A 112,874-nucleotide genomic window follows, 5' to 3' on the forward strand; every position below is an offset into this window, starting at 1 on the left:
TAGCGAGGTGGCGGCGTACCTTTTTTGTCCTTTTGCTGTTCCATTTTTTTCGCCCCTTTCTATTCCAGTTTACGACTGATTTTTCTGTCCGTCAATTCGGGTATGGGGGCACGGGTATTCGCACTGTCTGCTTTATTGCCCCTGTCTTTCCGGGTATCACAGATTTTGAGGCTATCTTCCATCAGGTCAGAAACCAATGTGACCTGATATGGCTAGAAAATCTAAATCTGCGAGGCGGATTCAAAAAAGACATCCTGGACTATATTCGTAAAAAATATTCTGACTTGGTTCCGCTGTACGACGCGATCTACAACAAGGGAGACAGAAGCTATTTCCATGGTTTGGAGGATCAAGCGGAGCGGCTGGCAAAAGAATACAGCTGTCCCTTCGTGGACAACGAGCTGCCCTACGGACGAGCAGAGCCTGGGCACCCCATAATCGTGGATTACTTTTACCATGAGGAAGTGCGTGGCTCAGAAAACACCGGGCGACGCAACCCCCAAAAATAATTTGTGAAGCAGAACAAGGTTCTGACATGGAGCTATGCTTCCGTGTCAGAACCTTTTTTGCATGGCGATGTTGTTATATCTCGCCCCTTTGTCAATGCATTGAAATGTGTCCATAAAAGCTGCATTTTCCCAAGTAGCAGAACCTTTTACCCAAACGGCAGGATGTGCGTCCAAAGCATTGACGAAGCCAGTTTATCCAAGTATGATAAAGACACAATTAAACAACGATTTAATTGTTCTGGTAACAGGAACAAATTAAGAGAGGAGTTTTCCAAAATGAAAAAAACTTATAAGATCGAAGTAGACTGCGCTAACTGCGCCAACCTGATGGAAGACGCAGCTCGCAAGACCAGCGGCGTGCAGAACGCTACTGTGAACTTCATGACCCAGAAGATGATCGTGGAATTTGCTGAAGGTCAGGAGCCGGCCAGTGTGATGGCTGCTGTGCAGAAGGCTTGCAAGAAGGTGGAGCCTGACTGCGAGATCTTCCTATAAGACCCATTCCACACAGGTGCCCCAGACGCTACGGGCGGAAGGGGCACTTTTTTTAACAAACAAATAAGCAATTATAGAAGGGAAAGAATGATATGCAAGAAATGATTGAAAGCGGCTTGCTGATCGTAGTAGCCGTATTATCAGTTATCCTTCTCTTGATTGGTCAGCGGCCCAGCAGCGGCATGACAAAGAAACAGAAAATTATGTTGGGAAGAATCCTGACCGCCACGGTATTGCTGCTGGCGTTGCAAACTTTGGGTTCCAGCGTTTTTGACCAGTTGGGCGCTGCTGGGCGCTGGGTACGATTGGCGCTTTATTTGGTAGACTATCTCATTATTGGCTATGATATCTGGCCATGATGGACATTACAAAAAAGTGGACTGGGCGGCGGCAGGACTGGAGCCTGATCCACGCTCAGATGGCCATCTATTTTGCCGAGCGTATGCCCGAGTAACACCGCCGGGGCCGGATGTCAGTGACAAGCTGAACGGCTCCGCCACCCTTGACATCCGCCACCACCGGCGTTATGTTGTTGAAAAGGCGAAACGGCGGCAGCCGGATTTCCCCGGCTACCGCCCTGAATAAATTTTGCTCTATTCGCACCTTAAATGGTGTTTACACGGAATTTGGGATTGACCCCAATACGGGATGCACCATCTGACTCGGTGGCAATACCGTACTCTGCTATATCATAGGTAAAGAGGCAGTTTTTGATGGTACCGCCCGTCATGGTTCCAGCAAACCCCGCCGAGACATTATAAGAAAATGTCTCAACACCAGACCAACAGTTATTCACCACACCGCCATCTATGGCAAAAGCCAACGCTCCGGCTGCATTCTCTACCTCCACTGCGCCGTCCAACAGCAGGTTCTGCACATTACCGCTCAGCTCATTGAACAGCGGCTGACCGGCCAACGTGATGGTGTGGCCATCACCGTCCAACGTGCCGGAAAAGTCGATGGCAGTCCATTCGTGCAGTTCGATATCTGCACCGAGTTTATACGCGCCGTGCCCCATGTTTTGCAGCGCATTCTGGTCATCAATGACCCACTCTGCTTCTCTCTCCGCACCGGCTGTATGCAGGAGGTACTCTGTCTCTACAGCGGCGGTGCCATTCTCCGACGCGGCCTCCGCATGCACCGGAGCCATGCCGAGCAGCAGAGACAGCGCCAGCAGTATGCTTAACATACGTTTTTTCATAGGTTCCCAATTCTCCTTTGACTGTCGCTCTGTCAGGGCATAAAAAATGCCGTGACAGATCCCAATGATCGCCACAGCCGTTTTCCCATGGTTGGCCGCGTTGCGGCCGCTTCGCATTCCTTGTAGGTCTTCTGACTCACGCCTGCAGGGTCTTCCCCACGACGCCGGATCTGCCTTCCCAGTTTCCCAGTGACCGACTTTCGTCAACGATCCGGTATCTCAGCGCATACAGCGGCGGTTACCGTTCAGGATTCTCACCCGATTCCCTTGTTCATCCCTCCCTCTGCTACTGCCGAGACAGGGCCACAACAAATGCTCCCCTATTTACTTTTAAACAGAGTTCCCCCTTTCCATCTGCCACGTTTGAAATGCTTCTGCGGCAGCAATTACATTTTCCCAAGAGCGGAATCGCTCACAAAGGACTTTGGCTTGCGGTACATCCCGCTTGCGCGGCGGATACCCGAGGCGGCATCTGCGTTGCGTAACATCCTCCAATGCATTACAAATATCCGGCCGTTCCAGCAGCATTTGCTCCCAATCTGGGATCGTTAGATCCGGTACTGGTAATCGCCGCATTCCAGCTGCCCGCAGCGCTGCCGGCCAAGTGCCAAACCGGGCTTTCAGATAGATCCGATACAGAAAAAAAATCTCTCCCTGCGTTGGTGCACGCCCAATACGAATGGCCGCTTCTCGCAGAACATCCAACAGCTCTTGATCAGAATAGCTGGCATAGATGGCTTTACCAATGCCGCTGGACAAGGTAAAGGATTGATAAAGCATGCGCAATTCCTTTTCCTGGTTCTCCCCATCTGTTCGTTTTGTTTGGGCTTGCTGTGCTAAATTTTGTATGGTATCTCGATATCGCTCCAGCTCTTGCGGTGTCAATTTTGCTGGACGAGCCTGCCTTCGCTTGCTAACGGTCTACACCCCCTTTCGACTTTGGGACCTGCTGCCAATCCGAAAAATAAAAAATCCGGCAGACAATGGCGTCTGCCGGAAAAGCAGATATCCATTGCCGATCCCTGCAAATAGAAGCTTTGAACACATGAAATGCACAAAACCTCCAGCCATCCCCAAACATGGGCATGGCTGCAAAAATCGGCAATGGATACCACCTTGATCAATTACCATGGAGCAGGCTGACAATCCTGGCTTATGGCCGGAGCCAAATACAGTAGAGGTAAGACTGCGCCGGATTCACACCGGCTTGTCAGTTGGCATATGTCAAGCATATGACCTGCTCACAGCCCGTATTGTAACCGATTTTTGCAGACGTGTCAAGAACATATCCAGGCACTTTCATACGCTATGGCTGTTCTGATTCTTTCATCATTTTTTCCAGCTCAGGATACTTGCCTATGATGTCGTCATATCGGTCTTTTTGATGGGGGATCGTACATGCGCTGCAGTCCTTACGGCCATTATATAAATACTGATAATTTCCTCCGCAGGCCTTGCCCAAAGCATACAGTGGACAAAAGCAAAACAGACAATTAAACGATTCAGGGTCCTGTGTTGGGTGGCATGGAAAATATTCACATTGCTTGTGTGAAAAAAATTTGTATTGGTTTCCTTCCATGAGCATTCATCTCCTATCCAATCAGTTCAAAAAACGGCTGCGGCAATCCATGGGATCGCCGCAGCCGTTTTTCTGCGTACCAAAAGGAATCCACTGCCCCTGCGGACAACAGATCCTGTCTCTTTGTAGGTCTTCTGACTTACGCTTATGGAGGTGTCCTCCTGCGTCCATATCCTGCCTTCTCAGGTTGCCCCAATGACTGGCTTTCACCAACGGATAGGACCTCAGCGCTTACAGCGGCGGTTACCGTCCGGGATTCACACCCGGTTCCCTTGTCCAGTTTCCGCGCCGCGCATCTTGATCGATAGGCCACGAAAACCACAAAGCTCTCTATATTAAATTCTATGCGTATCGTAGCACCGGGAAAGGCAAACGTCAAGAGACTTGTTCCCAACGCCGGAGAGAGTCCATCATATAGGAGGCTACGTCCATATCATAGACCCCACGGAGAAAGTCTCTCGTTAATACCTCGTTGGCCGATCCCATCCCGGCCACAGCGCCGTTTTTCAGAAACAGCAGCTGATCGGCTAGCATCAGAGAGAGGTTGATATCGTGGAGCACGCCGATGACGGTCCTCCCCTTCTCCTGGGACCAGTTTTTCAGATAGGCCACCAGCTCTGTCTGGTGCTTCAGATCCAGGTGGTTCGTCGGCTCGTCCAGCAGGATGATCTCCGGCTCCTGGGCCAATGTCCGGGCCAGAAACACCCGCTGAAGCTGGCCGCCCGACAGCTCAGAAATCTGCCGCTCCCGCAGGGGCTCCAAGCCGGTAGCACAAAGGTACTGCTCTACACACCGCTTGTCCTCCCTAGAGGGCGACGCAAAGAACCCGCGGCGTAGCTTCTGATACCGGCCCATCATCACCGTTTCATACACGGTAAAGGAAAAATAAACGGTGCTCATCTGGCTCATCATGGCCATATGGGAGGCGATCTCCGGCCGGCGCATGGCGGCAATGGACTTGCCATCCAGCGTCAGCTCGCCCCGGCTGTCCAGGAGACCGGCAACGGTGCGCAGCAATGTGCTTTTGCCGCAGCCGTTGGGCCCCAGAATGCACAGATTCTGCCCCAACGGGAGGTCAAAGGTAATATCGTGCAGGACGTCTCCAGTTCCATATCCCGCACAAACATTTTTCAGATGCAGCATGGATCAATCACCTCATTTCAGCTTTCTGCCGCGGAAGAACACCAGGGCAAAGAACGGCGCGCCCACCAGTGCCGTCACGGCTCCCACGGGAATGATGGTTGGAGCCAGCACCGTGCGGGAGACCAGCTCTGCCAACATGAGAAATGCACCACCAAACAGTGCCGACAAGGGCAGCACCAGCCGGTGGGCCGATCCAAATATCCGGCGCACCATATGGGGCGCAATCAGATCCACAAAGCCGATGACGCCCACCAGGGAAACGGCTGTACCGGTCAGCAGTGCGGCAACTCCGATCAGGATCAATTTCACCCGCTTGAGGTCCACACCAATGGACATGGCTTGTTCCTCACCAAAGCTCATGATGTCCATTTCCGGGGTAAACCGCTGCAGTACCAGCATGGAGATTACAAGAATCGGGAACATCACCGCCACATGGGACCAGTCCCGGCCGGAAAAGCCGCCCATCTGCCAGAAGACCATCTGCTGCAGGTGCTCCCGGGACAAGGCGGTGAGCAGCGTCAAAATGGCGTTGACGAACAACGAGAACACCATACCCACCAGTATGACCGTCTGGTTCTCCATCTTGCCATCCAGCCGGGATGCAAAGGCCAGGGCCAGAAACACCGTGGCCAGGCCGCCGATAAATCCGGCTGCCGGCAGCGTAAAGAGTCCCAGAAGCGGGATCGTAAATCCTGTGACCATGACCAGCGCCGCGCAGAGACTGGCGCCGGAGGAAACACCCAGCGTATAGGAGGAGGCCAGAGGATTCTTCAGGATGGACTGCATGACCGTGCCGCTGGCAGACAGGGTCGCGCCGGTCAGGAAAGCCAGCACCGCTCGGGGAAATCGCATTCCCCAGACGATGGAGCTCAGGTTGGGATCGATGGTTCCGGGTTCTCCAGACAGCTTGGCGATCAAAATGGCCACCACCTGTCCAGGCGTCAGGTTCACAGAGCCTATGGCGATGCTGCCGATGAGAATGAGCAGGGCCGCGGCGACCGCAAGGAGGATCTTACCTGTCCGCTTCATGCAGCGTCACCCGCGGCAAAGGGATCTTCGATGGCTGCGTAGGCGTCGGGATAGATCATCTTGGCCATCTGCTTCATGCCGTCGATCACATGGAGGTTGGGCAAGGACACCGCATTGGTGTTGACCAGATACACATCCTCATTGGCCACGGCGGTGACATTCTCCCAACCAGTCCGACCCAGGATCTCCCCTACCGGGTCCTCCACATAGTCCACCATGGTCAGGATCACATCAGGATTCAGCGCAATTACCGATTCCTCCGTTACGGAGACAAAGCCCTCCTGGTCAGCAAAGATGTTCTCCGCCCCGATAACTGTGAGCATCTCCTGCATAAAGGTACCACTACCGGCAGTATAGATATCAGGAGCACAGGCGATCTCCACTACTACACGCTTTTTGTTCCGAATACCTGCGCCAATCTCAGACAGCTGGTCCAGTTCCTTCTGGAACTGCGCGATTAGAGCCTCGCAGATTTCCTCAGCATCCACACAGTCCGCAATAAACCGGGTATCCTCCAGCATGGTATCGATACCGGAAGCAGACGGAATATCCGCCACGCAGACACCCACGTCCCGCAGGGGCTTGAAGGGGTCTGTGCCGGTGGAGGCGCTCATACCGGTGGTAAAGATCAGATCTGCATTCAAAACGGCCATCTGCTCCGTGTCTGGCTCCATCATATCGAAGGTCGGCAGATTCTCCAGGCCGAAATACATGGCAGAATAGGTGTCTACGGCAACGAGCTTGTCCTTCATCCCCAGGTCCAGCAGAGTCTGGGTGGCAGAGGGCGCCATGGAGATGATGCTGTCCACCTGATCCGGCAGCGTGATGGGATTGCCGCTGCGGTCGGTGTCTGGGCGGTCATTCGCAGTTTCCTGCGTCTGTTGGGACTGCGCATCCAGCTCCGTAGTTTCCGCGGGAGCGCATGCAGTCAGGGCGGTCAAAAGCAGCAGGATCATCACAAGGGCGAGTGCGGTTCGAAGTTTCATTGAAAACAATTCCTTTCTTCTTTTCCTGTGTGCAGTTATTTGGTATAATCCATACAGAACATCTCAGAGAATCCCGGAGGATAAAGATGTATGGAACGCAACTTTAAACTGTGCAACGGCGATCGCCTTACCTGTACGGAACAGGCCGCTGTTTTTCGCTTTTCCGGCCCCCGTATGGTGTTGTCCACTGGGGCCAACGGCGGCGGAATGCGAAGCGATCTGATCGCTGCATTCAATTACTGCGACTGCGGCACCGCGGGTGTATGCCAGCCCATGGAAGGCCATACACTGCGGGAGCACCAGCGTGCGGTGGCTCGACGGCTGGGGTTGGACCCGGACCATTCCACCGGTCTGGACACAGCGGCAAATCTTGACAACATGGTCGTCATCACCAAGCGGTGGGAGGATCTGCAAATCACCGCCGCAGTCTCCGGCGGCGCCGACGTCAACGCCCTCTGTGCGGGTGATCCTACATTTCTGACCGAGACTGACGGTGCGCCGTGTCCTGTGCCGCCCGGGACCATCAACATATTCCTGGTCACAGACCGTCCCCTCTCTCCCGGCGCCATGGCTGAACTGATCATGACTGCCACCGAAGCCAAGACCGCCGTGCTCCGGGACTTGATGCAGGGCAGCAGCGTTTCGCAGGAGCTTGCCACGGGGACCGGTACCGACGGCATGGTCATCATCTGCGGCATCGGAGAAGACGGTATGCTGCTGAACGCCGGAAAGCACTTCAAATTTGGAGAGCTGGCGGCATTGGCCGTCCGGGAAGCCGTCACGGAAGCACTGTTCCGACAAACGGGTTTCTGTGCCCGAGAGCAGCATTCCGTCCTCCGTCGACTGCATCGCTTCGGTATCACCGCAGAAGCGTTGTCAGCCAAATGTCTGGCACAGCTGCCGGGACAGCGCGCTGCATTGGACAGGGCTTTGGAAAAGCTTGACCAAGATTCTTTCTTAGTGAGTGCCACGGCGCTCTATATCCATCTGGAGGATCAGCGCCGCGCAGGTATGCTGACAGAACTGGAGGCTGGGGACTGGGTCGACCATCTTCTGCGTCAGATCCAGCAGCACTATCACTGCGATTTTCCCATACTCCCGGAAGCGGATCTTCCGGAAAAGCTGGCACAGTTTCTCTGCGCGCTGCTCCTGGCCAACCTGCGGGAGCGGGAACGTCTCTACCCCGATCTGCCCCCCATCTGAATCCATAAAAAAAGCGGCAGCAGATGCTGCCGCTTTTCCAGACAAAACGGGTGTTATTTCCAGTAGAAATGACATCCGTCATTTTGTAGGTCTTCTGACTTGCATATCCCGATGCAGACCAGTGCATCCGCGCCTCTGTTTCGCCTTCCCAGCCAAGCCATTACAGCCCGCCAGTGACCTGCTTTCGCAGAAAAAACAGACACTCTATGCTCACAGCTACAGAGTCCGGGACCGATTTGGTCGTCGGAAACGTGTTTGGGAGTTTCACCCAATTCCCTTGTTCAGCAGAACGGTTCGGCGTGTTTCGTCGGAAAACGCGCCGTTGCCACAAAAGTCGGAGCAAACTATGAATTTACTCATCATTATATAATAGTTTTCCAAGAAGTCAAGAAACATCATTCTTCTCAACCGTGTTCTTTGCAGGCGGATAAAACCATTGATCAAGTGGTGGTTTTACCCACCTGTTATGCGTTTGTGGCCGGTGTTACACAACCTGTTGGTCCTCAAACCTCAAACCTCAAACCGATTATAATTCGGATAGCAGTCGAGGCACAGTTTTTTGTCTCCGGCCAAGCGAATCCAGTTCGCTCCTGTGGTTTCTCCACAACAATCACATACATAAGAATCGAACAGCCGAGCCGGTTCCGGCAGTGTAATCACAGCCGGCTTCACCTCAAACAGTTCCTTTGGCTCCTTGCCCTGTAAATAGGCAAAGGACTCTTCTCGGCTCATGCCCTCCGGCCGGGGTTTCAACACCAGCCGAACCGAATTCCCCGTCCTACGGTTGTAGAAAGAGAATGCCTGCTTGCCCCGTAAGTGAAACAACAGATTACCCTTACCAATGCTGCACCCCAGTAGAGCCTGGATAGCATCCACGCCACAGGCATCGTTTTCGCTGATGCACACCACCTGCTCATCGTCGGAAAATTCCAGTTTCAGCAGTTCCATGGCGTACAGTGCCGCCTTGTAGCTAAGGTTGTAGAAACGCTGCACAAAGCTGACAGCATGACCGCCCCGGCCCTCGGCGTGGTCATACCATTCGTTGCCGCGGACGGTGACACTGTGGTCGCTGGCCAGACGCTTTTCTCTGCCGGAAGCCAGGAGTTTTTCGCCATGGCATCGGAGAAACACCTCCAGATCCACCGATGCAGCCTGTTGTTTCTGTTCCTCTGTAAAGTGAATATACGTTGACATCTGATTCACTCCTCACCTTTTTGTTCTGTACTGCATAATCTGGGCTTGATATAAGTTTATACTTTGTATATACTATAGTTGTAAAGGAGGTGCGCACCATGTACGCAACCATTCAGAAATGGGGCAACAGTCAGGGGCTGCGGATTCCCAAGGCGCTTCTGGATGCCATCGGCCTGCGGGAAAACGACCGGGTAGAGCTGGTACAGCTGGAGAATGGGATTCGCATTCAAAAAGCTGCGCAGCCGCAGCACCGCTCACTGGAAGAACGACTGACCGCGTTTTACGGCAAACCCATAGAAGAAATTGAAACCATTGACTCTGAAGAAGTAGACTGGGGTAAGCCGGAGGGGCAGGAACTATGGTGATGGTATTTGAGCAAGGCGATATCGTTTATCTGGATTTTGATCCCCAGGCAGGACATGAACAGCGGGGCCGTCGGCCAGCGCTGGTGGTCAGCAACAACCTCTTTAACCGTGTCAGCAGTCTGACCATGGTCTGTCCCATTACCCACACAGATCGCGGCCATCCATTTCACCTTCGGCTGGATGGACGCACCAAAACAGATGGCGTGATTCTCTGCGACCAAGCTCGGATGCTGGATCTGCGGAGCCGTCGTGCCGCCTTTGAGGAAAAAGCACCAGAGGATATTACCGCCGAAGCTGTGGACATGATTACCAGTTTTATTGAACTCAAATGAGCAATCGAAGCGCTCCGAACCGGACACATATGTGTCCGGTTTTTTACATACCCAATCTGTCAGTTCTGCATGGTTGGAGAGATTTCCTGCTCCTCGTGGTCATCGGCTTTGTGACCCAGGGCCAACCGTTTTTCCATCAGATATCTACGCCGTTTGGAGTCAATGCGGATTCCGGCTGGGTTATGGGGCGGCGCAGAATTGTCCCGGAAGATTCTACCCATATGGTGGAGCAGTTTGGTTGCCACCAGCATCACGGACGGATCACGGAACTGGTCGAAGCGGTCGAGGAAGAATTGCGCGTACTGGTTGCCCTGATCAGCCGAGCGGGTGAACCACTCTCTGGCCTGCTCCCGATCCTGTTCCACATCCCGGCCCAGAAGATACAGCTTTCCTAAGGTGTATTGTGCAAATGGATTTCCTTGTCCGGCAGCAGCGGTCAGGTACGCCAGAGCCTTTGCTACATCCTTTGTCACAGACTCACCCGTGAGGTAGAGCTTCCCCAAGCGGTATTGGGCAAACTGATTCCCATGTTCGGCAGCTTTATCCAGCCATCGCATTGCCTCCGCTGTGCGCTTCCGGGAAAGGAGCAGTTTTCCGAGGGCATATTCCGAGAAGTCGTTTCCGGCTTCTGCGGACAATCGAAACCACCGCTCGGCTTTTTCATGGTCCCGCATGGTGGAGAGGTCATCCCGGTAGAACTTACCCAGCTGGTGGGCTGCCATCGTATATCCCTCTGCCCAGAGCTGCTCCAACTCCCGAACCGCTTCTGCGTGTTCCTCATCCAGCGCATAGACATCCTGCAGAACGGATTTAGCAGCACGGTAGCGCTGTGCCTGTTCCCATGTACCGTATGTTGGCTGCTCCGCCTCCCCCACCGGTTCGTCACACATATCCTTGTCCTCAAACGTCGGGAGGCCGAGACGGATGTTCTCGGCCTCCCGGATGATATCGTTCTTGATTCTGCGAAACTCTTTCTGCTGAGAGAGCGGGAGATGCTCCCGTAGTGTGCGGCTGCCGTAGCACTCGCTCAGCTCGTCCAGGATCTGATTCCAGATTTCATAACACTGCGCCACTTCCGGCTGTCGGGACAGCTCGTCCACGATACCATCCACCAGAGCTTTCAGCGGTTTCTTCAGATAACCGTATTGCTTCTTTCCGGTGGTGTTTTCCAGCGCCTGCACCAGCTGGCGCATCGTATCCTCGATGACCGGATTGTCGCAGAGCTGGTGATTCATCCTGCGGATCAGCTCCCGCATGGTGTCCTGGGCTGTTTCGACCAGCTCTTTGTAGGCCACATCTTTCCGCTCGTAAATCTGATTCATCTCATCCCGGAAGATGGTGTTGGTCAGCTTGGGGCGCATAGCCGCAATGCCATCCCTGGTCAGGAAGCCCTCCTTGGGATTGTCTGACCAGACCATCATATGGATGTGTGGGTGATGGCCCTCATCGTGGAAGGCAGCATACCAGCGGAAGTGATCCGGCGAGATCTTCATGGCCCTGGCCAGATCCGGCGCATGCATCATGAGGAGCGCACGCCACGCCTCCGCACTGTCGTATCCCAGACGAGCGGCATCCGCACGGCGCAGGGAATAGATAAGCGTCCATACATTTCCAATATGGGCCTCCAGTTCCGCACGCGCCGCGTCAAGATTCACCGCGGCGGCGGCACTGAACAGGCCGTGGGCGCCGCGCAGCTCCACCCGAGGTCGGGTGGCGATGTAGGACAGATACCCGCTCTCTGAATTCATCTCATGAAGGTTTGCATCCAGCGCCATGGTGATGAATGCGGAGGCAGTTCCAAGTGTTGGGGTCTTGCAGTAGTCCTCGTACTCGAACAGCTCCGCAGCATCGGGGAAGTCATGGAGCAGTTTTTGAATCAGTTCCCGCTGTCCCTTGGTAACCGGACCGTTGCCGGACAGCTTCTCCACGCCTTCCCGGGTGGCAATGTACGCCATATATCCGCCGGCCTTTCCCGCCCGGATGTAACCGCTTTTTTGTACGAGCTTCACCATAGGTTACACCGACTTCTGAAAATCCAGCGCGTCCTGGAACGAGATGCGTCCATTGGTACGCTTCATATCCCGGATGGCCTTGCCACGCAGACGCTGGTACTCACCTTCGTCGATGTCGGTGTCGTAGGCAATGATCTGCGACAGCACATGGAGATCCACGCCCTGCCGGAACAGCAGCGTACCCATGCGCCCGGCGAAGTGATCCAGCGTGCCAGTCAGTACGGCAGCGAGTACCCCGGGCAGGAACGCAGCGGCGTTCTTCGTACTCAGATAGCCGAGATAAAACACCACCGCTTTTTCAATGAATTCACTTTGACTCCTGCAATTGTCCGTCCGAAATGTGACCTCAATCTGCTCCTTTACGGAAGGAGTCAGCCAGATTGTCGCTTTCTGTTTTCCCTTGACCATACTACCTCCTCTCGATGGTAGAACCGCTGTAAAACCCCTGCAACAGCGGCATTTTTTCAAAAGAGAGCGTTCCTCCGCCGTTTTTCCCGCCAAAGGAACGGCCTGTCCAAAGGCCGGAAACTGCCCGCACTGCGGGCAGTTGTGGATGGCCCGGCGCACAAGGAGCGTCGGGGCTTTCTCCCGCTTCGTTTCCGTCCTCCCGTACCGCTCCAGAAATCGGGCCATTGCGGGCGTTTTTGTGCTAGGATGGGCATGGAGCCCTCCGCCGCCGGAAAGCCGCACACAGCGGCCCACCGGGCGCAGCACGGCGCTACATCTGCATCTCTGTATCTGCCTGAGTCTGCTCGGCCAGATGGCCCCAATTATGCACCACCACAGTTCGATTTCACTGTTCCCGATCAGCACATTATCCCCATTTTCAATCCGCCATGTTCCATTGCGGGACTGTGCGTCATGAGATACCGAGGGAATTGCCGAGGTAAAGCACAGCGGCGGTGAGCGTTTCACAGTCAAGCAGCTGGAACGCACCAAGAAATCTCTTGAGGCCAGACTGGAAAAGCTCCAGGCCGAGGGCCGTAAGGACGATGTGGTGACTTTCGAGCAACTAGGCGTGGATCGGCTGTTTGTGGATGAGGCACACAATTATGATAAGACCTCCGGCGAAGCTCGTCGGAGGTCTTATGGTTCCAGATTATCTTCCTTGAAAAGTGGCGAAGCAAAAAAGGTGTCTATTCCAATTCCCAGCCCCTGGCACATCTCATGGATGATTCGCAGCTTTACAGAATCGTAAGAACAGTTGATGATATTGCCAATGGTGGACTTGGGAACGCCGCTTTTCATATACAGCTGATACTGCGTCATCTTCCGCTCCTCCAGCAATTCTGAAAGGCGTCTGCTGACCGCCTGATTTAGCTTCAATCGCACTCACCGTCCCTGTCCCTGTACTAAAGTTATTATATGGGCAGGCGTGTGAAAATTAGTCCCTGTACCTGTACCAATGGCGTTATTTGCGCTATGATGGAATCAGGGGTGTTTTTATGACAGTGACCTTTTGCGGTCATGCACAGATTTCGCAGAGCGAGAAAATTGAGAACTGGTTATGTGATGTTACGCAGAAACTGATTGAGCAAGGCGCGACTACCTTTTACCTGGGTGGCTATGGAGCTTTTGACAATTTGGCAGCGTCTGTTCTGAGATCACAGAAAAAGCGGTATCCACAGATTGAGCTGATTCTTGTCTTGGCCTATCTTAACACCGGGAGAGACACTTCCGGTTACGATAGCACGGTGTACCCACCGCTGGAGACTGTACCGCGCCGTTTTGCAATTTCGCATAGGAACCGCTGGATGGTAGAGTCCGCCGATGTGGTGGTGGCCTATGTTCTCCATGATTGGGGTGGAGCTGCCACTACGCTGCGGTGCGCCAAACAGAAAAAGAAACAGATTATTTCATACCGTGACGAGATGGGCAGCTGAGGCTGCCCATTTTTTGAAGGGAGGGAAACTTCATGGCAACCACACGCATCATGCCGCTGCATATCGGCAAGGGCCGGACCGAGAGCCGTGCCATCAGCGCGATTATTGACTATGTGGCAAATCCGCAAAAGACAGACCACGGCAGGCTCATCACCGGCTACGAGTGCGACAGCCGTGTAGCCGACGCCGAGTTCATGCTGGCCAAGCGCCAGCATATCGCCGCCACCGGACGGGTCCGTGGAGCGGACGATGTGATCGCCTACCATGTCCGCCAGTCCTTCTGCCCTGGGGAAATCACCCCGGAGGAAGCCAACCGGCTGGGCGTGGAATTTGCCAAGCGGTTCACCAAGGGAAAACACGCCTTTATCGTCTGTACCCACATTGACAAGGCCCATGTCCATAATCATATCATTTGGAGTTCGGTCGACCTGGACTGTGACCGGAAGTTTCGCAACTTTTGGGGCAGCACAAAAGCCGTCCGTCGATTGAGCGACACCATCTGCATTGAGAACGGACTGTCCATTGTCGAGAACCCAAAGCCCCACGGCAAAAGTTACGACCAATGGCTGGGCGATCAGGCGAAGCCCTCCCATCGGGAATTGCTTCGTGCTGCCATAGATAACGCCCTGGCACAAAAGCCTGATGACCTGGACGAGCTGCTGAAGCTGCTCCGGGAATCCGGCTGCGAAGTATCCAAGCGCGGCAAATCCTACCGTTTGAAGCTCCCCGGCTGGGGCAAAGTGTCCCGCCTGGACAGTTTGGGCGACGGCTACACCCTGGAGGACCTGCTGGCTGTCCTCGCCGGACAAAAGAAGCATACGCCCCGTCGGAAGACGGTCAAGCAAGCAGATCCGCCGAAGGTCAATCTGCTGGTTGACATCCAGGCAAAGCTCCAGGCCGGAAAAGGTGCCGGATATGCGAGATGGGCCAAGGTCTTTAATCTGAAACAGATGGCACAGACCGTAAACTATCTCACGGAGCATAACCTGTTGGAGTATGCGGTTCTGGAGGAAAAGGCTGCGGCAGCTACGGCCCACCACAATGAGCTATCTGCCAAAATTAAAGTAGCGGAAAATCGTATGGCAGAGATCGCCGTGCTGCGGACCCATATCATCAACTATGCCAAAACTCGTGACACCTATGTGGCCTACCGGAAGGCCGGTTACTCCAAGAAATTTCGCCAAGAACACGAGGAAGAAATCCTGCTCCATCAGGCGGCAAAAAATGCCTTTGATGATATGGGGGTCAAGAAGCCGCCCAAAGTTAAGGAACTGCAAACCGAGTATGCCCAGCTCCTGGAGGAAAAGAAAAAGACCTATGCCGAGTACCGGCGCTCCCGTGAGGAAATGCGGGAGTTGCTGGCAGCAAAGGCCAATGTAGATCGGCTCTTAAACATGGAGGCAGAACACGATACCGAAAGAGAAAAAGGCCACGAGCAGCGGTGAGCTGATCGTGGCCTAAAGCGTTCGCAGAACGCGCAGCCGCAGAATGAAATTCTGCGTTCATGGGGGCTTGGGGGATACCCTCAACAAGCAGCGCCGGGAGCCGAATGGCTATCCAGGGGCATTGCTTGCCTCTTTCCCGTAGGAATAAAATAAGCCAGTGACGAAACCTTCAAATTTCGCTCACTGGCCTACTTTGTTTCAAGTTTCTTGGAAAGTTCCTTTAGTTCCTCTGCAAATCCACGAGTGTGGTGCAACAAGGTTTCCCGCATCTCCGGCGGACAGTTCATATACAGCAGCTTCATCTCATTCTGCCCTGCTTCGTCCGGCGTGAGGTCCGGGTACATAAGCGAGTCCAGTGAAAGATGAACCGCTTTTGCCAATGCTTTCAAAATCAGATAGGAAGGATTTCTCCTGGCTTTCTCAATATCGGCAATCTGTTTGGTAGAAACATGGGATTTATCAGCCAGCTGTTCCTGCGTCAGATTTTTCTCTTTTCTTGCTGCTCGGAGTGCGTCTCCCAAGGCTGTCAAATCGTCAATCGGCATTATCGTTCACCTCAATAATATTGTATCGTTCCGGTTTGATTTGAGGAATAACCTTATCATTCCGGTTTTCCGGTATGATTATACCGATTTTCTTTTCGATAGCATGGTTGTAGGCTTGTATTATTCGAGTAACGGAAATATAATGGAATGAATTGCAGGAGGTGCCAAAATGGACTACATGACATTGAAAGAGGCAAGTGAAAAATGGGGAGTTTCTGCCCGTCAGATAAATTATTATTGTTCAGCTAATCGGATTGAGGGTGCAATAAAAGTGGCCACAATCTGGTTAATACCTAAAAGTGCCAATAAGCCAATAGATAAGCGCAAAAAGAATGCTTCTTTGTGAGATTTCTGCGATATTTCTTTTTTATCATAATCAGAGAAAGGATGTGAGCGCATGAGAATTTTAGTGGTCGAAGATGACCGTCTTTTGAATACAACTCTTTGCTATAATCTTTCTGCCGCTGGCTATGAGGTGGAGGCCGCTTTAAGTAAAAGTGTTGCAGAACGGCTTTGTGAAAAACAGGACTATGATTTAATCGTTCTTGATGTTAACCTGCCGGATGGAAACGGCTTTGATTTTTGCCGTGACATGAAAGAACGATCCCCGGACACGGCAGTGATTTTCCTTATGAAGCCAGCAAAAATAGCTGCAAGCATTTCGCCCATTGCGGCTTCACGCTACCGTCAACAGCGGGTGAATATAGCTGCTGCAAAAAGGAGGAATGATGATGGTAGCAGGCCACCTGAGAGAACAAAATGGATATTTCCAGATGATATTAAGCTGGAAAGGTGCTGACGGTAAACGGAAAAGCAAATCCATCAGCACCGGACTTGCCGTAAAGGGCAATAAAAAACGGGCTGAAGCAATGCTGCTCAAGACCCGAAAAGAATTTAACCCCGAAAATCTGCTGGAAAACGCAGATATGCCGTTTCATGTTTTTTTGAATAAGTGGCTGAAAGAAAACGCTTTTTCCTTTAGCCCAAGTACATACGCGGAATATGCCTACGATGTTAGAAGTCAGATTGAGCCATTCTTTGAGAAACATCCTATTGGTTTGCTCAAAATGTCTGGACGCGATCTGGAGGCATTTTATCGCTATGAAAGACAGGAACACGAGGCTTCTTCGCAGGAATTGCTGCAATACCACGAGATAATCGTGGCAGCATTTCAATACGCCGTTGAGTTGACATGGCTGAAGGAAAACCCTGTGGCTCATATCAACCCGTGTGCAGATGAAGCTCCCATACTCTTTACCGATTTTATTCTGGAATGGCTGGAAATGATGAAAAGCAGCGTCGAGCTGACCACATATTCATCCTACGCCAATTCCATCAAGGGAAGCATTGTCCCGTACTTCAAAGACAAAATGCTCACCTTGCAGGACCTGGAGAAGCACCCCAAGCACATCCAGGACTACTATCAATTTGAGCTTGGTAAAGGGCTTACGGCTAATACCGTAATCCATCGCCATGCCAACATCCGTAAATGCTTGCAGTATGCGTTCCAGATCGGACTAATTAAGTCAAACCCCGCTGACCGTGTGGAGCGGCCCCGGAAAGACAAATATCTTGCGACGATTTACAACCAACAAGAGCTGGAAATCCTTTTCAAGACTGTGAAGGGCGACCCCATTGAGCTGGGTGTTATTCTTGCCGCATTTTACGGACTGCGGCGGAGCGAGGTAGTCGGACTGAAATGGGATGCGATTGACTTTGAAAAAAAGACAATCAGCATAAAGCACACCGTTACGCAAGTCAATGTGGATGGCAAGAACATCACCGTACAGAAGGACCGAACGAAAACGAAGTCCAGTTACCGGACCCTGCCTTTGGTCCCACCCTTTGAAGAACTGCTGCGACGCTTGAAACAAGAGCAGCTTGTCAATCAAAAGGTATGCGGTGCAGCCTATTGCAAAAAATATCTGGATTATATCTATGTAAATGCAATGGGCGAACTTGTCAAACCAAACTTCATCACACAGCATTTTGAGATTGTATTGAAAAACCACGGATTGAAAAAAATCCGTTTCCACGATCTCCGCCACCCGTATGTCAAGCACACGACAAAAAATATAATTCTGAAAAGCAGAAAACCCAAGCTACCAAGATGGATTTAATAGCTTGAGTTCTCTGCTTTTTACTGCTTATCTATAACAAGTAGCACATAATAAGTAGAAACCATATTCTCTAAATATTGGGTATGTATCTTAATGCGAAAAATCAAAAAACAAGTGATGTATGGTTATTTCCTGATTATCAAGATCCCGCGTATGCTGTGAAGAGTACTGCGGTTCCACATAGCGTAACTCTCGGGACAAATTGCTTACTGGCGTAACTTTCGCAATTTCAGAAACAAGTTCGGCTACAATTTCAGGAATCTTACCACTTAACACATACCCAATAATCGAAGATTCTGATGACTGTGAACCATACCGTCCTGAGGTATAATTTTTAACTCCTGTTTCGACATATCTTTTGATTTTATCTTTCTTGTGATTATATAGATTCTTGCATTCTGCGCCAAAATAACTGTTTGAAGTATCCCAATCACGAAAACAAAAATCAATCGTGGGCTTGTATCCACGCCCCTTCTTTAATGTGGGATCTTGGTATTGATGTACTGGGCCAATGCTGTTTATTCGTAGGATAGTAGCTCTATTTTCACTGGTCCATCGAAGCGAAATTTTACCATACCATTCTTGCGTAATATCATCTTCTTCAGTATTTTCAGTGATAGTGATGCTTGTATCCGCAATTATGTCATGATAACCCTGCCATAAAGTCAATAATATTTCGTTGACTCCAGAAGGGCCAAGCCGCTTTGCCAAATCGTCCGGCACAGCTGAGGATGCCGTTATATTTCTTATACTGCTCATTACATCACCTCCATGCCTTGGAAATATCTTCGAATATTTCATCTGCATCTCTGCAGGCGGCAGAATATGTCCAATATTTGCGTTGTGCTGGTTTAACAATAAAAATCTTTTCTCGTTGATAAATGCGGAGGTTTCTTCTCACGAAAACCATTTGTTGATTATCTACCAATGAACGGTCCAAGTTTAGGAGTATTTCATTAAGCTGATCATTGTTAGTTATAACATTTAGATCCTTTGTAGTGGGATGCTCAACATTCAACACAAGCACAGATAGTGGGGCATCGCCAATATATAGGTCTCCAGAAAAACCCACGTCAGTTCCAAATGTCCTAGTCAGCACTCCTTTTACAGAAGCGTAATATAGTTTGTAGCTATCAATGCTCGGTCTGGAAAAAGATACTGAACGCCTTTTATTCTTGAAATAGTCATAAACATAGTCAATAACATCATCTATTTGATAGCACTCATATTCCTTTAACCGATACATATTTCGCGCAAACTGTTCCAACAGGTAATTTTCTTTTGGGGACTTCACTAATTTATCGAAGATGTTGCAAGCTTCTGTAAGCTCGGCATTGTTAGGTTTTGGGATTGGTGTCTGCCAGATGTCCCCGGCCTCTAACTCGTCCCGTTCTACTAGCCACTTCCTATTTGTAAGGATATGATAGTACGAAAATATTCTTGAGCCAATTATCACGCTCAAGTACTTAAGCTGTTCAATTTCACCGTGAATCCCCAAAAGGCTATGATTAAATACAGCATCGTAATCTAGTACCTCAGAAAGGAATTGCCCATTTTTGTGGCTCTGTTTTATTATTAGGTGTGGAGCTTTGAAAATTTCTCTAGCATTCTTAACTATGCACTCAAAATCATCAAAATCAACCGTTGGGAGTTTGTCGGATGAAATATAATATGGTTTAAAGGATTTGGCTTCAACCAATGGAAGACCTTCGAAGTCACAACATTGGTGCTTTCTATTTCCTCTCTTGAATCCCTCGGCAGTTATCATGTGATTTTCTTCAATGAATGATGCCATAGGTGCAAAAGTACTTTGCAGTTTTCCTATTAATTCAAGATCTCTAGGTGCTCCCCACATTGCAATTTTCCAGATCCTATCGTCATCAATAATGTCACGGGGTATTCTACATATATCGGTAGGATCAATAGAAAACCTCCTAATATCTTCAATCGTGTAAATTGGCTTTGGCGTGCAATAAACTATTGGTTGAATGACCTCCTCCTTTTTAGGAGTATAGATAATGGCAGCAGCAGGTCCACTAGCGTGATCAAACAAGAATTTTCTATACACTGATAGATTAATAATCGCTAGGACGTTGTTATCGGAAAACAGATTTGCCCTATACGTCCTGCTTTTATCTGACCTATTAAAAAGCAATCCTTTGCTCGGCATAAGGAGGCAAATGATTCCGTTTTGCTTGCACAACTCTGAGCACTTGATAGAAAATGCCTGCGCAATTTGCTTGTCACCTATTACGCGATTTGTTTTTTCCAAGTATTCTTTTGTTTTTCCAGTAATGTTACTCTGCCAAGGCGGATTGCCGACAATGACATCATATTTTCTGTTATTAAAGGATTTATCCTTATCGAAAAAATCACTTGAAATCAAGTTGTTATCTAATAGACGCGGAAATGAAAGCTTATCCCAGATGCTTCGTGGATCAAGAAAATCACACATGGCTAAGCTAAGACTAAACGAGGCAACTCGAATAGCTTCCTCATTAATATCTACACCAAAGATACTGCTTTTCAAGAGAAGATTCAATTGATCACAGTTGATCGTATGAACATCATTTTGGGACATCCATCTACAAACAAGTCTTCTGTATGCCTCAACTAAGAAAATGCCCGAACCGCATGATGGATCAAAAAAGGATGTATCTTTATACTCGCCTTCCCACGGATATACTTCATCCATGACCAAGTTGACAAGGTGGAGAGGTGTATAATACGTGCCCTTCTCATCATCTTCGTCTGACAGGTGAAAAAACAGCTCATAGATACTGCTGATCAATTGAATGGGGATAATGTCAAAACTATAAAATGGCCATAACGCGAGTTGTTTGCTCTCTAATTCGCTATCGCCTAGAATAAATGTGCGAAGCTCATCCAAGTCATTTTGAGTAATAATCTCTATTTCAATTTCTGAGACTTGCAGTGTATCACCATTAAACTTCTCTTTAAGTGTTCTAAACAAGCTATAAGTTGCATCTTTACTGTTTAGCACATCGGTATACTGTTTTGCTGACTCCAAAAAATTGGAATAAAAGCCTTGCGGAAATACTGTTTCTCCGTTTGAATCTTTTCGTTCTTCCAGGTACTTAATAAAAATCGACCGACTGAGCAAAGAGTGAACTATGCTCGTGATCGTTTCCTTACTCTTATCACATCTTTTGCTGATTTGATTAATCAGCGTTCTTCGCATTGTCCTCAAATTTGACATTAATGTGGCATCCACCCGGCTTTGGATGTCAAATCTAATCGTACTTTGCCGCCAATATTCGCCGCTTTCAAGCAATGAGCGATGATATTTTTGTAGTGCAAGCCGTTGTGAAGCCAATCCATTGGTCAAGCTTAATGTTTCAATTATTCCTGCGGTGGGGCTAAGGTTTCCGTTCTCAGTGGCTTGAGGGGTCGCGTAGTTATTATAAATTAAAATCTCATCCGGAGTTACTACAAATAGCAGCGGAGCCTCTCCGAGATTCCACGAAAGGCGATGCAACTCTGCAACTTGTTTTGCATCATATTTCTGGATAACGGAAAAATAGATAAGCGGAATTTTGGCAATCCCATTTGTATCACGAAGAAAATATACGGCGTCAATCCCTATCTTTTCATGAACTTGTGTATAGAATAGTCTTTGAAAGGGGCTCATGCTCTGCAAACTGTCTTCTGTAGCCAAACCGGTACTGCTATTTATATCAAGGCATTCAAATATGCCATTTAGCAACTCACTCATTTTTCTGCCCCCACATGTATTATTTTTCAAAACTAGTCACATATTGTTTGATTGATGCTTGGGAATGTATATATAAAATCAAGACAGGCGTACTTCCATACCCGATTTCTTGTGGCATCGCTTTCTTGCATAATTAGATTGTACTTTTGCAATGTAGCAAATGCTTTAGAAATAGAATTGTATGATAAGTTTAGATGCTTTGCCGCAATAGGAATACTTGTAACAGGGAAAGCCTTAAGGTACTCATACACGTTCCAAAAACTTCTTGTTTGTGGTACTTCAGCCCTTAACCTTTCCTCGTCCAGCTTAATTGTTTCTTCATATTTCTTGAGCAGTGCCACACTGGTTTGAGCAGCTTCATTGATAATCCGTATGAAATACTTAATGCAACGTATATAACCACCACTGTATTGTGTTGTGCTGAGTATATCAAAATACTCGTTTTTATTGAAGAACAGGTGTTCAGATAGACACAGTCCAGGCAACGCTTTGCTTGCGATTTTTTGCAGAACCATGAATATTAGGATACGTCCAACAACCCCATTATACTTCTCGAATGGGTGTATCATTTCAAACTGATAGTGTACCAACGCAGCTTGAATCAGGGGATCATCTTCACTGTCATAGAGATAAGCAGAAATGTCGGCCAATGACGGTAAAACAGCCTCTGGAGCCGTTGGGTTATAGATTTTTAAGTTTGATACTGCACGTTGCAAAAATGTTTGGGTGTCACGGATACCTATTTGTTGCTCTGGTTTATCACCATATAACGTGATGCCACATATTTTGCTGTAATCTTGAGCTACAAACTGCATACCAGCTGCTACTTTATAAGCTGACATCAAATTGTTTATAGGTTCTATATCACCCTTACCGGTGCCTCTTCTAACTAATATATCACTAAAATCTGGTGCATCATAATCTATCATTCTGGAATAGGTGCATTCCTTTAAGCGCATTAATTCACAAAACGAGTTTTTATTTGGCGCATACTGAAGCAAACCTTCTAATCGCCCAAGGTTGTGATGTGCCTCGACCAAAAGCGCGGCAAGTTCATCATCCAATTTAAAAAGTGTAGCACCTTTCAATGGACGAGGTGTGAAGGTATAGTATGTAAAATTAAATTCTTCATTTTTACGCTGTTCGGTGTAATCTCCTGTATATGGATGCATCTCTATTCCTCGGTGGCTATTTTGTTAATTTTAATTATAGCAGGCAATCATAAATAAAGGAAGCACTATTCCGCAATTAATTTCAATAAATTACGAAATAGTGCAACATAATAGCTGATTAAGCTTCCATGACTTAGGCACCCGTATGTCAAGCACACGACAAAAAAATATAATTCTGAAAAGCAGAAAACCCAAACTACCAATCTTAGTGCTGATAGTCTGGGTTTTCTGTTTTTGCTTTTTATTCTACGACTTTGCCCGTAGTATAGGTGGGATTAGCGATCCAAGTTTTTCTGTTTGTAGTCAATATCGGTACATCGCTTCGGGCAGATGAAATGGCTAAATGGAGCAAGTATGAAATCACACTGCCCGTCAGCCGAGGCAATCTTGTTTTGGCAAAGTATATTTCCGTTGTGATTTTGCTTGTGTTAGGTATGTTCATGGGAAGTGTAACTGTCGCACTCTTGCACATCAGCGGGTATACGATGACACTGCCAATTATGCTCCGTGGCTTTGAAGTTGGACTTACATTATCTTTCTTCTCGATTGCAGTGATGTACCCGCTCGTTCTGAAATTTGGGACAGAAAAGAATGAACTGATTCTGATCTTATCAACTTTCGGTGCAATCGGAATGCAGCTGCTGACCGCCGCGTGCTTAGCCAAATGGACAGACGGTATGAATATGCGGCATCCTCTTGTTGAAGCCGTTTCAACCGTTATTGCAATTATAATCTTCTTTGCATCCTATTTTGTTTCCGTAAAAATCCATAAGGCCAAAGAATTTTGAGTGTTCAGAAAACAATGATTATGGAAGAATGGATTTTGTGTCCCTTTTGCAGCTGTAAGCCAAGAGCAAAATCAGAGAAGATTTCGAACTTCTGAATTTTCTATTATTTTGGCCTGAGCGCAAGCACGAGTCACTAATCAATGTAAAATATACAGTGATCAAAGAGCCAGACGCACAGACGCAGAGCCGATAGCGCACAAGGTTTTCCTTGAAGCTATCGGTTCCTTTTTATCTAATACGCAATAATAGCGCCCCGCCCGACGGGGGAAAGAAAAAACCGTTGCCGAGCAGGTTGGTTTCGTGCGCTTACTCTACATATCCAGCGGCGGTTTTGAGAAAACGAGGCCACCGTCTTTCTTTGCCAGCATAGACTCGCACCACAGACAGGGAGCCGCCCTTGCCGGACAGCTCCTTTCGCATATAAAAACCGTGAGCATATTCCCAAATAGCGAAAAGTGAAGCTTACTTCACTAAACACTTGACAAATATAACGCATTGTAGTAACATGAAGTTAGCTTCACCGGAAGTTAACTTCATGTCAGGGATGGTACAATGAAAACTAAAGTTAAGGAATTGCGGACAGCAACCAAAATGACTCAGCAGCAGCTGGCTGACCTCGTCCATGTTTCTTCCCGTACCATTATTTCTATTGAGAAAGAACAGTACAGTCCGTCACTCATGCTGGCATATAGAATAGCGCAGGTGTTTGGTGTAACAGTGGAAGAATTATGTTGCCTGAAAGAGAACAAAGAATTGGAGGATAAGCAATATGGAGATTTATAGCAAGGAGGCATCAGTATGAAACACATAAAAAATAAACGAGCCTTTGCGACAGGTGTAATCACTGCTATTGCTGCACTCATCTGTGTTGGAATTATTATGACACAGGGCGCTCAGCCACGCTTTGTAATCTCACTTATTATCTTGATAGCATGGAGCATGGTAAGCTACTTCACAGCTTTTACGAAGAAAGGTGTAGCCGAGCAAGCATCTGAATATGCTGATGAGCGTGACCGTTATATCGCTCAGCACAGCAGTCACACGACATTGTTGATAAGCAACTATCTACTGTTTGGGGGATGCTTTTTAGGGCTCTTTCTTTACGGCGTATTCAAAAACACTGTGTTTCTCACGGTAGCGGTAACGCTCTGCAGTGTACTCATCGTGATGCTTATCGTTCTAATTTGTGCAAACATTTGGTTTGAAAAGCGTAGCTAAAGGAGAAAAATAATGAAAAAGTCGCAAAGGAAAGCACCAATTAAGGACGAACGAGACAAACAAATAGATCTACAAGCTAAGAACTCCGCACTGGAATATATGATTGGTGCTACGCAAGTACTAACGGTGATATGTTTAATTAAAGGTAATCCAGCGTGGAAGGGAAGCTTATCGTTACTGTTTTTTGGTGCAGCTTTTACATTGTTCTATAAATATCAGCAATACATAGAAAAGCCTTATCGTTTAGTTGGGATCATTTTTCTGGTTATAGGGATTGCGTTGCTAATTTGGTTTGGAATTACTGGTTAAATTATTAGCACATCGGTGGAGCAACTGAGCAGGGACCTGGAAGGGTCACCTGCTCTTTACTTTTTGCCGAAATCTCCCCTATCAATCCTAAGAGTCTAATTCAACCAACAATAGAGAAGAAAATTTATTTTATACAGAACAGGTCCCACAAACGGAACCTGTTCTGTACTTGGAATCCTTATGTCCGAAGCCGGAAAGTCTGAGGAGCGTATTTGTAGACCAAAATACTGGCAACTACGGAGTACAACACACAAAAGGCAATACACGCTACGCCGAACACCAAAATTGGAAAACGCAGGTTCATCATGGCGTAACACACCACATAAGTCAAGATCATGACGATGCGATAGGTGCCGCTTTTCATCTCTGTGCCCGCCGTGTAGGGCTGGAGCAGATAGTAGGCGGTCAGATAGTGGATGGAGAAAAACATGCTCATGAATAAAACAGAAACCACCAAAACCACATAGTTCAGAGGATTTTCCGTGCCGCCGGACACAAACAGAATCACTGATAGCCCGATGCCGATGACCAGAGCCGGTACGGCGTTGATTTTGATGATTTCCCGCAGTCGGATCTGAAACAGCTTCAGCACAAATTTAGGCTGTTTGTAGAAAGAGTAGGTCAGCAGACTGTGGTCGCAGTTCATGAACAGCGCGCTGGTAAAGCCGGTTCCGCGATTGATCAAATATAGAATGAAAGCAAAGTAAGGAAGCCAGGTCATAACCATCTCATTGATGTCTGTCTTCACCCCTGGCTCAAGGGCCATCAGAAGCAGAACGCCGCAGCAGAGGATGGCACAGATTACAGCGATTCGGAGTGTTGATCGCCATAGGATCTTGCGGTGGCGCTTGATAAACAGCTCATTGAGAAATTCAAATCCGTTTTTTTGGCTGGTGATGGTGAGATCAGCGGAGATGACCTTTTCATTGGCTGTCTTGACTGCCTTTTTCGCTGTATCAATTTGGGTAAACAGACCAGCCAGCAGTTCCTGATTGATTTCCCGGTAATAACGGAAAGTCACCACGCGCCGCAGCCCCAGCAATCCCGCCGGGATACAGAGGACCCACAAGACAGCGGATACCTTGAGCGGCAGAACGGCCCCCGCCAGCAAGGGGAGATAGGCCAGAGCCAGCAGGACGGCGGTCAGCAGCCAGGGCCATTTTTTTAATTTGCTGTCGTTGCGTACATGGCCGGTTTGCTCATAGTCCCACAGAGAATAGGAATCCACCGCCAGCTTGCTCCCCGCCACAGCAAACGGGATCAACAGGCACAGCCACAGGGGAACCCCCCGGCCAAGGCCAAACAGAAGCACCCAGGGCAGGAAACCAACAACTACCTTCAATAGGTAATAGCCGTAATTGACCAGCGTGTAGGAGCGGGCATTCATTCGAAGCAGGATCATGGCATAGTATTTGTCCCGTTTTGCATCGAACAAATTGGTGTTCATAAAGGAGCCTATCAGCGTCAGAAGCAATAGGATGTGCAGGAATGTCTCTTTGGACTGAAGATCTGGACGGATCAGCTCCAGGCCGCAGACCATAACAAAGAAGTAGAGAAACTTGAAAAGGAAAATCGTAATCAGTTCCCAGATCACTGTCAGAACATTGGCAAAAATCTTCAATCCCCGCACCTGATACAGTGTATTCGATAAAAGATGTTTCAGCAACGGAATCTGCTTTAGGGAATGCAGGATGGCATTCACCCGATAGGTATTCTTCAAAGAAAAGGACAGCCGTAATGTATTAAGCATAGGATTCCTCTTTCAGTGCCGCAATAATTTTTTCCTTGAATTCCTGATTGTCCAGATTGGACTTCTCTACAACCTCCAGAACCCCGTGACTAAGCAGCACAATCTCATCGCAGAGGTCCAAGGCCAGGTCCATGATGTGGGTAGAAAAAATGGTGATCTTGCCTTCTTTTTGGGAACGGAGCAGTTGCTTCATCTCCTCTGCCACCACCACATCCAGTGATGTGAGCGGCTCATCCAGCAGCAACACCCTGGGCTGGGCAATGATGTTGATGAGCATCTGCATTTTGTTTTTCATGCCGTGGGAGTAGTCCTTCAGCAGCTTGTCCCGATCCTCTGGGGCAATACTCATCATATCAAAGTAGTCGTCCATAGGCCGGATGTCCTGAATGGAAGATTTGTTGATGTCCAGAAAGAACTTCAAAAACTCCCGCCCAGTGAGAAATTCCGGTACTGTGGGGGTAGAAAGCACATAGCCGATGTCTTCGGCGGAAATCTCTCTGGGCGTACCGTTTTCTTCCAGGAAAAAGGTGCCGCTGTCGGCCCGGATATCTCGATTCAGACAGTTGAAGAGGGTGGTCTTGCCAGCACCGTTGCGGCCCAGCAGGCCGTAGATTTTACCCTCCTCGAAGATAAATGTAATTTCTCTCAAAACCTCTTTTTTCTCAAAATGTTTCGAAAGATGGTCAATGACAAATCTCATACAGATCTCCTTATGATTTTATGGAATGACTCTTATTGGATACGAAAGCCGCTGGAACATTTCTGGAACACAAATTCCATTTTCTCGTTCTGATTTGTAAATACCAATTGCTCGTAGTCAGCGTTTTCTACTTCATGGAATGAAACGATATGTTCATTTTGGCTGATCCAGAGTGTATGTACTTCCTGTGCTCTGGTTTTTGATTTCTCCATATACTGCTCCTTTTGGAATCCGCTATGCTTTACATGGATACGCTTGCGACCAACTGCTCCACTTCCAGAGAAATGCTGGTAGTGTCCGCTTCTGTCTGCTCCATTAAGGCCTGCAGATGATCCAATACACCGCAGATCTGACTTCTGGTCTGATGCACCTGTTCCTGGGACTGATGGATTTGATCCAGCACAGCCCAGTCGGCAAAAATTCCGTCGAAGAAGTAATCGGCCACCCGCAGAAAGCCATCAATGCTGACCTGAATATCTGCATCGATTGTCACATCGGCCAGCTCCGTTTTGAAGCGGCGCAGTTGAGTCTGCAAGGTCTCCACCGATGCCTGGGCCTCGTCCAGATGGCTGTGTTTCACCAGATCCGTGATGAGACCGCCGCCAACGAGATCCCAGGTTCCCCAGCCTTCCGCACTGTCCAGTTCCGATAGGATCTGATCCGCACAAGACAGCGCAGCGCTGCCGGCATCCAACGCCTCCTGCAATTCCTGTTTCTGGCTCATCAAGTAGCCTTCCCGCTCCTCCAACTGGAGGATCTTTTCGGCAGTGCTTCCACCGGCCACTTTCACTGCCGCAGTCTTTTCCCGAAGGATAGAGGCATAGGCGTATCCGTTCTGGTCGGTGGTGAACTGATCCACGGGATTCATATTGCCGTCGTAAAGGAGGAAGGTCACACCATAGATTCCCTTTCGGGTGGCGGCGTCGATTTTGTGTAACAGAATACCCGAAAACGCCTTGTTGGTTACGGTCTTGCGGGTGGTCTCCCCATCCTTTACGGTGAAGTAGATGGGTGTGGGGTCCAATTTGAAGGTATCCGGGCAATCGGTTTCCACTGCATAGTAGTTGTCAGCCTCCAGGGGCAGAAACACTTTTCCATCCTTCCCGGTGGTCACGGTATCCACCAGAGCGTCATCGCTGACGCGGCGGATTTCAAAGGTGACGCCGGAGATGGTTTCTGTTTTATCTGCCTCATTGACTTTGGTAAACTCCACACCGCCCACCGGCGCATTGTAGAAATAGAGCTGCTGGGTATCGTCCGGGTTTACCACCAGCGTCTGGCTCTGGGTGTTGGGGTCAATGGTGTATCCAGGGATGCTTTCCACTTCAGTTACTACCACTGTACCGGTGATGCCGGAGAGGATGATCTGCCCCTCCGCATTGGTCCAGTACAGCCCGTTGGAGGACAGCTTGCCGCCCTCGTCCGGCAGATAGGTGCCGTCCGCGTAGGTGATCTTGAACTGCACCCCCTTCAGCGGGGTCTTGTCCTTGCTGGACAGCTTGTGGATGATGAGGTTTCCCATAGGCTGGTTGCGGAACTCCACTGTGACGGTCTGGCCCTCCTTGACCTGGACGGTCTGGGGGGTGTCGTCCAGCAGGAAGCCGTCCTTAAAGGGGACCTTTTCCTCCTTTTCCTTGGTCTGCCGCGGAGTGCTCACCGGGGGAGAGTCACGGGCGCGGCCATGCCAGGTCAGCAGGTACTCCACGGCCTCCGGGAAACTTTTGTTATAGAACCGCTGGAGGAATGTGATGGCATCTCCGCCGATGCCCTCTGAGTAGCGGAACCAGGTACGTCTGTCCTTGATCCGGATGCTGTCCATCTCCTGCGTGGTGTAGTACCTGCCGATCCGCTTCACCTGGTAGCCCAGGGAGATCAGCAGATCTGGAAGGTCCGTGTCTCGGACAGTGGCCATTTCAGCCTCTGTAAAACGAGTTTTTTCTGACGTTTGTATCATGTTCACCCCCCTTCTAGGAAAAACAAAAAAGGGGCCGGAGGACGCATCTGTTTGAGATGTGTCCTCCGGCCCCTTGCTTTGACTCCTTGTGTTATTGTTCGATGTCCGCTGTGCCTCTCTCCGCCTCCGTGCTGGCCTCGCTGGCGTCTGGGGTGGTACCGGCGGCTCCGTTGTCCTCCGGGGCTTCCTCGGTGCTCTCAGGGCCCTCCTGTGGGGCCAGGCTGGCTTCGGCTTCCGCCAGCGCCTGCTCGATCAGGCCCAGGACGAAGTCCCGCTGGGTGAGCTTTACGCCGGTCCGAGCCGTTTCTCTGGCCAGGTGGGTCTTGATGCGCTGGAAGAGTTCCTCGGGAATCTGGAATGCCATCGTTCTGCTGCCTGTCATGTTGATTCCTCCATTCTCATCTTTCATCTTGTAGTATTCAGTGAGCAGTGCTGCGATGTACTGGCTGGTGGTCATCTCCAGGCGGTCTTTTTCTTCTGTTACCCGGTTGTGCAGGGCGATGTCGATTTGAGCGCATAGGTTTTTCTTGTCTGCCATGGTCTGCTCTCCTTTCCTCGTTTTGCAACGCAAGTATATCCAAAACCATGTCAGAAAGCTATTACCAAGACCACCAAGGAACTAAGGACAAAGCAAGCAATACCACCAACTGAAACAGCTATGTAATAAAAAGAGAGAAGCCCCCGTTGGCAGTTCGATTTGAACTACCAGCGGGGGCTTCTCTCGCTGTTTTCTCTTTGCTCAGAGGTTCGGATCACCCCACATCACGAAAATGGCCTTTTGCATCTCCATCTCGTCTGGTGCTCGATTTTGTCCTCTGAAACGGCTGAAACCCTTGCCGCAGCAAGGGTTTCAGGGGTTGCATCTTTTTCAGCAACCTTAGTTGGTGCCGGTGGCCGGACTCGAACCGGCACGGATTGCTCCGCCGCATTTTGAGTGCGGTGCGTCTGCCAATTCCGCCACACCGGCATTTATATTTTAATTCCCTGTGTCCCGCATATCTCTGATTTTGGAGGGATATGCGGGAGGGATATTAAAACCAAATGCTGTTATTCAGTTGAAAATATGCTGTAATACCAAGGGTCCTACAAAAACGCCTGTGAATGGACGAACAAGATTTTGAGTCCGCTACGTCTACCAATTCCATCACACCGGCATGTGCTATGGATTATACACGATCTTCGCGAAAAAATCAAGCACTTTTTATTTGCCTTGTTTGCCCATGTGTTCCTTCAGGTGTTTTGACAGCAGCGCCAGCGACGCCGCCATATTCTCATTCTGCACCAGAATGTCCGCCGGAACATCCAAATGGGTCGGGGCAAAATTCCAGATGGCCGCGATGCCCGCTTCAATGAGCCGGTCACAGACCTCCTGAGCCCGCTCCGCCGGTACCGTGATGACGCCGATCTTGATGTTCTGCTCCTGGCAGAACTGAGATAGCTGCTCCAACGACAGAATGGCCTTGCCGCTGCTCTCCTGCCCCACCAGAGCCGGATTCGTATCAAACGCCGCCACAATATTCAGACCGTATTCCGCAAACCCGCTGTAGCCCATCAGCGCCATACCCAGTTTGCCCGCGCCGATGATGACGGCATTATTGCTGTTGCCGTACCCCAGAAATTCCTCCAGATCCGCCATCAGGGACTCCCGCAGATATCCCACCTTGGGACGGCCGCCGCTGGATACCGTGGCCAGGTCCTTGCGCACCTGGACCTCTCCCATACTCAGCGCCGACGCCAGCGCTGTGGCCGAAATGTGGGTATGCCCACTGTCCGGCAGGGATTTCAGATAGGATAGATACACCGGCAGACGCTTCAGCATCGCCTTGGAAATCTCTTTGCGCGCCATGACAGACACACCCCTTGCACAAAACATAGTGGCGGTTTTCCCTTCCGCCACTTGTTTGTTATTATAACATCGACGCGCCTCTTTGGCAATCCCTATTTCCATCTTTCTTTATCGATACGTCCTTTTTCGATATCATACAGTGGTTTGCCGCAGAATGTCCCGCCTCAGCCGCACCATAATGCGCTTCTCCAGGCGGGAGATATAGGATTGGGAAATGCCCATGGAATCGGCCACCTCCTTTTGGGTCTGTTCCCGGCGGCCCCCCAGTCCAAACCGCATGGTGACAATGCGCTGGTCCCGCTCCGACAGCCGCTCCAACGCCTGGTGGAGCAGCTGCAAATCCACCCGCTCCTCCATGGGCCGCACCACCGTATCCCCGTCGGTTCCCAGCACGTCCGACAGAAGCAGCTCGTTGCCGTCCCAATCGGTATTGATGGGTTCATCCAGGGAGACCTCGGCTTTTTGGCCGGAGATTTTCCGAATGTGCATGAGAATTTCATTTTCGATGCACCGGGACGAATAGGTGGCCAGCTTGATATTCCGGTCCGGCCGGAACGTCCCCACAGCTTTGATCAAACCGATGGTGCCGATGGAGATCAAATCCTCGATGTTGACGCCGGTATTCTCAAACCGCCGGGCGATATACACCACCAGCCGCAGATTCCGCTCAATCAACGTGGATTTGGCCCCCTCGTCCCCTGCCGCCAGACGGCGCAGCAGCTCTTGCTCCTCCTCCCCCTTGGGCGGCGTGGGCAGGACGTCGCTGCCGCCGATGTACATGATCTTCCCCGGCTGGACTACCCCCAGCCGTACCAGCCAATTCCATACCATTGCTTTCATATGCTGCCTCCTATCAACGCTGTATATCCGCCGCCGTCGGAAACCGGCGTGGGAGAAAAGGCCACCACGCCGCCTCGGACGGTCCGTTTGCCTATGCGCAACGCGTCGCACCGCATGGCCAGCAGCATACCGCCGCTGACGCCTACGGCCCGAAAGGGAATCAATCGCCATTTCCCCGACGGCATGGCCGCCAGGAGCCGGGGCAGCAGCTCCGCCGGATTCCGCAGCGCCGCCGCGTCCACCAGCGCCGCCGCCTCCGGCGGCAGCAGGCCCCGGGCCGTCTGCCACTCGGCCACCACCACTTCCTCGTTGCTCACCGGGTCTCGCAGGGTGTTGCCCGTGTCCCGCAGGGCCGTCAGCTTGACCGCCTTGGAGCCGGCGCGCAATTCCAGTGGAAAGACCTCCCCGCCGGTATGGCGCACCAGTTGGGCGAAGACGGTCCGGCTGAGCACGTACACCGCCGCCGCCGTCAGCAGCAGCGCCTTCCCGCTGACGGGATAGTACGCCCCGCCGTCCACCAGCATCAGCCCCGTACCCATGATCTCCACCACCGCCAGGACCACCCCGGCCAACGCGGCGCTGAGGGCCAGAAAAACGCCGCCCAGCTTCACCGTCTGCCGCCGGAATCCAAAGGCACATACGGTCATGGCCGCCGCCGACAGAAGTTTTCCCGCCAGACCGGACACCGCCGGCCAGGGCAGCACCAGAGCCGCCACGGCGTATCCGCCGCCCAGCACGGCTCCCAGGACGATTCGCCACCAGACCACCGCCGCGCCCCCCAACCGGGCCGTTCCCAGCAGCAGCAGGCCGTTGAGCGCCGTATTGAGCAAAAACAACCCGTCCACATAGATGGTCACCGCCGCACCCCCTGCCTTCCTGGTGAAAGTATAGCCCCGGAGGGCAAAAAAACCGGTCGCATTTCCCATAGGAAGTGCGACCGTTCGCTCGTCATCTTTTATCAAATTGTCACGCCGCCGCGCCGTTCCCGCCACGACCACACAGCATCCGTCAGGCTTTTCCGTCGCTGTCGCGCAGAACTTCCCGGATATTTTTTTCCGCTTTGCTGCGGGGCAGCATCACCTCATGGCCGCAGCCGGTACAGCGGAGCCGGAAGTCCATGCCGGTACGCAGCACCAGCCACTTCTTTTCCCCGCAGGGGTGGGGCTTCTTCATGACGAGGATATCTCCCAGTCGAATGTCCATGTTTCTTCCTCCTGTCTCTTGTCAAAAACCCTTTCCTCTTCCCCTGCATAGTATGGGAAAAACAAAGGGAGGAATCCTATGCAACCGTATTTGCCGGAGTCCATGCAGGCCCCAACGCCGCTGGACGCCGTGACCATGGATCAGCTGCGCCGCTGGATGGAGCAGGGCGCTGTGCTGACGGTCCCCGCCCTCTGGTGCGACGCGGACCACAATCTCCATCTGTCTCTGGGCGGGCTCCCCGCTGTAATCCCCCGGGAACAGGCGGCCCTGGGCATTGCCGAGGGTACCGTCCGGGAAATCGCCATCCTGAGCCGGGTGGGCAAGGTGGTCTGCTGCCGGATTACGGCCATTCCCGACCACGGTCCCATTGTCCTGTCCCGGACCGCCGTCCAGCGGGACGCCCTGCACCATCTGTTGTATGAACGAAAGCCCGGCGACATTCTGCCCGCCGTGGTGACCAACACCACCGCCTTCGGCGCGTTCTGCGACGTAGGCTGCGGCGTTCCGGCGCTGCTGCCGCTGGAAAATATCTCCGTGTCCCGCATCAGCCATGGCGGCGACCGGTTTGACGTGGGACAGGAATTGTTCGTGGTGCTCCAGCGTCAGGACCCGGAAGCGGGCCGCGTCACCGTGACCCTCAAGGAGCTGCTGGGCACCTGGGAGGAAAACGCCGCCCGGTTCCAGACTGGCCAGACGGTCCCCGCCATTGTCCGCAGCGTCCAGCCCTACGGCGTCTTTCTGGAGCTGACGCCCAATCTCTCCGGTCTGGCCGAAGCAGATGACACACTGCATCCCGGTCAGGTGGTATCGGCCTACATCAAGGCCATTCTGCCGGACCGGCAAAAAATCAAGCTCAGTGTCCTCGACACCCTGGACCCGGCGCTGCTGCCGCCGCCGGTTCTCCGTTACACCCAGACCGAGGGCCATCTCGAGTACTGGGAATACAGCCCGTCCAATGCCCGACTACGGACCGTCTTCCCCCGCTGAACCCTTGATGGTGTCCCAATACCGTTTGGCGGCCTGTTCCGTCTTGTTGGGGCCGTAGTCGTAATAGACCACATCCCGCAACGCGTCGGGCAGATACTGCTGGGCCACATAGTGGTTGGGGAAATCGTGGGCATACTGGTACGTCAGGCCCCGGCCCAGCTTGGCCGCGCCGCCGTAGTGGCAATCCTTCAAATGGGCGGGAATCTCGCCGGATTTGCCGTGCTTCAAATCCTGAATGGCCGCGTCAATGGCGCAGATGGCCGAATTGGATTTGGGGCAGGTGGCCAGAAACACCGCCGCCTCGGCCAGGGGAATCCGGGCCTCGGGCAGTCCCAGCTGGAACGCCGCGTCCACACAGGCTTTCACCACGGCAATGGCCTGGGGGTAGGCCAGACCCACATCCTCGGCGGCAATGACCAGCAGGCGCCGGGTGGGAGACGCCAGATCGCCGCCCTCCAACAGCCGGGCCAGATAGTGGACGGCGGCGTTGGGGTCGGACCCCCGGATGGATTTCTGAAAGGCCGAGAGAATGTCGTAATGGCTGTCGCCGTCCCGGTCGTAGCGCATGGCCGACTTCTGGGTGATGGCCTTGGCGTCGGCCAGGGTGATGTGGACATGGCCGCTGCCGTCGTTGCCGGTGGAGAAAAGCACCTCCACGGCGTTCATAGCCTTGCGGAGATCGCCGCCGCAGGCCGTGGCCACATGCTCCCAGGCGCCCTCCTCGGCGGTACAGGTGACGCCGTCCCGCTGTTCCAGATACGTCTTGGCCCGCTGGACCGCCTGCAAGGCCCCCTCGGGGGTGATGGGCTTGAACTCAAAGACCGTGGACCGGCTCAAAATGGCGTTATAGATGTAGAAGTAGGGGTTTTCCGTGGTGGAGGCAATCAGCGTAATATTGCCGTTTTCGATGTGCTCCAACAGGGATTGCTGCTGCTTTTTATTGAAATACTGAATCTCATCCAGATAGAGCAGGATGCCGTTGGGGGCCATCATGGTACCCAGCTGGGCCACAATGTCCCGGATATCCTGGGAGGATGCCGTGGTGGCGTTGAGTTTGCACAGTTTTCGTTTGGTGCGATTGGCGATGATATTGGCCACGGTGGTTTTGCCCACGCCGGAGGGACCGTAGAAGATCAGATTGGGAATGCTGCCTGATTCAATGATCCGGCGCAGCATGGCCCCGGGGGCCAGAATATGGTCTTGACCGAAGACGTCCTCCAGCGTTTGGGGCCGGATGGCGTCGGCCAGGGGTCGATACACAAAAACCACCTCCTGTAGCAATTCTATATTCTATATATTATATCCTTGTCTTCCAAAAAACGCAATCTTTCCACCGGTCGAAACTTGTGGTATGATGGTAAAAAACCATTTGTAGAAAATGAGGAATTTACCATGAGAATGAATGAACGGGTGGCGGGCATCATCGAAGCGCTGAAAGTTGCCTATCCCGACGCCCTGTGCGCATTGCACTATCAGAAGGACTACGAATTGATGATCGCCGTGCGGCTGTCGGCCCAGTGTACCGACGCGAGGGTGAACCTGGTGACTCCGGCGCTGTTTGAACGGTTCCCCACCCTGGACGATTTTGCCGACGCCGACATTGCCGAGGTGGAGGAATACGTCCGTACCTGCGGCTTCTACCGCCACAAGGCACGGGACATTGTGCTGGCCTGTCAGATGCTCCGCAGCGATTTCGACCGGAAAGTGCCGGACAATATGGATGATCTGTTGAAGCTGCCCGGCGTGGGCCGGAAAACGGCCAATCTGCTGCTGGGAGACATCTATCATCAGCCCGCCGTGGTCTGCGACACCCACTGCATCCGTATTACCAACAAATTGGGTCTTGCCAAGGGCAAGGACCCGGTGAAGGTGGAACAGCAGCTGTGGAAGGTACTGCCCAAGGAGGAGACCTCCGATTTCTGCCATCGGATTGTGCTCCATGGCCGCGCCGTCTGTACCGCCCGGTCACCCAAGTGCGACCAGTGTACGCTGGCTCCCTATTGTAAGTCCTGCGGCCAATAACCACCGCACCCAAAATAAAAAGTTGTACTCGATTTTAAAAAAATCGAGTACAACTTTTTATTTTGCGGCTGCCTCAAACCACATGCCGTGACCGGGGCAGACCACCATGCCTTTCGCCCATTTTTGCAGCTGCTTCCGGCAGGCGGTGGCCTCCTTGGAATCCATATTGACGCTGGTCATCAAATACGGGGCCAACTTATTAAATGCCATCTGGTCATCGGAAAACCCCTTGATATTCACCCAATTATCCCCGCTGAACATCAATCGGTTTTCCGTGTCCACATACACCGTCTCTCCCCGGACGTGGCCGCCGTTGCCCTCATAGACCTCAAAATGCAGGTCGGCAAAGTCCAGCGTGCCGATATGGGACAGGGTTTTCTCGTCCAGCTTTCGCCCAATGATCTCCATACGGTCCAGCTCCGGCGGCGTATAGCCTGTGATGATCTTGCTGAGACAGCAATACGGCGCATGGAGGGGGTTCTGCTCCCGATAGTCGGCTTTCCCCTCCCGTTCCAAAACGAAATTCTGATAGCAGTTCTCACTGAGCAGCACCCGGTCGGCAATGGACAGCAGGCCCGTATGGTCGATATCGCCATGGGTCAGCGCCACCGTCTTTTTCCGGGTGGAAAAACCGGGAATCATGCTCTCCAGAATGGGCTGCAACTCCGGCAAAAAGCACCGGAACCCGCCGTCGATACACAGCAGTTCCTTTCCATCGTCCAACAGATAGGTATTGCTGCCGCAGGGCGGCTCCACAATATACCCCATGACCTGGGGACTCATGCGCCGTTGGCTGATGATGGGTTGGTAATTACCGCCGCGATGGCCGGCGATAAACCGGGCAAACCGGCGGATATAGTCAAAGGATTTAAACGGCGCCTGGTCCTTCCCGTCCAGCATCTGCATAATCCGGTTGGATTCAATGATAAACTGGTTGGTCTGCCGCCGGTCCAGTCCCAAAAGGTCCCGCATTTCGTTGGCAAACTCAATATAAAACACCGTGCTGTCCAGAATCTTCTCGGTGACGCTGTATTCCAGAATCTTCACATCACAGATGGCTGACATGTCATCCAGCAGCTGCTTCATGACGGCAGGCTCTTCGATATACAGGCCCATGCGGATTTTCTGGTACGGCGTGCCGCTCTGCTGGGCGTTGAGATAGGAGATATTGATATGGTGGCGCTGCAGCAGCTCCAGCACCGGCGTCAGGGCGCCGGGTACGTCCAGCAGCCGCACCTCCACCAGCATGACCCGCTGGGAGAGCTTGTTCTCATTGGCCAGATAGCCGATGGCTCCCAGGTCCTGGGTGATCTTCTGCAACTGCTTTTTATCGGCTTCCACGTCCAGAAACAGCGTGTGCAGGTCCACGGCCTTGTTGTAGCTGACCCGGACGATATTGCCCCCGTGACCGGCAATGATCTGATTGGCCTTGAGAAACGCGCCCGCCTTGTCGGGTATGGTGGTGATATACGTTTTCTGCATAGATTCCTCATTTCTGTGGGGCTGCGGCGGCGAACTCCTCCCCCCGCAGCACATGGTTCCGAATATAGCGAAAAGTCTCGTCCTCTCCCCGCTCGGCCAGCATGCTCAATAGAAAATGCGTTTTCCGCATGGTGTCCGGGTGCATCAGGGAGGACTCCATGGCCCGTTCCAGATAGTGCAGCGGGTCGGCACAGGTATAGGCCGCGCCGTTGTACGTCTTGCAGGCGGCAATCCGGTCCATGCACATCTCCACCAAATACTCCGTGGGCATGGGCACCGGCACATATTGACGGGTTCCGATCTGTAAATCGGTCCAGTATTCAAAATGGTGCTTGTTGCGGCCTTTGTGGTGCATCCACGCTGTGGACACGCCCTTGTCCTCCCGCTCCGCCGTATTGGGGCTGCGGTTGCCCTGGTAGTAGCGGACGCCCACCAGAAACTCCGTGGGAGAATATTTGGACAGATCGTGGGTCAGACCACGCCAATAAAGCCCCACTTTGAAGCAGTGAATCATCACCAGTGTTCGGTGCTTGGTGATGGTGGATAGGTGTCCCCAGAACTTTCCCATGATAGCCTCCTGCACATCAGATACTATTTTATATTATACTCCACCGGCACCGGCGGCGCAATACCTTGACTCTTCCACCGGGCGGCGGTATACTCTGTTGCAGCATAAAGAGAACGTAAAGAGGCATCTGATACATAAGGAGATGCGCAATATGTCATACGCCATTGTTTACAGCAGCCGCACCGGCAACACCCGGGCCCTGGCCGACGCCATTCGGGAGGTGCTTCCACCGGCGGACTGCCGCTATTTCGGACCGCCGGACGCGGCGGCTTTGGCCGCACAGCGGCTGTACATCGGCTTCTGGACCGACAAAGGCACCTGTGACGGCGATACAGCCGCCTTTCTGGCCCAACTGACCAATCAGGAGGTATTCCTCTTCGGCACCGCCGGGTTTGGCGGCAGCGTCGCTTACTTTGACCAGATCGCCCAGCGGGTGACTGCCCTGCTGCCCGACGGTGTGACGCTGCTGGGTCATCGTCTGTGCCAGGGCCGTATGCCCATGACCGTGCGGCAGCGGTATGAAGCCATGGAAGACAGCCCCCGCCGGACCCAGATGCTGGAGAACTTCGACGCGGCCTTGTCCCATCCCGACACGGAGGACTTGCGCCAGTTGCAGAACGCGGTCCACTAACTTCCAAAAATGAAAAGTTTTACGCGATTTTTTTAAAAATCGCGGAGTGCAGAGGCAGCGCTTCTGGTCGCCTGTCGCAACGGGCGAAACTCCCCTATCGTTCTAAAGCGCCATCCGCAGATGGCGCAATTCCCCACGGCTGCCATGCAGCCGCAATGGCCCCGGCTCCGCCCCTGCGGGGCGGCTGCCGGGGCCATTGCCACACACCCACACTCCCATAGAAAGAAGGACCACTCCTTGGAACAGACTCTTCCACCGGCTCCGGCAAAAACCGACCGGTATTACCTCATGTGTGAACGCAACTGGATTTACTTCCTGCTCATCGGTGTGGCAGGGTTTCTTGGGGCATTCACCTACGTTTTGCGGGGGCATGTATTCTGCAATGCCCAGAGCAGCAACATTGTCCTGATGGGCCTTGCCTTCGGCCAGGGCAACTGGCGTCATGGCTTTTACTATCTGATTCCCATTACCGCGTATGTCCTGGGCGCGTTTTTCTCGGAGCTGCTGCCCAACCCCGTCAAGCACCATCTGCCCATGCGGTGGGATACGCTGCTCATTGCCATTGAAATGGTGGTGGTGCTGGTGCTGGGATTTCTGCCGGAGACAGCCCCGGTGCAGATTTCCCAAGTGGCCATCAATTTTATTGCTTCCATGCAGTATAATACCTTCCGTCAGGCCCAGGGTACTCCCGTAGCCACCACCTTCGCCACCAACCATGTCCGCCAGATCGGCATTGGTCTGGCTATGGAGCTGCGCCACTTCCGGAGCACCAACAAGGCCCACCGGCAGAAGCTGTACAAGCACTTTATGATGCTGGTGTACTTTGTGGGCGGCGCGGTCATTGGCACCATCTGCTGCCGCCTGTTCCTGGGAAAAGCCCTGTGGGTAACGTTGATTCCGCTGGGTATCCTGTTCGGCGTCCTGCTCCATGCGGACCTGACCACGGAAAAAGAACTGGTGGACACCAAGCCGTCGGGACATTAACCTTTATTTTCTCTGCCGCCGGAGCAACCCTCCGGCGGTTTTTTCTTCTCCCCAACCGGCCAAATTGTATACGATTTTTCCTCTCTTGCGGGCCTCTGCGGCAAAGTGCGCCGCTCCACCCCAGTTATGCGTTACATACGTTACCACATACTGTGCTCGTTCCAGCATCCAGCGATTGCGCCAGACGATGGCAAACCGGTGCGGAACGGTCTCTATGCCCTCCGGCAGCAGCGTTCTTTGGCTGCTGCCGATGTTTTTTCCCGGAAATCCGCTCAATACAATCGCATAAGAGATATGGTCATACTGCATGACCAACTCCCCCAGCACAGACCGCACCATGGAATCAAAGTTCCCTTGATGTCCCACATAAAAATCCGTCACGCCCTCCCGCTCTATGAGCCGCACCAGTGTTTCCCGCAATTGGGAACGAATGGAAACCGGACAGTCACGGTGTCCAAAAAATGTACATACTATCATTTTGATACCGCCTTTTGACCAGTATAGCGGTCAATATTTTCTCTCAGTATAGCATACCATAGTTGGAGTTGCAACCAATATTGGTCAATGTTATATGAGGTGATTGCATGGAACAGAAATTGCGTCGGGACCGCTGCATGGGTGACAATCTGCGTCGGCTGCGGTTGGAACGGGAGCTATCTCAGGAGAAGCTCTGTGCCGAACTGCAACGGCGGGGCTGCGATATCGGTCGAACCACCTATGCAAAATACGAATCCGGTGAGCTGAATATTCGGGTCAGTGTACTTCTGGAACTGCGTAAATTGTATGACTGTTCCTATGATGAGTTTTTCGCCGGATTGAGCTGAATCAATATCGCTGCAAATGGCAAAGGCATGGCCAAAATTCAGGCCATGCCGTTTTGTCTGTCCCTCCGTCCCTACCAGGCGTAGGTTGTACGGGGCCGGACGGTCTGCTATCATAGGGGCAAATCACATCACAGTATGGAGGGAATTGTATGAATGCCTATGTAACCGGCAGCACCATCCGGCGACTGCGCGAAGCAAGAGGATTGACCCAGGCCGGTCTGGCCAAACGGTTGGACGTCAGCGACAAGGCCGTTTCCAAGTGGGAAACGGCCAGGGGATTTCCCGATCTCACCCTGTTGGAACCCCTGTCCGCCGCTCTGGGCGTCTCGGTGATGGAACTGCTGTCCGGTGATCCGGTGGTCAATCGGAATCGCTCCGCCAATCTGCTGCGTTCCCGATTTTACGTCTGTCCCATCTGCGGCAACGTAATCCACACCACCGGCGAAGCCGTGGTCAGCTGCTGCGGCGTCACCCTGCCTCCGCTGGAAGCGGAAGAACCGGACGACACCCACGCCATCACCATAGAACCGGTGGAGGATGAACACTATGTGACCGTTGACCATCCCATGACCAAGACCCATCACCTCTCCTTTCTGGCCTATGTGACGCCGGACCGGTTCCAGCTGGTCAAGCTGTACCCGGAGGGCGCCGCCGCCTGCCGGTTCCGGTTCCAGCGGGGCGGGTATCTGTATCTTTATTGTAATCACCACGGCCTCATGCGCCGCAAACTCTGACAAATCGCCGGACGGTTTCCTTTGGTCAAGCACACAGTCCGCACCTCTGGAATAGGATACCGTATGCGGCAGCACAGCCTCCATACATGGGGACGAGCGGTTGCCGAATAGGATGCTATCATGGAGGTGAGGCATATGCTGTCAGCCGCCGCATGGCTGATACTCAGCGGTATGCTGCAAACCCTGCGCCTCTCCGGGTCCGGCGGCTCCTTCCCCAAGCCGCTGAGTGCGCAGGAGGAACGTCACTATCTGGAGCTGGCCGCCCAGGGCGATCTGGCGGCCCGTAACATACTCATCGAACGGAATCTGCGTCTGGTGACGCATATCATGAAAAAATACTATACATCCTCTGCCGATCAGGAGGATTTGATCTCCATCGGCACCATCGGACTGATTAAGGGCATTTCCACCTTTGACGGCTCCAAAGGGGCAAGACTTGCCACCTATGCCGCCCGGTGTGTGGAAAATGCTATCCTATCGCCGATGGGTTTTATGTCCCTCATCGGCCCCCCCTGGGCTCCAAAAGCCCAAAATGGCGGATTTGGGCGCAGGTTTCCGAGGCTGTTTATATCCTTTGTGCCACTTTGGATGCCCATGTGCGGTATGCCCCCCTCTATGTACACAGGTTCCGTCTGATTACCCCCCGCAGGCTGCGAGACGCCCAACAGTTCCAACTGCAATACCACAGCTATGGGGAACTCTCAACTGTACCGGACCGGCTCCGCTGGTGCCGTCACCATATGGGCTTGATGCAAAGGGAGGTTGCAGCCCGTATTGGGATCAGCCGCGGTCAATACATGGATTTAGAAACCGGAGCCGTAGACTATTACCCAAAAGAAGTTGTGGACAAGCTGGCTGCGCTGTTCGGCATCCCGGCGGCAGATCTCCTGGATGACTTCAGTCGCTTTCTTTACTACGGACAGGGCAAGGCCATCCGGGAGCATCGGGAGTGTCTCGGCCTCCAGAAGAAACCCTATGCCCGGTTGCTTCATATGACACCGCAGAGCCTTCGGGCGTGGGAGTCGGAGAAGAAGCAGATTTCCAAAGCTTCCTGGGAGAAATATTTCAAAGGGATGATTGCAGTATAATAAAAAAGAAAATCACCGAAAATCTCCAAGCAGAATTTTCGGTGATTTTTCTTGTTATAATCTTTCTTTCATCTGCAAAATTATATTCTACAACAGATTTGGTTGATTATTGATTAAATCGGTATTTAGGGATTAAACCACTTTAATTTCAGGAGTATCAGCTAATTCCACTTTATTTTTCTTTAAGAAATTACAGACAGCATCATAATGGCCCTCAATAATTTCCGTTTCTGAAAATCTTGCAATAGCTTTTCCTGCTCGAGTTAACATAACTGCTCCACTTGGGAAATGCCTATCTTTATATTGCAATACGGTTGCTGTTTTCTCTCCATATATAAGGTGTAATTTGGGATTTAATTCAGAATTGTATTGAATGACGTAACCGATAGAGGGGTCAAACTGTATCAGTCCCAGCATTTGAAGTTCATTCAATTCTGAAAAATTAATACCATATTGTGCGAGATAGCTATAATCAACTGGCAGAATAATGTGTCTCTGTGCTGGCATAATTTTTCCTGTTGTATCAACAGGTACTATATAAACTGCAAGATTACATATAACTTGAAAAACTCTTGCATAGCGTGGTGTTATTTCCGACAGAATTCGGATTACACTTGGTGGCGTACTGCTCGGCTGTTCAAATTCTTTTGCCAAAATATTTCCCCATAAAAGCTGTACCTGTTCGTCAGAAACAAACTTTGCAGAATCTATAAATCGTTCAAGCCATTCATCATCTACTTTAGATGTAGCAGTAAAGTTTGTCCCCTCTAAAGCTACATCCTGTGCAATTTGTGCAATTGTTACCTGATTCTTCATATATTGATACGTTTTTTTGGCATTGGCAATAGCCATCATTTTTACTTCTGGCGATAGGTTACTATTCTCAATCTCAGAAATGTATGTAGAAACAGCTTTTTTCTTTAATCCCCAAAACGGAAATATCCCACCAATTATTTCAAATAGTTTATTTGCGCTCTCTTTTCCAACACTTTCAGCAGTAGCCTTTGCTATTTCTAATCCGTATTCTTCTATAGTAGTCATATTTCCTCTCCTTCTTGTTTAAGGAATACCCGGCCCAGACACTATCTGGTGCCGGGTGTTATTCTTATACCTTAGGATATTAGGTATCGCCATCTCCGTCCGCTTAAAGCATGATTACCTGTGCTTCAGAAACGGTGTTGTTCTCCGTTATTTCCTCCGGTATCTCCGCAACTACACAATCTCCTAACCACCTAGACAGAAACTCTTTTGCCTTATCCCGATCCAGCAGATCATGGATGCGTTGATTATAGTAGTTTCGCAGACAATGGTAGCAGGAGGGCTGACAATCACAGTTGGCAACCACACGGTAGGCAGATTGGAGTACCTGCGAGAAGACCTTTCCATCCTCTGTTACCAAACGGCGAACATGGCCTGCTCCACCAGCCACAGCATCATAGAGGATCACAGAATAGAGGAGCTGGCCGCTACAATTTTTCAGATGCAAGCATCCCTTTAAATCTGTTCGCTCGATATCAAGCTCTCTGGAGAGACCTTCCAGCAGTGCATACATGACAGAAAGCATTTTTTCATATTCCAAGGATTCTGCTGTAAAAAATGTAATCTGAACAACATCTGTTTTGAATATGTGGGACAAATAAGATTCTGTCCCTTGGCCTTCATAGATGCATTTTGTACCCCATGATGTGTAGTGCTCCGCTTTTAACGGTGCTTTGGCATCGCTTGTCCAACCGCAGAGGGGACAAATGGTATGCTTTTCAGAGCCTATGACTACAAGTGAATCGTTTGCTGTGGACTGCAATTCCACTTCTGCGCCCGCAAAGGAAAACCTGATCTTCTTGATGATATCATGCTGATCTCCTACATAATAATCATCCGTTCTGTAATCCCGTTCCGGACGCCGGAGTGGTGCATCCGGAGCATCCGCTTTATCGGTTATAAATCCGAGGCGGGGTTCCAATGCTGCATTCCATCGCTTTCTGGGAATTTTTTCACCGCAGGAAACACATTCCTTTTCCCTGTTTCGAGCCAGCAAATCATCTGTATAGTTCACCTGACTACAATGCGGACAGCTTGCAAAAAATCCGCGGGAAGCAGCCTTTCTTGTTTTGGATTCCATCCGGATATAGCGGCTCGTATACAATTTCCCGTCTGCAATCACGCCGGAACCGGGGGCATATTCTGCAATTGCCATCTGGAGATCTCTGGCTAGACTCAAATCTTCATTGCTGGTTCCTGTTTTTTTACCTGCAATCTGCAATTCGACTGTATCCACCGGAAAACCGTATTTGGGCAGAACATTATTTCTGGTCCAGAAATCAATCAGACTCCGCCTGAACCCGTCCTCCCGGCCGCACCGAATGCGGCGCAGTTCAAAATAAAAGCTTTTATAGTTTTCAGGGGTATTTTTCTGGATCTTTTTCAGCTCATTTTCCAGCTTCTTGACCTCTTCACGGTGCAGTTCAACGGCCTCGGAGAGAATACCACAGTCTGTTCCGATCAGTTCTTCGATCCAGGAGCCGTCATGGATACCCATAATTTCATGCATCGAGGCAGGAACAGATTTTTTCAGCAGCTCGGTTAGGCGCTGGTTTGGCTGATGCAAAAATGTCACAAGCTTCTCGTAACCATCCTCATTCAGGAAAATATTTGCGTTATCACCATCATATACCTCACTATTTTTTGCAAGAAATTCACTCAGCGCAACTGCAAAAATATGGCGATATATGACTTTCTTATTTTCCAGAGAAAAATGCGGCGCGTTGATCTTTCCTGAAATAATGGTGGCCGGATTTTCATAATAGGTAAAATCATGGGAAGAAAGCTTAGCATATGTCATCACAAATGCAGCAGTATGGGAGGCACGGCCTGCACGGCCTGCACGCTGCACATAGTTGGAAGGGCTCGGTGGAATATCTCTCATGCACACGGTTTCCAGTCCGCCTACATCCACGCCCATCTCAAAGGTGGTGGAACAGCTAAGCGCGTTAATTTTTCCATTTACAAAGGCATCCTGATATACGGATTGACGATTTCTGGACAGCTGCGCCGTATGTTCCTTCATTTGCAGGGGAAGCATTTTATCACTGTCATAGAGGGCCATATAGTGGTTGTCTGCAAAGAATTGCTCCGGATCAATTTCCTCCAGCTGTCCGTCACAGCGTACCACAGAGCACTTCCCTTTTACATTGTGAACTGTAACTCTGCCACATTTCCTGCATCGATAAGTGTGTGCTGTCGGTTCACAGTTCAGGCATATATCGAAATCACAGATATTGAGGCTCAGCTCCGAACTGTCGCCGCCCTCCAGAATATAGGCCCAAAAATCCATCAGGAAACGGTTGGCATCATTTTCTGACATTCCTGTGGCCTGGCACAGCCTTGACAGTCTTGTATTGGGGTAATATGCACTGTTTCCACTTTCCCGTGTCCGTGCAGCCCAGCCAATAAGATGGCTTTTGGCAGTATCGTCGGTTTTGCACTTGACCAGTTTTTTCTCATAGGGCGTAAAGAAAATATACTCCCGCTCCGAATCATTCAGAGCCATTTCTTTGCCTGCATTAAGAGCACCGGCATAGCAGCCATCCAAAACCAGCAGCTCCAGCAAGTGTCTTGCTTCGATTGCAGAGAGTCCATACTTTTGATGGAAAAATGCAGGCAAATCGATTCCGGTTTTCCACCCTGGAGCGTTGCGGGCATATTGAAAATAAATTACTCCCATCGAGCTCAGGCTTGTAGCTCTTCTCCCGTTAAAGAGTTCATTCAGCAGTGCAATCCACGCATTCTGCTTGGATCGTTCATGCAACATGTCCTTGTCCGTTGCTTGGTCCGGGTCCCAAAGGTCAAATGAGTGCTCTGACTCAAATACTCGAGTTAATCTTTCCGCAAACGCCTTTACTGATAAGCGGTAATTTCCATTTGTCCTCATTTCCTTTACAACACGGAAAATACCACGCCGCCGGAGAAACTCTTGATAGGATTTCTCCATATAATTCGCAAAGAATGCTGCTTCACTTCTGCTATCAGAGAAACACAGAAATTGTTTTGCTTTTTCCTTTAACTCAGGTTTTTTGATATTTCTCACTTGAGCAAAAGGATCATCCGTCCATTGGATCGCCTCCTTGTCTGAGTTTTCTGCAGGTATTACGACTTCTGCATCTGGAAGCTGCTCAAAAAGCTCCGTACACAGAACCGCTGTAGCAGCATCAGAACCCAGATAGAAGCTGCGAAAACTTCCATATCCGCAAGCCGGACATTTGGCAATTTTCTTACCTTTCGTTCGATTTACACGCTTAAGATGGATATATTCCGCTTTTTTACAATCACAAATCGAACCCAAAACAATATCTGCTTTGGTGCCCATCTTCCCGCATTGCGTGCAAATTACAAAATCATTTTCACCTTGATCTTCCAATGCTTCTCCTTCTGCATCTTCGATGCCCATATCTTTCAATTCGGCATCATCCCACAGAAGAAAAAACTCGCAATCGTCGGGATCTTGTTCCGACTTCCTGGAAACCTGCCGATACTGGCCGCATTCATTTTTTCCGACCAGTGCAATCCGACCACAATCCTGACAAATTGCGATTTCAAATACGCCCTGCCCCTGTTCGTTGCGCTCCCTGCGCTTCAAATAGAGCCTTTTGGGATTTCCCAATGTAATGTAAGCTCCCTCCAACGCCCGGACAAAGAAATGATATTTGGCTTTGATAAGGCTGGCACCATTTTTCTCCGCCGCAGTGCAAACTGCCACAAAATCAATCAGTTCTTCCTTTGAGATGCCCAAAGACTTTCTGATTGTATCGATTGTTTCCGGCATTATAGTTGCACATCTAAAACGGTAAAAAAGGTCGCAGTGCAGCAAAAATTCATAGATTTTTTCCTCTGTATCCCCATTGGGAGCATAATCCTCGATACCGTACTTTTGCAGTATTTCCCCCAACGGGAGTCGCTTTTCCGCAATCTCCTTAAAAATAGCAACTGGAACATCCAATCGTTCCTTGATGGCCGGACTGGCATCCTGAGAGCGGATAATATTCTCCGGGTAAAATTCTACGCCACAAAGATTTTTTCCAAAATCCACAATATCTTGATTGGCATCCTCTCCCCCAAGTGTAGCACTGGTCAGAATATATTGCACACTGCTGTTTCCAATCCGGGCACGCAGGCGACGCATAAGCATAGAAGTCTCCATGCCAGTTGTTCCTTTATATACATGCGCTTCATCCAAAACCACAAAGTGAAGTCTTGCGCTGGAAAAGACTTTATCATCTTTTGGACGAAGCAGCATGTATTCCAACATGGAATAGTTGGTAATCAATATGTGGGGCGGCGTCTGCTGCATTTCCTCTCTGGACAATATTTCATTGGTCAACGGCTCTGGAAATTCTGCATTGATACTGTTTTTACGATATTGCTCCCGAGCCTTTGCCCTGGTATATTCTGTATTTCCGTTATAAAGACCAAACGTAATATCTGGATAATTACGCAAAAGTCTGCGCATTCGTTTGATCTGGTCATTGGCCAGCGCATTCATGGGATAGATAATGATGGCGCGAACGCCGTTCACGCTCAGTGTGCCTACTTCTTTTTCCTTCAAAAGTGAATGGAGGATTGGAAGCAAAAAACATTCCGTTTTGCCAGAACCTGTTCCTGTGGTAACTACAAGATTATTTCCAGCTGCTGCTTTTTTTAGTGCTTCTACCTGATGCAGATACAAAGAGCGTTCCAGCTTCAGCTCACGCTTCTTTTCTGCAACCGGCTCCAGCTCTGCAAATTCTCTACTGGCAATGCCACTGGCTATCAACTGAGAGAGACTTTCGCCGGTTTTGTAGGACCCGCTCACATCCAGGTATGGTCCCTTGGCCACAAATCCTTCTTTCTCTAATTGTGTCCGCAGCTCTTTGGCATACTCTTTGTCTGCAATGTCAAAACTGGTGGTAATGTAGTCCACATAGCTTTGCTTTATGTTGTCAGACGCCACAATTGGGTCAAATCGGTTCAAAAATCATCTTCCTCTCTGAATGCAAACTCATCAGCAATGGGAAATCTTTTCCACGCTTCTTCCGGTGGACAATCCCATTTTCTATTTTTTATGCGCACATATCCTTTTTCCAGATACACTTTTGTATCTACATCAAGCAGCAGCGGCTCTCCGTCTGCATTGTAAACTTTTACTCGATTACCCTGTACAACGCAGAAGGACACTGGGTTAATGTTTTCGTACTGTTCATTCTCCGGGTCATTGTTCATATAGTTCCATCGTTGATCCGGAGCACGAAATGAGAGCACGCCTTCATACGTCGGAACTGGAGGTTCAAACTCTCCGTCAAAGTCACGCATACCAATGTATTCAATGTCAAAAATAACCGCATCATTGTAGTGGAACTTTGCCATCTCTATTTTCCGTGTTTCACAGGACCAGAACCACACTTTCATAAGGCGAACAAATTTCCCATCAAACCTACATTCAGGCCGTTCTTCAATTTGGAACGTTTCTTCCCAAACCAACTGGCGGCGATCTCCAACAACAAAAGGATTATCATTCGGCAGGTCAAGAAATACCTTGCATCCATAACTCCCCGGCTTGCAGGAAAAGTTTTTTTCAAAAGGCTTTCCGGGCTGAAGTTGTCTATAGATCCACGGATCATTCTGAACATCATTTTCCAATTCCACTGTAAATTTTGGAGAACCTGGGCCTATAAAGTTTGAGTCAGGTTCCCATATGATACATGTGTTATCACGGATCAATGGCGAGGTCAGAAACGCAGGAGTAAAATATACATCTGCTACGGGGGCTGATTCTGGAAAGACCATTCATCCAGCGGCAGACCAGGCCGTTATCCAGATAAAAGTCCTGTTCCTCTTTCTGGTTAAAAAAACTGGCAAAGAGTTCATAGAGCAAATCGGTCTGGCTCATATTGCGGTCATCACTGATATAGCGGCGGATAATCGCCATAATCGAGCAGAAATCACATCGCTCCATAAATACCCTCCCTTCTGCTTTTGTCAATTTGCGGTCAACTCCCGCTCAATGCAAGTCAGTCCAGTTCTTGATACACTGAAACCACAACAGAGGTCCCAACCCGCTCCTGAAAAACATTGGGTATAGCAGGCAGCCTCTCCCTCATAGATTGCACTATCGGGAGGTGTGTGGTATCAGCAGAAAAAGCGCTCCAATCCATGTGATTGTCCATGCCCCAAAAACAGAAGCCGGACAGCTGGAACTGGCGAAACGCGTTGCCGGTGTCCATGCCGATCTGGTGCATCGCTACATACAAAAGCTGCGTTGCCCCACAGAGGAAAAAGCAGCGTTATTGGATGCCGTCATTGCAACCGTCAAAAAGAACGCAGGAGATTGAACCCGTGTGGGTTTGATTTCCTGGGCATTTCGCAAGACGCCTCACCATACAGGTTACACCAGTTTTCCCTATTTTTAGCAATTTATATTGTAGGATGTGTGTTACTTGATCGCAAGAGAATCTAGCAAAAATTTACAGATTATTTTCATCTATGTTTTCCCTTCATAGCAAAATAGCAGATGGTCAAACCTGCTGTGGTTTGACCATCTGCTATTTTTATTGGGTTATTTTCCAAACAAATCGCTATGGGTTCCGGTTCTGGCCAAAGTCAGAACCAGCACACCGTTTTCAATACGGTAAATCAACAGCCAGTCCGGCCCGATATGGCATTCCCGAAAACCACCCCAGTTCCCGGTCAGTGCATGATCCCGGTGTTTCTCCGCCAACGGTTCATCGTTGGCCAATGCCGTGATGATGGTATCCAGCAGCTCCAGGTTCAACCCACGTTTTCTGGCCTGTTTGTAGTCCTTTTTGAAGGCTGTGGTCAATTTGACGGTATATTTCATAGAGCTCATGCCTTCAAGTCCGCAAACAATTCATCCAGGTTCGTATACCCTTTCACCGAAGGGTCCCTGGCAATGCGCTCTGCCTCCAGCATGGCCGCCACCGTCTCCCGATTGGGCTGGTTCAGCGAGATTTCAAAGGGAATACCGCCTTCCCGGAGGGCCTGCCGCACAAAAATATTGAATGCGGTGGTCAGGTTCATGCCCAGTTCGGCAAACAGTGCATCGGCCTGGGCCTTGAGGTCTGCATCCATGCGGATGCTGATATTGGTTGTGTTGTTGGCCATTGGCTCCACTCCTTCCTTTGATATCTCTATTGTATTCTGTTTGCACGAGAATTACAATATATTGCACGAAAATTTTTTGTTGTCTTTGAATCTACAACCATCATTGAAAGTTTGTTACGTTATGATATAATATAATAAATGATATATCATAAAAACAAGGAGGAAAAGCCATGGCAACGCAAAATCAAACCATAGCCCTCTACTCCCGCAAGTCCCGGTTTACCGGCAAGGGCGAGAGCATTGGCAATCAGGTGGAGCTATGTAAAGAATATGTGCGGCTGCACTTTGGAGAGCAGGCCGCGGAACAGCTGGTTATCTACGAAGACGAAGGGTTTTCCGGCGGCAATTTTGTTGGGGTAAGATAGCGTTACCATTTTGGTGCGCTGCCTTACCCCAATTTTTAGATGTATATTAAATAGCGAAACTCTTTACGTCTGCTCCTATTTGTCTGAAATAAGAGATACTTTCAGTTGGGTTGTCGCCGCTGTCAATTCTGCCTACAAAGTTATACAGAATTTCAATTTTGCGGGTGTTCGTTTCTTTGTCAAGTTCATGGACAAGAATACGATCAATAAACTCATGCACATTTTCGTAGGTCAGTTCCTTAATTTCAGTGTACTTGCGTACCAGCGTGACAAACCTTTTCACATCTGCGCTGCGCTCGGTGGCGTCGTTGATCTCTTGTGTAAGGTCAGCGATACGCCGGGTCAGCGTCTTTTTTTCATCGTCATAGCCAGAAGTCAGGAAAGCAAATTGTTCATCAGAAAGTTTCCCTAAAGCATTGTCCTCATACAGCTTTCGGAATAAGACATTTAGCTCGCTCATTCGCTTTTCTGCCTTGTCAAGTTCCTTGCGCTGTTGTGCCAATGCCTTTTTAGTGGCTTGTGCGTTACATTCGGTGGCTGTCTGGATAAAATCGTCCTCGTTGCTCTGCACATAGGAAAGTACCCTTTGCAGATCGGCAAGGACAAGTTCCATGACAACGCTCTTGCGGATATAATGCGTGGTGCATACAAAATCATTTCTCGCCCGGTTGCGATAGTTGCCGCAAGTATAGGCGTGTTTTCGCTCCGGCGTTCCGGCACCGCGAATAAGGTACAGTTTGTAGCCGCAGTCCGCGCAGAACATCAGCCCGGAAAAAATATCGACTTCCTCTACCCGTGTGCAGCGGTGGCGGTTCGCCAATCTCTTTTGTGCAAGGTCAAAGGTTTCTTCGTCAATCAGGGCTTCGTGGGTATTCGGGAAAAAATATTGCTTTTCTTCTGGAATACGCTTTGTTTTTTTTGACTTATAAGATACCTTGTAGGATTTGCCCGTCAAGGTGTGTCCTAAATATTCCTTACGCGCAAGAATGTCATAAATGGTTTTATCGGGCCAGTTGTACCATGCGTTTTGTTGTGGGCGCGGGTGGCGGCTGCTTCCCGTCCTGCGGTAGCGCAGTTCGCCAACGGTCAGTATTTCGTTATCCCTTAACCACCGCTGAATATCGCACACGCGCTCGCCCTGCACATACATTGCAAATATCTGTTTAACAACGTGTGCCGTTTCCGGGTCGGGCAATAAATGATTGCGGTCGTTGGGGTCGGCAATGTAACCATAAGGCACTTCGCCATTGACGCGCTCGCCACGCTGGGCTTTCGCCTGTTTAACTGCGCGGATTTTTTTAGAAGTATCGCGGGCATAAAACTCGTTAAACCAGTTCCGCAGCGGGGTAAACTCGTTATCCTCCCGCGCGGTATCCACACCGTCGTTAATAGCAATATAACGTACTTCATATTCGGGAAAGATAATTTCTATCAATTCGCCCGTTTTCAGATAGTTTCTGCCAAGACGGGAGAGGTCTTTGGTAATGACCGTTGCCACTCGTCCGGCTTCCACTTCCTGCAACATCGCTTGCAGCCCCTCGCGTTCAAAACTTACGCCGGAAAAGCCATCGTCAACGAAAAAGCGGGTATTGAAAAAATGGTGTTCATCTGCGTATTTCTGCAAAATGAGCTTTTGATTTTGTATGCTTTCGCTTTCGCCTGCCTGCATATCTTCCTGGCTAAGTCTACAATACAATGCGGTGATCTTGTCTGCCTGTAACATTTCGTCCTCCTTTCCGGCGGCAGACAAGCATGGTATTTGTACTACTTAAATTATACCATGCACCGCTGCCCGTGTCATGTCCAAAATATGAAAAAACGCCCTATTTTCGGGCGTTTCCAGCGTTCTGTTCCATATCCTTGCGAATAAGTTTTTTAATCTTTTTGTCCAGAGTGTCCGTAGCCCGTTCACTTGCTGACGAACAGACAAGATAAGTTACTTTTCCAATTTTATGTTCCGTTGTAGTAACGGGTATCGTATGCTGCGACAAAGAAAAGCCCCCTTTCTTTCGCAATCAGGTAATACAAGTTTATGAATAGGGGCAAGTCCACTATTCAGCGAAAAATGGGCGTTCATCAGACGGTTGGTAGCACAACCTCACGGGAATTTCACCCCGTCCCATGCTTGTGGGTGCGCCGCGCAATGCTTTGAGGGCGTTCAACGCGGGAGTATCATTATGTATTCTGCGCGTCGTCGCCCACGGGCTGCTATCCCGTTTTACGGCGTAGGTATAAATCGCTCGGCTTTTCCTCATAAAGAAAAAGCGTCATGGCGTACCCGCCGCGTAGCTCGGCGCAAAAGGAATGTATCTGATTTGCCCTATGCTGCGCCGCTTTTAATCAAGTGACGCTTTCTTTGTCAAGGTACAAGAGAGGGTTTCAGTTTGCCGCCACGGAAAGGGGGAACGGGGCGGCTAACAATCAAAACCGAAAATCCAAAATAGCGCGGATCAGCCGTGAGCGCAAACGGTCGTAAATATCCCGGTCAATCCCGTAATATGTATTGCCGCGTTCGTCGCGGAGCTTGCGGATTGACAGGGCAGAGATTTGACGCTCATAATGCTGTAATACCAAGCCGATTGCTTCCGGGTCGCCTGCATTGGCAGCAACGATCAGCGGATAAGGCAGTAAACCGCGCTCGTCGTAATCACTGTTCATCTTCATAAGCGCGTTCCTCCAAATAGTTTCTAAGCCGTTCAAAAGAGCTTGTCCGGCGATACTGTATCGTGCTTCGGGGGATATTGTGGAGCTTCGCAATTTCGGCGTCGCTCATGCCCTCAAAGTAATAAAGCAGTATGACGTTTCGCTTTTCTTCCGGCAAAGTCCGCAGAGCTTCGGCAAGCAGCTTTGGGGTAATTTTCTTTCCTGCCACATGAAAAGAACCGTCGTCCTTTTCCTCGTCGTCAAAATAACTGTCAACCGTGAAAAGGCTATTTTCTTCTTGCGTGGTAAGGTCGGAAAAAGTGACTTCCCGCAACTGATGGCGTTTTACGTCGCGGTGGGCATTGCTCGCTTCGCACCGAATGACTTTTTTACAAAAGCCGTTAAATGCACAGCGGATTTCCCATTGGCTACGGTCAGGCTCGTCCATACGATCAGCTCCTTTCCCGTCTGTGAAAGTGGTTGATTGTTGGTTTTCCCCTTTCACTTGCCACACCACCGCATTTTGAAAACTGCCAAACGAAAACAGCGGATTTTCAGAAAAATTTTTAATTTTTTTTGCCATGATAAATACCTCCTGTCCGATTTGCGTAAACCAACGTGTCACGGACAGAAGCAGGCGGGGAACGACAACGGGGATAGATTTGTAAAGCAGCAAAAGCAGCTTTATTTCAGCCCCCTAAACCGTTCGACAAATGGCGCAATTTTCGGTATTTTTCGTTCTGTTCCTCTTTCTCTCAACAATTTTCGCAGAACAAAAGAAAACGCCCGATTTAAGGTTTTTTCAACCTCAAATCGGGCGTTGCGTTTCCATATTCGATTGGGTGGATTAGGACAGATAAAGAAATATTGCATAAAATTTCCCCTCCCTAAAAAATCCGTAGGTGGGGCAGCTTTTTAGCTATACCACCGGCAAAACAAAGAGGGCGGCGGGGCAAAATGCCTCGCCGCCCCTGCGGTTGTTACAAAACGAACTTGTTATGTGTTATACAAGCTGCGGTAAACTTTCTTCTTCCTTTTGCTCACGTCGTCGGATTACGGTCAATGCAACAATAGCAGCCAAGGAAAGAAGCATGGTAGAGAGCCAAAGTCCTATATTACTGCTGTCGCCGGTCTGCGGGCTGGAAATGTGCTGTGTCCAGCCGCCACCGCTGCCGGTTCCGCCTGTGCCGCCATTCCCGCCGGGAACAACAGGCACAAGATTGTTTTTCTCAATGAAGTTTTGGAGCATAGCCGCAATTTCAGCGCGGGTAGCGGTGCCTTTCGGGTCAAGTATTCCATTGCCCTTGCCGCTCATTACGCCGCTGCCAACTGCCCACTTCATAGCTTCCTGCGCCCAAGGGGACAAATCCCCGGCGTCTGTAAAGCCGGACAGGTCGCCGCTGGCGGTTGTGTCATAGCCCTTAAACTTCGCATAGTTGTAGAAAATCACGGCAAGCTGTTCACGGGTCACAGGATCGCCCGGACCAAACAGGTTATCGCCATATCCCTGCATAATGCCGTTTTGCTGTACCCAAAGAACTGCGTCATAGTACCAATCTGTACCCGGACCGTATGGCACATCGGTAAACGGGTTGGTATTCTCCACGGCGGGGCTTCCTGCCATGCGATAGAAAATCGTTGCAATCTGTGCGCGGGTGGTTGCGTCGTTCGGGGAGAATGTGGTTGCGCTGGTGCCGTTCATCAGGTTATTTTGGTAAACGAATATAACAGCTTCATAGAACCAATCGTCCGGGCGAACATCGGTAAACGGATTATTTACGCCGGTATCCGGGTTATCCTTTGCAAATACCGCTTCGATGGTGTGTTTCTTCTGCACGTCCTCAAAGGTGTAGCTTGTGACTGCGCCGACGCTCTTTCCATCTACCAGCACATCGGAAATGTGATAGCCGCTGTCCGGGGTAATGGTAAAGGTTTTGTCCGTATCTTCCCGGACGCTGACGCTGCCGGACGGAGAGATAGAGCCGCCCGTTCCTGCGCTGGCGGTAATGGTGTAATAGTCATAGCTGGAACCGCCGCCACCGCCGTTATAACTCCAAGCTGCCGTTATCGTCGTATCGGCTGCGGGCATGGTAAAGGTGGTGCTTGCGCTGGAAGCGTCGGTAAAGGTGCCGCCGTTTGAGGAAGTCCAGCCGTTAAAGCGGTAATTGCTGCGGCTGCCCGCGTCAATATGGATAGCTTCGCCCGCGGGATATTCACCGCCGGTTGTGCTGCCGCTGCCGCCGTTCAGATTGACGGTAAGGGTATAGGTGTCAAGCACTTCAAAGGAGAGTTTCACGCTGGCGCTTGTGTTGTTGCTGCCGGAAATGGTAAGCGTTTCGGAATAGTCGCCCGCGCCAAGCCTGGTTTTGGGTTGGGCGGTAAAGCTCGCCGTACCATTTGGGGCAAGGGTGGCGGTATCATTCGTAAAGCCCTCTCCCGCTGTAATGATGTAGTTCGTGCTGGTGGGCAGATCAACCGTTACAGTTTGGTTGCCGGTATTGGTAATGGTCACTTTTTTCGCGGCGGGGGCTTCCGTATAGCTCTCGGTGACGGTGCCAAAATCCCAGCTCTCTGTATCGGCGGAAATTGCATAGACCGGCGCGATATAGGCGGGTATGCTGATTTTCAGCACATCGCTGATATTCCCCGCCGCGTCTTGCACGACAACCGCCACATACTGGGTGTTTGCGGTGATACTGTCCAGCTCGATCTCGTTTTCTCCCGCCTTGCACGCCTGCTTGGTGTCCTGTGCGGCAATTTCCGCATTTGTCAGCGTGATTTCCGTATCCTGCGCGATATAGTAGCAGGTGCCTGCTTCGTCGCTGGTAAACTTCACCGTCGCGGTGGTGTCGCTGTCGCGGGTAGCCGAGCCATTGGAAAGCGTCGGGGCAGTGGTGTCATTTGAAACAGTAAGGCTAACCGTTTCAAACGCGCTGGCGTAATCGGTCAGTTTGGTATCGTCGTTTGCACCGCCGTTATATTGTTCGCTGAACACATTAAGGGTATAGGTTCCGTCTACAAGGGAAGTCGGAATTGTAATCTCCACTTGCCCCTCCGCACTCGTCGGCTGCGTAATTCTACCATAATATTGTGCGCCGCTATCGTCCGCAATAATGACGGAAATATATTCGTTGGGGGCGGTGTCAGCGTTATAGACCGTAGCCCCGGTGTAATTCAGCGTAATGGTATCGCCGGGCTTGCCGCTGGCGGTTTCTTCCGTTACGGAGAACTGGCGGCTGCTATCCAGCAAGGTCAGCTTCCATTCGCTGCCGTCATAATCGTCAATTTTAAAAATCGCGTCGGCGGCTTCGCCGCCTTGATTACCGCCGCCGTTGGCGGCGGGGATTTTGCCGCCTTCGGCGGCAGATGTGAAGAGGACAGAGTTCAGATCTAAATTAAAAGCGGGACGAGCAGCCCAGTCATAGGTCACGATGTAGTAGTACACAATCCCATAAGTGAGGACCGCGCCCGCATAGTAGGTAATGAATGCGCCAGGCGAGCGGAGCCACCACACACCGGCGCTATTGCCATAATTGGCAATACGCGTATTGTCATCGGTAAAACCGTATGCGCTGTTTTCCGCTTCCTCTGCCGAGAGGAAAAATACCTTGTCCCCGTTTAGGATATTTTCAGAGGCGGCAAATGGTACGCTATATGTACTGCTGGTAAATGCTCCATCGCTTTTCGTGGTTGCAAGCACCGCGCCCTGCTCGCCCTCGGAAAAATTGCCGTTGTAAAAGGTTCTACACCAGTCCTGCGCCGTACTGCCTTGCCATACGTTGCTGCCGTTTCCGCTGTTATCAAAATACACATCTCCGAAACTGCCTGTTCCAAGCAGCGCGTCGGAGAGCAGGAAAAGGCCGCTTCCCCCGGTGTTGGTCTGGTCGTCCAAAACCCGCCATTTGATTGGGTTTTCCTCCCATGTCCCGAAATAGATGTTATCGGCCTGCCCGCCGCTGATATTGGCGGCAGTCCCGCTGTCCACAAGCTGTATCGCCTTGCCGGTATCTGTTCCCGCCGCAAAAGCGACCTGTGGCAAGAGCCCTGCCACAAGACAGATGGCAAGCAGTAAGCTGATTATTTTTCGTTTCGGTTTCATTTTATGTCCTTCTGTCCTTTTCTTCACATCTTTATGCGTTTTCGGGCGTTTCACCCGGAACTGCCATTACTTCTCCTTTCGGGGCTTTTGTCAGTACAAACTTTCCATATATCTTCGCTTGCAGCTTCCATGTATGCCCATGCTGCAAATGCCCGTCGTAGCTTGCAAGGCTGCGCTTGATTGCGTCAAAATCCATCTCCCCGCTGCGGTATTTCTCTTGAAAGGCTTTCAGCCGCCTCTTAAACCGCCGCTTATTGCTTGTCCGAAGCCGCCGTATGACCTTGCCCGTATCGGTCAGATAAAACCTCCAGCCGAGATAATCCACGCCCTCCGAAACGGGGAAAATCTGCGTTTTCTCGTTAAACTCAAGTTTCAGCTTTTCAGCCGCAAACGCCCGGATTTCCGCAAGGCAGGTTTTTAAGTGTTCTTTATCCTCATGCAGCAAAATCAAATCGTCCATATACCGGGTATAGTATTTGATTTTGTACTTTTCCTTAATGATACGGTCTATCCGGTCAAGATAGTACAGGGCAAACCATTGGCTTGACTGATTTCCCATCGGCAGCCCTTTTCCCGTATCGGCGTTAAAGCTGTCGATGACCTGATACAGAAACGTCAAAACCTCTTTATCGGGAAAACGCCGGAGTAAGTACTTCAATACGCCGTGGTCGATACTGTCAAAATATTTTCGCACGTCGCATTTCAGAAAATATCCCTTTGTGCCATGCTCTTTGTAAAACGCCTGTAAAAACCCTGTCAAACGTTTCATGGCAAAATGCGTCCCCTTATTTTCCCGGCAAGCCGCGCAATCGTAAATCAACCGTTTTTCAAAATACGGCTTCAATACGTTGTCGCATAGGCTGTGCTGCACCACACGTCCCCGAAAAGAGAGGGCTTGTATTTCCCGCTTCTTCGGGTCGTAAATCATAAAGCGGTGGTAGGGCGGCGTTTGATAGCGTCTGTTCTCCAACTCATCGTGCAGCTTCCAGAGGTTTTCCGCAAGGTTTAGTTCAAACTCGATCACTTCCCTTTTTGTACGCTTGCACCGCGCCGCCATTTTATATGCCCGGTACAGGTTTTCAAACTGATATATTTTCTCATACTCCGTCATGCGGACTATGCTCCTTATCTCACCGCCGGGAAAGAGCGTTTCAAAGGCCATAATGGGCTGCTCTTTCAAAGAAACCGAAAGCGTCCTGCCGGGCTTGCTCTGCCGCTTGCCCCGTTTGCGTCCGGCTGCTCCGGCGGCATGTGTTTTTCCGCGCTTTGCTTCTCCATGACACCCCTGCGCGAAAGGGAATAGGGTTCCTTTGCCTTATGCAAGCAAGCCTTTTTTCCGGCCTGCACGGGTATGACGCGCCTGCGGCATACTTCGGGCGATAAGGCGACGCGGGACGAGCAGCCCAGTCATTGTTCACGTTGTTGTTGTTCACATTACCATTGTTGTTGACCGCGCCCGCATTGTTCGTATTGTTTGCGTTAGGCGAGCGGAGCCACCACACACCGGCGCTCAAAGTTTTTACAACCCTATCCCGTATATGATGAAAGCCTTTCGGCTTACACCCCCAGTCGTTTCCTGTCGCTGTTCAGCCATGCGCCCAGCATGTTCTGGCAGTCGTGGATTTTCTTTGTGATCTGCTCATACTGCTTTGGCAGTATGCAGCCCTGCTCCATAGATAGCTGCGCCATATAGCCCAATAGTTTCAATTCCGTCAAGGCTTGGTGCTGGAAGTCTATGCGCTGCTGCGCCTTTTCTCTGTCGCCCGCTTTGACAAACACCTCGTTTGCCCGGTACAGGTTTTCGATAATGTTCAGCGCGTAGTTTTGCAGCTTTGCAACAAGGGCAAATCGGAAACGCTTTGGCGATTTATCCGTTACCGTCATCACATAGGAGCAGAGGTCTTTTGCTTTTGTGATAACCGCCAACTCGCTTTGATAAGCCGCCATGCTGATTCCTCTTTATACCTGTGTGGTTGAACTTTCCACAATTCTGCCATACGCAAAAAAGGCGCGTCACGCCTACGGCAAAGCCGTCGACGCAGCGCGCCTTTTAACACGGTAATATTGAATTTTGAGCAGCACAAAAGGACAGACTTATTCTGTCTGTCTGTCTGTCTGTCTGTCTGTCTGTCTGTCTGTCTGTCTGTCTGTCTGTCTGTCGTCAGTGTATTGCAAAGAAGCATTGCTTGTCAAGCCCCCTTTTCACGAAATCTTTCTGAAACGGTACCTTATGCACCCCCCGCTTTTGATATAAAAATATAATATAAATTATATAGGAAAAGACCGCAAAAAGCAACACCATTCCCGAAAGGTTCACAAAATATTTCCCAAATCTGTAAGGTTCGCCCCTTTGGCAATTCCCGCCCCTGCGGTGTTGTAGAGAACAAAGGAAAAAGTTTCGTAGCAAGCATAGGAAAGGGGTACCCTTTCCGTATTTTCGCCCTCTGCGCTCTGCGGCGCGGCGGTTGAAAATTGCTTGTTGGGAAGCGTCCCAAACCCTCTAAGCAGAAAGGAGCGTCGGCGCATGGACGGACGGAAAAGAACAGTGCAAATCAAATTTAGAGTAACCGAGGAAGAACGGGCATTGATTGAGGAAAAAATGAAGCTCGTCCCCACTCGGAACATGGAAGCCTATCTGCGGAAAATGGCAATCGACGGGTACATCATTCAGATAGATCATAGCGACATAAAGGCTATGACTGCGGAAATACAGAAAATCGGGGTCAATATCAATCAGATTGCAAAGCGCGTCAATGCGACGGGCAGCGTTTACCAAGAGGACATAGAGGAAATAAAGGGGGTGCTTGCGGAGATATGGCGGTTACAAAGATTAAACCTGTTAAAAGCACGTTGAGCAAAGCCCTTGACTATATCCAAAACCCGGACAAGACGGACGGGAAAATGCTGGTGTCCTCTTTTGGCTGCTCCTATGAAACGGCAGACATTGAGTTTGGATTTACCCTGTCGCAGGCTCTGGACAAGGGAAATAACCTCGCCCATCACTTGATACAATCCTTTGAGCCGGGGGAAGTCGATTATGAAAAAGCCCATGAGATCGGGCGGCAGCTTGCCGACGCGGTAACAAAGGGACAGCATGAATACGTTTTGACAACGCACATTGACAAGGGGCATATCCATAACCACATCATTTTTTGCGCGGTCAACTTTGTAGATCACCACAAGTATGTTTCCAACAAGCGCAGTTATTACGGCATACGCAACATCAGTGACAGGCTGTGCCGGGAAAACGGCTTGTCGGTGGTTGTGCCGGAGAAAGGCAGCAGGGGGAAAAATTATGCCGCATACCACAAGGAGAAATCCGCAAAGGCAAAACTAAAGATTGCCGTTGATACCCTTATCCCGCAAGTAAGCAGCTTTGAGGAATTGCTATCCCGCCTGCAAGGGTTGGGCTATGAGATAAAGCGCGGAAAATATATGTCCTGCCTTGTACCAGGGCAGGAACGGTTTACCCGCTTAAAAACCATTGGCGCAGACTACACCGAGGAAGCAATCCGGGAACGGATAGAGGGCAAGCGTACCCATGCGGCAAAAGCCCCGAAAACAGATCGGGGCGTCAGCCTGCTTATTGACATTGAGAATAATATCAAGGCGGCGCAGAGCCGGGGCTATGAGCAATGGGCGAAAATCTACAATCTGAAACAGGCGGCAAAAACGTACAACTTCCTCACGGCGCATGGGATTGAACAGTATGCGGATTTGACCGCCAAAATTGCGGAAGTCCAAGTGGCAAGCGAACAGGCAGCAGCCACACTAAAAGACGTGGAAACAAGGCTTTCCGATATGGCGGTACTTATCAAGAATACTACCACCTATCAAAAGACAAAGCCTGCCTATGACGCATACCGCAAGGCAAAGAATAAGGGCAGCTACCGGGCAGCCCATGAGCGCGAAATTATTTTGCATGAAGCAGCAGCAAAGGCACTAAAGGCGGCGGGCGTTTCCAAACTTCCCGATGTTGCCGCGCTGCAAGCGGAATATGTCAAACTGCAAGAGCAAAAAGAAGCCCTGTACGCCGAGTATGGCAAGCGCAAAAAACAGGTCAGGGAATACGACGTTATCAAGCGGAATGTTGACAGCTACTTGCGTCTGAACCGGGAGCCGGACAAAGAAAAGGAAAAGGACGAACAGCACTTATAGCTCAAATGGGTTAATGCCCGCGTCTACATGGGTTGCTATGTAGGTTATCACTTCTTCGGGGGTTGGGACTTCTCCCTTGCAAGGTATCTTTTTCCAGCGTTCTTGAACTGCGGGGTCTGGATTACACATACCCGCCAACATTGCTATTTTGATATGGTCGCGGATATATTTCACGCTTTTACCCTCCCGCAAAGCAATCATCTGTATTGCCCGTTCTGCGTCAATTTTTTTCTTTTTCATAATACAAAATCGCCTTTCCATATTTTTTAGAACTGACATTTAGTGAATGTCAATGCCAACATAATTTTAGCATATACTTTTTTCTGTGACAATCACTAAATGTCAAACAGGAGAGCCGATATGTATAAGAACAAAGCAAAAGACGGAAAGAACAACATCAGCGGACGAAAGATAAAAGCCTTTCGGGAAGCTATGGCTACCAAGCCATCACAAAAGGAATTGGCTGATCTGCTGCAAATTGCAGGGCTGGACGTTGATAAGAACGCCATACAGCGAATTGAAAGCGGACAGAGGTTTGTGACAGACATTGAATTAAGAGTAATCGCAAAGGTCTTAAATGTCAGTTATGAAGATTTGCTTGACGAATAAGGGCATAAAGACATGGCTTTTTTGCCCCGCTTGTGCTATGCTTATCCTATCTTGAAAAGCAAGGAGTGATAAGGCGTGGCGGGAGAAAAGTTACTTGATCTTGAAACGATAAAAGCCGCTGTTGCCGGTGAGAAGTGGGCGGTACAAAAGGTCATTGAGCATTATTCCGACGAGATAGACCGTGAAAGTACCGTGAACGTCGAGCAGCCGGACGGAAGCATAAAAAAAGAGCTTGACGAGGATTTACGTCAAGCCATTATCTTAAAACTGATAGAAGCAATCCCACAATTCCCGCTTTCCAATGGGCAGTACAAAGAATAGTGCGTAACGGTCAAACAGACCGTCACGCACTATTCTTTTTGTCTTAATTTCGCGTCCTTGCGGATCGCGTCTTTCGCGGCTTTTAACAGGTCAGATAATATGCGTATCTCGTAATCGTCACAATCGGCAACAATCGTCTGTATCTCCTGTGAAAAAATCTCTTTGGAGCGAATGACGTTATCGCAGAGAAATTCATCGACGGAAACAGAAAGGGCATTTGCCAACGCAATAATCATCGGCAAACTAAGTTTTGAGCTGCCGGTTTCAATGTTGCTCATGTGGGTAGTGGAAAGCCCCGCCATTTCCGCTAATGCTTCTTGTGTTAAGTCTGCCTTTATCCGCGCAATTTTTATTCGTTTTCCTATCGCCTTGTAGTCTAATTCCATACGCAAAAGTCCTCACATCATATTCATTCCCTACACCTCCATATTGTAAATTAACCAGCTTCCATATATAATAAACTGTATAAAGGAAACATTTACTTGTTTTATTTTTATAAAACATAATTTTATAACATGGGCTGATTGCTATTTTTTATGAACTGGTGGGAATATTGTGGTAACTTGTACTTTTGCGGGGCATAGAGAAATTTTCGGTATGAGAGATACGGAAATCATCGAGATATTGGAAAAGCTGCTGGAAAACGAAACGGATATGACGTGCTATGTCGGGGCTATGGGAGAATTTGACGCGCTGTGTGCAGGCGCGGTACGTTCTCTAAAGCAGCGGCACAAGGACAAGAACATTGCGCTTGTTATGGTGCTTCCCTATATGCAGCAAAAAATCAACGAATACCGGGAATACTACGAAACTGCCTATGATGAAATACTGATACCCATAGAATTAGCAGAAGTCCACTACAAACAGGCAATTCCCGCCCGTAACAGGTGGCTTGTCGATCACTCGGATTATCTGATTGCCTGTGTTTGGCGGGATTTTGGGGGTGCTTATAATACACTCAAATATGCAAAGAAACAGCACAAAAAAATATTCTTGATAGAACGCAATAAAACCGGGGCGCAGTAGCCAATCAATGACTACCACGCCCCGGCTTTTCTATGGGTGCAGTCTGGAAGTGTTACGCAGTAAAACGCTGTTTTTGGGGGAACAGGTATAAAGTCCTTGCCCTATCGCCGGATTTTCCCCCACTTCACACCGGACGTGCGACTTTCACCGCATCCGGCGTTCCATCGATTGTTTTCACAAGCATTTAATCAATCTCCAAATGAAATACTATTATCGCCGATGGGTTTTATGTCCCGGATCGGCCCCCCAAGGCTCCGAAAGCCCAAAATGGCGGATTCCTGAAAAAACTGAAACCACAACAGAAGGTCCAACCCGCTCCGGGAAAACATCGGGTATAGCAGACTACTACCCTCTCATAGATTGCCTATTGGGAGGTGTGTGGTATCAGCAGAAAAAGCGCTCCGCTCCATGTGATTGTCCATGCTCCAAATACAGAAGCCGGACAGCAGGAGCTGGCAAAACGTGTTGCCGGTGTCCATGCCGATCTGGTCCATCGCTACATACAAACGCTGCCTTGTCCCTCAGAGGAAAAAGCAGCGTTATTGGATGCCGTTATTGCAACCGTAAAAAAGAGCGCAGGGGATTGAACCCGTCAGGGTTTGATCCCCTGCGCTTTTCATCAGAAAACAGCTCCTTCAGGTCTGTTGGTCAACTGGCACTGGTATCGCGCCCCAGCTCTTTTTTTCGTTGTAATTACAACATACAGTTTGCAACTTATCCGATACAATAAACTCGGAAACAAACATGGGGCAGCGTCAAAGACACCTTGTTCGCTGCTGCCTTCGGAACAGGCTCGGTGACGCAAACGCTGCGCCGTATTTGCAAATCCACTACCGATACGACGCTTTGCATAACCATTTTGGGCCTGTATCAGTGAAGGTTAAACCATAAACTATTACTATCACACAACAGGAGGTTCGTTTTATGAACGCTAAAATGAAAAATATCAGTCAGGCAGAGGTTCTGGTCCTGAAGGATCAAATTGCCTACCAGGACGGCCAGGTGGTCAGCAAGACGTTGGCCCAGAACAATGCGTTGAGCATTACCCTGTTCTCCTTTGCCAAGGGTGAGGAGATCAGCACGCACGAGTCCGGCGGCGACGCCTTTGTCACCTGCCTGGACGGCGTCGGCAAGATCACCATTGACGGCGTGGACTATCTGCTCCATGAAGGCGAATCCATTGTGATGCCCGCCGGGCATCCTCACGCCGTATACGGCGAAGAAGCCTTTAAAATGATGCTGGTTGTTGTATTTTAAAAGGTCCATGGAGCGGGCAGCACTGTCAAAGTCCTGCTGTATCTGGGTGTTGCCTGATCGTTTTTCCTATGGCGTTTTCTGAGACAAGGTATGACACAATCCTCTTCGTATGATCTCTGCGTTATGATATACTTGCAGCAATCTATCACATGCGAGCAAAGGAGGATGAACGATGCCCAACGAGTCAGATGCCATTGCCCTCTATTCCCGCAAGTCCCGGTTTACCGGCAAGGGCGAGAGCATTGGCAATCAGGTGGAGCTATGTAAAGAATATGTGCGGCTGCACTTTGGAGAGCAGGCCGCGGAACAGCTGGTTATCTACGAAGACGAAGGGTTTTCCGGCGGCAATTTGAACCGTCCGGCCTTCCGGCGCATGATGGAAGCGGCCCGGCAGCGGAAGTTCCAAGCCATCATTGTCTACCGTCTCGACCGCATCAGCCGCAATGTCAGCGACTTTTCCGGCCTCATTGAAGAATTGTCTCGGTTGAATGTTTCCTTTATTTCCATCAAGGAGCAATTCGATACCAGCACCCCCATGGGCCGGGCCATGATGTACATTGCCTCTGTCTTTTCCCAGCTGGAGCGGGAAACCATTGCCGAACGCATTCGGGACAACATGCAGGAATTAGCCAAAACCGGCCGCTGGTTAGGCGGTACCACCCCCACCGGCTATGCCTCCGAAGCCGTCAAAAGCGTGACGGTGGACGGCAAAACGAAAAAGGCCTGCAAGTTAAAGTTGATTCCCGAAGAAGCGGAAATCATCAAAACCATTTTTGACCTGTATCTGGAAACGGATTCTCTGACCATCACCGAAGCTCGGCTGATGCAGCGTGGAATTCAGACGAAAAGGGGCAATCATTTCACCCGCTTTTCTATCAAGTCCATTTTGCAGAACCCTGTCTATCTGATCGCCGACCAGGAGGCTTATGATTTCTTTCAGCAGCATGAAACGGACCTGTTTTCTGAGCAGAGCGAGTTTGACGGTATCCACGGCATAATGGCCTACAACCGTACCGACCAGGAAAAGGGTCGGGCCACCATCTATCTGCCTCCCAGCGACTGGATTGTGTCCGTGGGCAAGCATCCAGGGTTGATTCCCGGCAAGGCCTGGGTCGCCGTTCAAGAGTCTCTGGAGCGAAACAAATCGAAAGCCTTCCGCAAGCCCCGCAGCAATGAAGCGCTGCTGACAGGTCTGCTCTATTGCCGCTGCGGCGAACGGATGTACCCCAAGGTCAGCAAGCGGAAAACCGCCAACGGCAGCCCCGTCTATACCTATGTGTGCAAGTTGAAAGAGCGCAGCCAGCGCGCCCTCTGCAACAACAAAAATGCCAGTGGCAATCTGCTGGACCAGGCCGTTCTGGATCAGCTGAAGCTGCTCCAGGAGGATCAAGATACGTTTCTCGCCCAGTTGGAACAGAGCCGCAAATTCTACACCGGCAACCGTATGGACTACGAGCAGCGGCTGGATGCCCTGCGGGGAGAAAAACGTGACCTGGAAAAGAAGCTGGACGCTTTGGTGGATTCCCTGGCAGACCTGGCCGAGTCCGCTGCCCGCGGTCAGGTGTCCCGGCGTATCGAATCCCTCAGCAGCCAGTGCGACGATCTGGGTAAACGGATTCAGGAGTTGGAGGGGTTGACCTCCCAGCATGCCCTCAGTGATCTGGAGTTTGATCTCCTGCGGCAGCTGCTGGCTGTTTTCCGGGACGGCATGCAGGAAATGTCCCTGGAGCAGAAACGGGCTGCGGTTCGCACCGTGGTACGCAAAGTGGTCTGGGATGGCATCCACGCCCATGTGGTACTGTTTGGCGTGCCGGATGATGAGATTGAATACCCGCCGTTCCCCTCCGACGGTTCTGACCCGGACGGCAACGATACCGATGGCGAAACTGACGAACCTTCCACCTGCTCCGATGATGACTACGCAGAAAATCCATCGAATCCCGATGACTCCACCGACGGTACAAAAGCGCATTGGGGCGGGAATAGCAAATGAAATCCTGATGCACTTTCGCAGCCAGAAAAAGTCCAGCGGCGACGTATCTCTGTCCGATTACATAGAAACGGGCAAGGACGGCAACGCTCTTTCTCTGATGGACGTCATCTGCACCGATGATGATCTATTCGAGGACCTCAGCGCCCGGGAGAATGCCGCACGGCTCCACCGGGCCATGAAAGAGGTCCTGACGGACCGGGAATTGCTGGTGGTCCAGCTTCGGTATGGGCTGGGTGGCCGTAAACCCCTGACCCAGCGGGAGGTGGCCCAGCAATGCGGCATTTCCCGGTCCTATATCTCCCGCATTGAGAAAAAGGCCCTGCAAAAGCTGGAAGCAGCGTTCCGGGATTCCTGATCCGAAACTTTACAAACGTTGCAGGTTTGTCCTATTGATTGAAATTGGTGCAGGGGACTTTTGTCCCCCGCACACCCCCCTGCTGCTCTCTTACAGCAGATTGTACAGATTGCCGGACAGTCCGATGGGAGGTTCCTCCTCCCTCCTGTCCGCAAAAGCCGGTTGACAAATCTCATTCTGTCTATTATATTAGTAATTGCTTAATTACTTAATTATTATGGAGGAACCCACTATGCCATCGAAACGACTGGCCGCCGTAGACAGCGGCCGCTGTGTGGCCTGCGGCAGCTGCTGTAAGGTCTGTCCCAAGGGAGCCGTCACCGTCTGGCGCGGCGTCTCCGCCGTAGTGGATGGTACGCTGTGCATCGGCTGCGGCAAGTGTCAAAAAGAATGCCCCGCCGGGGCCATCGTCCTCAACAACCGGGAGGCCGCCGTATGAACAAGACAAAACACTGGTACGACTATCTATGGATTGTGACGCCCGTCTATTTCGCCCTGGGCTTCTTCAACATCCTCTTTGCCTGGATCGGTATGATCTTCTTCTGTCTCCCCCTGTTCATCGCCATTTTCGGCGGCAGCAAACTCTACTGCAATCGCTACTGTGATCGGGGACAATTCTTCACCCTCCTGGGCAAAAAACTTCATCTGTCCCGCAACGTCCCCACCCCCCGCTGGATTGGCTCCAAATGGTTCCGGTATGGATTTCTGATTTTCTTCTTCGCCATGTTCTTCCAGATGCTCTGGGTGACGTATCTGGTGGGCGCCGGCGCCAACTCCGTCAGCGCCGCCGTCAAACTGTTCTGGACCTTCCGGGTGCCCTGGGACTGGGCCTATCACGGCACCGTCTTCGCCCCCTGGGTCGCCCAATTCGCCTTTGGCTTCTACGGTATGATGCTGACCTCCACCCTCATCGGTCTCATCGTCATGGTTCTGTTCCAGCCCCGCTCCTGGTGCGTCTTCTGCCCCATGGGTACCATGACCCAATGGATCTGCAAGCTGCGGGCCGGAAAAACACCGCCCCCCGCCTGCTCCGGCAGCTGCGCTTCCTGTTCCCGGGAGGGCTGCGGCCATGGCTGAATTGCAGGAACAGGCCAAAGCCGTGGCGGCCCTTCTGGGACAACTGGCCAATGAAAACCGGCTGTTGATTCTCTGCGCCCTGCTGGAAGGACCCAAAACCGTGGGCCAGCTGGGCGAGGCCGTCCCCCACATCACCGGTCCGGCCCTGTCCCAACACCTGCAAAAGCTCCGGGCGGCGGGTCTGGTGGATGGCACCAAACACGGCCAGTTTGTGGAATACCAGATTGCCGACCAGCGGCTGTACGGCCTGATGGAACGGCTGAAAGCCCTGTATTGCGCCTAAAAAAACACGCCCGCAGGCGTGCCGAATCATCGGTACGCCTGCGGGCGTTTTTCTGGAACGTTTTCCGTCAAAAATCGTCTATGGTTCTGAAAGCGGCTCCAAGACCGTCTGGGCATACAGATCCGCCACATCGTCCATGGTCACCGGCGCACCGCCGGTACAGGCCGCATGGGCCATACTGACCGCCACGGCCCGGCGGGCCGTCTCCTGCCACGCCGTCCCCTGCTCCAGGTCCCACAGGACGCTGGCCAGCAGCGCATCGGCCGCGCCGCGGGCCGCAGACGCCTCCAGAATGGGGCCGCAGACGTGAAAGCTCTCCCCTGCCGTGACAAACAGTGCCTCCCGGTGGCTCAAGGTCACCACCACCCGTTCCACACCGTTGGCCGCCACGGTACGGGCTGCCGCTGCCAGGGCTTCCCGGTCCGGCAGTTCCTTCTCACACAGCGCCTCCAACTGGGCCCGGTCGGGCCGGATGACCGTGGGACCGGCGGCCACACCGATTTTCATGGCCATACCCGCCGTATCCAACGCCGTCCGGATGCCCCGGTCCCGCAGGACTGTAATCCAGTCGGCCAACTGATGGTCCGTGACGCCGGCGGGATTCTTTCCGGCAAACACCACTGTATCCCCAAGCCGGACCTGTTCCTCCAGCTTTTCCCACAGTTCCTGGAGGTTCTCCGTCGTCACCGGCTGTCCCGGCTCCAGAATCCGGGTACAGGTGTCGTTGTCCGGGTCCAGAATGGTGAGATTGGTCCGGGTTTCATTGGCGGTAAAGGTGAAGTCATTGGGGATGCCCAGCATATCCAACTGGTCGCGAATCCAGTCTCCTGCCGCACCGCCGATCAGGCCCATGGCCACGGTACGGGCCCCCAAGCCCTGGAGCACTCTGGATATCTGGATTCCCTGCCCTCCCGGCGACTGCCGGGAACGCTCCGTCAGGCCCACACTGTCCACCTCAAAGTCCCGCACCACCGAGACTTTATCCAGGGCCGGATGCAACGTTACCGTAAAAATCATACTGACTTCTCCTGTTTCTTTTACTGTCTACCATTATAATCCCTTTTCCCCAAAATGTAAATGAAAATCCCATCCTTTGGCGCCATCCCCGGAAACTGGCCGCATTGTTTCCACATTCTTAACATTTCCCCGGCAAAACCGTATTTACACCACCCGGCAATCGTGGTATGATAGAGCGTAACGGTTTTTCGACCGAAACCGACAACAGTTGATTGGAGTGACATCTTGAGTCAGGTGAAGCTATTTGGCGGCAAAAGCAGACGGGCCGCCCCCCAGTCCTCCGCCCCTCGGGCGCGGAACAAGAAACAGCGCTCGCCGCTGAAACTCATTACGGTGATCCTTACCATTTTGGCCGTGCTGGAGTGCGGCTATTTCGTCTGCGTCTATTCCAACATTCCCTTTATTGCCAAGTGGCGGGAAATCTACATTCAGACGGCCATGGACACCATGAGCCATCAGTGGTTGGCTACCGCCTTTATTCCCCAGGGCATCATTGAAGAGGCCATGGCAAGCCGTGCCGCCGCCATGCAGGAGCAGACGGAACACAGCTCGTCGGACAACTGGGCCAACCAGCAGCCGTCCGACACCGACACCAAGCCCACCACCTCTGATACGACTGATACGACCGTGACGGAGGACCCGGAAAAGACGGCTTTTTACGAGCTGTTCTGGGAGATTGACCCCAACTCCATGGACGCCTACTTAAAGCAGCATCCCGAAACGCTGGACAACGGCTGGGATGAAATTTACATCAATGAAGCCGGTCTGGACGACGAGGGCACCTCCATCCAGACCACCATGGGCGAACAGGTGCTTGCCATCGACGTACCCAATCAGATTCTTCTGGTCCGCGTCAAGGGCAGCGGGTACCGTGGCGTTCTGGCCGTGGCCAAGGACCCCAGCCGTCTGTCTGTGGAAAACTCCAAGGGGATTGGCTCCTACGGTCAATACGCCGGTACCATCGCGCAGAATCACAACGGCGTTCTGGCCATGACCGGCAGCGGCTTTATCGACCCGGACGGCGTGGGCAACGGCGGCCTGTTGGCCGGTTACTGCATGTCCAACGGCGAGGGTATGGGCCGTCATTACGGCTGGAGCTACAAGCGGGTGGAGCTGCGGGAGGACAACTACCTCTATATCGTGGATACCTCGGCCCCGGTCCATGAGGACACCACCGACGCCGTGGAGTTTACCCCGGCCCTGATTGTAGACGGCAAAGTGCTGGCTACCAGCGGCTATAACGCCCTGAATCCCCGGACCCTCATCGGTCAGTCCGACAAGGGCGAAATCCTGATGATGGTCGTTGAGGGCCGTCTGGTCCAGTCCGTGGGCATCACCGTGGACGACTGCGCCCCCATCCTGCTGGACCATGGCTGTATGCAGGCTTTGAACCTGGACGGCGGCACCAGCTCCATCCTCTGGTATGACGGCGAATATGTGACCCAGTGTTCCAACACGGCCCTTCCCGAGGGACGGCTGCTGCCCAATGCCTTTGTGTACAAGCGGGCGGAGTAATGGTTTTTTGCGGGGCTCTGCCTCGCTCCCTGCAATTTTTTGAAAGAATTGCGTATAACTTTAAAATTGCCCCGGATTCCCTAGGGAATCCGGGGCAATGGTTTTATTGGGGCTGCGATTCCACCACATAGAGGACATAGGCGGCAGGATCGTAGAGCAGAACCAGCCTGGCATCGCCGTCGGTCAATTCGTAGCCCAGCCAGTCTCCCACCGGCGGCATAGGCGCATCGGCGGGGGCTATGGCTGTAAAATCCGCGGCCAGGGTTTCATCCACCGGTTCCCATTTTGCCAGCAGATCGGCAATGGACTTGCTGTAGGTCAGCTTTGCATACAAGGTACCGTCGGTGTCCAGCCGGTCATCCACCTCCTTGGTGTAGCCGTCGGGGAGCCCCGCTCCCCAGCGGTCGGCCAGCTCCAGACTGAGACTGTCCTGGCTGCCTCGCAGCTGTTCAATTTTGTTGCTGGTGGAGCGGTAGACAAAGAAACCGCCCACGAGAATCACCAAAACTACCGTGACAATGCGGACGTATTTGTTCACAACAATACCTCCATACTCTCGGCCATGGATTCCGGGGGAATCCATGGTCAGTTAAAAGTTTACTCGATTTTTTCAAAAATCGCAGGGGTCCAGGGGGCGGCGCCCCCGGTCGCCCGCCGCAGCGGGCGAAATCCCCCCGCCGCACCATCGATTCAGAACAACGAAACCTGGCTGGTGTCGGGCATATCCCCGAAGGCTCCGGCGGCCCGGAGGTTTTCAATGTGGGTCTTGGAGACCTTGGGACAGGCGGCGGAGAACTCCTCGATGGAGATAAAGCGCTTGCCCTTGCGGCCCTCGACGATGTCCCAGGCGGCGGTTTCACCCAGGCCGGACACCGATACAAAGGGCGGCAGCAATTTTCCGTCCTGGATTTTGAACTTCAACGCCTCGGACTCGTAGAGGTCCATGGGCAGGAAGTCGAAGCCCCGGAGGTAGAACTCGTAGCAGACCTCCAGCGTGGTTTTCAAATCGTCGTCCTTGTCGGTGGCGTCGGGGTTGTGGTTGATCTCCTGGATTTTCTCCTTGACCAGGTCGATGCCATGGCACATCATGGCGGCGTCAAAGCCGCCCTTCTGGCTGCGGCGGTAGAAATAGGCCGCGTAGAACGCCAGAGGCTCATGGACCTTGAACCAGGCGATGCGGAACGCCATCATCACATAGGCCACGGCGTGAGCCTTGGGGAACAGATATTTGATTTTCTTGCAGGATTCAATGTACCAGGCCGGTACACCGGCGTCGATCATCTCCTGTTCCGCGCCCTCGGGCAGTCCCCTGCCCTTACGGACCGACTCCATGATCTTAAAGGACCGCTTTTCCGGCATACCGTTGGCGATCAAGTAGTTCATGATATCGTCGCGGCAGCCGATGGCGTCCTTAACCGACGCCGTACCGGACACAATCAGGTCCCGGGCGTTGCCCAGCCACACATCGGTGCCATGGGAGAAGCCGGACAGACGAATGAGAACGTCAAACTCATGGGGCTGGGTATCCACCAGCATACCGCGGGTGAAGCTGGTGCCGAACTCGGGAATGGCGCAGGTACCCACCGGCCCCAGAAGCGGATCGTCCTCGAAACCCAGAATCTTGCTGGAGGTGAAAATGGACATGGTGTCCTTGTCATCCAGGGGAATCTCCTGGGCGTTGACGCCGGTCAAATCCTCCATCATGCGGATCATGGTGGGGTCATCGTGGCCCAGCATGTCCAGTTTCAAGAGGTTTTCCTCCATGGAGTGGTATTCAAAATGGGTGGTGATGATATCGGATTTGGGGTCGTCGGCCGGGTGCTGGACGGGACAGAAGTCCCAAATCTCATTTTCCTGGGGAATGACCACCAGGCCGCCGGGGTGCTGGCCCGTGGTGCGCTTGACGCCGACGCAGCCGGCGGCCAGACGGTTTTCCTCGGCTTTCGGCACCGTCCGGTGGCGCTCATCCAGGTACTTTTTGGCGTAACCGTAGGCGGTTTTCTCGGCCACGGTGCCAATGGTACCGGCGCGGAACACGTGGCTGGCGCCGAACATCTCCACACAGTAGGCATGGGCCCGGGCCTGGTATTCGCCGGAGAAGTTCAGGTCGATATCGGGGACCTTATCGCCGCCGAAGCCCAGGAACGTCTCAAAGGGAATGTTGAATCCGTCCTTGTCCAGCTTGGCCCCGCACTCGGGACAGGTGGCGTCGGGCAAATCCGCGCCGCAGGCGGCGGTTTTTGGCACGTCGAAGGTGCAGTATTTGCAGTTGGGACACCGGTAGTGGGGCGGGAAGCTGTTAACCTCCGTGATACCGGACATATAGGCCACGATGGACGAGCCGACGGAACCACGGGAACCGACCAGATAGCCGTGCTCCAGGGAGTTTTGAACCAATTTCTGGGCCGACATATAGATCACGTCGTAGTGACAGGAGATAATGTCGTGCAGCTCCGTCTCCACGCGGTCTGTGACCAGCTTGGGCGGGTTTTCACCGTAGAGCCGGTGCATTTTGCCGTAGACCAGGGATTTCAAATCCTCCACGGAATTTTCGATGGAGGGGGCGAATAGATTGTGGGGAACGGGCCGCAGCAGTTCGCACATATCGGCGATGCGGTTGGGGTTTTCCACGACGATCTCCCGCGCCACGTCCTCCCCCAGATAGGAGAACTCCCGGAGCATTTCGTCGGTGGTGCGGAAGTACAGGGGCAACTCCCGGTCGCAGTCCTCGAAGCCCTTGGAGGCCAGGAGCATCCGGCGGTAGATTTCATCCTCGGGGTTGAGGAAGTGGACGTCGCCGGTGGCAACGACGGGTTTCCCCAGCTCCTTGCCCAGGCTGACAATGGTGCGGTTGAAGTCCCGCAGCTGTTCCTCGTCCTCGGCCAGGCTCTTGTCCAGCATAAACCGGTTATTGCACAAGGGCTGAATCTCCAAAAAGTCATAGAACGACGCCAGACGCAGCAATTCCTCCCGGCTTTTGCCCTCGATGACGGCCTGGAACAGTTCGCCTGCTTCGCAGGCGGAACCGATGATCAGGCCCTCCCGCCACCGCAGCAGCTCCGACTTGGGCATCCGGGGGCGGCGCTTGAAGTATTTCAGGTTGGAATAGGACACCAGCCGGTAGAGATTCCGTAAACCTGTCTGGTTTTTGGCAAACAGGATGATATGGCGGGTATTGCGGCCATCGATGCGGGAGCCGCTGCGGAGCGTCGCCATCAGGGGATTGAGTTCCCGGACCCGCGATACGCCCCGCTCCTCCACCATGGCGAAGAACTTCCGCAGCATATGGGCCACGGTCATGGCGTCATCCACGGCCCGGTGGTGGTTGAACTCCGGCAATTCCAATGCCTCGGCCACAAGGTTCAGCTTGTGCTTGTTCAGCTCCGGCAGCAGATTCTGGGCCATAATCAGAGTATCGATGTAGGTGGGGTGATACTCGATGCCCAACCGCCGGCAGGCGGCCTGAATAAAGCCCACGTCAAAGTCGGCGTTATGGGCCGCCAGGACCCGGTCGCCGCAGAAGGCCAGAAATTTCGGCAGGACCTCCTCGATGGGCGGGGCATCCTTCAACATCTCATCGGTGATGCCCGTCAGATCGATGATCTGCTGGCTCAGCTTGCGGCCCGGATTGACAAAGGTTTGGAACTGGTCGATGATCTCGCCGTTTTTATAGATGGCCGCGCCGATTTCCGTGATGACTTCGGTTTTGTTGGACAGGCCCGTGGTCTCCAGGTCAAAGGCCACAAATTCCCCGTCCAGTCCCGCATCGCCGGTTCCATGGACCACCACCCGGTCGTCCACGTCGTTGACATAATAGCCCTCCACGCCGTAGAGGATTTTAATGTTCTCGTCGGTACCGGCCACCTTGGCCTTACCCGCCGCCTTCATGGCTTCCGGGAACGACTGGAGACAGCCGTGGTCCGTGATGGCGATGGCCTTATGGCCCCACTTGGCCGCCTGCTTGACAGCGGCGGTGGTGGAGGTCAGTCCGTCCATGGAGGACATAGACGTATGTAGATGCAGCTCCACCCGCTTTTCGCCGGGGGCCGTATCTTTCCGCTGGGGCATGGCGCCCACCATGATGCCCTGGGGCTGCAATACCATTTCGTTGTCGTAGCGGTCGAAGGTCATCTTGCCCTGGATTTTCACAGCCATGCCCACCTGGACCTTCTCGATGATGGGCTGGGCCTTGGCGTTCTCCATGAACTGATGGACCCGGACGGAGCTGGTATTGTCGGTGATGTCGAAGCTGACGACCCAGGCGTTGCGTTTCTTCAATTCCTTGTGGTTGACGGCAAAGACCTGTCCCTCCACGATGATGCGGAACATATCCAGGGTCAAATCCTTCATGGCCGTCACTTCGCCCCGGAACGGTTTGCCGTAAATGACGTCGGCGGACACGTCCAGGGTCGGGGCGCTGCGTTGCTTCTTCTCGCCTCGCTCCTTGTCCGGCGGCGGGGCCAGTTCCAGCTTTGCCACAGTCTCCGCCCGAAGACGGGCCGTTTCGGCAAACAAGTCCGCGTCGTCGGCCAGACTGCCCCGCTCCACGTCAATATTCACATCCCGGCCAAACCGGTCCTGGATGTAGCGGACGGCAGCAGGCAAATGGGGCAAAAGGTCATTTTTTCCATTGGCCCGCAGATGGACCGTCAGCTTGTCCCCCTCCAGCGTCCAGATGGCCCCGGCCAGGGTCGAGGACGCCATGGGATAGACCCGGTTCAGAACCCAGGTCAATTCCGTAAAATCCATCTGGGAAAGACAGTCCCCGGGAAAGCGCGGGTGCAGCTTCACCCGCCGGATGGCAAACTGTTTTTCCAGCGCCCGCTCCGTCTCCCCCAGGTGTTTCGCCGAGACATACTGGGGCATGGCCAGATAGACCGCCACCGTCCGGCGTTCCATGTCGATTTCCGCATGGCAAACGGCAGCCTGCTGAAAGGCAGGCTGCTGTTCCTCCGGCGGCGCATAGCCCCGGAACATATCGAGAAAATAAACGGTTTTTTCCATGGTTACAGTTGGTCGATATACGATAGCAACGCGGGCAGCAGCTGATCGTAGGGCAGCTTTTGTTTTTGTTCGCCCTTGACGAACAGAATGCCGCAGTCCTCGCCGCCGGCAATGCCCACATCTGCCTCCCGGGCCTCGCCGGGGCCGTTGACGACGCAGCCCATGACGGCCACGGTGATGGGTTTTTTGCAGTCCTGCAACGCGTCTTCCACCTGCTTTGCCAGACCGATCAGGTCGATGCGGGTCCGGCCGCAGGTGGGACAGGCCACGATATTGACGCCGTCTTTCCGCAGGCCCGCCGCTTTCAAAATGGCTTTGGCGGCGCGGATTTCCTCCACCGGGTCGTCGGTGAGGGACACGCGGATGGTGTCGCCGATGCCCATGCACAGAAGGCCCCCGATGCCCATGGCCGATTTGATGGTACCCATATAGGCGGTGCCGGTCTCGGTGACGCCCAGGTGGACCGGGTAGTCGCTCTGCTCCCGGAACAGCCGGTACGCCGCCATCATGGTTGGCACGTCGGAAGACTTCATGGACACACAGATGTCGTAAAAGCCGCAGTCCTCCAACAGTTTGATATGGGAAAAGGCGCTTTCCACCAGGGCTTCCGCCGTGGGGTGGCCGTATTTCTGGAGCAGCTCCTTATCCAGGCTGCCGCCGTTGACGCCGATGCGGATGGGGAGATTCCGTTCTTTACAGGCGTCCACCACGGCCCGGACCCGGTCGGGGCCGCCGATGTTGCCGGGGTTGATGCGGATTTTCGCCGCGCCCGCCTCCGCCGCGCCGATGGCCAGCCGGTAATCAAAATGGATATCGGCCACCAGGGGCAGGGGCGACCGGGCGGCAATCTGCCGGAACCCCTCCACGGCCTCCTGATTGGGAACGGCCAGCCGGACGATCTGACACCCGGCGTCGGCCAGCGTTTGAATCTGCCGCAGAGACCCCTCCACGTCGGTGGTACGGGTATTGAGCATGGACTGGATGGAAACGGGCGCGCCGCCGCCGATGGGGACGCCGCCCACTAAAATCTGTCTCGTCATTTTCTCACCCTCCAATAATGCGGAATACGTCCTGGAAGGACACATAGACCATCAAAACCAGCAGCAGCACCATACCGGCGGCGTGGAGATAGCCCTCGTACTTGGGGTTGATATGGCGGCGGGTGACCTTTTCCACCACGGTGGTCAGCAGCAGGCAGACCACGCGGCCGCCGTCCAAGGCCGGCAGGGGCAGCAGGTTCATGACCGCCAGATTGACGGCGATAAAGGCCGCCAAATAGAGAATATTCAGCAGGCCGATGGTCACCGTGGGGGACGAATTGCCCGTATCGGCGATGACGTCCACAATGCCCACGGGGCCGGACATATCCTTGAGCCCCACGGCGCCGGAGATCAGATCCTCCAGGCCCATGCGGACCATGCGGACAAACTCCAGGCAGTTGTACCAGGCGTTTTTCAGGACGCTGCCCACGGTCTTGCCCTCATAGCCCAGGAGAATGCCGTAGCCGTAGGTCTGCCGGCCCTCGTATTCGTAGGTGTCCTGGAAGAGATGGAAGTCCTTCAGGACCATCTGTTTGCCGTCGCGCACAATGGTCAGGTCATAGTAGCCGTCGCCGGTGCGGGCCGTCAGCAGCGACAGGTCGTTGGTCAGATACAGCCGGTGGCCGTCCAGGGCGTACAGTGTGTCCCCCACCTGCAAGCCCTGCTCCTGCAAGCCGCCGTTGTCATAGAATCCCGTCAGTTCCAGGGTGGTAAAGCCGCTGTAGGTACACAGCAGCACCGCCACCATCAGGAAGCCCACCACGAAATTCATAAAGGAACCGGCCACCAGAATGATGACCCGCCGCCACCAGGAAACGCTGTGGAAGCCCCTGGGGTTGTCGTTGTCCTCGTCCTCGCCCTCCATGGCGCAGAAGCCGCCCACGGGAAAGGCCCGGATGGAATATTGGGTCTCGCCCCGCTGCCGCTTCCAGAGAACGGGGCCCATGCCGATGGCAAATTCATTGACCTGAACGCCCAGCTTTTTCGCCGTGATGAAGTGGCCCCACTCATGGGCCAGAATCAGCACGCCGAACAGAAGGATTGCCAGCAGGATATAGAGGATCGTCGTCATAGAACCATAACCTCACACGTTGGAATATACGCTGTCCCGGGCGGCCCGGTCGGCCTCCAACACCTGTTCCAGGGTGGGACCGGCCACAAAGGGTACCGTGTCCATGGCACGGGCCACGGCGTCGGAAATGTCATAAAAGCCGATTTCGTCCCGGAGATACAAGGCCACCGCCGCTTCGTTGGCGCCGTTGAGCACGGCGCAGGCCGTGCCGCCCCGCTCCGCCGCCTGCCGGGCCAGGGCCAGACACGGGAAGGCTTCCAGGTCCGGCGCGTGGAACGTCAGGGGGCCGCAGGTGAGTAAATCCAGGGCCGGGGCCGGATTGTCCAGCCGCCGGGGATACGTCAGGGCCAGCTGAATGGGGATGCGCATATCCGGCGTCCCCAGCTGGGCCATCACCGCCCCGTCCCGGTACTCCACCAGGGAATGGACAATGCTCTGGCGGTGGATGACCACATCCACCTGGGAAAGGGGCAGGTCATAGAGCCGCATGGCCTCGATGACCTCCAATCCCTTATTCATCATGGTGGAGCAGTCGATGGTGATTTTTTCGCCCATTTTCCAGTTGGGATGCTTCAGGGCGTCGCCCTTCTTTACTGTACGCAGCTGTTCCCGATTCATACCAAAAAACGGACCGCCGGACGCCGTCAGAATCAGCCGCCGGACCTCGCTGCGGTCCTGGCAGCCCATGAGACACTGGAAAATGGCCGAGTGCTCCGAGTCCACCGGCAGAATGTCCACGCCGTTTTCTTGCGCCGCGGCCATGACCAGTTCCCCGGCACAAACCAGCGTTTCCTTGTTGGCCAGGGCAATGCGCTTTTTGGCTGCAATGGCAGCCAATGTGGGCCGCAGCCCCACCATGCCCACCACGGCGGTCACCACCGTGTCGGCGTCGGGATGGGTGGCGGCAGCAATCAGCCCGTCCATGCCGGATTGAATGTCGATGTCCAAGTCGGAAAGGCGGGTCCGCAGGTCCCGGGCCGCCGCATCGGTGGCCATGACGGCCAGTTTGGGCCGGAATTGACGGCACTGGGCTTCCATGCGTTCCACATTGGTACCGGCGGTCAATGCCGCCACGGCAATCCCCAGCTGGGGAATCACGTCCAGGGTCTGGCGGCCGATGGAGCCGGTGGAACCCAGGATGGAAATGCAACGAGTCATAGAAACTCCTTTCTATCTGTCGAATGGTACAGTCTTGCGGGCGCTGCCCCGCACCCCGCGATTTTTTGAAAAAAATCGAGTAAAACTTTCAATAGGACATGGATTCCCGTGGAATCCATGTCCAGAAAATAGTATTCCAGGGGCAGCACTTCTGTAGCCGTACACACGCTCTATCCAACGCCGCAGCAATGCGAAGCATGGATTCAGAGCCATACCGCAGAAATTTAGCGGCAGAGCGCCAAATCACCAACACAATCTAAGCGATAAAAGTTTACTCGATTTTTTCAAAAATCGCAGGGGTCCAGGGGGCGGCGCCCCCGGTCGCCCGTCGCAACGGGCGAAACTCCTTTACCGCAGAATCCACATCGTGAGCAGCAGCCAGATGCAGGGGGACACGAAGGTGACGCTGTCGAAGCGGTCCAGGATGCCGCCGTGGCCGGGGAGCAATTTGCCGTAGTCCTTGACGCCGAATTCCCGCTTGATGACGGAGAAGCTTAGGTCGCCCATCTGGCTGATGGCGCTGCCCACGACGCCCAGAATGACGGCCTCCCACCAGGTACATAGATCATAGCCGATGGTCCAGTGGATGATGGCCCACATGAGGGCCATGCCGAAGACGCCGCCGACGAGACCGCCGATGCCGCCCTCCACGGTCTTTTTGGGGCTGACGTGGGGGGCCAGCTTGTGTTTGCCGAAGAGCATCCCGGCGAACAGCGCAAACGTATCGCTGCCGAAGGAAATGCAAAGGGGGACAAAGGCCAGGGCCGGGCCCAGCTCATAGACCAGCCGCAACCGCAGGAGACAGCCCAGCATGGAGGGGAACACCAGGCCCGCAAACAACGCCATGGTCAGATGGCCGAAGGGGATGGCGGTAGGCTTTCCATAGTTGCCGATGGCCAGGCCGAAAAGGGCGAAGACAAACACCAGGGCCAGCAGCGGCAGGAAACTGCGGTCCAGCCAGGCCGTGGCGTAGATCTCCGCCGAGACCAAGACCGCCGCCAGGACGCTGGTCCAGCGAAGGGGCCGGTTGTTCACGCCCACGGCGTGGAGCAGCTCGTGGGCGCCCAGGGCGCACATGGCCGTGACCAGAATGGCCGGGGCCCAATCGGGCATCCACAGCAATACCAGCAGCAGAAACGGAATGCCGACGACGGCAACCATCACACGTTGAAACACTTGCGTTTCCTCCCCTTACTTCTTTTTGACGCCGCCGAAGCGGCGGTCCCGCTGGGCATAGGCCGCCAGGGCCTTGTTGAGTTCCTTTTCGTCGAAGTCGGGCCACAGCACATCGGTGAAATAAAACTCGCTGTAGGCCGACTGCCACAGGAGGAAATTGGACAGGCGCAGCTCCCCGCTGGGCCGGATGACCAGGTCCGGATCGGGAATGCCTGCGGAATCCAGCAGGTTCGAGAACATCCCCTCATTCAAATCGTCGGGGCTGCACTTCCCTGCCGCGCAGTCGGCGGCAAATTTTTTCGCGGCCCGCAGAATCTCATCCCGACCGCCGTAGTTGAGACAGACGTTGGCCTGGAAGCCCTGGTAATGGGTGGACGTCTCCAGCGTCCGATTGGCCAGCTCCTGCAATTCCGCCGGAATGCGGCTGAGATCGCCGAAAAAGTTCAGGCGAATCCGGTCCTTTTCCATCTTCTCCAGCGCTTCCAGCAGATACTTCTTCAACAGGCCCATGATGGCCGATACCTCTTCCTCGGACCGCTTCCAGTTCTCGGTGGAAAAGGCGTACACCGTCAGATGCTCCATGCCAATGTCCCGGCAATAGGTGGCAATGCGTCGGAAATTCTCGCTGCCGGCGGCATGGCCCGCCGTCCGCGGCAATCCCCGCTTCTGAGCCCAGCGGCCATTGCCGTCGAGGACGATGGCCACATGGCGCGGCACCACGACGGGCGCTTCGATGGTTTTTTTCGTAAAAATTCCCATATCTTCACCTTTCGATGGGAAAGGCCGCCCTACGGCGGCCCCTCTCCTCATAAATACGGAACTTACAGCTCCATCAGTTCCTTTTCCTTGACCACGCACATATCGTCAATCTTCTTGATATACTTGTCGGTCATGTCCTGCAAGTCCTTCTCGCACTTCTTCTGGTCGTCCTCGGTGATCTCGCCCTTCTTCTGCTGCTTCTTGAAGGCGTCCATGGCTTCGCGGCGGACATTGCGGATGGCAACCTTGGCGTCCTCGCCGTACTTCTTGACCTGCTTGGTCAACTCCTTACGGCGGTCCTCATTGAGCTGGGGAAACACCAGACGAATAATCCGGCCGTCATTCTGGGGGTTGATGCCCAGATCGGAGGTGAGAATGGCCTTCTCAATGGGCTTGAGCAGGGTGCCGTCCCAGGGCTGAATGACCAGGGTCCGGGCGTCGGGGGACGAAATGGACGCCACCTGACCGACGGGAGTATCCACACCATAGTATTCCACACTGATGCGGTCCAGGACCTGGGCGTTGGCGCGGCCGGCGCGAACGGCGCCGAAGTCGGCGGCCAGAACCTCCAGGGTCTTATCCATCTTATGGCTGTATGCGGAATAATCTGCCATGTTAAAATTCCTCCTTCACGATAGTACCGATTTTCTCACCCATGATGACGCGGTAAATATTCTCCGGGTCCTTGAGGGCGAAGAGCACAATGGGAATGTGGTTGTCCATGGACAGGGATGTTGCCGTGGTGTCCATGACCATGAGATGCTTGGCCAGAACCTCATCATAGGTGATTTCGTCGTACTTGACGGCGGTGGGGTCCTTGAGGGGATCGGCGCTGTAGACGCCGTCAATGTTCTTGGCCAGCAAAATCACGTCGGCATCGATTTCCGCAGCGCGGAGTACGGCGCCGGTATCGGTGGAAAAATAGGGGTTGCCGGTGCCGCAGCCGAAGATGACCACACGGCCCTTTTCCAGATGGCGCAGGGCCTTGCCGCGGATATAGGGCTCGGCAATCTTGTTCATCTCCACCGCCGTCTGGACCCGCACGGGCACATCCCGCTGCTCCAGACAATCGGCCACGGCCAGACAGTTGATGACGGTGGCCAGCATACCCATCTGGTCGGCACGGACCCGCTCCATCCGGTCGCCGCCGTCCTTGAGGCCGCGCCAGAAGTTGCCGCCGCCCACGACGACGCCCACCTGGACGCCGGCTTCCACACACTTCTTGATGACGTCGCAGACGCCGCCGATAACATTGAAGTCCAGTCCGCGGTGCTGGTCACCGGCCAGGGCCTCGCCGCTGATCTTCAAAAGAACGCGTTTATATTTGATTTCACTCATAACAGCCTCTCCTGTTTTCAGTTTCTTACCCTATTCTATAATATCCAGGGCCGATTGAAAAGAGGAAATTTTCATTTCCCGCCGGAGTTTATAGATTATTTACTTTTTCCCGGCGAAACATGCCGGAACAACCGGAAGTTCCTTTTCTCATTTTTGTAGACGCGCCCACAACCTCCTCCATCCGGAATACCGTGATCTCGCGGTGCAAAAAATTCATTTCAGGATTGCACCGCCGCGGTCTTTCGGGTATAATATTCCAATACTGACGATTATTACGCCGCTGCGGCGGCGGAGAGGACGGAAACTATGGCAGAAGAAATCAAGACCCCGGAATACCGCAACTTTATCCACGCCTTCATCGACGAGGACATTGCCGCCGGCGGTCAATATGAGGGTATGACCGTGCACACCCGGTTCCCGCCGGAGCCTAACGGCTATCTGCACATCGGCCACTGCAAGGCCCTGGTCATCGACTTCGGCACCGCCGAGAAGTACAACGGCCTGTGCAACCTCCGCATGGACGACACCAATCCCACCAAGGAGGATGTGGAATATGTGGAAGCCATCCAGGAGGATATCCGCTGGCTGGGCTTCGACTGGGGCGACCGGTTCTTCTACGCCTCGGATTACTTTGAGAAGATGTACGAGTGCGCCGTGGACCTCATTAAAAAAGGTCTGGCCTACGTCTGCCAGCTGACCCCCGAGCAGATGCGGGACATGCGCGGCGATGTGGGCACCCCCGCCCAGAGCCCCTATCGGGACCGGCCCATGGAAGAGAGCCTGGACCTGTTCCAGCGTATGCGGGCCGGGGAGTTCCCCGACGGCGCCATGACGCTGCGGGCCAAGATCGATCTGGCCTCCGGCAACTTCAATATGCGCGACCCGGTCATCTACCGCATCAACCACAAGCACCACCACCGTCAGGGGGACAAGTGGTGCATCTACCCCATGTACGACTTCGCCCACCCCATCGAGGACGCCCTGGAGGGTATCACCCATTCCCTGTGCTCCCTGGAGTTTGAGGCCCACCGGCCCCTCTACAACTGGGTGGTGGACAACTGCGACCTGCCCGCCAAGCCCCGGCAGATCGAGTTTGCCCGTCTGGGCATCGATCACACGGTCATGTCCAAGCGGAAGCTGAGAGCCTTGGTGGAGGACGGCAAGGTGGCCGGTTGGGATGACCCCCGAATGCCCACCCTCTGCGGTCTGCGCCGCCGTGGCTACACCCCCGCCTCCATCCGCAATTTCTGCGAGCGCATCGGCGTGGCCAAGTCCGCCTCCACCGTGGAATACGCGTTCCTGGAGCACTGTCTCCGGGAGGATCTCAACGAGACGGCCCGCCGCGTCATGGCGGTTCTGCGGCCCGTCAAGCTGGTCATCACCAACTACCCCGAGGGCCAGACCGAGACCTTCACCGTGGAGAACCATCCCAACGACCCTGCCGCCGGCAGCCGGGAAGTGTCCTTCTCCCGGGAGCTGTATGTGGAGGCCGACGACTTCCTCACTGAGCCAGTGCCCAAATTCAAGCGTCTCTACCCCGACGGCCCCGAGTGCCGCCTGAAGGGCGCGTATCTGATCCGCTGCACCGGTTACAAGACCGACGATGCGGGCAATGTCACGGAGATTGAGGCCGTCTACGACCCCGACAGCCGCGGCGGCGACCCCGCCGACGGCCGCAAGGTCAAGGGCGCTACCATCCACTGGGTGGACGCCGCCACCTGCCGCACCGCCGAGGTCCGTCTGTACGAAAACCTGTTTGCCGACGCCGAACCCGACGCGGGCGACAAGGATTTTCTGGAGTGCCTGAACCCCCATTCCCTGGAGGTCCTCACCGACTGCAAGGTGGAAGCCGCTTTGGCCAATACCCAGCCCGCCGACCGCTTCCAGTTCATGCGCCTGGGCTACTTCTGCGCCGACTCCAAGGATTCCACCCCGGACCATTTGGTGTTCAACCGCGCCGTCAGCCTGAAAGACAGCTTCAAGCCCAGCAAGTAAGGGGACTTTTTCCGGGGGCTCTGCCCCCATACCCCCGCGATTTTTTGTATCAGGCAATCCGACACCCGTGTGTCTGCGGTTGTCGCTGGGCCTTTTCCGCCATAGCTGCGGTGTGGCTTTTTGCCATACATCCAGTATGGCTGCAAATCCACACCTTGCTCTGACGAAAAAAACTCACCGACAACTCTTGCCAACGGGTATCAGACTGCCCAAAATCGAGTAAAACTTTCAATGGCCCTGGATTCCCACGGAATCCAGGGCCAGAACTGTTTATATAGGGGTATCCGTGCAAGTGTACCGGCGGGGCTGAGGGGCCTTTGGCCCTCCCACCGCAACAATGCGAAGCATGGATTGAGGGCGCTGCCGCACCCATTCCGAGCCACCGCACCAAACCACTAAAATAACACTCCCCCAAAATTAAAAAGTTTTACTCGATTTTTTTCAAAAAATCGCAGGGGTCCAGGGGGCGGCGCCCCCGGTCGCCCCGCGCACGGGGCGAAATCCCCACGAACCGGGCTTCCCTATTGCTCCGGCTCCCAGAAGCTGAGGTTCAGGTCCACGCCGCCCTCGATGCCGGAGACGGTGCCTTCGTTGGTGTACTGCCACATTTTGAAATCGTAGACAAAGTCCGGGGCGCTGCCGTATTCGGCCAGCCAGAAGACATAATCGGTCAATTCCGGCAGCATGAACCACTGATAACCGAAAATCTGGTTAAAATAGATACCGGCCGTATATCCGGCGGCTTCAATTTCCGCACAGAACGCCTTGGCGCAGTCGGTGAGCTGCTGCTGGGTCATGTTGGCGGTACGGGCGTGGGGCTGGCCCACATCCTCCCAGTCGAACACAATGGGATAGGTGATATTCAGGCCCTCGATGGCCCGCAGGACGATGTCGGCTTCCTCCCGGGCCTCCTCCGGGGTGATGGCCTGGGAGAAGAAATAGACGCCCACGGCGATGCCATTCTCCCTGGCTCCGGCCACATTGTCATAAAATTTCGCGTCCAGCGAGGTCGTGCCTTCGGTGTAGCCCCGGTAGCCCACCCGCAGCATGGCGTACTCCACACCGTCGGAGGCCACAGCGGCCCAGTCAATTGTCCCCTGATGGTCCGAAACGTCAATACCACGGTGGGCTGTCTCCGGACCATCGTATACCAGATAACTGCCGTCCCAACGGAACGCGTCGGCGTCATACTCGTTGACCGGCAGGCCGGGAATCAGTTCTGTAGGATGCCAGGGCTCGTCCGTTTCCACCGTCTCCGGTTCCGGCTCCGGCTCGTTCCGCAGGTACCGGCCCACCAGCTCAAACGCGCCGAAGAGGACGCCGAAGATCACGGCCACCACAATAAAAATCAGCAAAATCGTTGCGGGCGGTGTGCTACGCCGCTTTTTTCGCATGTTCTCGACCACCTTTCCCCGACAGTATACCACAAACGAGCCTATTCGCCAAGTTTTTTGCAATTTTCAAAAATCCATTGTGTATTTCGGTCATTTATTGTAGAATAGTATCAAAGTATAGCATGAAGGAGGTACTCCTATGGCTGATTTTGATTATAACCCCTCCGACTATGAGCGCAATGAACAGCGCCTGGAGGCTCGCCGTCTCAAACGCATTGAGGCCAAACGGCGGCGCATTATCCGCCAACGCATCATCCTGGGCCTGGCCGCCCTGGTGATTCTTCTGATCATCGTTCTCGTTGCCCGCGGCTGCGGCGGCGACAAAACGCCTCCCGCCGACAACGATACCCAGCAGCAGACGCAGCAGCAGGACACCAACGACACCCCGGCCCTGCCCACTTCCTCTACGGCCACCCTCTCCGCCGTGGGCGATATCATGATCTACGACGCCCAGCTGGCCGACGCCAAGGAAGCCGACGGCACCTACAACTTCCTGCCGGCTCTGGCCCCCGTCAGTTCCCTGCTGACGGCCGCCGATGTGACCGTGGCCAACTTCGAGGCCAACTTCGCCGGAGAACCCGCCGGATATCCCTATTTCCGGGCGCCCGAATCCCTGGCTACCACCTTGGCCGGTCTCGGCGTGGATATCCTGCAAACGGCCAACACCTATTCCATCCAGAACGGTATGGCGGGACTGCAAAGCACCGTCCAGGTCATCCGGGAGAACGGTATGTCCTCTCTGGGCACCTATCTGTCCTCTGAGGATAAGACGGAGAATCAAGTGGTGGTCAAGGAGGTCAACGGCATCCGTATGGCCTTTATCGGCTTCACCAAGGGCGTCAACAACCTGACGGTCCCCGAAGGATCGGAATACAGCGTGGACCTGCTGTACACCGATTACGCCACCACCTATAACACCGTCAACACCGCAGGCATCACCGCCGCCGTGGAAGCCGCCAAGGCCAAGGACCCCGACGTGATTGTGGCCATGGTCCACTGGGGCAGCGAATACGAGACGGAAATCAGCGCTACCCAGAAGCAGATCACCAATACCCTGGCCCAGAACGGCGTGGACGTCATCATCGGCAGCCATCCCCACATCGTGGGCAAGATGGAGATGCAGACCGTCACCGTGGACGGCAAGGAAAAGCAGGTCTTTGTGGCCTACTCCCTGGGCAACTTCATGGGGGCCATGAACCGCGACAGCACCGATGTCAATGAGAGCGTTGTGCTCAATCTGGAATTCACCAAGACCAACGACAGCACCACCATTTCCAAAGCGGAATATGTGCCTATCTACTTCTTTGATAACGGAGAATCGGCCATCAACCGCTATGAAATCCGGGGTATTTATGACGTTCTGAACGGCAACCCCACGGAGGAGGTCAAGACGGCCATGGAGGCCGCGCTGGAGCATCTGGCCACCAACACCGAATCCACCTACGCCGCTCCCAACACAGCAGCCGCTCCCACGACCACCGATGACGGCGGCACCACCGACAGCGAGGTACCGGCAGAATGAAACGACAAGGCTATATCAACTGGGATGAATACTTTATGGGCGTTGCCATGCTGGCTGCCAAGCGGTCCAAGGACCCCAACACCCAGGTGGGCGCCTGCATCGTCAGCCCCGACAACATCATCCTTTCCACCGGCTACAACGGGTTCCCCAAGGGGTGCAGCGACGACGAATTTCCCTGGGAACGGGACGGCGACGACACCAAATACCCCTTTGTGGTCCACGCGGAGCTGAACGCCATTCTCAACTGCAACGGCAAAAGTCTCAAGGACGCCTCCATTTATGTGGCCCTGTTCCCCTGCAATGAGTGCGCCAAGGCCATCATCCAATCGGGTATCCGGGAGGTGGTATATCTGTCGGACAAGTACGCTTCGACAGCCGCCACCCTGGCTTCCAAACGGATGATGGACGCCGCCGGCGTCACCTACCGTCAGCTGATTCCCTCCATCGACAGCATCACCCTGGATTTCCGGGTGGAGGCGTAAAGAGGGTGTTTCGCCCGCTGCGGCGGGCGGGTGTTTCGCGCCTTGTGAGGCGCGACCGGGGGCGCTGCCCCCTGGACCCCCGCGATTTTTTGAAAAAATCGAGTAAAACTTTCAATGGCCCCGGATTCCCATGGAATCCGGGGCCAGTTTGTTTTATAGTTCAATTTTCATCCGAGTTTCCCGATAGTGGACGCCGTCAAAGTCGTATTCCACCGTTCCCACGTCTTGGAACCCCAACTTGTGATACAGAGCGGCGGCCACGGTGTTTTCCAGTTCCACACAGAGGTACAGTTCCCGGATGCCCATGGTGTCCCGGAGGTACTGCAAAAAGGCTTTGACCGCCGCTGTGCCATAGCCCCGGCCCTGATACTGGGCACCGATCATCATGCGGCTTAGGGACCAGCCGGGAATCTCCGGGTCATAGTCAAACAGGAGAAATCCCACCATTGTGTCATCGGCATAGATGGCGCGGGTGTACAGCCCCTCCTCAAATTGGGCCTCCACCAGAGACCGGGCGTTGTCGGCCACAAATCCTTTCTGCTCATCCGCCACCTGGAGACAGATGCAGTCCATATAGTTGCTTTTGTCAATTTCCCGAAAGGTAATCATGGTTGTTCTCCTGTTCCATGATGGGGTGTGCGGCCCGATGCCCCAGGGCGGGGCCAGGTATCGTCCACCGCCGCACCAATGCAAACCCGTACCAACCCATGGAGCATTCTCCCGGCGGGGCTGATGGGCCTTTGGCCCTCTCACCGCAACAATGCGAAGCATGGATTGAGCGCGTTGCCGCACCCATTCCAAACCACCGCACCAAATCAAAATATCAATCCAAACTATAAAAGTTTTACTCGATTTTTTTCAAAAAATCGCAGGGGTCCAGGGGGCGGCGCCCCCGGTCGCCCCGCGCACGGGGCGAAATCCCCCCTACCGCACCGATTACAGCTTCGTCACCGCCGCCTGGGTGCGGTACAACTCGGCGTAAGCGCCGCCTTTTTCCAGGAGTTCGGCGTGGGTACCGGATTCGGCAATGACGCCGTCGGACACCACCAAAATGCGGGTGGCATTGCGGATGGTGGAAAGGCGGTGGGCAATAATCAGGGTGGTACGGCCCTGGGCCAGCTGGTCGAAGGCCTTTTGGATTTTGGCTTCGGTGACGGAGTCCAACGCGGAGGTGGCCTCGTCCAAAATCAGAATGGGCGGGTTCTTCAGGAAAATTCTCGCAATGGAAATGCGCTGCTTCTGGCCGCCGGACAGGAGGGTGCCCCGTTCGCCCACATAGGTGTGGAAACCCTCGGGCATGGCCATGATATCCTCATAAATCTCAGCCCGTTTGGCGGCTTCGATGACCTGCTCCATGGTGGCGTTGGGGGTACCGTAGCGGATATTTTCCAGCACGGTGTTGGGGAACAGAAATACATCCTGCTGGACAATGCCGATGTTTTTGTGGAGGGAATCCTGCTGGACCTCCCGGACGTCGTGGCCGTCGATGGCGATGCTGCCGCCGGTCACGTCGTAGAACCGGGGAATCAGCTGACATAGGGTGGTCTTGCCGCCGCCGGAAGGGCCGACCACAGCGATGGTCTCACCGGGCTCCACGGTGAGGGACACGTCCCGCAAAACTTCCCGGTCGTCATCCTCATAGGCAAAGTCCACATGGTCCATGGTGATGCGGCCCTCCACCCGCTCCAGGGGCTTGGCGTTGGGCGCGTCCTGAATGGTGGGCTCCGTGGCCATCAGTTCAATAAAGCGGTCGAGACCGGCAAATCCATTGGAAAACAGCTCGGCAAAGTTCGCCAGCTTCCGGACCGGGTTGATAAAGGTGGTGATATACAGGCTGAACGTGATCAAATCCACATAGGTCATGGTCCCCTGCATAATCAGGCCGCCGCCGACGGTGATAACGGCCACACTCAGAAGGGTCATAAACAGTTCCATGCTGCCCATAAACCGGCCCATGGCCTTATAATACTGGGTCTTGGAGCCTTTGTACTGCTCGTTGGCCTGGTCGAATTTGTTCAGCTCCGCGCCCTCGCTGGCAAACGCCTTGGCGGTCCGGATGCCGGACAGCCCCGATTCCAGATCGGCGTTGATGGCGCCGGTCTTCTGCTTGACCTTGTGGGATGCCCGGCGCATGGCGCCCCGCATGGTGACGATTACCACCAGAAACACGGGAATCATGATGGTAACCACCAGGGCCAGCTGCCATTGGATGGTAAACATAATCACCAACGCGCCGACGATGGTCACAGAGGCAATGAACAGGTCCTCGGGGCCGTGGTGGGCCAGTTCGGTGATTTCAAACAGATCGTTGGTGAGACGGCTCATGAGCTGGCCGGTGCGGTTCTGGGAGAAAAATCCATAGCTGAGCTTCTGCATATGGGCGAACAGGTCCCGGCGAATGTCGGCTTCCACCCGAATGCCGAAGATATGGCCCTGATAGGTGACAATATAATACAGCACGGACCGCAGCACAAAGGCCACCACCACAATGGCCATAACCGTAAAGAACGTCCGGTACGCCTGATTGGGCAGAAGGTCGTACATGGCTGTCCGGGACACCAGCGGAAACGCCAGATCAATCATGGAAATCAGAAAGGCACAGCTGATATCCAGCAGGAACAGTTTCCAATGGGGTTTGAAATAGGAGAGGAAAATGGATAATTTTCCCCTGGTCTGAAAGTCTTTTGTCGTCATGCTATCTTCTCGCTTTCCTCTGTTTTCTATATTATATCCACTCCCCGGCGACGGTGCAAGGGGAATATCCCCTTGACATTATCGATATTCGATATTATACTGCAAGTAAGGAAAGCTATCGGCGGCAGAGGTACGCTCCCTTCCTGCGAGATCAGATGGAACCCGGTCCCGGCGGGACTGCGGGGCCTTTGGCCCTCTCACCGCAACAATGCGAAGCATGGATTGAGTGCGTTACCGCACTTCTTCCAACGTACTGCACCAAACCCAATAAAAAATCCAAAACATTAAAAGTTTTACTCGATTTTTTTCAAAAAATCGCGGAGTCCAGAGGCAGGGCCTCTGGTCGCCCGTCGCAACGGGCGAAATCCCCTTTTTTCTTTCCTGTGTATTATCGATATTCGCTATAGGAGGTGACCGCCATGCCGAGAGAGAAATTCCAAACACTGACGGAACAAATGTACTATATTCTTCTGTGTTTGCGGGAGGAACGGTGCGGTATGGATATTATGGACTGGGTTTCGGCCTGCACCGGCGGCCGGGTGCGCATTGGGGCAGGCACCCTTTACAACCTGTTGGAGCAGTTCTGTGACGCGGGGATGATCGTACTGACCCGCATTGAGGGACGGCGGCGCAGTTACCGGCTGACCGGCAAGGGTGTGGAAGCCCTGCAAAAGGAATACGACCGGCTGTGCCGTCAGGCGGCAGACTTCCGGCGCGTCATGGGAGAGGAGGAAACACCATGAGGAAGCACCATTTTCATATTCAATACTTCAGCTTTTACGATTTGGACGGCATGGGCCGTCATTTGGAAGAAATGGCCGCCCGTGGCTGGATGCTGGAAAGGATGACCACCTTTGGCTGGCACTACCGACGCATGGAGCCGAAACGGCTGCGGTTTACGGTGACATACCAGGACACCTTTTCCGTCTTTGACCCGGAGGGCAGCGAGGGGCAGCAGGAATATCAGGATTTGTGCCGTCAAAGCGGCTGGGAGGTGGCGGCGGCCAACGGGCCGTTACAGGCGTTTTACACCGAGGACGAGGACGCGCCGCCCATTGAGACGGACCCCCAGCTGGTGCTGGAAACCGTGGAACGGTTGGCAAAGAAGACCCGGATTCCCAACCTGTTCACTCTGCTGGTGGCTCTGTTCAATTTCTGGGTACTGGTGGGGAATGTCCTGCGGAATCCCATCCATCTGCTGGCCTCCCCTGCCACCCTGGTGGGCGGTATCTGCTGGACGCTGCTGGCCCTGTACAATGTGACGGAGCTGGTGACCTATGGCCGGTGGCATCGGAAGGCCAAAGCTGCCGCCGCCGTGGGCGAGTTCGTCCCAGTGCGGAGCCATGCCCGGCTGCTGCGTGTCATTGTGGGCACGGCGGTCCTGTCCATCCTCTATATCCTCCTGTTCTCCCGTATGCCGGGATATGGTCTGCTGCTGGTAGTGATTCTGGCGGGCATGTGCCCCATCTTTATCATTCCCGGCGTCACCCATGGAATATTGAAACGGCGGGGCGTCCCGGCCAACGTCAACCGGCGGTGGACGATTGTCGCCAACATCGGCGCCACCCTGTTCACAGTCGTGCTACAGTGTATGTTGGTCTTCTCTCTCGTAGGAAACCCGGCGTTTTATCAGGAAGACGATATTACTGCGGCCCCTCTGGCCATAGCGGACCTGACAGGGATAACTGATGACCGCTATGTGCAACGGGTCCATGTGGACCGCTCTCTGTTCCTCTACGACTTCGCCTGTACTGAGGAAGCCCCCTTTGATGACGCCGATCTGCCGGAACTGTCCTATGAGATCGTGGATGTAAAATTCCCACTATTCTATAATCTGTGCCGTGACTTTCTCATCGACCCAGGCTACGGCGACGGCTACACCCTCCGGGACCCCCTGCCCGGCGTCTCCGCCGTCTACCAGCATACAAAAGGCTACCCCTCCTACATCCTCTGCTGGGACACGCGGCTGGTCCGACTCAGCGCTGACTGGGAGTTGACGGCGGAACAGCTGGAAACCGCTGCCCGCAACCTGGCCCCCTGACGGATTTTTCCGAAATTTCCCCCGCTCCCCCCTTGACTTCCCAGCGGAATATGATATGATGATTCCAACAACAAATAAATTTTTTGCTGTTCAAAAAATTTTTGTATATTGGAGTGTACTATGAAAGAGCAGATCAAATGGGTGGATAACCACATGCCGGCCAGCGATGACAAGCAGCTTGCCATCATGTCTCTGAAAAACGTGGCCAAGGCCCGGTTTTTCCACAGCAGCTTCCCCCAGTATTCCGTCACGCCTCTGGCCTGTCTCGACGGCATGGCCAAGTATCTCGGCCTGGGGGGTCTCTATGTCAAGGACGAGTCCTACCGCTTCGGCCTCAACGCCTTCAAGGTTCTGGGCGGCTCCTTCGCCATGGCCCGGTACATCGCCCAAAAGATGGATGCTGACGTTTCCCAGATGACGTATGACTACCTGACCAGCAAGCAGTTCCGGGAGGAGTTCGGTCAGGCCACCTTCTTCACCGCCACCGACGGCAACCATGGCCGCGGCGTGGCCTGGGCCGCCCACAAGCTGGGTCAGAAGGCCGTGGTCCACATGCCCAAGGGCAGCAGCCAGGCCCGCTACGACAACATCGCCAAGGAGGGCGCCACGGTCACCATCGAGGATGTCAACTACGACGAGTGTGTCCGCATGGCCGCCGCCGAGGCCGCTGAGACCAAGCTGGGCGTTGTCGTCCAGGACACCGCCTGGGAGGGCTACGAGGAGATTCCTTCCTGGATTATGCAGGGCTACGGCACCATGGCCAGCGAGGCCGCCGAGCAGCTGCGGCAGGTGGAAGTGAACCGCCCCACCCATGTGTTCATCCAGGCCGGCGTCGGTTCCCTGGCCGGCGCGGTGGTGGGCTACTTCACCAACCTGTTCCCCAACAATCCCCCCAAGTTCATCGTCATGGAGGCCCGCGCCGCCGACTGCCTGTACCAGGGCGCTCTGGCCGGTGACGGCAAACCCCGCATTGTGGAGGGCGATCTCCAGACCATCATGGCGGGTCTTGCCTGCGGCGAACCCAACATCCTCTCCTGGGATATCCTCCGCAACCACGTCTCCGCCTTCGTCTCCTGCCCCGACTGGGTCAGCGCCCGCGGTATGCGGATGCTGGGCGTCCCCGTCAAGGGCGATCCCACCGTCATCTCCGGTGAGTCCGGCGCCGTGGGCATGGGCCTGCTGGCCGCTCTGATGGAGACCGACGAGTACAAGGATCTCCGCGACGCCATCGGTCTAGACCGGTTCAGCCAGGTACTGCTGTTCTCCACCGAGGGCAACACCGATCCCCTCAAGTTCCGCAAGGTCCTGTGGGACGGCGAATACTCCACCGTGGACTAATCATTCTATCTCTGCCCATTCCTTTCGCGCCGCCGGTCTTCCCCCCTTTTGACCGGCGGCGCTTTTTTCCTGTCCGCGGATGCCCCAAAAGGAGACTTTCCATTTTCTCCGCCCGGTGTTACAATGGTACCATGCAAACCGGCACGGTCAGGAGGGCTTTTTACATGAAATCGCGAAACAACAACCGGCTGCTCCGCTTGTTTGTCTTTTTTCTCTGGGGCATCCTGCTGGTATGGGTGGTCCAGGCGTATCTGGCGGAGGAGGGCTCCTCCCTGCTCTCCGTCCTCTTTGTTCTGGGCGGGGCCCTGGTCCTCCTGGGCCTGTGTTACTGGATTTATTTGGGGGTGCGGGCCCAACGTCTGGGAAAGCAGATCGACAAGGCTGTATTCCAATACCAGCTGTCCCACGACGCCGACGCCTATCTGGCCCAGCTGGCCCAATGCGAAGCCATGCCCGGTGTGGACCGGACCGCGTTCTATGATCTGCCCGCCCGGGACTATCTGGCCATTTTGAAAATCCGTGTGTTGCGGGAGATGGGCCGGACGGCAGAATGCCGCGCCGTCCTGGACGATGCCATGCAGCGCACCACCAACGAACTGGCCCGACAATCGTTCCGGACGGAGGAAGCGCTGCTGCAAGAGCAGCCGGATTCCTGACAGGAGACAAGGCGCAGCCCAATGTGGCTGCGCCTTGTCTCCTGTTTGTATGTATTCGTTATTCCGGCAGACGGTAGACGGTCACCGGCGTGCCGTCCTCCAATGTCACCGTCTCAGCGGGCGCCAGGTCCGACAGGTATCCCGGGTACAGGCTGGGCTGACAGTACAGCGCCGTCAAATCCTTTCGCAGCAGGTAATCTATGGAATGGCCGCTGCCGTCCCGGTCCCAACAGACCATCATCCAATAGTCGTCGTCTCCAAAAGTGGCCTGTCCGCTGCGGACCACCTCGGAACCGTCGGCGTCGGGGAAATCCTTGTACACCACCCCGTCATAGTAGAGGATGGAGTGGAGCAGGGCCAGGGACGATTGCTCCTCATATTGCAGCAGCAGCGTCTCTCCGGTGCAGGGTTCCGTGGCCGTGGTGGAGTTGTAGTTGATGATGATACTGTCCCGATAGACCAGGTACACCCGGAACTCCGGCATCTGCTTCTGATACCACGACTCCTGGGAAACGGCTTCCAGTTCATCCCCCAGGGCCTGGACAAAGTCCTCACCCCCGTGCATGGGCATCTGGAACACAAACAGCGACGGCGGCGAACCGCCCGACGCCCCCTCGCCCTCGTGGTCTGTCTGCTCCACATTGAAGCTCAGCGAATACGCGGGCCACTGGGCCGCAAAGTCCCGGAGCCGCCAAAACAGCCGGACGTTGGGATAATTGGTATCGTATCCCAGCTGCCCCGCTTCCATGTCCCGGCCGCCCCGGTAGATGGCCTGGAATCGAATCTCCGGATTGTCCTCCAGCCAGTAGAGGTACCGCAGTTCCTCCCGCTTGTCGTTGTTGGGCGACGAGACGATTTCCACCCCCCAGTCCTCCTCCATCTGCTGTAGGATGGTCCTGGGATATGTATTTTTTTCCAGACTGTTCAGCACTTCCGGCAGTGCCAGGCGGCCCACCACCAGAAGCATCAGCAAGGCCGCAATCAGCAGCATGATCTTGTCCACGCCGCGCTTTTTCCGGTGGTAGCCCCATACGGTCTCGTATTCCTCTGCCTGATGGGGCAGTTCCTCCGGCGGCGGCCGGTCCTCCGGTTCCTCCTCCTCCAGCAGCTCCTCAAAATCCCAGTCCTCGGACTGGGACTCGTCTTCCTCCGCCTGGTCCTCCAGAGCGGAGAAGTCCAGTTCTTCCGGCCCGGCGTGCTCCGGCGGTTCCTCCTGGTCCTCCAGGGCGGAACCATCCTGCCCCTCCGATTCCGTGGGCGTCTCCTGGGGTTCCGAACGGCCCTCCGGCTCCTGAAACACCGGCATGGGCCGCCGGTTCCGCCGGTCCGTGGCCATGCGCCGGGCCATCTGATAGGCCCGGTGGAGCGCCTGGAAGCCCTCCGGGTCCTCCTCGGGATGCACCTCTTTGAGGCGCTGGGCATAGGCCCGCTTGATGGTCTCCGTATCCGACGGACCCGGCAGCCCCAATTCTCTCCATGGACTGTTCACGGTACACCTCCTGCATCCAAACAATGATTTCCTCCATTGTACCACAGCCGACCGCCCCTGTACATCGGCACTTTTCGCCCCGCCCTTGACGGCAGCCCATCCCCCCTGTTAAGATATAGCAAGATACATTGGAAATGGGGTATGGTTATGGCAATCATCGGCATCGATCTGGGGACCACCAACAGTCTGGCTGCCGTCTGGAAGGACGGCCGTTGTCAGCTGATCCCCAACGCTTCCGGCGCCTATCTGACGCCCAGCGTGGTCAGCGTAGAGGACGACGGCTCCATTCTGGTGGGACAGGCCGCCAAGGAGCGGCTGATCTCCCATCCCGACCGGACCATCTCCCGCTTCAAGCGCCACATGGGGACCCGGCAGGTCTTCACCCTGGGCAAAAAGCAGTTCCATCCCGAAGAGCTGTCGGCCCTGGTGCTGCGGCGGCTGCGGGAGGACGCGGAGTGTTTTCTGGGCGAACCGGTCACCGAAGCCGTCATCAGTGTACCCGCCTATTTCACCGAGGCCCAGCGGGCCGCCACCAAGCGGGCCGGGACCCTGGCCGGTCTGGTGGTGGAACGGCTGGTCAACGAACCCTCCGCCGCCGCCCTGTCGGCCCACATCCAGGAGGGCGGCGAGGACCGGGTCTGTCTCGTCTTCGACCTGGGCGGCGGCACCCTGGACGTGTCCCTGGTGGAACGGTTTGAAAACGTGGTCAGCGTCACCGCCGTCAGCGGCGACAACCGGTTGGGCGGCTCCGACTTCGATCTGGCCATGGCCCAGGCGTTCTGTGAGGAGACCGGCATAGACTTCGACCATCTTTCCACGGGACGGCAGGAACTGCTGATCCGGCAGGCGGAGACGTGCAAAATCGCCCTGACCACCCAGCCCATGGCCATGATGGTCGTCTCCTTCGACGATGTCCACGTCTCCCTGACCATCACCAATGAATGGCTCATCCGCAAGTGCAGCCGGTTGTTCAAACGATTGACAGCCCCCATTCAGCAGGTCCTGCGGGATGCGAACCTGTCGCCCCAGGAGCTGGACGAACTGGTGCTGGTGGGCGGCTCCAGCCATATGCCCTCGGTCCGGCAGTACATCTCGAAAACTTTGGGCATGGAGCCGTCCCAGAACAGCCGCCCCGACACGGCCATTGCCCTGGGCGCCGGTATCTGTGCCGGTATGAAAGCCCGGTGCGCCGACATCCGGGAACTGGTGCTGACGGATGTCTGCCCCTTCACCCTGGGCGTGGCGGTGTTCAACCCCGAGCAGCCCCGCCGCCACCGTATGTGCCCCATCATCGAGCGGAACAGCGTCCTGCCCTCCAGCAAGGAAAATGTCTTCTGGACCGTCCGCGACCGGCAGCGCCGGGTGGATGTTGAGGTTTATCAGGGCGAGCAGCCCTATTGCAGCGACAATACCCTGCTGGGGAAGCTGTCGGTCCCGGTGCCTCCTGGCCCGGCCGGGACGCAGCAGGTCCGCATCCGGTTCAGCTACGACATCAACGGTCTTCTGGAGGTGGAGTGCCGCACGGCCATCAAGGAGGAATCGGCCATTCTGCTGCAAAATCAGGAGATGACCCCGGCAGAGGTGGAAAAACGGCTGCAAGCCCTGTCGGCGTTGAAGCTGCACCCCCGGGAACAGGAGGTGCCCCGCGCCCTGCTGGCCCGGGCCGAACGGCTGTACGCCTCGTCTCTTGGCGAGACCCGCGCCGCCCTGGATCAGGCCCTGTCCTGGTATCAGCGGGAGCTTTCCTCCCAGGAATCCCTCCGGGTGGCCAAGGCTTCCCGCCGGATGGAGCAGATGTTGAATTCGGTGGAATCCTATCTGGAACGGGACCCCTTCGACGAGGGCTTCCCCCAGTGGGAGGACCCGGAGTAATCTTTCAGTCCCATTCGCCGCCTGTGAAACGGACGGTGGATGGGACGTTCTTCTTTTGTTCTTCTGCTGTCACGGTCAGGCTGACAAGTCCCCTTTTGAACATAAAAAAACGGAGCAAAGCGAACTTTGCTCCGTTTTTGGTGCGCGAGGCGGGACTTGAACCCGCACGTGCGTAATGCACACTAGAACCTGAATCTAGCGAGTCTGCCAATTCCACCACTCGCGCGTACGATATGAAGTTTGACAAAGATGGTGCGCGAGGCGGGACTTGAACCCGCACATGCGTAATGCACACTAGAACCTGAATCTAGCGAGTCTGCCAATTCCACCACTCGCGCATCTATGTCACATGCTCGCTGAGCACAGGAAGCATTTTACCATATAGATTCCATCTTGTCAATCCCTTTTCCGATTTTTTGTCAAAAATCAGTGGTTCAGCACCCGGACCCGGATCATACCGGGAATGGCCCGCAGCTTGTCGGCCACGTCGTCCTTGATGCGGCTGTTGACGTCCACCAGCGTGTAGGCGAACTCCTTCTTGGACTTGTTGGTGAGGTTTTCCACGTTGACCCCTTCATCGGACAGAATCGTGGTGATCTGGGTCAGCATGGCCGGGACATTCTTGTGGATCAGGCACAGACGGCAGATGCCGCTCCACTCCTGCACCACGTTGGGCAGATTGACGGAGTTGCGGATATTGCCGTTGACCAGATATTCCTTCAGCTGATCGGCGGCCATGCGGGCGCAGTTTTCCTCGCTCTCCGGCGTGGACGCCCCCAGATGGGGCATGGCAATGACGTTCTTCCCCCGGCAGATTTTCTCATCGGGAAAATCTGTGACATACCGGGCCACCCGGCCCGATTCCAGCGCCTCCAGCATGTCGTCGTCGTTGACCAGACCGCCCCGGGCCAGATTCAGAATGCGGACATGGCCTTTCATCTTGGCAATGGTATCGCTGTTGATAAAATCTTTCGTATCGTTGGTGTAGGGCACATGAATGGTGATGTAATCGGATACCCGGTACAGCTCCTCCACGTTCTGGACCACATGCACGTGGCGGTCCAGCCGCAGGGCCGCGTTGACCGACAGGAACGGATCGTAGCCATAGACATCCATGCCCAGCTCCAGGGCCACGTTGCACACCAGCGCGCCAATGGCACCCAAACCGATGACGCCCAGGGTCTTGTGGTACAGCTCGGGACCGGCAAAGGCCGCCTTGCCCTTCTCCACCACGTCCTCCACCTTCACACTGTCGTCGGCCACCTGCTCCCGAACCCAGTTGCAGCCGCCCACAATGTCCCGGGACGCCAGCAGCAGCGCCGCGATGACCAGCTCCTTGACGGCGTTGGCATTGGCGCCGGGGGTGTTGAACACCACAATGCCGTTTTCCGAGCAGCGGTCGATGGGGATGTTGTTGGTACCGGCGCCGGCCCGGGCAATGGCCCGCAGGGCGTCGGGGAACGGATAGTCGTGCATGGCCGCCGAGCGGACCAGAATGCCATCCTCATTTTCCACGTCCCCGCCCACCTGGAACCGGGTCTGATCCAGCAGATTGAGCCCCGCCGCCGAGATTTTGTTGAGCGTTTTGATACGATACATAAAAAACAACCTCGAATCTCTGTGATATGACGCCCCGTGCGTAGTTGTTCTTTATTATAGTAGCGAAGCACATCTCTGTCAAGACAAATGTCCGTCAAATTTAGTCATTCGTCTTTCCCTCGTAGATACAGTGGACGCCCTGATGGGCCATCATGCCGCCGAGACACGCCCGGTTGCACCGGACACACCGGTGAATGGCATCGGCACGGCCGTCCCGCGTCTTGGCCGGCCAGTCCGGGTCGGCAATCAGCTGGCGGCTCATGGCGGCGCAGTCCATGCGCCCGGTGCGCAGCTGTTCCTCCACAAAATCCGGGTTGGTCAATCCGCCCACGCCGCAGACCGGCAAATGGGTCACCTGTTTCACCGCGTCGCAGAACCGCAGAAAACACCCTTCCATTCCGAAAGCCGGGTGATTGGCCGGGGGGATGGTGTCGGTCAGCTCGCCGTGGTTGGCCAGCGTCACATGGAAACTGGTTACCCCCGCCCGCTCCAGCAACGGCACAAACTCCGGCAGCTCCGATTCCAACACACCGGCGTTGCCGTAGTGGGGTTCCTCCTGCCGCACCACCAATTTGAAATCAATGGGCAGCTCCGGCAGGCTGCGGCGGACTGCCGACACGGCCTCCACGGCAAACCGCGCCCGATTTTCCAGGCTCCCGCCATACTCGTCCGTCCGGTGGTTCATCAGGGACGAGGCAAAACTGCCGCACATCCGGTCCCCGTGGACCTGGACCATATCAAAGCCCGCCTGGACCGCCAGCTCTGCCGCCGTTCCAAACGATTCCGTGATTTTTTTCACCTTTTCAGCGGGAAGACCCGTGATGTACGGGCTCACCTGCTGGTTCAGCAGGGGCCGCAGCTCCTCCTTGGAAATGCGTTTTGTCATCACGCCGGGAATATATTTCAGCATGGCTTTCAAATCGGCGTCCGACTGGTGGAGCTGGGCACAGAGTTTGCATCCTTCCCCATGCACCGCTTCCGCCAGGGCTCGATATTGGGCAAAGCCCTTTTTGGTGTACAGAGACGGCCCAAAGCCGTGGGGCAGCACCGGCACGTCGCCCACAATGATCATCGCGCAGCCCCCGGCGGCAATCCGCCGCAGCCGCTCCACCTGTTCCTCCCAGGGCAGTCCCAGGGTGGTGGGCGCAAAGATGATTCGATTTTTCAGCGTCAGGCCGCCGTAGTTCAAAGGGCTGTTGATGGTTTCGTACATGGAGTATCCACTTCTTTCCGTGTTGCTTTTGCCAGGAGCGCCAGCAGCTGCGCCTGCTCCGCCTCGCTGAGGGCGGACAGCACTTCGGCGTCCCAGTCGTGAAACACCTGATGACTCACCGCAAATGCCTCCTGTCCCCGTAGGCTCAGCTCCAGCCGGTAGGCCCGCCCCGCCTTCTCCCGCCGCAGAAATCCCTCCTGCTCCAGGCGGGTAATGCTGCGCTGGGAGTGGCCCCAGTCCAGGTTCAGGGCGCTGGTCAACTCCGCCTGGGTGCAGCGGGGATGTTTGCCGATATACAAAATCAGAAACAACGCGCCGAAATTCAGCCCCAGCGCTTGCAGCCGGGCCGAGGTATAGGCCGCAAAGCTGCGGTGAAATACAGTGGCATAATACGCCAGCGTTTGCTGCATGATGGTTCGTCTCCTTTACTTGACTTTGTCAAGAATACTCCATACACTTGACAAAGTCAAGCGTATAAAAATAAAAAATCGGAGCAAAGCGAACTTTGCTCCGACGATGGTGCGCGAGGCGGGACTTGAACCCGCACGTGCGTAATGCACACTAGAACCTGAATCTAGCGAGTCTGCCAATTCCACCACTCGCGCATCTTTCATTTGTTTCGCCGTCTCTCGACTGCTCAAATATGATATCACAGAGGGTCCGCAATGTCAACCATCATTTTAAAAAAATCCTTCCGTTTTTCTGCCGTCCGAAAAATCACCAAGAACATCCTCCATTCTCCGCTGTGGATTTGTCACTATTCACCACTGGATTTCCCGGGATAATCGTGCTATGATTTACCCATCTAAAGCAAGACAGGAGTTTTTTCACATGCTGCGTTCTCTGACCGCAACTGCATACGGCTTTTATAGCTTCAGCTTTACCTACTTTTTTTGGGGTAAGGCTTTTTGTGGTTGCCAAAAACAGGTCGCAAGCTGATGGAATGCTTCTATCGGTAGGCACGTAACGGACCTGCAGCGCAACCGCTGCGGGTCCTTTTTTTGTACCATCAACTAACGGAGGGAAACATTATGATCGTCATTCTCAAGAAAAACCCCGACCAACAGCAGCTGGATCGCCTGCGCTCCTGGCTGGAAGAACGCCACATTACCATCCATCCCACCGTCGGCGTCAACCAGACCATCTGGGGCCTGGTGGGCGACACGTCCCATCTGGACATCAATCTCATCGCCTCTCTGGACATTGTCGATGATGTCAAGCGCGTTCAGGAACCCTACAAGAACGCCAACCGGAAGTTCCATCCCGATGATACCGTGGTACAGGTGGGCGCCACCACCGTCGGCGGCGGCTCTCTGACCCTCATTGCCGGTCCCTGCTCCGTGGAGTCAGAGGAGCAGATCTGCACCATTGCCCAGCAGGTCAAGGCCAGCGGCGCAACCATGCTCCGCGGCGGCGCATTCAAGCCCCGCACCTCCCCCTACTCCTTCCAGGGCCTGCGCAACGAAGGCATCCGGCTCCTGTCCATCGCCAAGAAGGTCACCGGCCTGCCCATTGTCACCGAGATCATGGACGCCTCCCAGCTGGACTGCTTCGACGATGTGGATGTGATTCAGGTGGGCGCCCGCAACATGCAGAACTTCGAGCTGCTCAAGGTGCTGGGCGAACTGCGCAAGCCCATTCTCCTCAAGCGCGGCCTGTCCGCCACCTACGAAGAACTGCTCATGAGCGCCGAATACATCATGGCCGGCGGCAATGAGAACGTCATCCTCTGCGAGCGCGGCATCCGGACCTTCGAGACCTACACCCGCAACACCATGGACGTAACCGCCATTCCCGTTCTCAAGCAGCTGTCCCATCTGCCGGTTCTCGTGGACCCCAGCCACGCCGCCGGCAAATACAAGCTGGTGCCCCCTCTGGCCAAAGCGGCCCTGGCCGCCGGCGCCGACGGTCTCATCATTGAGGTCCACAATGACCCGGAACACGCCCTCTGCGACGGTCCCCAGTCCCTGCGCCCCGAAGTCTTCGACAAGCTGGCCGGAGACCTGCGGGCCATCCACGAGCTGGTGCATCAGTAATGGGATTTCGCCCGCTGCGGCGGGCGGGTGTTTCGCCCGTTGCGACGGGCGGGTATTTCGCCCGCTGCGGCGGACAGGTGTTTTACCCGCTGCGGCGGACAGGTATTTTACCCGCTGCGGCGGATAGGTATTTCGCGCCGTGCGCGGCGCGACCGGGGCTCTGCCCCTGGACCCCGCGATTTTTTGAAAAAAATCGAATAAAACTTTTAAATGTTGGGATTTTGAGTTTTTTTATAGTGGTTTGGTGCGGTGGGTCTGAATTGGTGCGGAAACGCTCTCAATCCATGCTTCGCATTGTTGCGGTGAGAGGGCCAAAAGCCCCACAGCCCCGCCAGCAGATGGTTCGTATATCTGTAGGGTGGGAGTCATATGTCCCACCGCTGGTATATATTCGCTTGGTACACCGGTCCTCCGCTCACCTGCCATGGGAAGAACTCGAAAGTAAAAACGTCCACGGTGGTTCTTCAAAACCGCCGCGGACGTTTTTTTAAATTCTATGGATGCCATCGGGTTGGACCATCTGCCACGCCACTGTCTCCGACAACGGTGCGCACACCGTCACTAAGACACCGTCGATCTCTCGGGTATAAAAATGGACGTGGGTATTTTCCACTCCGATCCGCCCCTCCCGGAATTGCAGCACAACGTTTTTGGGACAACCCTGAAGCCCCGCTCCCGTCAGCTTTACCCAGGCTTCTTTCGCCGTCCACAGCTGCAAAAACGCTCGATCCCGGTCCGGCTGTTCGTCAATCCATGCCAGTTCCGCCGGGTTCATGGTCCGCTCCAGGACCCGCGGCAGCACCGGCCGCACCGTTTCGGCGTCGATGCCCACCACGTGGCTCGACAGAGCGCAAAAAGCCATGGTCTTTGTATGTGTCAGGGAGAATTCCAGGGCATTGCGGACAAAATAGGGCTTTCCCGTCTCGGTTCGGTCAATGGGCGGCAACGGCGAACCGGCCACCTGTTCATAGGCCCGGGTCAGCAGGTCGTAGGCCATTTCATGGCCTCCCTGCCGCGTGGACGGCGCCCCGTAGACGTTGAGCATACACACACCTCCATACGATAGCGTTCCCCTCCAGGGGGAGAAAAAGAGCCGCTGCTTTTGGCAGCGGCTCCCTGGTTGGTCGGGATGGGACCCTTAGCCCTTCATGCGAGCGAAGCAGTCGCTGCAATACACGGGTCTGTCGGACTTGGGCTCAAAAGGCACCTTTGCCTCACCGCCGCAGGCAGCGCAGGTAGCGGTGAAGAACTCCTTGGGACCACGGGCAGCGTTCTTGCGAGCATCGCGGCAGGACTTGCAGCGGCGGGGCTCGTTCTGGAAGCCTCTCTCAGCGTAGAACTCCTGCTCACCGGCGGTGAACACGAACTCGGAGCCACACTCCTGGCAAACTAAAGTCTTGTCTTCGTACATTGGATGTTACCTCTCTTTTGCTTCTTAGTGATTTGCCCTGCGAAGATGCCCACAAAAAATGCTTGTTGGTCGTCAAAACCAGGGTCAGATGATATTTGCGAACGGCTTTGCCGTTGACGCCGGGGGTTGGAGCCGTGCGATCTTGTGACGGATGCGCTGTACGGCGTTGTCCACACTCTTGGTGGATTTATGAAGAAACTGCGCGATCTCGAGATAGGATAATCCTTCCAGGTAAAGCTCCAGCGTCCGCTGCTCCAAAGGAGTCAGGACGCCGGACAGGCGACGCTGAAATTCTGCGAATTCTTCCCGGCCGATCAACAGTTCCTCGGGGCTTTGCAACGTGGGCGGTGGGTTTCCTTCATCAGGCGGAGCATCCAAAGAGAAGGTATGCAGCGGCAGCGCGTCGTTCAACGGCAGATGCTTGGCCGAACCCGCCGACCGCACGGCGGAAATGAGCCGGTGCCGGATACAGGCGGTGGCAAAGGTACGGAACGACGCCTCGCGCTTTGGATCAAAGTGCGTAACCGCATGGAGCAAACCAATCATACCTTCCTGAATCAGGTCGTCGCCGTCGGCGCCGGCCAGAAAGTAGGACCGGGCACAGCGGCGCACCAGTTTTTCATGGCGGCGCAGCAGCTCTTCCATGGCGCCGTCCCGGTCGGAACAGGCGCCGCACAGCTGCTCATCGGACAATGCTGTGATATCGCTTTGCTTCATGGGTGACTTCCTTTATGGGGTTATTATATGCAGTTGAGCACAATTTGTCAATAGCAATAAAAATATTTTGCTGTTCAATTTGTCTTTTGTGCGTTTTCGACACTGGCAGCCACCAGGGCTACGGCTTTCTCCGCCAGTTCCTGGGTACCGGCTTCGGCCATGACGCGGATGAGCGCCTCGGTGCCGGAAGGACGGACCAGAACACGGCCCTCCTCGCCCAGCATGGCCTCGGCCTCCGCGATGGCGGCTTTCACACCGTCGCTCTCCAGCAGGGCCAGCTTTTCGGCCTTTTCAAAGGGGGCCGTCACATTGACCAGGTGCTGGGGATACTGGGGCACCGTGGCCGCCAGCTGGCTGACGGTCATGCCGGAAGCGCTGAGGATTTGCAGGAACTGCAAGGCCGCCAGCTGGCCGTCGCCGGTGGTCATATGGTTGAGGAAGATGATATGGCCCGACTGCTCGCCGCCGAGAATCAGCCCTTTCTCCCGCATCAGCTCCAGCACATGGCGGTCGCCCACGCCGCTGCACAGCAGGTTCATGTCGTGCGCCTTGGCGAACTTGTGAAGACCCAGGTTGGACATGATGGTGGCCACAAAGCCGTTGTTTTGCAGCTTGCCCTGCTCCTTCAGCCGGGCGGCGCAGATGGCCATGATCTGGTCGCCGTCCACGGTGCGGCCTCTTTCATCCACCACCAGGCAGCGGTCCGCGTCGCCGTCAAAGGCGATGCCCACATCGTAGGCGCCTTCCACCACCCGCTTGGCCAAATCCTCCAGATGGGTGGAGCCGCAGTTGGTGTTGATGTTGGTGCCGTTGGGCCGGTCATGAATGTAGGTCACGCTGCAATCAAACCGGTTGAAAATCCGCCGGGCCGTCTTGGACGCCGCGCCGTTGGCACAGTCGATGACAATGCGCAGATCGTGGATTTCCTCCGTGACCGTGCGCACCAGATGGGCCGTGTACTCCTCCAGCGTGTGGTGGCCGTTGAAAATCTGGCCGATGTCCGCGCCCATGCGCACCGGAATCGGACCCCGGGCCAGAACCATCCGCTCAATGGCGTCCTCCAGCTCGTCATTGAGCTTGAAGCCCTGACCGGAGAACATCTTGATGCCGTTGTACTCAAAGGGGTTATGGGACGCGGAGATCACCACACCCGTATCGGCATGGTGCTTCACCGTCAGGTAGGCCACCGCCGGCGTGGGTACCACGCCCAGCTGCACCACCGTGGCGCCGCCGGCACACAGGCCCGCACTCAGCGCCGCTTCCAGCATATCCGAGGAAATGCGCGTATCTTTACCGATGGCCACCACCGGCTGGCTGCCCTTCTGCTGCCACAGCTGATACGCCGTGGCCTGACCCACCCGGTAGGCCAGCACGTTGTCCAATGTATCGTTGGCAATGCCGCGAATGCCGTCTGTTCCAAATAAAGTACCCATAGTCCTATACCTCCTGTTTTCGATACTGCGTTATGGGGGGTTTCGCCCGTTGCGACGGGCGACCGGGGCTTTGCCCCTGGACCCCACAATTTTTTGAAAAAAATTGAGTAAAACTTTTAAATGTTGGGATTTTGAGTTTTTTTATAGTGGTCTGGTGCGGTGGTTCTAAATTGGTGCGGTAAGGTTCTCAATCCATGCTTCGCATTGTTGCGGTGGTGAACAGCAGTCCCCCACATCTACGGCACAAAGCGCGAAAAGTTTTGGTCGAGCTTTTTCAAAAGCTCGCGGTTTCCAAAGGCAGCGCCTTTGGTCGCGCCGCGCACGGCGCGAAATTCCCCTTCCGCATCCGCAAGGGTGCTCAGATGCTGAACTGCTGTTGGCCTTCCCGCTCCAGATGTAGGTGGTCGTAGGCCAGCTGCGTGACACACCGGCCCCGGGGGGTGCGCGTCAGAAAGCCGATCTGCATAAGGTACGGCTCGTACACGTCCTCCAGGGTGACGGCTTCCTCGCCAATGGTGGCCGCCAGGGTTTCCAGACCCACGGGGCCGCCGCCGTAATTGGTGATGATGGCCGTCAGCATCCGCCGGTCGATGGCGTCCAACCCCAGATGGTCAATTTCCAGCTGGGTCAGCGCATGGTCGGCGGCCTCCTTGGTGATAACGCCGTCGTAATAGAGCTGGGCGAAATCCCGGACGCGGCGCAGAATGCGGTTGGCGATGCGGGGCGTACCACGGGAACGGGACGCGATTTCCGCCGCGCCTTGGGGGTCGATTTCCATTTGCAGCAGCGTGGCGCTGCGGGTGACGATGCGGCTCAGTTCCTCCTGGGTATAGAGCTCCAGGCGAAGCTGGACGCCGAAGCGGTCCCGAAGGGGCGAGGAAAGTTGTCCGGCCCGGGTCGTGGCCCCCACCAGGGTAAACCGGGGCAGATCGAGACGGATGGAATTGGCCGACGGGCCTTTGCCGATCATAATATCGATGACAAAGTCCTCCATGGCCGGGTAGAGGATTTCCTCCACAGCCCGGTTCAGCCGGTGGATCTCATCGATGAACAGCACGTCGCCGGGCTGCAAATTGGTCAGCAGCGCCGCCAGGTCGCCGGCCTTTTCAATGGCCGGGCCGGAGGTCACGCGCATATTGACGCCCATTTCATTGGCGATGACGCCGGCCAACGTGGTTTTGCCCAGTCCCGGCGGACCGTACAGCAAAACGTGGTCCAGAGGTTCCGCGCGGCGGCGGGCCGCCTCGATATAGACCGAAAGATTGCCCTTGGCCTTTTCCTGGCCCGTGTAGTCCATCAGCGTCCGGGGACGCAGGGAAAATTCTCCCTCGTCCTGGGGCGTCATGGATGCGGTCACCAGTGGGGCCTCGAACTCCTCGGAAAAATCAATACTCAAAGGCCCACCTCCTTACTGCCGGACCATGGCCCGGAGACAGGTACGGACGATGTCCTCCACGCTGAGGGCTTCCACGTCCACGCCCCGGAGGGCCAGACCGATTTCCGATTGGCTGTAGCCCAGAACCGTCAGGGCCGCCGTGGCTTCGGCCAGCTTGCCGCCGCCCCCTGCGGGAAGGACTGCGGCGGCGGGACCGGCAGAGGCGTCAAAATGAGCCTGCTCCCCGGCGATTTTGTCTTTCAGCTCCAGGATGATGCGCTGGGCCAGCTTTTTGCCCACGCCGGGGGCGGCGGTCAGCGCCTTTTCGTCCCCCGTCACCACGGCCAGGGTAAACCGGTCGGGGGTGGTGGTGGACAGAATGGCCAGGGCCGCTTTCGGACCCACGCCGGACACGCCGATGAGCCGTTCAAAGCAGGTCCGTTCCTCTTTGGTGGCAAAGCCGAAAATGTCCACGGCATCCTCCCGGATGGCACAGTGGGTAAAGAGCTTTTGTTCCTGCCCCACTTTCAGCTGGGACTGGGTGTAGGAGGTCGTATAACAGGCGTAGCCCACGCCGCCGCAGTCCACAACGGCCAGGCCCGCCTCCAATGCGGTAACCGTACCGCGGAGATAGTAAAAAAGCATAGTCTCACCTTCCGACGGCTCCCCCGCCGGCGCGGGCCAGCAGCGATGTGGCGCTGCGGCCGTGACAGAGGGCCAACGCCAGGGCGTCGGCGGCGTCGTCGGGGCGCGGGAGACGTTCCAGTTTCAGCAGGCGGCGGGTCATGTCCATGACCTGCCGTTTTTCGGCCTTGCCGTAGCCCACCACAGCCTGCTTCACCTGCATGGGCGTATACTCATAAAGGGGCAGTCCCGCCTGGGCGATGGCCAGCAGAATCACGCCCCGGCCATGGGAGACCCCAATGCCGGTGGTGACGTTGTGGCCCCAGAACAGCTCTTCCACGGAAACCGCGTCGGGCTGTAAGGTCTGGAGCAGCTCCGTCATGTCGTTGTAGATCATGACGAGACGGGCGGAAAACTCCAGCTCCGGCGGCGTGGTGATGGCTCCATAGCGGAGCATACGGGGCACGCCCCGCGTAAATTCCACCAGTCCAAAGCCTATGGTGGCAAAGCCCGGATCAATGCCTAAAATTTTCATGACAGCGTCATCTGCAAATAGCAGAGATTGATGATACCCAGAATGACAATGGCGATGAGCGCCCAGGCAAAGACGATCTGCCAGCGGGGTCTGGGGGTGTATTTCTCCGGGTCCTGGAACTGCTTCCGCTCATAGTCGATACGGGCCTGTTCCATGGCCTCGGTGGTGTGGTCGTCGTGCATTTTGGCTCACCTCAACGCCCAGTATACCACATTTTTCAGAAAAAAGCCACAAGAAATTGGGCGATCTGCGTGGGGCATCGGCAATCCACCCAAACCGCAAAAACGGGAGATGTACCAGCCGATTCGATGGTACATCTCCCGATGACTTCCGCAACAATGCGAAGCATGGATTCAGAGCAATTCCCAACACCCGGCAATGGATTCCTGCGGAATCCATTGCCAGATAAAAGTTTTACTCGATTTTTTTCAAAAAATCGCAGGGGTCCAGGGGGCAGCGCCCCCGGTCGCGCCTCGCAAGGCGCGAAACTCCCGCCCGTCGCAACGGGCGAAACGCCCCTTGCCGCGGTCTCCCCTCTTACACCTCGAACATCAGATCGCCGTAGGTGGGCACCGGCCAGAGGTCCTTGTCCACCAGAAGCTCCAGTTCGTCCACGGGGGCGCGGAGAGCGGCCATGGCGGGCATGACCTGGTCGTGGAAGGCGTTGGCCATTTCCGGGACATTCTCCAGGGCCATGGTTTCCGTCACGACTTTCTCCAGGGCGGCCAGGGCCTCATGGGTCTCGGCCAGCAGGTCGGAGCAGCGGGTCAGCAGGTCCTGCTGGGTGGTCACATCGGCGGTGGGGCAGGCGGCCTTGACCGCGTTGATGGAATTGGCAAGGCCCGTCACAAACTGAATTACCGTGGGGATGTAGTGCTTACCGGCCATGTGGATCATGGTCTGGGCCTCGATATGGACGGTCTTGGCATAGGTCTCGTACATGACCTCCTCGCGGCTCTCCAGCTCGGCTTTCGTGAAGATGCCGAACTTCTCAAAGAGGGCCACGGACTTTTCGGTGGTCAGGGCCGGGACGGCGGCCACCATGGATTTGAGGTTGGGCAGGCCGCGGCGGGCCGCTTCGGCCACCCACTCATCGGAATAGCCGTTGCCGTTGAAAATCACGCCGGAGTGCTCGATCATATAGCGGGCCACCAATGTCTTTGCATCGTGGACAAAGTCATGGGCCTTTTCCAGGATGTCGGCGGCCTCGCAGAAAGCCTCGGCCACAATGGTGTTCAGGGTGGTATTGGCATTGGCGATGGAATCGGAGGAACCCACCATGCGGAACTCAAACTTGTTGCCGGTGAAGGCAAAGGGCGAGGTACGGTTGCGGTCGGTGGCGTCCTTATTGATCACGGGCAGGGTGGAGACGCCCGTATCCAGCTTGCCGCTCTGAAGCACACCGGCAGCCACGCCGGAGTGGGTGATCTGCTCCACCAAATCCCCCAGCTGATCGCCCAGGAAGATGGACACGATGGCCGGAGGGGCCTCCTGCGCGCCCAGACGGTGATCGTTGCCGGGGCAGGCGGCGGCGTTGCGCAGCAGGTCGGCATGGACGTCCACGGCCTTGACGATGCAGGCCAGAATCAGCTGGAACTGCAAATTCTCATTGGGCTTGGGGCCGGGGTCCAGAAGCCGCAGGCCGTCATCGGTGCTGATGGACCAGTTGTTGTGCTTGCCGGAGCCGTTGACACCGGCATAGGGCTTCTCATGGAGCAGGCACACCAGATCGTGCTGGGTGGCCACGCGCTTCATGGTCTCCATGGCCAGCTGGTTCTGGTCCACGGCCACGTTGGCGTCAGAGAAAATGGGAGCCATCTCATGCTGGGCCGGGGCCACCTCATTGTGCTGGGTGGTGGCGGTGATGCCCATTTTCCACAGTTCCTCGTTGAGGTCCTTCATATACGCGCCGACGCGCTCGCGGATGACGCCGAAGTACTGATCGTCCAGCTCCTGGCCCTTGGGGGCCTTGGCGCCGAACAGGGTGCGGCCCGTATAGATCAGGTCCCGGCGCTTGAGGTATTTCTGACGGTCCACCAGAAAATATTCCTGCTCCGCGCCCACAGAGGGGAGGACCTTCTTGGATGTGGTGTTGCCAAAGAGCCGCAGAAGACGCAGGGTCTGCTCGTTTAGAACCTCCATGGACCGCAGCAGCGGCGTCTTGTTGTCCAACGCCTCGCCGGTGAAGGAGACGAAGACCGTGGGGATGCACAGCACCGCGCCGCAGGCCTGCTCCTTGATAAAGGCCGGGGAGGTCATGTCCCAGGCCGTGTAGCCTCTGGCGTAATGGGTGGCGCGCAGGCCGCCGGAGGGGAACGAAGACGCATCGGGCTCGCCCATGATGAGCTGCTTGCCCGTCAGCTTGAGGATGGTCTTACCGGCCACGGGCGGCGTCAGGAACGAATCGTGCTTCTCGGCGGTAATACCGGTGAGGGGTTGGAACCAGTGGGTATAGTGGGTGGCGCCCTTGCTGACGGCCCAGTCCTTCATGGCGTTGGCCACGACGTCGGCGGTCTGCATGCTCAACTGGCCGCCGTTTTGCAGCACGTTCATGACCTCGGAAAACTCCTTGGTGGGAAGCCACTGCTTCATGACGGTTTCGCTGAAGATGTTCTGGCCGAAGATCTCTGCAATGTTCATGGTGTCCTTACCTCTTTCCCGGTCCCGTTCGGACCTGTAGTTTTTTACAGAATACCGCATTTTTGCAGCAAATGCAAGATTTGCTTTCACGCTTTAGTCCCCTGTGGCACATAATCGGCAAAATCACGCAGATACTGTTTTTGAGAGGTGGAATCTATGTTTATTTCTTACATTCGTACCATCATTTTATATGTGCTGCTCATTGCCGCCGTCCGTCTCATGGGCAAGCGGCAGCTGGGCGAACTGGAGCCGACGGAATTCGTGGTGGCCATCCTCATTGCCGATCTGGCCTCGGTACCCATGCAGGACATCGGCATTCCCCTGTTCGCCGGCGTCATCCCCATTTTAACGGTGCTGTCCATCGAACTGATTTTTTCCGTTTTGTCGATCCGGTTCCGGCCCGTCCGGAAATTCCTTTCCGGCAGCCCCGTGATGCTGATGGAAAACGGTCAGATTTTGGTGCAGAACCTCATGGAGACGCGGCTCACGGTGGATGAACTGATTCAGCATTTACG

112 protein-coding genes, 4 tRNA genes, 3 pseudogenes and 3 riboswitches (1 of these 122 running past the window's edge) are annotated in these 112,874 nt (G+C 54.1%); of the genes and pseudogenes, 48 read left to right on the forward strand and 71 right to left on the reverse strand.

Translation table 11 applies throughout. The features are described 5' to 3' along the window. The 3 genes and pseudogenes from ACTQ33_RS00005 to ACTQ33_RS00015 all read left to right on the forward strand — a co-directional run. A pseudogene (locus tag ACTQ33_RS00005) lies at positions 1 to 509 on the forward strand (hypothetical protein); the annotation flags it as partial. Between the two features lie 276 nt (positions 510 to 785). Next, positions 786 to 1,004, forward strand: coding sequence for a cation transporter (locus ACTQ33_RS00010; protein WP_058966170.1), 219 nt, complete (start codon positions 786 to 788; stop codon positions 1,002 to 1,004). 92 nt (positions 1,005 to 1,096) lie between these two features. Continuing rightward, on the forward strand, positions 1,097 to 1,363 hold the full coding sequence (locus tag ACTQ33_RS00015; RefSeq protein ID WP_441461003.1) for a hypothetical protein: 267 nt from the start codon (positions 1,097 to 1,099) through the stop codon (positions 1,361 to 1,363). Between the two features lie 245 nt (positions 1,364 to 1,608). Here ACTQ33_RS00015 and ACTQ33_RS00020 read toward each other — a convergent pair whose 3' ends face one another. The 6 genes from ACTQ33_RS00020 to ACTQ33_RS00045 all read right to left on the reverse strand — a co-directional run bounded on the left by ACTQ33_RS00020 (position 1,609) and on the right by ACTQ33_RS00045 (position 6,942). Then, entirely contained in the window at positions 1,609 to 2,205 is a 597-nt protein-coding gene (locus ACTQ33_RS00020; RefSeq protein WP_441461005.1) for a hypothetical protein, read from the reverse strand. Positions 2,206 to 2,309: 104 nt separating this feature from the next. Continuing rightward, positions 2,310 to 2,531, reverse strand: a riboswitch (cobalamin riboswitch). Positions 2,532 to 2,535: 4 nt separating this feature from the next. Beyond that, a complete protein-coding gene (locus ACTQ33_RS00025; RefSeq protein WP_441461007.1) occupies positions 2,536 to 2,985 on the reverse strand; it encodes a homing endonuclease associated repeat-containing protein in 450 nt (149 codons plus the stop codon). 526 nt (positions 2,986 to 3,511) lie between these two features. After that, the gene (locus ACTQ33_RS00030; protein WP_441461009.1) at positions 3,512 to 3,784 is read right to left on the reverse strand and encodes a cysteine-rich small domain-containing protein; all 273 of its coding nucleotides are present in this window, start codon (positions 3,782 to 3,784) and stop codon (positions 3,512 to 3,514) included. A gap of 107 nt (positions 3,785 to 3,891) precedes the next feature. Continuing rightward, positions 3,892 to 4,123: riboswitch (cobalamin riboswitch) on the reverse strand. A 36-nt stretch (positions 4,124 to 4,159) separates the two neighbouring features. After that, positions 4,160 to 4,927 carry an ABC transporter ATP-binding protein gene (locus tag ACTQ33_RS00035; RefSeq protein ID WP_441461011.1) on the reverse strand — a complete coding sequence of 256 codons (768 nt, stop codon included), beginning with the start codon at positions 4,925 to 4,927 and terminating at the stop codon, positions 4,160 to 4,162. A gap of 12 nt (positions 4,928 to 4,939) precedes the next feature. Next, complete coding sequence (locus tag ACTQ33_RS00040; protein WP_441461013.1) at positions 4,940 to 5,956, reverse strand: FecCD family ABC transporter permease; 1,017 nt, start codon at positions 5,954 to 5,956, stop codon at positions 4,940 to 4,942. Then, positions 5,953 to 6,942, reverse strand: a complete 990-nt coding sequence (locus ACTQ33_RS00045) for an ABC transporter substrate-binding protein (protein WP_441461015.1) — start codon at positions 6,940 to 6,942, stop codon at positions 5,953 to 5,955. The genes ACTQ33_RS00040 and ACTQ33_RS00045 overlap by 4 nt, the downstream gene beginning before the upstream one ends. Positions 6,943 to 7,032: 90 nt before the next feature. Between ACTQ33_RS00045 and ACTQ33_RS00050 the strand changes: the two genes are divergently transcribed. Continuing rightward, positions 7,033 to 8,145, forward strand: coding sequence for an adenosylcobinamide amidohydrolase (locus tag ACTQ33_RS00050; protein ID WP_441461017.1), 1,113 nt, complete (start codon positions 7,033 to 7,035; stop codon positions 8,143 to 8,145). A gap of 67 nt (positions 8,146 to 8,212) precedes the next feature. After that, positions 8,213 to 8,492, reverse strand: a riboswitch (cobalamin riboswitch). A 163-nt stretch (positions 8,493 to 8,655) separates the two neighbouring features. Here the strand turns inward: ACTQ33_RS00050 and ACTQ33_RS00055 are convergent. After that, positions 8,656 to 9,339 (reverse strand): FmdE family protein, encoded by a 684-nt coding sequence (locus tag ACTQ33_RS00055; RefSeq protein ID WP_441461019.1) that lies wholly within the window; start codon positions 9,337 to 9,339, stop codon positions 8,656 to 8,658. A 98-nt stretch (positions 9,340 to 9,437) separates the two neighbouring features. Between ACTQ33_RS00055 and ACTQ33_RS00060 the strand changes: the two genes are divergently transcribed. Together ACTQ33_RS00060 and ACTQ33_RS00065 are read left to right on the forward strand one after the other, a co-directional pair. Continuing rightward, positions 9,438 to 9,704, forward strand: coding sequence for an AbrB/MazE/SpoVT family DNA-binding domain-containing protein (locus ACTQ33_RS00060; RefSeq protein ID WP_441461021.1), 267 nt, complete (start codon positions 9,438 to 9,440; stop codon positions 9,702 to 9,704). Further along, positions 9,698 to 10,036 (forward strand): type II toxin-antitoxin system PemK/MazF family toxin, encoded by a 339-nt coding sequence (locus tag ACTQ33_RS00065; protein ID WP_441461023.1) that lies wholly within the window; start codon positions 9,698 to 9,700, stop codon positions 10,034 to 10,036. The genes ACTQ33_RS00060 and ACTQ33_RS00065 overlap by 7 nt, the downstream gene beginning before the upstream one ends. A gap of 59 nt (positions 10,037 to 10,095) precedes the next feature. Here ACTQ33_RS00065 and mobP3 read toward each other — a convergent pair whose 3' ends face one another. Further along, on the reverse strand, positions 10,096 to 12,048 hold the full coding sequence (gene mobP3 / locus ACTQ33_RS00070; RefSeq protein ID WP_441461025.1) for a MobP3 family relaxase: 1,953 nt from the start codon (positions 12,046 to 12,048) through the stop codon (positions 10,096 to 10,098). A 3-nt stretch (positions 12,049 to 12,051) separates the two neighbouring features. After that, complete coding sequence (locus ACTQ33_RS00075; protein WP_441461027.1) at positions 12,052 to 12,456, reverse strand: hypothetical protein; 405 nt, start codon at positions 12,454 to 12,456, stop codon at positions 12,052 to 12,054. A 460-nt stretch (positions 12,457 to 12,916) separates the two neighbouring features. On the opposite strand from ACTQ33_RS00075, the pseudogene ACTQ33_RS00080 reads away from it, so the two are divergent. After that, positions 12,917 to 13,106: pseudogene (locus ACTQ33_RS00080) on the forward strand (hypothetical protein); the annotation flags it as partial. A 28-nt stretch (positions 13,107 to 13,134) separates the two neighbouring features. Here ACTQ33_RS00080 and ACTQ33_RS00085 read toward each other — a convergent pair. Next, positions 13,135 to 13,380, reverse strand: a complete 246-nt coding sequence (locus ACTQ33_RS00085) for a helix-turn-helix domain-containing protein (RefSeq protein WP_275533054.1) — start codon at positions 13,378 to 13,380, stop codon at positions 13,135 to 13,137. 113 nt (positions 13,381 to 13,493) lie between these two features. Between ACTQ33_RS00085 and ACTQ33_RS00090 the strand changes: the two genes are divergently transcribed. Further along, positions 13,494 to 13,931: a hypothetical protein gene (locus tag ACTQ33_RS00090; protein ID WP_441461029.1), complete on the forward strand. Its 438-nt coding sequence runs from the start codon at positions 13,494 to 13,496 to the stop codon at positions 13,929 to 13,931. Between the two features lie 32 nt (positions 13,932 to 13,963). Further along, complete coding sequence (locus tag ACTQ33_RS00095) at positions 13,964 to 15,376, forward strand: relaxase/mobilization nuclease domain-containing protein (RefSeq protein ID WP_441461031.1); 1,413 nt, start codon at positions 13,964 to 13,966, stop codon at positions 15,374 to 15,376. 188 nt (positions 15,377 to 15,564) lie between these two features. Here ACTQ33_RS00095 and ACTQ33_RS00100 read toward each other — a convergent pair whose 3' ends face one another. Then, positions 15,565 to 15,921, reverse strand: coding sequence for a helix-turn-helix transcriptional regulator (locus ACTQ33_RS00100; RefSeq protein WP_441461033.1), 357 nt, complete (start codon positions 15,919 to 15,921; stop codon positions 15,565 to 15,567). Positions 15,922 to 16,090: 169 nt separating this feature from the next. Here ACTQ33_RS00100 and ACTQ33_RS00105 point away from each other — a divergent pair, with 169 nt between their 5' ends. The 3 genes from ACTQ33_RS00105 to ACTQ33_RS00115 are packed head-to-tail and all read left to right on the forward strand — an operon-like array spanning position 16,091 to position 18,041. Next, positions 16,091 to 16,267, forward strand: a complete 177-nt coding sequence (locus ACTQ33_RS00105; protein WP_441018264.1) for a DNA-binding protein — start codon at positions 16,091 to 16,093, stop codon at positions 16,265 to 16,267. Between the two features lie 51 nt (positions 16,268 to 16,318). Further along, positions 16,319 to 16,720, forward strand: coding sequence for a response regulator (locus ACTQ33_RS00110; protein WP_441461035.1), 402 nt, complete (start codon positions 16,319 to 16,321; stop codon positions 16,718 to 16,720). Continuing rightward, a complete protein-coding gene (locus ACTQ33_RS00115; protein WP_441461037.1) occupies positions 16,647 to 18,041 on the forward strand; it encodes a tyrosine-type recombinase/integrase in 1,395 nt (464 codons plus the stop codon). The genes ACTQ33_RS00110 and ACTQ33_RS00115 overlap by 74 nt, the downstream gene beginning before the upstream one ends. Before the next feature lie 90 nt (positions 18,042 to 18,131). Here ACTQ33_RS00115 and ACTQ33_RS00120 read toward each other — a convergent pair whose 3' ends face one another. From ACTQ33_RS00120 to ACTQ33_RS00130, 3 genes are read right to left on the reverse strand one after another with little or no spacing between them, the layout of a single operon-like run. Then, positions 18,132 to 18,800 carry a hypothetical protein gene (locus ACTQ33_RS00120; protein WP_441461039.1) on the reverse strand — a complete coding sequence of 223 codons (669 nt, stop codon included), beginning with the start codon at positions 18,798 to 18,800 and terminating at the stop codon, positions 18,132 to 18,134. A gap of 4 nt (positions 18,801 to 18,804) precedes the next feature. Continuing rightward, the gene (locus tag ACTQ33_RS00125; protein ID WP_441461041.1) at positions 18,805 to 21,777 is read right to left on the reverse strand and encodes an HsdM family class I SAM-dependent methyltransferase; all 2,973 of its coding nucleotides are present in this window, start codon (positions 21,775 to 21,777) and stop codon (positions 18,805 to 18,807) included. A gap of 32 nt (positions 21,778 to 21,809) precedes the next feature. Beyond that, entirely contained in the window at positions 21,810 to 22,949 is a 1,140-nt protein-coding gene (locus tag ACTQ33_RS00130; protein ID WP_441461043.1) for a Fic family protein, read from the reverse strand. A 269-nt stretch (positions 22,950 to 23,218) separates the two neighbouring features. On the opposite strand from ACTQ33_RS00130, the gene ACTQ33_RS00135 reads away from it, so the two are divergent. From ACTQ33_RS00135 to ACTQ33_RS00155, 5 genes are all read left to right on the forward strand, one after another. Further along, positions 23,219 to 23,737, forward strand: coding sequence for an ABC-2 transporter permease (locus ACTQ33_RS00135; RefSeq protein WP_441461044.1), 519 nt, complete (start codon positions 23,219 to 23,221; stop codon positions 23,735 to 23,737). A gap of 91 nt (positions 23,738 to 23,828) precedes the next feature. Beyond that, a complete protein-coding gene (locus tag ACTQ33_RS00140; protein ID WP_441461613.1) occupies positions 23,829 to 23,930 on the forward strand; it encodes a hypothetical protein in 102 nt (33 codons plus the stop codon). Between the two features lie 359 nt (positions 23,931 to 24,289). Further along, positions 24,290 to 24,520: a helix-turn-helix transcriptional regulator gene (locus ACTQ33_RS00145; RefSeq protein WP_441461046.1), complete on the forward strand. Its 231-nt coding sequence runs from the start codon at positions 24,290 to 24,292 to the stop codon at positions 24,518 to 24,520. Positions 24,521 to 24,535: 15 nt separating this feature from the next. Beyond that, positions 24,536 to 24,955, forward strand: coding sequence for a DUF2178 domain-containing protein (locus ACTQ33_RS00150; protein ID WP_441461047.1), 420 nt, complete (start codon positions 24,536 to 24,538; stop codon positions 24,953 to 24,955). Between the two features lie 12 nt (positions 24,956 to 24,967). Beyond that, positions 24,968 to 25,264 (forward strand): DUF6442 family protein, encoded by a 297-nt coding sequence (locus tag ACTQ33_RS00155; RefSeq protein WP_441461049.1) that lies wholly within the window; start codon positions 24,968 to 24,970, stop codon positions 25,262 to 25,264. Between the two features lie 178 nt (positions 25,265 to 25,442). Here the strand turns inward: ACTQ33_RS00155 and ACTQ33_RS00160 are convergent, their stop codons facing one another. The 9 genes from ACTQ33_RS00160 to ACTQ33_RS00200 form a co-directional block, all read right to left on the reverse strand. Beyond that, positions 25,443 to 27,014: a hypothetical protein gene (locus tag ACTQ33_RS00160; protein WP_441461051.1), complete on the reverse strand. Its 1,572-nt coding sequence runs from the start codon at positions 27,012 to 27,014 to the stop codon at positions 25,443 to 25,445. After that, entirely contained in the window at positions 27,007 to 27,714 is a 708-nt protein-coding gene (locus ACTQ33_RS00165) for an ABC transporter ATP-binding protein (RefSeq protein ID WP_441461053.1), read from the reverse strand. The genes ACTQ33_RS00160 and ACTQ33_RS00165 overlap by 8 nt, the downstream gene beginning before the upstream one ends. A 241-nt stretch (positions 27,715 to 27,955) precedes the next feature. Next, the gene (locus ACTQ33_RS00170; RefSeq protein ID WP_441461055.1) at positions 27,956 to 29,668 is read right to left on the reverse strand and encodes a SpaA isopeptide-forming pilin-related protein; all 1,713 of its coding nucleotides are present in this window, start codon (positions 29,666 to 29,668) and stop codon (positions 27,956 to 27,958) included. A gap of 91 nt (positions 29,669 to 29,759) precedes the next feature. Next, positions 29,760 to 30,206, reverse strand: a complete 447-nt coding sequence (locus tag ACTQ33_RS00175) for a translation initiation factor 2 (RefSeq protein ID WP_087327443.1) — start codon at positions 30,204 to 30,206, stop codon at positions 29,760 to 29,762. A 344-nt stretch (positions 30,207 to 30,550) separates the two neighbouring features. Beyond that, positions 30,551 to 30,635, reverse strand: a tRNA-Leu gene (locus tag ACTQ33_RS00180). A gap of 234 nt (positions 30,636 to 30,869) precedes the next feature. After that, complete coding sequence (locus tag ACTQ33_RS00185; RefSeq protein WP_441461057.1) at positions 30,870 to 31,514, reverse strand: redox-sensing transcriptional repressor Rex; 645 nt, start codon at positions 31,512 to 31,514, stop codon at positions 30,870 to 30,872. 132 nt (positions 31,515 to 31,646) lie between these two features. Further along, positions 31,647 to 32,354 carry an RNA polymerase sporulation sigma factor SigE gene (sigE, locus tag ACTQ33_RS00190; RefSeq protein ID WP_441461059.1) on the reverse strand — a complete coding sequence of 236 codons (708 nt, stop codon included), beginning with the start codon at positions 32,352 to 32,354 and terminating at the stop codon, positions 31,647 to 31,649. Further along, complete coding sequence (locus ACTQ33_RS00195; RefSeq protein WP_441461060.1) at positions 32,351 to 33,211, reverse strand: sigma-E processing peptidase SpoIIGA; 861 nt, start codon at positions 33,209 to 33,211, stop codon at positions 32,351 to 32,353. Before ACTQ33_RS00195 ends, sigE begins: the two co-directional genes overlap by 4 nt. A 151-nt stretch (positions 33,212 to 33,362) precedes the next feature. Next, a complete protein-coding gene (locus ACTQ33_RS00200; protein WP_441461062.1) occupies positions 33,363 to 33,557 on the reverse strand; it encodes a DUF951 domain-containing protein in 195 nt (64 codons plus the stop codon). Positions 33,558 to 33,635: 78 nt separating this feature from the next. Here ACTQ33_RS00200 and ACTQ33_RS00205 point away from each other — a divergent pair, with 78 nt between their 5' ends. Then, entirely contained in the window at positions 33,636 to 34,544 is a 909-nt protein-coding gene (locus ACTQ33_RS00205) for a S1 RNA-binding domain-containing protein (RefSeq protein WP_441461064.1), read from the forward strand. Here the strand turns inward: ACTQ33_RS00205 and ACTQ33_RS00210 are convergent. Further along, positions 34,521 to 35,804, reverse strand: coding sequence for a replication-associated recombination protein A (locus tag ACTQ33_RS00210; protein WP_441461066.1), 1,284 nt, complete (start codon positions 35,802 to 35,804; stop codon positions 34,521 to 34,523). The genes ACTQ33_RS00205 and ACTQ33_RS00210 overlap by 24 nt on opposite strands. A 132-nt stretch (positions 35,805 to 35,936) precedes the next feature. On the opposite strand from ACTQ33_RS00210, the gene nth reads away from it, so the two are divergent. Next, a complete protein-coding gene (gene nth / locus ACTQ33_RS00215; protein ID WP_441461068.1) occupies positions 35,937 to 36,566 on the forward strand; it encodes an endonuclease III in 630 nt (209 codons plus the stop codon). 57 nt (positions 36,567 to 36,623) lie between these two features. On the opposite strand, the gene ACTQ33_RS00220 is transcribed toward nth, so the two are convergent. Together ACTQ33_RS00220 and ACTQ33_RS00225 are read right to left on the reverse strand one after the other, a co-directional pair. After that, a complete protein-coding gene (locus ACTQ33_RS00220) occupies positions 36,624 to 38,048 on the reverse strand; it encodes an MBL fold metallo-hydrolase (RefSeq protein WP_441461070.1) in 1,425 nt (474 codons plus the stop codon). A gap of 7 nt (positions 38,049 to 38,055) precedes the next feature. Continuing rightward, entirely contained in the window at positions 38,056 to 38,616 is a 561-nt protein-coding gene (locus ACTQ33_RS00225; RefSeq protein ID WP_441461072.1) for a DUF5662 family protein, read from the reverse strand. A gap of 151 nt (positions 38,617 to 38,767) precedes the next feature. On the opposite strand from ACTQ33_RS00225, the gene bilS reads away from it, so the two are divergent. After that, positions 38,768 to 39,247, forward strand: coding sequence for a flavodoxin family protein BilS (gene bilS / locus ACTQ33_RS00230; RefSeq protein ID WP_441461074.1), 480 nt, complete (start codon positions 38,768 to 38,770; stop codon positions 39,245 to 39,247). 237 nt (positions 39,248 to 39,484) lie between these two features. Continuing rightward, entirely contained in the window at positions 39,485 to 40,231 is a 747-nt protein-coding gene (locus tag ACTQ33_RS00235) for a YoaK family protein (protein WP_441461075.1), read from the forward strand. Positions 40,232 to 40,234: 3 nt separating this feature from the next. Here ACTQ33_RS00235 and ACTQ33_RS00240 read toward each other — a convergent pair whose 3' ends face one another. Further along, the gene (locus ACTQ33_RS00240; RefSeq protein ID WP_441461077.1) at positions 40,235 to 40,708 is read right to left on the reverse strand and encodes a hypothetical protein; all 474 of its coding nucleotides are present in this window, start codon (positions 40,706 to 40,708) and stop codon (positions 40,235 to 40,237) included. Positions 40,709 to 40,815: 107 nt separating this feature from the next. Between ACTQ33_RS00240 and ACTQ33_RS00245 the strand changes: the two genes are divergently transcribed. The 4 genes and pseudogenes from ACTQ33_RS00245 (at position 40,816) to ACTQ33_RS00260 (ending at position 42,877) form a co-directional block, all read left to right on the forward strand. Continuing rightward, positions 40,816 to 41,055, forward strand: a complete 240-nt coding sequence (locus tag ACTQ33_RS00245; RefSeq protein WP_441461078.1) for a helix-turn-helix domain-containing protein — start codon at positions 40,816 to 40,818, stop codon at positions 41,053 to 41,055. Positions 41,056 to 41,204: 149 nt separating this feature from the next. Beyond that, positions 41,205 to 41,789, forward strand: coding sequence for a helix-turn-helix domain-containing protein (locus ACTQ33_RS00250; protein WP_441461080.1), 585 nt, complete (start codon positions 41,205 to 41,207; stop codon positions 41,787 to 41,789). Between the two features lie 171 nt (positions 41,790 to 41,960). Then, positions 41,961 to 42,266, forward strand: a pseudogene (locus ACTQ33_RS00255) (sigma-70 family RNA polymerase sigma factor); the annotation flags it as partial. Positions 42,267 to 42,385: 119 nt separating this feature from the next. Next, positions 42,386 to 42,877 carry a helix-turn-helix domain-containing protein gene (locus ACTQ33_RS00260; RefSeq protein ID WP_441461082.1) on the forward strand — a complete coding sequence of 164 codons (492 nt, stop codon included), beginning with the start codon at positions 42,386 to 42,388 and terminating at the stop codon, positions 42,875 to 42,877. A gap of 132 nt (positions 42,878 to 43,009) precedes the next feature. Here ACTQ33_RS00260 and ACTQ33_RS00265 read toward each other — a convergent pair whose 3' ends face one another. The 6 genes from ACTQ33_RS00265 to ACTQ33_RS00290 form a co-directional block, all read right to left on the reverse strand. Continuing rightward, positions 43,010 to 43,918, reverse strand: coding sequence for a DUF2806 domain-containing protein (locus ACTQ33_RS00265; RefSeq protein ID WP_441461084.1), 909 nt, complete (start codon positions 43,916 to 43,918; stop codon positions 43,010 to 43,012). Positions 43,919 to 44,021: 103 nt separating this feature from the next. Then, positions 44,022 to 48,881 carry a DEAD/DEAH box helicase gene (locus ACTQ33_RS00270; protein ID WP_441461086.1) on the reverse strand — a complete coding sequence of 1,620 codons (4,860 nt, stop codon included), beginning with the start codon at positions 48,879 to 48,881 and terminating at the stop codon, positions 44,022 to 44,024. Beyond that, positions 48,878 to 49,552, reverse strand: a complete 675-nt coding sequence (locus tag ACTQ33_RS00275; protein ID WP_441461088.1) for a hypothetical protein — start codon at positions 49,550 to 49,552, stop codon at positions 48,878 to 48,880. Before ACTQ33_RS00275 ends, ACTQ33_RS00270 begins: the two co-directional genes overlap by 4 nt. A 64-nt stretch (positions 49,553 to 49,616) precedes the next feature. Further along, positions 49,617 to 49,862 (reverse strand): hypothetical protein, encoded by a 246-nt coding sequence (locus tag ACTQ33_RS00280; protein ID WP_441461090.1) that lies wholly within the window; start codon positions 49,860 to 49,862, stop codon positions 49,617 to 49,619. A 600-nt stretch (positions 49,863 to 50,462) separates the two neighbouring features. Beyond that, positions 50,463 to 50,753 carry a type II toxin-antitoxin system YafQ family toxin gene (locus ACTQ33_RS00285; RefSeq protein ID WP_441461092.1) on the reverse strand — a complete coding sequence of 97 codons (291 nt, stop codon included), beginning with the start codon at positions 50,751 to 50,753 and terminating at the stop codon, positions 50,463 to 50,465. Further along, the gene (locus tag ACTQ33_RS00290; RefSeq protein WP_441461094.1) at positions 50,750 to 51,028 is read right to left on the reverse strand and encodes a type II toxin-antitoxin system RelB/DinJ family antitoxin; all 279 of its coding nucleotides are present in this window, start codon (positions 51,026 to 51,028) and stop codon (positions 50,750 to 50,752) included. The genes ACTQ33_RS00285 and ACTQ33_RS00290 overlap by 4 nt, the downstream gene beginning before the upstream one ends. A gap of 170 nt (positions 51,029 to 51,198) precedes the next feature. Here ACTQ33_RS00290 and ACTQ33_RS00295 point away from each other — a divergent pair, with 170 nt between their 5' ends. Continuing rightward, the gene (locus ACTQ33_RS00295; protein WP_441461096.1) at positions 51,199 to 51,393 is read left to right on the forward strand and encodes a hypothetical protein; all 195 of its coding nucleotides are present in this window, start codon (positions 51,199 to 51,201) and stop codon (positions 51,391 to 51,393) included. A gap of 46 nt (positions 51,394 to 51,439) precedes the next feature. Here ACTQ33_RS00295 and ACTQ33_RS00300 read toward each other — a convergent pair whose 3' ends face one another. From ACTQ33_RS00300 to ACTQ33_RS00330, 7 genes are all read right to left on the reverse strand, one after another. Beyond that, positions 51,440 to 53,116, reverse strand: coding sequence for a recombinase family protein (locus tag ACTQ33_RS00300; protein ID WP_441461098.1), 1,677 nt, complete (start codon positions 53,114 to 53,116; stop codon positions 51,440 to 51,442). Between the two features lie 100 nt (positions 53,117 to 53,216). After that, on the reverse strand, positions 53,217 to 53,408 hold the full coding sequence (locus ACTQ33_RS00305; RefSeq protein WP_441461100.1) for a hypothetical protein: 192 nt from the start codon (positions 53,406 to 53,408) through the stop codon (positions 53,217 to 53,219). A 406-nt stretch (positions 53,409 to 53,814) separates the two neighbouring features. Then, complete coding sequence (locus tag ACTQ33_RS00310; protein ID WP_441461102.1) at positions 53,815 to 54,057, reverse strand: helix-turn-helix domain-containing protein; 243 nt, start codon at positions 54,055 to 54,057, stop codon at positions 53,815 to 53,817. Next, a complete protein-coding gene (locus ACTQ33_RS00315) occupies positions 54,041 to 54,619 on the reverse strand; it encodes a sigma-70 family RNA polymerase sigma factor (RefSeq protein ID WP_441461104.1) in 579 nt (192 codons plus the stop codon). The genes ACTQ33_RS00310 and ACTQ33_RS00315 overlap by 17 nt, the downstream gene beginning before the upstream one ends. 420 nt (positions 54,620 to 55,039) lie before the next feature. Next, positions 55,040 to 58,135 (reverse strand): S-layer homology domain-containing protein, encoded by a 3,096-nt coding sequence (locus ACTQ33_RS00320; RefSeq protein WP_441461106.1) that lies wholly within the window; start codon positions 58,133 to 58,135, stop codon positions 55,040 to 55,042. A gap of 31 nt (positions 58,136 to 58,166) precedes the next feature. After that, complete coding sequence (locus ACTQ33_RS00325; RefSeq protein ID WP_441461108.1) at positions 58,167 to 59,297, reverse strand: reverse transcriptase domain-containing protein; 1,131 nt, start codon at positions 59,295 to 59,297, stop codon at positions 58,167 to 58,169. 395 nt (positions 59,298 to 59,692) lie between these two features. After that, a complete protein-coding gene (locus ACTQ33_RS00330) occupies positions 59,693 to 60,082 on the reverse strand; it encodes a four helix bundle protein (protein WP_441461110.1) in 390 nt (129 codons plus the stop codon). A 577-nt stretch (positions 60,083 to 60,659) separates the two neighbouring features. On the opposite strand from ACTQ33_RS00330, the gene ACTQ33_RS00335 reads away from it, so the two are divergent. Beyond that, entirely contained in the window at positions 60,660 to 60,989 is a 330-nt protein-coding gene (locus ACTQ33_RS00335) for a plasmid mobilization protein (RefSeq protein ID WP_101692549.1), read from the forward strand. Continuing rightward, on the forward strand, positions 60,950 to 62,293 hold the full coding sequence (locus ACTQ33_RS00340) for a relaxase/mobilization nuclease domain-containing protein (RefSeq protein ID WP_441461112.1): 1,344 nt from the start codon (positions 60,950 to 60,952) through the stop codon (positions 62,291 to 62,293). The genes ACTQ33_RS00335 and ACTQ33_RS00340 overlap by 40 nt, the downstream gene beginning before the upstream one ends. Here ACTQ33_RS00340 and ACTQ33_RS00345 read toward each other — a convergent pair. Continuing rightward, positions 62,288 to 62,533, reverse strand: coding sequence for a hypothetical protein (locus ACTQ33_RS00345; protein WP_441461114.1), 246 nt, complete (start codon positions 62,531 to 62,533; stop codon positions 62,288 to 62,290). The two genes, ACTQ33_RS00340 and ACTQ33_RS00345, sit on opposite strands and share 6 nt — an antisense overlap. A 120-nt stretch (positions 62,534 to 62,653) precedes the next feature. Between ACTQ33_RS00345 and ACTQ33_RS00350 the strand changes: the two genes are divergently transcribed. Together ACTQ33_RS00350 and ACTQ33_RS00355 are read left to right on the forward strand one after the other, a co-directional pair. Continuing rightward, positions 62,654 to 62,902 (forward strand): helix-turn-helix domain-containing protein, encoded by a 249-nt coding sequence (locus ACTQ33_RS00350; protein WP_441461116.1) that lies wholly within the window; start codon positions 62,654 to 62,656, stop codon positions 62,900 to 62,902. A gap of 75 nt (positions 62,903 to 62,977) precedes the next feature. After that, positions 62,978 to 63,223 (forward strand): helix-turn-helix domain-containing protein, encoded by a 246-nt coding sequence (locus ACTQ33_RS00355; RefSeq protein ID WP_441461117.1) that lies wholly within the window; start codon positions 62,978 to 62,980, stop codon positions 63,221 to 63,223. A gap of 29 nt (positions 63,224 to 63,252) precedes the next feature. Here ACTQ33_RS00355 and ACTQ33_RS00360 read toward each other — a convergent pair whose 3' ends face one another. Beyond that, complete coding sequence (locus ACTQ33_RS00360; protein WP_441461118.1) at positions 63,253 to 63,609, reverse strand: helix-turn-helix domain-containing protein; 357 nt, start codon at positions 63,607 to 63,609, stop codon at positions 63,253 to 63,255. 211 nt (positions 63,610 to 63,820) lie between these two features. Between ACTQ33_RS00360 and ACTQ33_RS00365 the strand changes: the two genes are divergently transcribed. From ACTQ33_RS00365 to ACTQ33_RS00395, 7 genes are all read left to right on the forward strand, one after another. Further along, positions 63,821 to 64,249, forward strand: a complete 429-nt coding sequence (locus ACTQ33_RS00365; protein ID WP_441461120.1) for a hypothetical protein — start codon at positions 63,821 to 63,823, stop codon at positions 64,247 to 64,249. 924 nt (positions 64,250 to 65,173) lie between these two features. Beyond that, entirely contained in the window at positions 65,174 to 65,506 is a 333-nt protein-coding gene (locus ACTQ33_RS00370) for a cupin domain-containing protein (RefSeq protein WP_441461122.1), read from the forward strand. 172 nt (positions 65,507 to 65,678) lie between these two features. Then, entirely contained in the window at positions 65,679 to 67,499 is a 1,821-nt protein-coding gene (locus ACTQ33_RS00375) for a recombinase family protein (RefSeq protein WP_441461124.1), read from the forward strand. Positions 67,500 to 67,506: 7 nt separating this feature from the next. Beyond that, positions 67,507 to 67,854 (forward strand): sigma-70 family RNA polymerase sigma factor, encoded by a 348-nt coding sequence (locus ACTQ33_RS00380; protein ID WP_441461126.1) that lies wholly within the window; start codon positions 67,507 to 67,509, stop codon positions 67,852 to 67,854. 232 nt (positions 67,855 to 68,086) lie between these two features. Next, positions 68,087 to 68,293 (forward strand): 4Fe-4S dicluster domain-containing protein, encoded by a 207-nt coding sequence (locus ACTQ33_RS00385; RefSeq protein WP_441461128.1) that lies wholly within the window; start codon positions 68,087 to 68,089, stop codon positions 68,291 to 68,293. Continuing rightward, positions 68,290 to 68,931 carry a 4Fe-4S binding protein gene (locus ACTQ33_RS00390; protein WP_441461130.1) on the forward strand — a complete coding sequence of 214 codons (642 nt, stop codon included), beginning with the start codon at positions 68,290 to 68,292 and terminating at the stop codon, positions 68,929 to 68,931. Before ACTQ33_RS00385 ends, ACTQ33_RS00390 begins: the two co-directional genes overlap by 4 nt. Beyond that, positions 68,924 to 69,214, forward strand: a complete 291-nt coding sequence (locus tag ACTQ33_RS00395) for an ArsR/SmtB family transcription factor (protein WP_441461132.1) — start codon at positions 68,924 to 68,926, stop codon at positions 69,212 to 69,214. The genes ACTQ33_RS00390 and ACTQ33_RS00395 overlap by 8 nt, the downstream gene beginning before the upstream one ends. 78 nt (positions 69,215 to 69,292) lie before the next feature. On the opposite strand, the gene ACTQ33_RS00400 is transcribed toward ACTQ33_RS00395, so the two are convergent. Continuing rightward, positions 69,293 to 70,231 carry a 1-phosphofructokinase family hexose kinase gene (locus ACTQ33_RS00400; RefSeq protein WP_441461134.1) on the reverse strand — a complete coding sequence of 313 codons (939 nt, stop codon included), beginning with the start codon at positions 70,229 to 70,231 and terminating at the stop codon, positions 69,293 to 69,295. Positions 70,232 to 70,465: 234 nt separating this feature from the next. Between ACTQ33_RS00400 and ACTQ33_RS00405 the strand changes: the two genes are divergently transcribed. Next, on the forward strand, positions 70,466 to 71,746 hold the full coding sequence (locus ACTQ33_RS00405; RefSeq protein WP_441461615.1) for a phosphodiester glycosidase family protein: 1,281 nt from the start codon (positions 70,466 to 70,468) through the stop codon (positions 71,744 to 71,746). Positions 71,747 to 71,849: 103 nt separating this feature from the next. Here ACTQ33_RS00405 and ACTQ33_RS00410 read toward each other — a convergent pair whose 3' ends face one another. The 9 genes from ACTQ33_RS00410 to pyrH form a co-directional block, all read right to left on the reverse strand. Beyond that, positions 71,850 to 72,284 (reverse strand): hypothetical protein, encoded by a 435-nt coding sequence (locus tag ACTQ33_RS00410; protein WP_441461135.1) that lies wholly within the window; start codon positions 72,282 to 72,284, stop codon positions 71,850 to 71,852. Between the two features lie 152 nt (positions 72,285 to 72,436). Further along, positions 72,437 to 76,750 carry a PolC-type DNA polymerase III gene (locus ACTQ33_RS00415; protein WP_441461136.1) on the reverse strand — a complete coding sequence of 1,438 codons (4,314 nt, stop codon included), beginning with the start codon at positions 76,748 to 76,750 and terminating at the stop codon, positions 72,437 to 72,439. 2 nt (positions 76,751 to 76,752) lie between these two features. Further along, positions 76,753 to 77,790, reverse strand: coding sequence for a flavodoxin-dependent (E)-4-hydroxy-3-methylbut-2-enyl-diphosphate synthase (gene ispG / locus ACTQ33_RS00420; protein ID WP_441461137.1), 1,038 nt, complete (start codon positions 77,788 to 77,790; stop codon positions 76,753 to 76,755). Positions 77,791 to 77,794: 4 nt separating this feature from the next. Then, positions 77,795 to 78,862 (reverse strand): M50 family metallopeptidase, encoded by a 1,068-nt coding sequence (locus ACTQ33_RS00425; RefSeq protein WP_441461139.1) that lies wholly within the window; start codon positions 78,860 to 78,862, stop codon positions 77,795 to 77,797. A gap of 12 nt (positions 78,863 to 78,874) precedes the next feature. Continuing rightward, positions 78,875 to 80,020, reverse strand: coding sequence for a 1-deoxy-D-xylulose-5-phosphate reductoisomerase (locus ACTQ33_RS00430; RefSeq protein WP_441461141.1), 1,146 nt, complete (start codon positions 80,018 to 80,020; stop codon positions 78,875 to 78,877). A 348-nt stretch (positions 80,021 to 80,368) separates the two neighbouring features. Then, positions 80,369 to 81,196: a phosphatidate cytidylyltransferase gene (locus tag ACTQ33_RS00435; RefSeq protein ID WP_441461142.1), complete on the reverse strand. Its 828-nt coding sequence runs from the start codon at positions 81,194 to 81,196 to the stop codon at positions 80,369 to 80,371. Positions 81,197 to 81,211: 15 nt separating this feature from the next. Further along, a complete protein-coding gene (locus ACTQ33_RS00440; RefSeq protein ID WP_441461144.1) occupies positions 81,212 to 81,955 on the reverse strand; it encodes an isoprenyl transferase in 744 nt (247 codons plus the stop codon). 62 nt (positions 81,956 to 82,017) lie between these two features. Next, positions 82,018 to 82,569 (reverse strand): ribosome recycling factor, encoded by a 552-nt coding sequence (gene frr, locus ACTQ33_RS00445; protein WP_441461146.1) that lies wholly within the window; start codon positions 82,567 to 82,569, stop codon positions 82,018 to 82,020. A gap of 1 nt (position 82,570) precedes the next feature. Then, the gene (gene pyrH / locus ACTQ33_RS00450) at positions 82,571 to 83,293 is read right to left on the reverse strand and encodes a UMP kinase (RefSeq protein WP_441461147.1); all 723 of its coding nucleotides are present in this window, start codon (positions 83,291 to 83,293) and stop codon (positions 82,571 to 82,573) included. 306 nt (positions 83,294 to 83,599) lie between these two features. Between pyrH and ACTQ33_RS00455 the strand changes: the two genes are divergently transcribed. Next, positions 83,600 to 85,288, forward strand: a complete 1,689-nt coding sequence (locus ACTQ33_RS00455) for a glutamine--tRNA ligase/YqeY domain fusion protein (protein ID WP_441461149.1) — start codon at positions 83,600 to 83,602, stop codon at positions 85,286 to 85,288. A 521-nt stretch (positions 85,289 to 85,809) separates the two neighbouring features. Here the strand turns inward: ACTQ33_RS00455 and ACTQ33_RS00460 are convergent. Continuing rightward, positions 85,810 to 86,682 carry a glycoside hydrolase family 25 protein gene (locus ACTQ33_RS00460; protein ID WP_441461150.1) on the reverse strand — a complete coding sequence of 291 codons (873 nt, stop codon included), beginning with the start codon at positions 86,680 to 86,682 and terminating at the stop codon, positions 85,810 to 85,812. 139 nt (positions 86,683 to 86,821) lie between these two features. Between ACTQ33_RS00460 and ACTQ33_RS00465 the strand changes: the two genes are divergently transcribed. After that, complete coding sequence (locus ACTQ33_RS00465) at positions 86,822 to 88,204, forward strand: CapA family protein (RefSeq protein WP_441461152.1); 1,383 nt, start codon at positions 86,822 to 86,824, stop codon at positions 88,202 to 88,204. Next, a complete protein-coding gene (locus tag ACTQ33_RS00470) occupies positions 88,201 to 88,686 on the forward strand; it encodes a deoxycytidylate deaminase (protein WP_441461154.1) in 486 nt (161 codons plus the stop codon). The genes ACTQ33_RS00465 and ACTQ33_RS00470 overlap by 4 nt, the downstream gene beginning before the upstream one ends. Before the next feature lie 153 nt (positions 88,687 to 88,839). Here the strand turns inward: ACTQ33_RS00470 and ACTQ33_RS00475 are convergent, their stop codons facing one another. Both ACTQ33_RS00475 and ACTQ33_RS00480 read right to left on the reverse strand, forming a co-directional pair. After that, entirely contained in the window at positions 88,840 to 89,295 is a 456-nt protein-coding gene (locus ACTQ33_RS00475; RefSeq protein ID WP_441461156.1) for a GNAT family N-acetyltransferase, read from the reverse strand. 327 nt (positions 89,296 to 89,622) lie between these two features. Next, a complete protein-coding gene (locus ACTQ33_RS00480) occupies positions 89,623 to 91,380 on the reverse strand; it encodes an ABC transporter ATP-binding protein (RefSeq protein WP_441461158.1) in 1,758 nt (585 codons plus the stop codon). A 419-nt stretch (positions 91,381 to 91,799) separates the two neighbouring features. Between ACTQ33_RS00480 and ACTQ33_RS00485 the strand changes: the two genes are divergently transcribed. The 4 genes from ACTQ33_RS00485 (at position 91,800) to ACTQ33_RS00500 (ending at position 95,415) form a co-directional block, all read left to right on the forward strand. Beyond that, positions 91,800 to 92,123 (forward strand): PadR family transcriptional regulator, encoded by a 324-nt coding sequence (locus ACTQ33_RS00485; RefSeq protein WP_441461160.1) that lies wholly within the window; start codon positions 91,800 to 91,802, stop codon positions 92,121 to 92,123. After that, a complete protein-coding gene (locus ACTQ33_RS00490; protein WP_441461162.1) occupies positions 92,120 to 93,421 on the forward strand; it encodes a DUF2812 domain-containing protein in 1,302 nt (433 codons plus the stop codon). Before ACTQ33_RS00485 ends, ACTQ33_RS00490 begins: the two co-directional genes overlap by 4 nt. A 120-nt stretch (positions 93,422 to 93,541) precedes the next feature. Then, a complete protein-coding gene (gene dpaL, locus ACTQ33_RS00495) occupies positions 93,542 to 94,759 on the forward strand; it encodes a diaminopropionate ammonia-lyase (RefSeq protein ID WP_441461164.1) in 1,218 nt (405 codons plus the stop codon). A 164-nt stretch (positions 94,760 to 94,923) separates the two neighbouring features. After that, entirely contained in the window at positions 94,924 to 95,415 is a 492-nt protein-coding gene (locus tag ACTQ33_RS00500) for a hypothetical protein (protein WP_441461166.1), read from the forward strand. A 58-nt stretch (positions 95,416 to 95,473) separates the two neighbouring features. Here the strand turns inward: ACTQ33_RS00500 and ACTQ33_RS00505 are convergent, their stop codons facing one another. Further along, positions 95,474 to 96,904 carry a hypothetical protein gene (locus tag ACTQ33_RS00505; RefSeq protein WP_441461168.1) on the reverse strand — a complete coding sequence of 477 codons (1,431 nt, stop codon included), beginning with the start codon at positions 96,902 to 96,904 and terminating at the stop codon, positions 95,474 to 95,476. A gap of 147 nt (positions 96,905 to 97,051) precedes the next feature. Between ACTQ33_RS00505 and ACTQ33_RS00510 the strand changes: the two genes are divergently transcribed. Next, on the forward strand, positions 97,052 to 98,776 hold the full coding sequence (locus ACTQ33_RS00510) for an Hsp70 family protein (protein WP_441461170.1): 1,725 nt from the start codon (positions 97,052 to 97,054) through the stop codon (positions 98,774 to 98,776). Between the two features lie 138 nt (positions 98,777 to 98,914). Here the strand turns inward: ACTQ33_RS00510 and ACTQ33_RS00515 are convergent. From ACTQ33_RS00515 to ACTQ33_RS00540, 6 genes are all read right to left on the reverse strand, one after another. After that, positions 98,915 to 99,002, reverse strand: a tRNA-Leu gene (locus ACTQ33_RS00515). 24 nt (positions 99,003 to 99,026) lie between these two features. Continuing rightward, positions 99,027 to 99,114: transfer RNA gene (locus ACTQ33_RS00520), tRNA-Leu, on the reverse strand. An 88-nt stretch (positions 99,115 to 99,202) separates the two neighbouring features. Beyond that, positions 99,203 to 100,375 carry a phosphoglycerate dehydrogenase gene (locus tag ACTQ33_RS00525; protein WP_441461172.1) on the reverse strand — a complete coding sequence of 391 codons (1,173 nt, stop codon included), beginning with the start codon at positions 100,373 to 100,375 and terminating at the stop codon, positions 99,203 to 99,205. A gap of 100 nt (positions 100,376 to 100,475) precedes the next feature. Further along, entirely contained in the window at positions 100,476 to 101,588 is a 1,113-nt protein-coding gene (bilR, locus tag ACTQ33_RS00530) for a bilirubin reductase (RefSeq protein ID WP_441461174.1), read from the reverse strand. Further along, positions 101,561 to 101,998 (reverse strand): bilirubin utilization transcriptional regulator BilQ, encoded by a 438-nt coding sequence (gene bilQ / locus ACTQ33_RS00535; RefSeq protein ID WP_441461176.1) that lies wholly within the window; start codon positions 101,996 to 101,998, stop codon positions 101,561 to 101,563. Before bilQ ends, bilR begins: the two co-directional genes overlap by 28 nt. 107 nt (positions 101,999 to 102,105) lie before the next feature. Beyond that, positions 102,106 to 102,193: transfer RNA gene (locus ACTQ33_RS00540), tRNA-Leu, on the reverse strand. Between the two features lie 426 nt (positions 102,194 to 102,619). Here ACTQ33_RS00540 and aroF point away from each other — a divergent pair. Continuing rightward, positions 102,620 to 103,624 (forward strand): 3-deoxy-7-phosphoheptulonate synthase, encoded by a 1,005-nt coding sequence (gene aroF / locus ACTQ33_RS00545; protein WP_441461178.1) that lies wholly within the window; start codon positions 102,620 to 102,622, stop codon positions 103,622 to 103,624. A 487-nt stretch (positions 103,625 to 104,111) separates the two neighbouring features. Here aroF and ACTQ33_RS00550 read toward each other — a convergent pair whose 3' ends face one another. From ACTQ33_RS00550 to ACTQ33_RS00590, 9 genes are all read right to left on the reverse strand, one after another. Continuing rightward, on the reverse strand, positions 104,112 to 104,669 hold the full coding sequence (locus ACTQ33_RS00550; RefSeq protein ID WP_441461180.1) for a 4'-phosphopantetheinyl transferase family protein: 558 nt from the start codon (positions 104,667 to 104,669) through the stop codon (positions 104,112 to 104,114). Positions 104,670 to 104,762: 93 nt separating this feature from the next. Beyond that, entirely contained in the window at positions 104,763 to 105,035 is a 273-nt protein-coding gene (locus ACTQ33_RS00555) for a zinc-ribbon domain containing protein (protein WP_441461181.1), read from the reverse strand. Positions 105,036 to 105,119: 84 nt separating this feature from the next. Next, complete coding sequence (locus ACTQ33_RS00560; RefSeq protein ID WP_441461182.1) at positions 105,120 to 105,752, reverse strand: sigma-70 family RNA polymerase sigma factor; 633 nt, start codon at positions 105,750 to 105,752, stop codon at positions 105,120 to 105,122. A 74-nt stretch (positions 105,753 to 105,826) separates the two neighbouring features. Continuing rightward, positions 105,827 to 107,185 (reverse strand): phosphoglucosamine mutase, encoded by a 1,359-nt coding sequence (gene glmM / locus ACTQ33_RS00565; protein WP_441461183.1) that lies wholly within the window; start codon positions 107,183 to 107,185, stop codon positions 105,827 to 105,829. Positions 107,186 to 107,543: 358 nt separating this feature from the next. Continuing rightward, a complete protein-coding gene (gene ruvB / locus ACTQ33_RS00570; RefSeq protein WP_441461184.1) occupies positions 107,544 to 108,581 on the reverse strand; it encodes a Holliday junction branch migration DNA helicase RuvB in 1,038 nt (345 codons plus the stop codon). Between the two features lie 12 nt (positions 108,582 to 108,593). Continuing rightward, positions 108,594 to 109,205, reverse strand: a complete 612-nt coding sequence (gene ruvA / locus ACTQ33_RS00575; RefSeq protein WP_441461186.1) for a Holliday junction branch migration protein RuvA — start codon at positions 109,203 to 109,205, stop codon at positions 108,594 to 108,596. Between the two features lie 4 nt (positions 109,206 to 109,209). Beyond that, positions 109,210 to 109,719, reverse strand: coding sequence for a crossover junction endodeoxyribonuclease RuvC (gene ruvC, locus ACTQ33_RS00580; protein WP_441461188.1), 510 nt, complete (start codon positions 109,717 to 109,719; stop codon positions 109,210 to 109,212). Then, entirely contained in the window at positions 109,716 to 109,901 is a 186-nt protein-coding gene (locus ACTQ33_RS00585; RefSeq protein ID WP_441461190.1) for a hypothetical protein, read from the reverse strand. Before ACTQ33_RS00585 ends, ruvC begins: the two co-directional genes overlap by 4 nt. A gap of 355 nt (positions 109,902 to 110,256) precedes the next feature. Next, positions 110,257 to 112,359 carry a glutamine synthetase III family protein gene (locus ACTQ33_RS00590; RefSeq protein WP_441461192.1) on the reverse strand — a complete coding sequence of 701 codons (2,103 nt, stop codon included), beginning with the start codon at positions 112,357 to 112,359 and terminating at the stop codon, positions 110,257 to 110,259. A 156-nt stretch (positions 112,360 to 112,515) separates the two neighbouring features. Between ACTQ33_RS00590 and ACTQ33_RS00595 the strand changes: the two genes are divergently transcribed. Beyond that, positions 112,516 to 112,874, forward strand: the 5' portion of a protein-coding gene (locus ACTQ33_RS00595) for a DUF421 domain-containing protein (RefSeq protein ID WP_441461193.1). It continues 319 nt past the right edge of the window; the window shows 359 of its 678 coding nt (coding positions 1–359); its start codon is at positions 112,516 to 112,518; its stop codon lies beyond the right edge, outside the window.

It is taken from the genome of Candidatus Avoscillospira sp. LCP25S3_F1, from assembly GCF_052117125.1.
GTDB lineage: Bacteria > Bacillota > Clostridia > Oscillospirales > Oscillospiraceae > Avoscillospira_A.

Bases quoted from the DNA above. Each gene is read 5' to 3' on its own strand.
- ACTQ33_RS00010 (WP_058966170.1), top strand. From the start codon at position 786: ATGAAAAAAACTTATAAGATCGAAGTAGACTGCGCTAACTGCGCCAAC.
- ACTQ33_RS00015 (WP_441461003.1), top strand. From the start codon at position 1,097: ATGCAAGAAATGATTGAAAGCGGCTTGCTGATCGTAGTAGCCGTATTA.
- ACTQ33_RS00020 (WP_441461005.1), bottom strand. From the start codon at position 2,205: ATGAAAAAACGTATGTTAAGCATACTGCTGGCGCTGTCTCTGCTGCTC.
- ACTQ33_RS00025 (WP_441461007.1), bottom strand. From the start codon at position 2,985: ATGCTTTATCAATCCTTTACCTTGTCCAGCGGCATTGGTAAAGCCATC.
- ACTQ33_RS00030 (WP_441461009.1), bottom strand. From the start codon at position 3,784: ATGGAAGGAAACCAATACAAATTTTTTTCACACAAGCAATGTGAATAT.
- ACTQ33_RS00035 (WP_441461011.1), bottom strand. From the start codon at position 4,927: ATGCTGCATCTGAAAAATGTTTGTGCGGGATATGGAACTGGAGACGTC.
- ACTQ33_RS00040 (WP_441461013.1), bottom strand. From the start codon at position 5,956: ATGAAGCGGACAGGTAAGATCCTCCTTGCGGTCGCCGCGGCCCTGCTC.
- ACTQ33_RS00045 (WP_441461015.1), bottom strand. From the start codon at position 6,942: ATGAAACTTCGAACCGCACTCGCCCTTGTGATGATCCTGCTGCTTTTG.
- ACTQ33_RS00050 (WP_441461017.1), top strand. From the start codon at position 7,033: ATGGAACGCAACTTTAAACTGTGCAACGGCGATCGCCTTACCTGTACG.
- ACTQ33_RS00055 (WP_441461019.1), bottom strand. From the start codon at position 9,339: ATGTCAACGTATATTCACTTTACAGAGGAACAGAAACAACAGGCTGCA.
- ACTQ33_RS00060 (WP_441461021.1), top strand. From the start codon at position 9,438: ATGTACGCAACCATTCAGAAATGGGGCAACAGTCAGGGGCTGCGGATT.
- ACTQ33_RS00065 (WP_441461023.1), top strand. From the start codon at position 9,698: ATGGTGATGGTATTTGAGCAAGGCGATATCGTTTATCTGGATTTTGAT.
- mobP3 (WP_441461025.1), bottom strand. From the start codon at position 12,048: ATGGTGAAGCTCGTACAAAAAAGCGGTTACATCCGGGCGGGAAAGGCC.
- ACTQ33_RS00075 (WP_441461027.1), bottom strand. From the start codon at position 12,456: ATGGTCAAGGGAAAACAGAAAGCGACAATCTGGCTGACTCCTTCCGTA.
- ACTQ33_RS00090 (WP_441461029.1), top strand. From the start codon at position 13,494: ATGACAGTGACCTTTTGCGGTCATGCACAGATTTCGCAGAGCGAGAAA.
- ACTQ33_RS00095 (WP_441461031.1), top strand. From the start codon at position 13,964: ATGGCAACCACACGCATCATGCCGCTGCATATCGGCAAGGGCCGGACC.
- ACTQ33_RS00100 (WP_441461033.1), bottom strand. From the start codon at position 15,921: ATGCCGATTGACGATTTGACAGCCTTGGGAGACGCACTCCGAGCAGCA.
- ACTQ33_RS00105 (WP_441018264.1), top strand. From the start codon at position 16,091: ATGGACTACATGACATTGAAAGAGGCAAGTGAAAAATGGGGAGTTTCT.
- ACTQ33_RS00110 (WP_441461035.1), top strand. From the start codon at position 16,319: ATGAGAATTTTAGTGGTCGAAGATGACCGTCTTTTGAATACAACTCTT.
- ACTQ33_RS00115 (WP_441461037.1), top strand. From the start codon at position 16,647: ATGATGATGGTAGCAGGCCACCTGAGAGAACAAAATGGATATTTCCAG.
- ACTQ33_RS00120 (WP_441461039.1), bottom strand. From the start codon at position 18,800: ATGAGCAGTATAAGAAATATAACGGCATCCTCAGCTGTGCCGGACGAT.
- ACTQ33_RS00125 (WP_441461041.1), bottom strand. From the start codon at position 21,777: ATGAGTGAGTTGCTAAATGGCATATTTGAATGCCTTGATATAAATAGC.
- ACTQ33_RS00130 (WP_441461043.1), bottom strand. From the start codon at position 22,949: ATGCATCCATATACAGGAGATTACACCGAACAGCGTAAAAATGAAGAA.
- ACTQ33_RS00145 (WP_441461046.1), top strand. From the start codon at position 24,290: ATGAAAACTAAAGTTAAGGAATTGCGGACAGCAACCAAAATGACTCAG.
- ACTQ33_RS00150 (WP_441461047.1), top strand. From the start codon at position 24,536: ATGAAACACATAAAAAATAAACGAGCCTTTGCGACAGGTGTAATCACT.
- ACTQ33_RS00155 (WP_441461049.1), top strand. From the start codon at position 24,968: ATGAAAAAGTCGCAAAGGAAAGCACCAATTAAGGACGAACGAGACAAA.
- ACTQ33_RS00160 (WP_441461051.1), bottom strand. From the start codon at position 27,014: ATGCTTAATACATTACGGCTGTCCTTTTCTTTGAAGAATACCTATCGG.
- ACTQ33_RS00165 (WP_441461053.1), bottom strand. From the start codon at position 27,714: ATGAGATTTGTCATTGACCATCTTTCGAAACATTTTGAGAAAAAAGAG.
- ACTQ33_RS00170 (WP_441461055.1), bottom strand. From the start codon at position 29,668: ATGATACAAACGTCAGAAAAAACTCGTTTTACAGAGGCTGAAATGGCC.
- ACTQ33_RS00175 (WP_087327443.1), bottom strand. From the start codon at position 30,206: ATGGCAGACAAGAAAAACCTATGCGCTCAAATCGACATCGCCCTGCAC.
- ACTQ33_RS00185 (WP_441461057.1), bottom strand. From the start codon at position 31,514: ATGGCGCGCAAAGAGATTTCCAAGGCGATGCTGAAGCGTCTGCCGGTG.
- sigE (WP_441461059.1), bottom strand. From the start codon at position 32,354: ATGAAAGCAATGGTATGGAATTGGCTGGTACGGCTGGGGGTAGTCCAG.
- ACTQ33_RS00200 (WP_441461062.1), bottom strand. From the start codon at position 33,557: ATGGACATTCGACTGGGAGATATCCTCGTCATGAAGAAGCCCCACCCC.
- ACTQ33_RS00205 (WP_441461064.1), top strand. From the start codon at position 33,636: ATGCAACCGTATTTGCCGGAGTCCATGCAGGCCCCAACGCCGCTGGAC.
- nth (WP_441461068.1), top strand. From the start codon at position 35,937: ATGAGAATGAATGAACGGGTGGCGGGCATCATCGAAGCGCTGAAAGTT.
- ACTQ33_RS00220 (WP_441461070.1), bottom strand. From the start codon at position 38,048: ATGCAGAAAACGTATATCACCACCATACCCGACAAGGCGGGCGCGTTT.
- ACTQ33_RS00225 (WP_441461072.1), bottom strand. From the start codon at position 38,616: ATGGGAAAGTTCTGGGGACACCTATCCACCATCACCAAGCACCGAACA.
- bilS (WP_441461074.1), top strand. From the start codon at position 38,768: ATGTCATACGCCATTGTTTACAGCAGCCGCACCGGCAACACCCGGGCC.
- ACTQ33_RS00240 (WP_441461077.1), bottom strand. From the start codon at position 40,708: ATGATAGTATGTACATTTTTTGGACACCGTGACTGTCCGGTTTCCATT.
- ACTQ33_RS00245 (WP_441461078.1), top strand. From the start codon at position 40,816: ATGGAACAGAAATTGCGTCGGGACCGCTGCATGGGTGACAATCTGCGT.
- ACTQ33_RS00250 (WP_441461080.1), top strand. From the start codon at position 41,205: ATGAATGCCTATGTAACCGGCAGCACCATCCGGCGACTGCGCGAAGCA.
- ACTQ33_RS00265 (WP_441461084.1), bottom strand. From the start codon at position 43,918: ATGACTACTATAGAAGAATACGGATTAGAAATAGCAAAGGCTACTGCT.
- ACTQ33_RS00280 (WP_441461090.1), bottom strand. From the start codon at position 49,862: ATGGAGCGATGTGATTTCTGCTCGATTATGGCGATTATCCGCCGCTAT.
- ACTQ33_RS00285 (WP_441461092.1), bottom strand. From the start codon at position 50,753: ATGAGCTCTATGAAATATACCGTCAAATTGACCACAGCCTTCAAAAAG.
- ACTQ33_RS00290 (WP_441461094.1), bottom strand. From the start codon at position 51,028: ATGGCCAACAACACAACCAATATCAGCATCCGCATGGATGCAGACCTC.
- ACTQ33_RS00295 (WP_441461096.1), top strand. From the start codon at position 51,199: ATGGCAACGCAAAATCAAACCATAGCCCTCTACTCCCGCAAGTCCCGG.
- ACTQ33_RS00300 (WP_441461098.1), bottom strand. From the start codon at position 53,116: ATGTTACAGGCAGACAAGATCACCGCATTGTATTGTAGACTTAGCCAG.
- ACTQ33_RS00310 (WP_441461102.1), bottom strand. From the start codon at position 54,057: ATGAAGATGAACAGTGATTACGACGAGCGCGGTTTACTGCCTTATCCG.
- ACTQ33_RS00315 (WP_441461104.1), bottom strand. From the start codon at position 54,619: ATGGCAAAAAAAATTAAAAATTTTTCTGAAAATCCGCTGTTTTCGTTT.
- ACTQ33_RS00320 (WP_441461106.1), bottom strand. From the start codon at position 58,135: ATGAAACCGAAACGAAAAATAATCAGCTTACTGCTTGCCATCTGTCTT.
- ACTQ33_RS00325 (WP_441461108.1), bottom strand. From the start codon at position 59,297: ATGGCCTTTGAAACGCTCTTTCCCGGCGGTGAGATAAGGAGCATAGTC.
- ACTQ33_RS00330 (WP_441461110.1), bottom strand. From the start codon at position 60,082: ATGGCGGCTTATCAAAGCGAGTTGGCGGTTATCACAAAAGCAAAAGAC.
- ACTQ33_RS00335 (WP_101692549.1), top strand. From the start codon at position 60,660: ATGGACGGACGGAAAAGAACAGTGCAAATCAAATTTAGAGTAACCGAG.
- ACTQ33_RS00340 (WP_441461112.1), top strand. From the start codon at position 60,950: ATGGCGGTTACAAAGATTAAACCTGTTAAAAGCACGTTGAGCAAAGCC.
- ACTQ33_RS00345 (WP_441461114.1), bottom strand. From the start codon at position 62,533: ATGAAAAAGAAAAAAATTGACGCAGAACGGGCAATACAGATGATTGCT.
- ACTQ33_RS00350 (WP_441461116.1), top strand. From the start codon at position 62,654: ATGTATAAGAACAAAGCAAAAGACGGAAAGAACAACATCAGCGGACGA.
- ACTQ33_RS00360 (WP_441461118.1), bottom strand. From the start codon at position 63,609: ATGGAATTAGACTACAAGGCGATAGGAAAACGAATAAAAATTGCGCGG.
- ACTQ33_RS00365 (WP_441461120.1), top strand. From the start codon at position 63,821: ATGAGAGATACGGAAATCATCGAGATATTGGAAAAGCTGCTGGAAAAC.
- ACTQ33_RS00370 (WP_441461122.1), top strand. From the start codon at position 65,174: ATGAACGCTAAAATGAAAAATATCAGTCAGGCAGAGGTTCTGGTCCTG.
- ACTQ33_RS00375 (WP_441461124.1), top strand. From the start codon at position 65,679: ATGCCCAACGAGTCAGATGCCATTGCCCTCTATTCCCGCAAGTCCCGG.
- ACTQ33_RS00380 (WP_441461126.1), top strand. From the start codon at position 67,507: ATGCACTTTCGCAGCCAGAAAAAGTCCAGCGGCGACGTATCTCTGTCC.
- ACTQ33_RS00385 (WP_441461128.1), top strand. From the start codon at position 68,087: ATGCCATCGAAACGACTGGCCGCCGTAGACAGCGGCCGCTGTGTGGCC.
- ACTQ33_RS00390 (WP_441461130.1), top strand. From the start codon at position 68,290: ATGAACAAGACAAAACACTGGTACGACTATCTATGGATTGTGACGCCC.
- ACTQ33_RS00395 (WP_441461132.1), top strand. From the start codon at position 68,924: ATGGCTGAATTGCAGGAACAGGCCAAAGCCGTGGCGGCCCTTCTGGGA.
- ACTQ33_RS00400 (WP_441461134.1), bottom strand. From the start codon at position 70,231: ATGATTTTTACGGTAACGTTGCATCCGGCCCTGGATAAAGTCTCGGTG.
- ACTQ33_RS00415 (WP_441461136.1), bottom strand. From the start codon at position 76,750: ATGGAAAAAACCGTTTATTTTCTCGATATGTTCCGGGGCTATGCGCCG.
- ispG (WP_441461137.1), bottom strand. From the start codon at position 77,790: ATGACGAGACAGATTTTAGTGGGCGGCGTCCCCATCGGCGGCGGCGCG.
- ACTQ33_RS00425 (WP_441461139.1), bottom strand. From the start codon at position 78,862: ATGACGACGATCCTCTATATCCTGCTGGCAATCCTTCTGTTCGGCGTG.
- ACTQ33_RS00430 (WP_441461141.1), bottom strand. From the start codon at position 80,020: ATGACTCGTTGCATTTCCATCCTGGGTTCCACCGGCTCCATCGGCCGC.
- ACTQ33_RS00440 (WP_441461144.1), bottom strand. From the start codon at position 81,955: ATGGGAATTTTTACGAAAAAAACCATCGAAGCGCCCGTCGTGGTGCCG.
- frr (WP_441461146.1), bottom strand. From the start codon at position 82,569: ATGGCAGATTATTCCGCATACAGCCATAAGATGGATAAGACCCTGGAG.
- pyrH (WP_441461147.1), bottom strand. From the start codon at position 83,293: ATGAGTGAAATCAAATATAAACGCGTTCTTTTGAAGATCAGCGGCGAG.
- ACTQ33_RS00455 (WP_441461149.1), top strand. From the start codon at position 83,600: ATGGCAGAAGAAATCAAGACCCCGGAATACCGCAACTTTATCCACGCC.
- ACTQ33_RS00460 (WP_441461150.1), bottom strand. From the start codon at position 86,682: ATGCGAAAAAAGCGGCGTAGCACACCGCCCGCAACGATTTTGCTGATT.
- ACTQ33_RS00465 (WP_441461152.1), top strand. From the start codon at position 86,822: ATGGCTGATTTTGATTATAACCCCTCCGACTATGAGCGCAATGAACAG.
- ACTQ33_RS00470 (WP_441461154.1), top strand. From the start codon at position 88,201: ATGAAACGACAAGGCTATATCAACTGGGATGAATACTTTATGGGCGTT.
- ACTQ33_RS00475 (WP_441461156.1), bottom strand. From the start codon at position 89,295: ATGATTACCTTTCGGGAAATTGACAAAAGCAACTATATGGACTGCATC.
- ACTQ33_RS00480 (WP_441461158.1), bottom strand. From the start codon at position 91,380: ATGACGACAAAAGACTTTCAGACCAGGGGAAAATTATCCATTTTCCTC.
- ACTQ33_RS00485 (WP_441461160.1), top strand. From the start codon at position 91,800: ATGCCGAGAGAGAAATTCCAAACACTGACGGAACAAATGTACTATATT.
- ACTQ33_RS00490 (WP_441461162.1), top strand. From the start codon at position 92,120: ATGAGGAAGCACCATTTTCATATTCAATACTTCAGCTTTTACGATTTG.
- dpaL (WP_441461164.1), top strand. From the start codon at position 93,542: ATGAAAGAGCAGATCAAATGGGTGGATAACCACATGCCGGCCAGCGAT.
- ACTQ33_RS00500 (WP_441461166.1), top strand. From the start codon at position 94,924: ATGAAATCGCGAAACAACAACCGGCTGCTCCGCTTGTTTGTCTTTTTT.
- ACTQ33_RS00510 (WP_441461170.1), top strand. From the start codon at position 97,052: ATGGCAATCATCGGCATCGATCTGGGGACCACCAACAGTCTGGCTGCC.
- ACTQ33_RS00525 (WP_441461172.1), bottom strand. From the start codon at position 100,375: ATGTATCGTATCAAAACGCTCAACAAAATCTCGGCGGCGGGGCTCAAT.
- bilR (WP_441461174.1), bottom strand. From the start codon at position 101,588: ATGTACGAAACCATCAACAGCCCTTTGAACTACGGCGGCCTGACGCTG.
- bilQ (WP_441461176.1), bottom strand. From the start codon at position 101,998: ATGCAGCAAACGCTGGCGTATTATGCCACTGTATTTCACCGCAGCTTT.
- aroF (WP_441461178.1), top strand. From the start codon at position 102,620: ATGATCGTCATTCTCAAGAAAAACCCCGACCAACAGCAGCTGGATCGC.
- ACTQ33_RS00550 (WP_441461180.1), bottom strand. From the start codon at position 104,669: ATGCTCAACGTCTACGGGGCGCCGTCCACGCGGCAGGGAGGCCATGAA.
- ACTQ33_RS00555 (WP_441461181.1), bottom strand. From the start codon at position 105,035: ATGTACGAAGACAAGACTTTAGTTTGCCAGGAGTGTGGCTCCGAGTTC.
- ACTQ33_RS00560 (WP_441461182.1), bottom strand. From the start codon at position 105,752: ATGAAGCAAAGCGATATCACAGCATTGTCCGATGAGCAGCTGTGCGGC.
- glmM (WP_441461183.1), bottom strand. From the start codon at position 107,185: ATGGGTACTTTATTTGGAACAGACGGCATTCGCGGCATTGCCAACGAT.
- ruvA (WP_441461186.1), bottom strand. From the start codon at position 109,205: ATGCTTTTTTACTATCTCCGCGGTACGGTTACCGCATTGGAGGCGGGC.
- ruvC (WP_441461188.1), bottom strand. From the start codon at position 109,719: ATGAAAATTTTAGGCATTGATCCGGGCTTTGCCACCATAGGCTTTGGA.
- ACTQ33_RS00585 (WP_441461190.1), bottom strand. From the start codon at position 109,901: ATGCACGACGACCACACCACCGAGGCCATGGAACAGGCCCGTATCGAC.
- ACTQ33_RS00590 (WP_441461192.1), bottom strand. From the start codon at position 112,359: ATGAACATTGCAGAGATCTTCGGCCAGAACATCTTCAGCGAAACCGTC.